Below are 115343 nucleotides of genomic sequence, written 5' to 3' on the forward strand. Positions count from 1 at the left end.
ATACAAGGCTGAATGGTATGGTAGAACTGTACACAAAATAGATACCTTCTACCCTTCAAGCCAATTGTGTTCAGTATGTGGCTACCAAAATGCAGAAGTTAAGGACTTAAATATAAGGAAATGGGTATGTCCTAAATGCCATAGCATACATGATAGAGATGCTAATGCAAGTAAGAATATTCTAAAGCAAGGATTAAAAGAACTAAAAATAGAGGTGGCGTAATCCTGTAATAAATACGGTAAGAACTATCGGAATCAAGCCTGTGGAGATAGTAGATTGCGAGGTCGAAGAAGCAGGAAGCCCCATCCCCTTGTGGGTGGGGTAAGTTCACGGACAAGGATATTGTGAAAGTAATGACCGGTATACGTAGATGTGGAAAATTTGTAATGTTAAAGTTGATTCAGAAGGAGTTAATTAATTTAGGAAAATCTCCAGAGGATTTTATATCAATTTGATTTCAATGTGGACATATATGTAACAGGATCCAATGCTAAACTATTGTCGGGTGAACTTGCCACATATCTTGCAGGACGTTACGTGGAGATTCACGTTTATCCATTTTCCTATGGTGAATTATTGGATATTTTAAAAGAACAGCATAAGGATATAAATGAATCAGAAGCATTTTGCATTACATTGTGTATGGTGGTATGCCATTTATTTATGAAAATACAGTCACTGATGAATCAGCTATTCAGTACTTAAACGATGTGTTTGACTCTATTATTCTAAAAGATGTGACGCAGAGAAATCTGCATTTTTCATGTGGCATCTAGGGAAGATTTAATTGGTAAAAATATATTGCAATTTCAAGAAAAAGTGTTTATCACGGATCATGGATTAAGGGAAGCTGTGTACGGAAATAATCAAAGAGATATAGGTCAAATTTTAGAAAATATAGTATTTATAGAATTGAAGAGAAGAGGATATGACGTAACTGTTGGAAAGAATAATAATTTAGAAGTGGATTTTGTTGCTCACAAAGGTGCTAATAGGTTTTATGTACAAATAGCCTATCTTTTGGCAGAGGAGAGTACAATGGAACGGGAATTCAGAGCTTTGGAGAGTATTCCCGACAATTATCCTAAGTATGTGGTAACCATGGATGAAATCGACAAAAGTAGAAACGGCATAAAACACATGAACATCAGAAAATTTCTTCTTAAGGATGATTACGAATAAATTAAATCATATCTAAATAAAAAATATGTAGAAACAAAAAAGTTGCAAAAGATGCGGGCGGTATGCCAGATGCGGTAATAGATATTTGGAAGAACAGGGTTGAATATTGGGGATATACATACGAGCAATATTTTAGTTTGCCAAATAGTGTGACCATAAGCCATAATAATGTAGGCGTTGATGGTAGACCACTGTATTAGGAGAGAGAGTATGATAAAGAAAATAAGTTTAATAATAGGTTGCTTGATTTTATTATCCATTACAGCTTGCACAACCAAGAATGATTCTAACAACAATAATGAAAATAATAAAGTGAATGATTTTAAAGAAGAATGGTATTTATCAATGACCACTACCGAAGGAAATAATGAGGATCTATATGTTAGTAATAATGTTTATGATTTTAAAACTAACACTATAACTAAAAGTGATAAGATGAAAAGAACTTCTCAATATGCCTTAAGTGTATATGATGCAACATCCGAATGTATCTATTATTCTGATAAGGATAAATTTCGAGGTGGCGACCAGCTTTTTGTCTATGATAATAGGACAAAGGAGAAAAAACAGCTAACAAATGAACTCTTTGCTATTAACTATATATTTCCAAGGAAGGATGATGTACTGCTCGTAGCAATAAAATCTTCATCAAGAAATCTTGGGTTGTATAGATACAGAAAAGATACACAGCAGTTAGAAACTGTAGAGTTTGAAGGCAATAAAACAAATCAAATTAGTACGTGGTTAATGAAGTATAATCCAAGTAATGATGAGTATATAATCCAAGCATATGATGAAAATGAAAGAGATAAGTTAACTGAAGAATGGAATAATAAAAACTATACACCAGAGGAAGCAGCGAAAAATCCATTAAATATCCCTATATACTTTTATAGCTATAAAGACAATAAGCTATTGTATTTATTAAAAAAAGACATGATTCAAGGTTTTGGTTTAATAGCTAATAAAGATAAAATAGTTTATAAATTTTCACATGCAGATTATACCGAAGATGTATATATATATGACCGAAATGAAAAAACTGAAAAGAAGATTAAAAATCCTGGATTTGTAGACTATATGTATTTGAGTGATGATGGTAATAGGCTATACGGAATGTGTGATGGAATAAAATATTTAGATTTATCTTTAAATAAAATTGAAGACTGTAAAGAGTTTAAAACTAATGCTTATATTAATAATGGTGTTTTATTAAGAAGGTATGAGTAGACTAATGCATCTAAAATCATAAAAAATAAAGTCCTGAGTGTTCATGACTTTATTTTTTTTCATTAATAATATAAAATAGAGGATGTACTATATGTAATATGAAGTAAAAAAATACCAAAACACTGTAAATGGTGTTATAATAGATATGTTAAATTAAAAATGCAAAGGATGTGGGAATTTGATAATCAAACTAGAAGAAATATTAGAACAGATTGATAAGTTAAATGAAAATGTAAAGGAAATGGGGTTTTCTCTTTGACTTGGATAATAAGAAATCCACTTTGTCAGAACTAGAGCATAAAATGCAAGAGAAGAACTTTTGGGATGATCCTGAAAAGGCTACCCAGATAACCAGTGAAGCTAAAAATCTTCAAGATAAAATAAATGATTATGAAGGTTTAAGCAGTAGAGCAGAAGATTTGAAATTGCTTACGGAGATGAGTATTGAGGGCGAGGATGAAGAGTCCTACAATGAAATAAAGAAAGAATATAAAGAACTTAATAAAATATATGAAACCATGAGAATTGAAACTCTCCTAAATGGTGAATACGATAGGAATAATGCTATTCTTACTTTGCACACTGGTGTGGGAGGTAATGATGCCCAGGATTGGACTGAGATGCTCATGAGGATGTATACAAGATGGTGCGATAAGAAGGGATTTAAAATAGAAATCCTAGACTATATTTCCGCAGATGAAGCGGGAATCAAATGCGTTACCATGAGAATAATAGGTGAGTTTGCTTATGGATATTTGAAGTATGAAATGGGTGTTCATAGGTTAGTTAGAATTTCACCGTACAATGCCAATGGGAAAAGGCAGACTTCTTTTGCGTCCTGTGAAGTTATTCCAGAGCTTAAAGAAGAGCAGAATAAGATAGAAATAGATACACAGGATCTCCGCATCGATACTTATAGGTCCAGTGGGGCTGGTGGGCAGCATGTTAATAAAACTGAATCTGCCATTCGTATTACCCATATTCCAACGGGTATTGTGGTGCAGTGTCAAAATGAAAGAAGTCAGTATTCCAATAAGGAAACAGCTATGAATATGCTGAAAGGAAAATTGTTATCCCTTAAGGAAACCGCACACAAGGAAAAAATTGAAGATTTGGCGGGAGACCAAAAGGGTATAAGTTGGGGAAGTCAGATAAGGTCTTATGTTTTTCACCCGTATACTCTTGTAAAGGACCATAGAAGTTCTGTGGAAACTAGCAATATAAATGGAGTAATGGACGGAGATATAGATATGTTTATAAATTATTTTTTAGGTAAGGGGTCAATGTAATATGGATAGTATAATTCAATGTTTATGTAAAGAACTTTCTTTGAAACAAAGCCAAGCTGAAAGCGTTATAAAATTACTAGACGAGGGTTCCACTGTACCTTTTATAGCAAGATATAGAAAGGAAGCTACCGGTGGTCTTGACGATGTAAAATTGAGAGATTTTGATGAGAGACTTAGATACCTTAGAAATCTTGAAGATAGAAAAAATACGGTTATTTCCTCTATTGAGGAGCAAGGAAAATTAACAGAGGAATTAAAAAGTAAAATACTGAAATCCGAAACTTTGACAGAAATTGAGGACTTGTATAGACCGTACAAACAAAAGAAGAGAACAAGAGCTACCATAGCAGTGGAAAAAGGATTGGAACCTTTAGCAAAGCTTATCTTTGAAGGAAATGTTACAGACATAGATGGGGAAGCGGAAAAGTATATAAATGAGGAAAAGGGCGTAAAGAGTACTCAAGAGGCTTTGCAGGGTGCTAGAGATATAATGGCAGAAACAATCTCTGATAATGCTAACTTTAGAAAATGGATAAGAGAATTCCTTAAAAAAGAGGGAAAGCTCACTTGCAAGAAATCTTCTAAAGCAGGAGAAGATGCTACACCCTATGAGATGTACTATGAATACAGCGAAGCTATTAAAAATATGCCTGGACATAGAATTTTAGCTGTAAACCGCGGGGAAAAGGAAGATGTTCTAAGTTGTAAAATTCAAGGGGATGAAAATAGAATCCTAGATTACATAGAAAAAAATGTGGCTACTCACAATGAAAAATGTAATAGTGAAATTTTTATTGCAGCAGCGGATGCTTTAAAGAGATTAATATATCCTTCTGTAGAAAGAGAGATAAGGGCAGAGCTTACGGAAAAAGGTGAGGAGGGTGCCATTGGTATATTCAAGGAAAACTTGAAAGCTCTCTTAATGCAACCACCTGTAAATGGTAAAATTGTACTTGGCTACGATCCAGGCTTTAGAACTGGCTGTAAAATTGCCGTGCTTGACGATACAGGAAAAGTTCTTGGTACTGAAACTGTGTTTGCAGCTCTTCCAAAGGATGACAAGGTAAAGGCTAAGAAGATTTTGAGAGACTTAGTGGTTAAATACAATGTAGATGTAATTTCCCTAGGCAATGGAACTGCTTGTAGAGAGTCGGAGGAGCTTATAGGGGAACTTATAAAAGAAGTTAAAGAAAAGGATAAAAGGGACTTGTCTTATGTCATAGTATCAGAGGCAGGGGCATCTGTTTATTCCGCATCACCTCTTGCTACTAAGGAATACCCAGATATAAATGTATCACTGAGAGGTGCGATTTCCATAGGAAGAAGACTTCAAGATCCTTTGGCTGAACTTGTAAAGATTGATCCAAAGTCCTTGGGAGTAGGGCAATATCAGCATGATGTAACACAGAAAAAATTAGAGGAATCTTTAAAGGGCGTGGTAGAGGATTCCGTAAATAATGTAGGTGTTGATTTAAATACAGCTACTCCATCCCTTCTTTCTTATGTTTCTGGTATAAACAACACCATTGCCAAAAATATTGTGGAATACAGAGAAGAGAATGGCAAATTCAAAGATAGAAAGCAACTTAAAAAGGTAAAGCGTCTTGGTGATAAGGCCTTTGAACAATGTGCAGGTTTCCTTCGTGTGTCCAATGAAAAAGAGCCTTTGGACAATACCAGCGTGCATCCAGAATCCTATGAAGGAGCCCGAAAGTTATTAGAAATCCTAGGCTATAGTAAAGAAGATATATTAAAGGGTGGATTGGGGGACATAGACTCTAAAGTTAAGTTTTTTGGTATAGAAGTGCTTAGTGAAAAAACAGGTCTTGGCACTCTTACACTGCAGGATATTATCAAGGAATTGAAAAAGCCGGGAAGAGACCCAAGAGAAGAACTACCAAAACCAATTTTTAAAACAGGAATCCTTGAGTTAAATCAGCTTGCATCAGGTATGGAGCTCATGGGAACTGTGCGAAATGTATCAGATTTTGGTGCTTTTGTAGATATCGGTGTTCACCAAGATGGTTTAGTTCATATCAGTCAACTTTCCAACAAATTTGTAAAACATCCTTTAGACGTGGTAAAGGTTGGAGATATAGTAAAGGTAAAAGTTCTGGACATAGATGAAAAGAGAGGTAGAATATCTCTTACTATGAAAGATTAAAAAGTAATAGCATATAACAACCTATAAAAGTTGTTATATGCTATTTTTGTATTAAAATATAGTATTACTTTAATACAAAGGATTTACAATCTGTGCACTCAACTTTTGTAGGGTTTTCTTCATGAGTTCCTACTTGGATACTGCTTAATGTACAGTAATCTGAGCAACAGTCATGATGCTGGCACTGCTGAACGCTACATTGTATGCTTTCATTTTTTTGCATGACAAGTACCTCCTTTTTCATGATACTAATATTGTTTACTAAAGTAAAAAAAATATTAGTGGAAAATAATAGAGAATTATAGAAAAAAGTATTTACAAAAACAAAAAAAAACAGTACAATATTAATAAAATATTTATAATATAAAAAACATTTAGGAGGGGTACTATGCCAGAAATTATGGAAAAAAACGAACAGGAACTTCAATTAAAAGCTATACAAACTTTAAATATGTTGGAAGCTAATAATGTGGGAGGCTCAATTCTTGTAAGAAATAACGGGGGATATGTAGCAAGATTTTCAGTGAAATTCAATCTAAATGGGCAAGTTATAACAAAAGACAGTGGTGACTTTACATTAGGAGTTAATAAGAGTATAGACATTCCAGCAGAGGCTACAGAAATTCATCTTAAAGTAGAGGAAGCTTGGTTTATAAAAAGTTGGTCTACTATTTTCACAAAAGATTTTGGAACTCCAGTCAATAAAAGCTACGAAATATCTGGAACAACATTAAATCCAAAGTGGAAAGAAATATAATTTCCTGTGTTTACAAGAAAAATATCAAGAATCATTGTAAAGTGTACAGGCATATGATATAATGTTTTTGAATTAAATAAGATTTACTCTTCAGGGCGGGGTTAAATTCCCCACCGGCGGTATAGCCCGCGAGCCGAAAGGCATGATTTGGTGTGACTCCAAAGCCGACAGTATAGTCTGGATAGAAGAAGAGACGTGTGTTGTGACTTGTCGCCCTGGTATTTTTATGCTAGGGCTTTTTTTCATACACACTCTTCTACTCTGAAAAGAATCATTTTTCAGGAGGGAAAATATTATGGCGGAATTATTAAGTAAAAGAAAAGTTTTATCAACAAATGGTATGATTAAAATATCATTATTATCTGTAGTGGCATTTGTATTAATGCAGTTAGAGTTCTCAATACCTATATTTCCATTTTTCTTGAAGTTAGATGTCAGCGACATTCCAGCTATATTGGGTGGACTAGCTTTGGGGCCAATATCTGGCGTATTGATACTTATGTTTAAAAATATTTTAAACTGTTTTGTTACTACAACTGGTTTTATTGGGGAATTAGCTAATTTTTGCGTAGGGTTTTTTTATATTTTTACTGCAAGCTTTATTTATCAAAAGTATAAAACTACAAAATCTCTTATAATTGGACTTGCTCTTGGTACATTAATTATGTCTTTAGCTGCTGCGGTGCTTAATTATTACTTTTTTATACCTGCTTTTGCAGCCTTTTTTGGAGCTCCCGTAGAAACTTTTGTAGGTGCAGCTACAAAAATTAATGGTAATATAACTACTTTTAAAGCTTTGATTTATTGGATGATTATTCCGTTTAATCTGTTAAAAGGGTTAGTTGTTTCCATTGCATATATGATGCTGCATAGGCATGTAACACCAATTATAAATAATAAAGCATTTAAATAAATTTTAAGTTTTTAAAAGCGTTGCATATATGTGTGGCGCTTTTTTTAATTGGAATGCTAAGGAAGATGTTTACAAACAACTTTCATGTGGTAAACTAAACATAATAAGTTTTTTGTGAAAAGGGGAAGAAAATATGGATATTAGATTTATATATGGAAGCAGCGGAAGCGGAAAAACTACATACATTATAGATGAAATAGAAAAAATATATAAAACCACAGAAGACAATGGAAAGATATTATTGGTAATTGTTCCAGAACAGCTTACATTTCAGACGGAAAAGAAATTGATTAATAGATTTGGATTTCTTGGTTCTAGAATTGAGGTAACTAGCTTTAAAAGATTAGCCTATAGACTTTTCAAGGAAGTTGGTGGTGTCACAAAGACCTACATGGATTCTGCGGGAAAAACCATGATGTTGCATAAAATAATAGGCGATATTCAGACACAATTGAAGGTTTTTTCTGGATGTATTAACCAAGTGGGCTTCGTGAATAACATTCTAGATATAATTTGCGAGTTCAAAAGATACAATATAAGTGCAGAAATGTTAGATATGCTTAAGAACCAACTGCCAGAGGATTCCTTTATTTATGATAAATTAAGCGATCTTTCTCTTGTATACAACAGATTTAATCAATCAATTAATTTAAAATATGCAGACGCTGAAGAGGATCTCAATGTGGCGGCAAGAAAGCTAATTCAAAGTGAGATTTATAAAGATATAGATGTATGGCTAGATGAATTTAGCGGTTTTACACCTCAGCAGTATTTGTTGTTACTAGCTTTGTGTCAAAATGGATGCAATTTAAACTTTACACTTAATATGAATTTTCACTGTGAGGAGGATGCGGCTTGTAGAGACGTATTTTCGCCTATAATATACACTAGGGATAAAATCATTGAAATGGCAGTGGAGCACAACATAAGACTTTTAGAACCTGTAAAGCTTCAGGGCAATCCACCTAATAAGTTTATTAATGCGTTGGATATTGCCTATTTAGAGCAGAACTATTTTAAGTATCCTTTCATTCCATATGGGGAGAGTACTAACAGCATAGAAATCTTTAAGGCGAAAAATGTGTATTCTGAGGTGGAGGATACAGCAAGAAGTATAGTTTCACTATGCAGAGACAAGGGTGCTAGTGTAAGCGAAATTGCGGTGATTATGAGAAATTTAGATGATTATGAGGCACTGATAAAATCTGTTTTTCAAGAGTATGATATCCCTTATTTCTTAGATAAAAAGAAGGACATAAGCTCTAATATGTTCATGGTTCTTTTAACATCTCTTATGGATATACTGGAAAACAATTGGAACTATGAGAGCGTATTTAGATATTTGAAGACTTATCTTACAGATGTAGGGGAGGATGAGATTCAGATACTGGAGAACTATGTACTGGAGGCAGGCATTAAGGGCAAGAAAGCATGGACGGATGATCATGCTTGGTATACAAGGCTCATAATGATATACAAATTCAAGGATAAATTATCTAGAGAAATTAAAAAGTATTTTGAAGAAAAAGGCATGGTGTACAGAGATGAGGAGTTAGCTCAGTATATTATAGATATGATCATTGACGAAAAAAATGAGATGCTTCAAACAATAGAAGATGAGAAGAAATTATATGATATAGCTTTGGCAAGGAGGATTACAAAAGCTAGAGATTTGCTTATTGCACCCATAGTAAACCTAGGTACAGGTTTTAGGGGAAGTAAATCTGTAAAGGAGTTTTGTACAACTTTGTTTTCATACATGGAAAGCATGAATATGGGAGAAAAACTAGAAAAGATTATTCAGGAGTTTAATGAAAATGATCAATACGCTTTAGCAGAAGAGTATTCAAAGGTATGGAATTTCTTTGTTGAACTTATGGAACAAATGGTGGAAGTTATTGGCGATGAAAAGGTGAATTTAGAGGAGTTCAGCAATACTCTTTCCATGGGGTTAAAGGATCATAAAATGGGATTTATACCTCAAACCATAGAAGAAGTTATGGTAAGCAGTATAGAGAGATTTAAGGGGCATAACATTAAATATCTCTTTATTTTAGGTGTAAATGATGGAGTTTTCCCAAAGAGCATGGACAAAGAGGGGCTTCTAACTGACAGGGATAGGTTGTTTTTAAGAGAAAAGGGAATTGAACTGGCAAAGGATACTAGGAGCGTGGCCTTTGAAGAGCAGTACCTTATCTACACTACTTTGACATTGGGCTCAGATTTTATAAGGATAAGCTACCCTATCGCAGACAAAGGTGAAAAAGCATTAAGGCCTTCTATGATAATATTAAGGTTAAAGGCTTTATTTCCTTTAATCAAGGAGAGGAGCGATGTGATAACTTATGAAAATGAAAGGCTTATAAGTGCTCCTATACCTGCTTTTAATGCTTTAATTACTAGTTTTCAGGACATTTGCAATAGTGGAGAAGTTCCACCTATATTCGGAGAGACTTGTAGGTGGTTTATGGGACAACAGCAGTGGAAAAATAAATTAATGGATATTATGAATCATTTCTCATATTGCAATGAGGCAAAAAATATCGGGTGCGAAAATGCATTGAAGTTGTACGGTGAAGATATGAAACTTAGTGTTTCTAGAATAGAAAACTATGTACGGTGTCCTTTTGCATACTTTATAAAATATGGGCTCAATGCTGAGGAGAGAAAGGTGTTCAGCCTTACTCCACCAGATTTAGGAACTTTTATTCATGGTGTTCTCGATAGATTTGCTAGGTTAGTGGAGGAAGAGAGTTCCTTTAAAGAAATTGATGAAGCAAAGAGGGAAGAACTCATAAACAGAAGTTTTAATGAAGAAATGGAGCGATCCTCAGGTAGTATGTTTAAGGCCACTAAGAGATTTAATTATTTTGGCAATAGAATAGGCAGGATACTAAGGGTTGCCGCAAAATTTATGGTGATGCATATGCAACAGGGGGAATTCTTGCCACTGGGCTACGAAATCGAATTTGGATTTAAAGAAGGTACTTATTCACCTATAGAAATAAAAATTAGCAATGATAGAGTGGTAAAACTGGTTGGAAAGATTGATAGAGTGGATAAACTGGTAGAAAGTTCGGATAACTACTATAGAGTAATTGATTACAAATCTGGCAATAAGGATTTTAAGTTGTGGGAAGTTTATTATGGACTTCAAATCCAGCTCCTTACTTATTTGGATGCTATTCTAGAAAGAGAACAGCACAATACCGAAAATTTAACCATACCAGCGGGGATTTTGTATTTTAAAGTTGACAATCCTATGATAAAAACCGATGGGGATGTGGATCCTGCAGAAATAGAACTGGATGTAAAAAAACAATTGAAAATGAAGGGTATAGTGTTAGATGAAGAAGATATAATAAGAAAAATGGATAAGGACCTACAAGGAAACTCTCTTATAATTCCTGTGGGATTTAAGAAGGACGGAAGTCTCAGCAGTATGTCAAAAGTGGCCAGTAGAGAGCAATTCCAAGGGCTTAAAAATCACAATAAAAAAGTTATTCTTGAAAATTGTGAGGAGATATATGATGGAAATATAGGAATAAGCCCCGTAAAAACTAAGGTGGGAAATGCTTGTGATTATTGCCAATATGCTAGTATATGTGTCTTTGATAGCAATGACAAGGATAATGAATATAGATGCTTCTACGAGATGTCAGATGATGAGGTATGGCAGTTAATAAGAGAGGAGTGTAAGGAAAATGAGTAAGGTGGAATGGACTAAGGAGCAAAAACAAGTAATAGATGCTAGACATTGCAATCTACTGGTAGCAGCAGCAGCAGGTTCTGGGAAAACAGCGGTACTTGTAGAGAGAATAATACAAATGATTATAGATAAAAAAGCCCCGGTAGATATAGATCGGCTTCTAGTAGTTACTTTTACTAACGCTGCGGCATCAGAGATGCGTGAGAGAATAGCAGATGCTCTATCAAAAGAGATTTCTAAGGGGGAAAATTATGCTAGACTCCAAAGGCAGCTAACTCTGTTGAACAAAGCTAGCATAACTACTATCCACTCTTTTTGCCTTAATCTTATAAGAAATAATTTTCATAAGATAAATTTGGATCCTGGATTTAGAGTGGCAGATGAAACGGAAGTTTTGCTTTTAAAAAATGAAACCATGGAAGAGGTTTTTGAAGAAAATTACGATAATAACGAAGAGTTTCAAAAACTAGTGGATGTGTATGGAAGTAATAGGGATGATTCAAAGCTTATGGACCTAGTTCTTAGGATTTATGAATTCAGTATATCATCTCCCAATCCTTCAGAATGGTTGTATAATAGTTTAGAAAATCTAAATCCTACTAATATAAAAACTATTGAAGATTTAAATTTTATAAACATATTGAAGGATAATCTTCGCATAAATCTCCAAGGTATATGTGCACAATATGACGAAATATACAATATGTCCATGACAGAAGCGGAATTAGAGAAGTATAGTGCCTTTATATTAGAAGAAGGTGAACAGATAAAATTCCTTAATGAAAAACTACAAAATGGAGAATTTTCGGATTTTATGGAGTTACTACAGGGACTCACCTTTCAGAGGATGCCAACTATAAAAAAACTAGAAAATGTGGAATTAAAAGAGCAGATAAAGGGTATTCGAGATGATTTGAAAAAGGAAATCACAAAATTAAAAGAAAATTATAGTCATCTTACCATAGAGACAATTATAGAAGGCTATGAGAAGATGTACCCTGTATTAAAGATATTGTGCAGTACTGTTATGGAGTTTTCACAAAAATTCTCTATGAAAAAAAGGCGAAAGGGAATCATAGACTTTAATGACTTCGAGCACTTTGCCATAGATCTTCTTGTGGCCAAAAATGAAGATGGTAGTTTCAAAAAGGATGAAAATGGAGAATATATTCCTACAGCAGTAGCTTTAGATATGAGAGAAAAATACAGTGAAATCTTAATAGATGAATACCAGGATTCCAATTTCACCCAAGAACTTATATTGAATATGGTTTCTACAGTGAAAGAAGGTAAAGCTAATATTTTTATGGTGGGTGATATAAAACAGAGCATATATAGATTTAGGCAAGCTAAGCCTGAGTTATTTCTTCACAAATACAATACGTACAGTGATGAGGAGTCGGCTGATTACAGGAGAATTATGCTGTTCAAGAACTTTAGAAGTAGACAGCAAGTTATAGATGGTGTGAATTTTATATTTAAAGCCATCATGTCCGAAAAAGTTGGTGAGCTTAATTATGATGATAAAGAAGCTTTGTATTTAGGGGCAGATTTCCCAAATTTAGATGAAGGTGAAAATGGAGTTTTAGCTGACAATATAGATATGGAGCTTGTAGATCTTGAAGAAGTGTTGTTGGAAGAAGAGAAAAATGGGGTTCAAGGTGAAAATGCAGAGTTAGAGGAAGAAAAAGAGGAAGAAATTACAGCCATAGCATTAGAGGCTAGGTTAGTGGCAAAAAAAATACAACAAATGATGGAAAATACCCTTAAACCTTGTGTAGTTTATGACAAGACTATGAAATCCTATAGAAAAGTAACATATAGAGATGTTGTAATCTTACTTAGAAGTACTGCCAATAGGGCAGATACTTTTGTTAAGGAATTAAAGGAACAAAATATTCCCTGCTATGCCGATGTATCTACAGGTTATTTCGACACCACAGAGATTAAAACCATGCTAAGTCTTTTAGAAGTAATCGACAATCCTAGACAGGATATACCACTCCTTTGTGTTATGCGCTGTGTTACCATGGGAAATTTCACCGCAGAGGAGCTTATAGATGTAAAAATTAATACTAGCTTTGGAAATATATATTCTAGGTGTATTGAGTACAGAGATAAATTTATTCATGACGAAGATGAGGAGTTAAAAACATCACTGGCAAAAAAGCTTCATGTTTTCATAGAGAGGCTTCAGCAATGGAGAAAAAAATCCTTATATATGCCTACGGATGAATTAATATGGTATCTCTACACTGATACAGGTTACTATGGCTTTGTTGGGGCTCTCCCCAATGGGGTTCAAAGACAAGCGAATCTTAAGGTTTTGTTCCAAAGAGCTAAAGAATATGAAAATACAAGTTATAAAGGCCTATTTAATTTCATAAATTTTATTAATAAGCTAAAGAGCAACAGTGGGGACATGGGGAGTGCAAAAATTCTAGGTGAAAATGAAAACGTAGTTAGGATTATGAGTATCCACAAAAGCAAAGGTTTAGAATTTCCAGTAGTGTTTTTGTGTAGCATTCAAAAGAAATTTAATCTCATGGATTTGAATTCAAATATGCTTTTAGATTATGATTTAGGGTTTGGACCAGATTTAGTTGATACGGATTTAAGGATCACTTATCCATTGCCAGTGAAAAAAGCTGTTCGAGAGAAGATTCTTATGGATACTTTGTCAGAGGAAATGAGAATACTATATGTTGCCCTCACTAGAGCTAGGGAAAAACTCATATTGGTAGGTTCCGTAAAATCACCTGAAAAATATGTAGAGAAAATTTATAACAATACTTTTCACAAAAATGGCAAAGTGCTAGAATACAGTATAATGAAGAGCAGAAGCTATTTAGAATGGATTTTATATGCCATGGGAAAAGGAAAGAAAAACGACGAACCTTGTAATATTGACATAAATTATTGGTCCTTGGAGGATTTAAAGAATATAGAAGAAGAGAATTTAACTGACAGGGGAGAAGTGTTGAGGGAAGCTTTAAAGGAATACATGGAAGGTGGCATAGATGAAAGCCTTTATGATATAATAGATGAAAGGTTGACTTATAAAACAATTACCAATTGTGAAAAAGTTCCTACGGTAGTCACTGTATCAGAGATAAAACATAGATACAATAGCTTTTACCATGAAGATGATGACACCGTTGCAAACAATGGGAAATCAGCATTAGATTTAAAGAGATTACCTAAATTTCTTCAAGGTGAAAGGGCTCTTACACCAGCTGAAAGAGGCACTGCAACCCACGCCGTTATGCAATACGTGGACTTGTCAAATGTGTATGATGAAAAAAGCATAAAAGACCAAATACAAAAAATGATATCAAGAGAGCTCATAACTGAGGAAGAGGGCAATGGTGCAGATACGTCTGCCATATATAAATTCTTTCAATCAGAGCTAGGGAAAGAGATGATATCTAGTTTCCCTAGAGTGTATAGAGAAAAGGAATTTCATATACCTATAGATGCTGGGGAACTTGTCAGTGATGAATGCAAACATTGCTTACAGGGCAAGAAGGTCTTGCTTCAAGGTATAATTGATTGCTATTTTATCACAAAGGAAAATAAAGTAGTTCTTCTAGACTATAAGACGGACTATATAAAAAATGGCGAAGAAGAAAAATTTTTAGATAAATATAGATTGCAGCTCCATTATTATGAGAGAGCTGTTGAAAAACTCACAGGGCGCAAAGTAGATGAAAAGTTCGTATATTCTTTTTATCTAAATAAAACTTTTAAATACTAATATATTAATGAGGTAAAAGAAATGGTGGTTTTTATTGCGAAGCTAATAAGGCGTTTTAAGGAGCACGATTTGTATGCCCTTTCTTGCCAATTAACCTATAACTTAATACTTTCTTTCTTTCCATTTTTGATGTGTTTGCTCACCATAATAGGATATAGCAAAATTGATAGCACGGTGGTACTAAAGGCCTTGAGATCTATTATGCCCTCCGATGTGTACACTCTCACTAGTGGTATTGTGCAAGAAGTTTTGGCGGGAGGAAGAATAGAACTTTTATCTTTTTCAATCATTGGTACAATTTGGGCTTCATCCAGTGGGTTTAGGGCAGTTATAAAAGGGTTAAACAAAGCTTACGAAACTGATGAAGATAGGCCATATATTGAAACGGTAATTATGTCTATATTTTTTGTTATAGGATTTATAATCGTGCTTGTGGTGGCATTTGGTATAATAGTTTTCGGAGAAAATCTTGGTTCAGTGGTGATGGATTATCTTAAACTTCCACCTAATTTCAAATGGAATTGGAATATATTGAGGTACTTAATATCCTTGTTTATTCTCTTTATTATAATGTCTGCCATCTACTATATTGTTCCTTGTAGGAAAATGACTGTAAAAGAAGTTATACCTGGTGCTTTATTGTCATCATTGGGATTTATACTAAGTTCTCAAATAATATCTTACTACGTAACTAACATTAATAATTATACTAGGATATATGGTGGACTTGGTGTTGTAATTATTCTTCTTTTGTGGCTATTCACTATCTCATTTATAATTTTGTTAGGTGGAGAGATAAATGCTGTGTTAGTAGAAGAATAGAAATATCAAAAACAAGTTTAAAATAAAAATAAGTGGGTATAATCTTAATATAAATTTAAGGAGGACTATCCATGAATAAAATTTTTTTGATAGGAAGACTTACAAAAGATGCAGAGCTGAAGGAAACACAGGAAAATAAAAAGAAATATACTAAATTTGCTTTAGCTGTAGAAAGAGAAAAAGCAAAGGACAAGGAAGCAGATTTTTTCAATGTGGCTTTGTGGGGAAATATAGCGGAGAGTTTAGCGCCTTACCTCAATAAAGGAAAGCTTGTCAGCGTAATAGGAACCCTTAGGAACAGTAATTACGAAAATAGTGAGGGTGAAAAAAAGTATTATACAGAAATTGTAGCAGAGGAAATAAAGCTATTGGAGTCCAAGCAAAAGGCCCAGTAAGCTATTGAGGTAAAAAGAAGAGTTGTGCAGTATAAAAATACGCACAACTCTTTTTTGCATATATTTTACATATAAACACTATTGAAAAAAACTATAGATATAATGTGAGCTATTGCGATACATAATAGCTATTTTTTAGTATAATTAAATTATAGATATAGTTAAGTTTAGGTATTGTTTGGAAAGGGGGAAATACATATGAAAATACTTCACATTATTTCACAGAGACCTTGTGATACTGGTAGTGGCATTTACGCTGTTAATTTAATAGAGCAGCTAAATAAAAGGGGTCACAGTCAAAGTTTTATTTATGCACAGGATGAAGGGGATCATACTCTATTTCAGAATGTGCAATGTTACCCAATAAACTTTTCTAGTGAAAGTTTGCCCTTTAATGTGGTAGGAATGAGTGATTCTATGCCATATAAAAGTTCACAATATAGAAATTTGTCGAAAAGCCAAATTAACAGTTATAAAAAAGAATTTTCCAGAGTTATAAGAAAGGCAGATAAGGAATTTCAACCTGACGTGGTAATTTGTCATCATTTATATTTGGGAACTGCCATAGCACGGAAGGAATTAAGCCATAGAAAAGTATTTGGAATATGTCATAGCACAGATTTAAGGCAGATATTGAGCCATGACATGGAAAATGAGTTTATTAAAGAAAACATAGGAAAGCTTACAGGTGTTTTAGCACTTCACCATGAATGTAAAAATCAGATTAAGGAGATCTTCTGCATAGACCCTAGTAAAATTTATGTTACAGGTGTAGGCTTTGACAATGGTGTTTTTTATGAAAGAAAAATAGAAAAAACTGAGCCATTTCAAATAGTTTATACTGGAAAGGTATGCTATGCTAAGGGGTTAGAGCCTTTGTACAATGCATTTAATCTTCTCTGCCGTAAGCATAAAAATGTGGAATTAAATATAGTGGGGACTGGAAAAGGTGAAGAGTTAGAAGATATAAAAACAATGTTCAAAGGGGCTAAGGGCAAGGTTAACTTTCTGGGCAAATTGAATCATGAGCAACTTTCACAATTGTATAGCAGGAGCCATATATTTATTTTACCTTCGTATTTTGAGGGACTTCCCTTAGTCATTGTAGAAGCGCTAGCATCTGGTATGGGTGTTGTGGCATCTAATATTAAGGGTGTAAAGCAGTGGATTGGAAAAGAAATAAATGAATCTGGAAGAATAATATTTGTAGATCTACCAACTATGGAAACCATAGATAAACCATTGAGAACGGAGTTACCAAGCTATGAAGAAAACTTATGTAAAGCTATGGAAAAACTCATGATTTCAATAAAAGAAAAAAGCTTAAAAGAGATTGATACAACACCTCTTAGCTGGCATGGACTAACAGATAGGATACTTGAAATAATTAGACCTCTATAGTATCATATTCATGAATAACATAAACAGAATTAACTAATATAAGCGATTTCATTGATGGGGTGATTAAATATGCAAGTTCAGAAATTTCAGGAATTCAAGAAAAAAGTAAATGACAATGTTAGCAAAGTTATTGTAGGTAAGGAGAGATATATAGACAAAATTATAGTTTCATTTATTTGTTCTGGTCATGTTCTTTTAGAAGATGTTCCGGGCTTAGGTAAAACCAAATTGGCTAGAGCTTTTGCAAAATCCATTGGCTGTGAGTTTAGACGTATTCAATTTACACCGGACTTGCTTCCATCTGATTTAACGGGAATGAACGTATTTAATCAAAAAACTGGAGAATTCGAATTTAGAAAAGGACCTTTGCTGGGAAACATAATACTTGCAGATGAGATAAATAGGGCAACACCTAGAACTCAATCGGCATTATTAGAAGCCATGGGAGAAGGACAAATTACTGTGGAAGGAGTTACAACCATTCTTTCAAAGCCTTTTTTCGTCTTAGCAACTCAAAATCCAGTGGAACAGTTCGGAACTTTTCCACTACCAGAAGCTCAACTAGACAGATTTTTTATGAGAATGTCCCTTGGCTATCCCAATGAAGAACAAGAACTAATCATGCTTAATAGGTTTCAGTCAGAAGAACCGCTGGACAACCTTCAAGAAGTTGTCACAAAAGAAGATATAGAATATGTACAAAACAATTATCAATATGTAGAAATAAAAGATGATATAAAACAATATATAGTTGATATAATTAAGATGACTAGATGCCATGAGAAGATTAGACTAGGCTCAAGTCCTAGGGGAACTCTTTCTCTAATGAAGGGTAGCCAAGCTAATGCAGCTATAAATGGAAGAGACTACGTTATAGCGGAGGATATAAAATACATAGCCAAAAGTATTCTATGCCATAGAATGCTTTATAATGGATATTCGGATATGAACCATAATATAGGTGAAGACATAATGGACGATATTCTTAAAAAGGTAAATACTCCCATGGAGAAAATATAGGTGATAATATGAATTTGATGGTGGTGTGTTTTGTAATACTTCTTGCATGTATAGCTGATAAAATTTTGCTTAAATTAATGAGCAAAAATATGAGAGTAAGTAGAACTGCTCAAGGCCGCAGAAGGGTATATAGAGGTGAATATTTTCAAATAAAAACCACCTTTGAAAATTGCAAGAAAATTCCCATACCAATTGCGTATGTTATAGAAGATTGTCCTCAAGGCCTAAGTTACGTCTTGGATAATGGGGATAACGAAATTTTTGAATCTGATAGAAGTGTAAGCAAGTACAGCTTAAATGCTTTTGAGAAAAGAAGTAAATTAGTAACAATAAAGGCCAAGGAAAGGGGAATTTATACATTTAGCAGCATAAATACCGTTTTAGGTGACCTTTTAGGTTTGTACAATATAAATATTTTTAATAATGACTATGTGGAGTTTGTTGTGTATCCCAAAATAACTCATTTAGGGAATTACGAATTTAAGAGCAGAAGTTCCTTTGGAGAAATACCAATTAGAAATTGGATATATAATGACAATTTTCTTATAAAAGGTATAAGGCAGTATACAACAAACGACAGAATGAAGGATGTGCATTGGAAGGTTTCAGCTAGGATGGGAAGGCTCATGGTAAAAGAAACTGAGTGCACAACGGACAGATCTCTTATGGTATACTTAAATGTTGGAAACAAGGGCGAGTATGATTGTAAACTGGACAACAATGACTTTGAAAAGGCCATTGAAATATGTGCTAGTATCATAGTTCAGTGTAATATTGATGGTATAAGTGTGGGAATGGGTACGAATTCCAATATTATAATGGGGGATTCCATAAAAACTTCGGAGATATTGCCTAATCAAGGCAACAAAGCTAAATTATTGGAATTGTGTTCATCAATATATCTTTCAGTGAAATTCGACTTTGGAGAATACATTAAAAATAATATTGATAGATTTAGAATAGACACTACATATTTGTTTGTATGCAAGAAAATAAAAGAAGAGGATGCGGCAATGCTTTCTTTTTTAGCTATGAAGGGTATTATAATCTATGTGATGGACATAGGTAGTAAAAATGAAGTACCTTATATAGATGGTATAGAAATAATAAGATTTAGAGGTGAGAAAAATTATGAATGATTTAAAGGCTCATCTTAGTATAATATACAACGTATTTATAGCTTCTAGTATTTTTATGGTGGGAAGTTTTATTGCAGGCCTTTTAGGTGAGGAACTAAATATTTTCTTTGTAATTACATTGACTACGCAACTTTGTGTTGTTCAATATGTAAATAAGAAATTTTGCTTAAAAAATGGAGACAAGAAAAGAAAAATCATAAATGCATCTATGATTTTTTTTCTAGCATCACCTCTTATTTATTATATGGCAAATCAAAGTATGGTCATATGTGTATTTTACTACATATTCTCACTAATAGCCTTGCTAACAACTAGAAGCTTTAATACAAACAACTTCAGCTATGAAGAATATGTATTTATGGTTAAAATGTGGAGTATAATAGGTATTTGCTCCAGTATATGCATACAATTTTTAAAACCATCAATAAAAGATCAATGTAATATAGTGTTTTTATATAATATATTTGTTTCCATTGTTCTTTTAAGAAAATCAAGAAATTATGAAAATGGCATAAAAACAAAACATGACAAATGGTTTAATTTATCCATGATTGCAATGGCTATTTTTTTTATGACACCTTGGGTTAATAATTTTTTTCAAATTTTGCTTATTAGCATAAAAAATAAGCTGGAGGTTGCATTCACCAAAACTATGGAAATCATAGCTATTCCTATAGTATATATATATGAAAAGCTGAGGCAGAGCATTGAACCAAACAATATAATCAATGAGTTTGGAAAGAAAGAGGCATTAATCATAGAGAATGTACAAAAATTACCCGGTGAACAGAATAAATTGTTAGAATTAATAGTGAAAGTCCTGGATAGTGTTGGGAAAGCCATATTAATATTGATTGTCCTTCTTATTATTTTCTTTGTTTTTCGCGGATTTATAATGTTTATAAAGAAAAAATTAAGAGAAAATAACACAGATAGGGCTGGTAACCAAGAATATTGTGAAATTGAAAAAATAAAGTGCAGAAAAAAGCATAAACGCAAGGAATTTATAAATCAATATGAAAAAAGCAATATTGGCACTGTGAAGAAAATATATTTTGAATTTTTAAATATCACCCAAGAAAGAGAAATCTACAAAGCCTCTGCTACACCCACAGCTTTATCAAATAAGATGAAAACTGTGATAGAGTCACCTAAAGAACTTGATGTGATAAAAGATATATACAACGAAGGAAAGTTTTCCAACCATGAAGTTACTGACGATATGGTGGAGACGATGAAAAAGGCGTATAATATTGTTTATTCACGATCTCAAAAAAAGAATAAAAAAAATAATAAAAAATTCGATTGATTAATTTACATTTCTCTGGAAATCGACAAAATTTAATAAGACAATTCTGAACTCCTTAGATATAACAATTTAAATAAGCTGAGTATTAGGGAAGCATAGAGAAAATTGAACTATTTTGTAAAACGATTTTTCAAATTAGGCAACACATTATGACAAAATAGTACATTTAAAAGTGATATTATTTAAACATAGAACACGGTTATGTGAGCTAATTTGAATTTAAAGGGGTCGGAGTTTATTATGGAAATTATTGAAACAATTTTGAAACAAGTTATTGACAACGAGGTGAAGTACAATTACATCTACAGATTGATAAAGAGTGAGACAAGTCTTTACATAAAAGATCAGTTGACAGTAGTTGATACTTACGGAATAGAAGTGGAGAGGCAGGATGTTGTAAACGGAACAATAGTAAATATAGAAAGAGATTGTGTTAAAACTATTAGTCCGAAGATGGAAAAGGTAGCAAATCTTATGGAACTTATAAGTGAAAACAATACATCACCTATACATCTAGTATATGTTTTAGGTGAATATATAGATTCTTACGTTGAAGATTTTACTCGAGATATAGAAATAGCATAAGGTTTTTTATATAAAAATAGACAATGTTGATTATAATGTTGTCTATTTTTGTTATATGTGGGTTGACTATATTCTTTAAAAAAAGTATTCTAATCTGTATAAGGGAAGATATTGCTTTCTGAGGATGGTGGTTTAATGATAATAGGAATCGGAACTGATATAATTGAAATTGAGAGAATCAAAAAAAGCTTGGAAAACAGAGACGCATTTTTAAAAAAGTTATTTTCTAAAATTGAAATAGAAAATTTGGAGAAAAGGAAATATAGGCCTGAATTTGTAGCAGGGAAATTTGCAGCAAAAGAGGCTGTGGCCAAGGCTTTGGGGACAGGATTTCGGGATTTTCAATTTAAGGATATTGTGATAGAAAATAATGCCTTAGGAAAGCCCGTGGTGTCTTTATTCGGAAAAGCTGCCATAATTGCCGAAAAAAATGGGCAGTACAAAATGCACTTAAGTATATCTCACAGTGAGACCCATGCCATTGCCTACGCTATACTGGAAGGAGTTTAAAACCATGAATAAAAATAATCTTGATATAGTTAATTCTGCAGAGAACATAAGAGCTTTAGATAAATATTGTACAGAAGAATTATGCATACCAAGTCTTGTGCTTATGGAAAACGCGGCGTTGAGTTTTGTTTACAATATTCCTAAAAACAAGTACAAGGAGTATATTATGCTGTGTGGCAAGGGCAATAATGGAGGCGACGGACTGGCTATAGGTAGAAAATTACTGTCACAGGGAAACACGGTGAAGTTTATAATTCTTCACGTTGGTAGGGAATCTGAAGATTTTATTTCCAACTTTAATATAATAAAAAATATGGGATGTACAATCTGTGAGGTCTATGAAGAACAGGATATACAATTCATAAGTGCCATGTTTCAATCAGATGTTCTCGTAGTTGATGGAATATTTGGCACCGGGCTAAACAGAGAAGTTAAAGGTGTAGCCAAGGTTGTTATTGAAGTTTTGAACAGGTCAAAGTCAGATGTCTATTCTATAGATATTCCTTCAGGTCTTCAATGTGATACTGGAGAAATCCTAGGTGTAGCAGTGAAGGCTGAAAAGACAATTTCTTTTGCTATGTATAAATTTGGGTTTTTAAATTATGAGGCTTTTGAGTATATAGGAAAAGTAGTTCTTCAAAATATTGGAATGCCACCATGCGCTTTGGAAAAGTATGACTCTAAGTGTTATATGGTAAATGAAGATTATGTAAAAAGTAACTTTCACAAAAGGAAAGCTACATCTCACAAGGGGGATTTTGGAAAATTATTGATTTTCGCAGGATCCAGTGGATTTGCAGGTGCAGCAAAGATATGTGCAAGAGCTGCGGTGAGATGTGGAGCGGGCCTTACCTATGTAGTATGTCATGAAGAAGTCTTACAGGCATTGTCATCTTCTTTAACAGAGCCTATGTGTATGACTTTTCAAGACGAAAGGGTAGCCAATTTGCTGGGAAAATCCACAGTTATAGCCTTTGGCCCAGGTATGGGAGATAGTGATATAACTTATAGGCAGCTTAAATACGTTGTAGAAAATAGCAATGCTCCTATGGTAATAGATGCTGACGGACTAAATGTGTTGTGCAACCATAAAGAGCTTTTGAAGAAAAGACCGGGGTTTAAAACCATTATTACACCACATCCTGGTGAAATGAGCAGGCTTACAGGAAAAGATATAAGCTATGTTGAAAAAAATAGAATAGACGTGGCATGTAAGTTCGCAAGAGAATACGAAGTGGTTGTCCTATTAAAAGGGCATAATACGGTGATTACTGATGGAAATACAGTTTTCATTAATACAAGTGGAAATAGCGCCATGGCCAACGGAGGTATGGGAGATTGCCTTACTGGTATTATTGCTTCTTTTATCGGCCAAGGATACAATGAGTTAAAAGCTGCAGTTATGGGTGCGTATATTCACGGATATATTGGTGATTATATGGCGCAATATAATTATGTAGTTACGGCAGAGGATATAATAGGCCAATTATCTAAAACACTTCGTGAATTTACAGATTAATATTCGGTGTAACTGTGTAATATAATCAACTAAACCATAATAAAATAATAATAAACTATGTTATGGAGGAATTTTATTATGGAAAATAAGAAAAAAACTTTTAAAATCATGAATTTTAAATTCATTTTAATTTTGTTTTGTGTTTTAGTGTGTATAATATTTGCTATTATATACATAAAAAATCTATATAAAGATGATTATAGCAGCCAAGCAATAGAGGAAATTAAGAGTATAGCATCGTATAAAGCCAGTGTTGATATAGTTGTTAAGAATTCAAAACAAGAAATAGTGTGTAGCGGTAAAGAAATTTATGATACAAATAGGGGTGGGAAACTTCTTCTAGAGAAAAATACTTATTTTTTCAACGGAAATAGTCTTTCCGTAAAGGATGCCAATGGCATGGAGTACACATCAGAAGAAAAGGCGGATGTTTATAGATTTTGTTTCCTTCAAGAATATATGAAATACTTTTATTTAGAGGGAGAAATGCATGCGGAGCCTTTGGAGTATAGGGGAAGAAAGTGTGACATGATAAGCTTTGAATTGGCCGGGAATAATAAAAATATACATTGGGCTTCTATATACTACGATTTGGATAGAAGTGTTCCCTTAGAAATAAAAGTTTACAACGAAGACAATAAAGAAGTCATGTATATTATGTTTAAGGAGTTTATGAAAAATATAGATATTAATGACGAGGAATTATAGACAAACAAAAGTTGAGGTGATTGCAATGTTTAAACATTTAAGACCTGTATGGGCAGAAGTTAATTTGGACAATTTAAAACACAATATGCAGGAGATAAAGCGTTTGAGCGGGGACAGAAAAATAATGGCGGTGGTAAAAGCCGATGCATATGGTCATGGTGCTGTCACTGTGGCGTCTGTATTAAGAGAAAATGGAGCAGATAGTTTTGCAGTGGCAGTATTAAGTGAGGCTATAGAGTTGAGGCGTGCAGGAATAAAATGTCCTATATTGATTCTTGGATTTACACCTCCTAGCTTTATAGATGACATAATTAAATACGACATAGACCAAACTGTATTTACATATGATTTCGCCAAAAAATTATCAGATTATGCTAAGAAAAAAAATAAAACGGCGAGAATTCATATTGCCCTTGACACCGGTATGGGTAGAATAGGGTACCTTCCAAATGAAGAGAGCATAGAAGAGATTGAAAAAATAAGTAGGTTACCAAACATAAAAATTAATGGAGCATTTTCTCATTTTTCCACAGCAGATGAGGTTGATAAGGGTTACGCAAAACTTCAAATGAAAAGATTTGATTGGTTTGTAGAAAAGCTAAAGGATAAAAAAATAGATACAGGTATGTGGCATATGTATAACAGTGCCGCCATAATTGATTTACAACAGGGAATAGGTGAGCAGGTGAGACCAGGAATAATACTTTATGGATATTATCCTTCACATGAAGTAAATGAAAATATTATTAATCTTAAACCCGTTATGTCGTTGAAAACTAACGTTATAAATATTAAAGAACTTAATTCTGGTGAATATGTTGGATACGGAAGAAAATTTGTTACGGAGAAAAAAACCGTAATAGCAACACTACCTGTAGGGTACGCAGATGGATATAGCAGAGTATTGAGTGGTAAGGTTAAAGTGCTAGTTAAAGGTAAATATGCACCGGTGGTTGGAACCATATGTATGGATCAGTGCATGGTTGATGTCACTGATATTGAAGGTGTACATCTTGGTGAGGAGGTAACTCTTATAGGCAAAGATGGAGATAATAGCATAACAGCTGAGGAAATTGCAGAATTAATGGGTACCATAAGCTATGAGGTATTGTGCGTAATTGGAAAAAGAGTACCAAGAGTATACATAAAGGAAGGAAAAGTAGTTCAAGTAAGAAATTATATATAAATTGAGTAACTCCGATGAGCTAGAAGAGAATTTTCATTATATATCAATCCGGCTATGGAGTGTGAGTTTCTTTATGACTATGATGATAGTAAAGCGCGGAGAAATCTACTATGCAGATTTAAGTCCGGTGGTTGGCTCGGAACAAGGTGGCATAAGACCTGTGATCATAATTCAAAATGATGTGGGCAACAAACACAGCCCAACGGTTATAGTGTCAGCCATCACTTCTCAGATTGACAAAGCCAAGCTACCTACCCATGTGGAAATATCCTCGGAGGAATATGGATTAAATAAAGATTCGGTAGTATTACTAGAGCAAATTAGAACTCTTGACAAGAGAAGATTAAAAGAGAAAATAGGACAAATGACTGATAAAGATATGATAAAAGTTGATAAAGCGTTGAGAATTAGTGTGGGTCTTTAGAAATAGATAGGTGGATAGATTTTATTTTTTATATTTTTGTGTTATTATAATAGCATTATTATAATTAACAGTGGTATGGAGGAAAAATATGAAGGATAGACTGGAAGATTTCTGGGAATGCGTGCTGATATCTCTTAAGGTATTTGTAGTTTTATTTTTAATAGGAATATTAATAGGTGGCGTAATGAGCTTGTCTAGAAAGGCCTTCGATTACACGTTGATGCTAGAATGGACATACAAACTTGGTATTTATTTATCTTGTTTTGGACTTTTTCTCGTTGCTATATCTATGTCAAAACCATCCTTAATGGGAGACTTAAACCACATGGATAAGTGGAGACTTAGGTTCTTAAAGTTTGGATTTACAAAGGTAGTTGCATATTGTAGCATTTTACTTGCAATATATGCTTTTGTTTTGCAATATGTGGTGGATTTTGTTTTAAGAGCATAAAATATAAAAGTGGTGGGATTTTACCCCACCACTTTTATATTTTACCGTCACTTATGGTTATTACTTTCTTACACCTAGCCCATACTTTCGGATCATGGGTAATTATAGCTACAGTTATACCTTCATTATTTAAGTTTTCAAAAAGATCCATAATCATTTTGGAATTTTCGCTATCGAGTGCACCTGTAGGTTCATCTGCTAGTATAATTTCAGGGTTATTGATTATAGCTCTTGCAATGGCTACTTTTTGTTTTTGACCACCAGATAACTCTGAAACTTTTGAATAGAGATAGTTATCCATACCCACCTTATTAAGTGCTTTTAAAGTTGCGTCCTTTTCCTTTATTTTGTTGCTACTAAGCATAAGTGGGACACGTAAATTTTCAAAAACTGTACAATATTCGATTAAGGCAAAATCCTGCAACACATATCCGAAGAATGTGTTTCGCAGTTTTGATAGCTTTTTATCGTTGTAGTTTTTAATATCATTGCCCATTAATTTGTACTGCCCATTATCAAAACCATCAATGCAACCTACTATGTGGAAGAGCGTTGATTTTCCAGCACCAGAAGAACCTGTTACTGCTAAAAAATCACCTTTGTTTATTTCTAAAGAGACATTGTTTAAAGCTAATACTTCATTTTTTTTACCAGCATTATATTTTTTTATGATATTGCTTAATTTAATAATACACATTATTTTTCCCTCAACAGTTCTGATATTTTATTATTTTTTAGAAAAAGAAAATTAGGAACAAACGTTATAATCCATGTAATTAACATGAATAATAAAATCACTATTATATACGAAAAATGAAAAATTCCGTCTAGATTTGTATAGTTAATTAAAAATGAACCCAATAAGGTTCCTAACAGACAACCTATAGCCATAAGAATAAAGTTTTGCACTGTCATTAATATGAAAGAATGCTTGTGTGACATTCCACAAAGATAATAAATGGCTGGTTCAGACCGCCGATACCACATATCAAAATGACCATATCCACAAAAACCAGCTACAAAAATTAAAAATGCATTTACGCATAGCATAATGATGTCTTTTAAAGTATCAGTGTATCTAGGTTCACTATTGGCTAGTATGTCTTCACCACGGTTAAGATAACCATAATCAGATAAATTAATGTTTAATACTTTGCCATTTTTAATTATATTTTTATCTACAAAATACATTGGAATAGATGGTATGGAGTTACCACGTAAAGCGCTATCCGTGCATATAATGGCACCACCTTGGAAATCAACAATAGATGTAGTTTTCTCTGTATCAATTATAAAGTCAGAATAATTCATTTTACAAGAAGTGGTAAAGGGATACAATATACAATCATTATCTAATATACCTACAATAGTTTTCTTTGAAGTAATTGTATTACCTTTAGGGGAGAAATACTCTATATTTACAGTATCTCCTACGCTATATTTAGAAGAAGCTTTTCTTGTAATTAATATTTCACTATCATTTCCAATGTTGCGACCTTTATAAAGTTTATAATTTAACGCCTTAATTAAATAATCATCGTAAGAAAAATTATTCATAATGGTGTCGTTGCATCTTATGGGGGAAATAAGAATTTCATGAAATATATTATGATTAATATTTTTGAGGTTTTCCTCTGTGATGGCTTCTGGTTTTTGCATGGTATACACTACTGTGTTTTGTAAGCTCTGTGCAAAACTGAAGGCAGTTGTGTGATAAGACAAAAAACTCCATGTTATTAAAAAGAGCATAGAGGATACAAAAGATATAAATATAAGGAATAAAGATTTAAACTTTTGTTTAAACAAATTATGAAATATAAGCCTGAACATTTTCAATTACATCACCTGTCCTCTCAAATAGATTTTTTTGTCTCTCAGTATTTTTGTAGAGCAAAGAATAGTTAATACTATTACAAATAAGAAATATATAGCATTTCCAAGGAAATGCGATGTATAATTTATAGTTGGGAAAATAAAATAACCTTTATTTACACAAAACATAAATAACAAATTGGAAACTATTAAAGAAAGAATAGAAATTACTGAAATTTCCAAACAGTGAAGGAGACAGATATTTTTCTTCTGAGCACCACATAAAATCATGATTTTTATTTCTTGTGTTTGATTTGCAATTACGATTTTTATAACAGATGTCAGAATAAAAAAGCAACCTAACAGTGCTACTGCTGCCATAATAAGTGTATTTAGAACAGCAGAAAAGCCACCAGGTGAAAAACCACAAAAATCAGTGAATGTGGCATTAGAATCGTGCTGTTTCCATATAGATGTTATATTATTTATTTCAATCTTTTCAAGTGATTTATGGAAGAACACATCAATAGAATTTACTTCTGAAAAATGTTCTTTGAATTTTTTTTCTGTAATCAAATAATGGATATCATTATTGCATATAGAATTGTAAGCACCGCCAGATACAACTAAGGTATCTTTACCTATAATAAAATTCTGGGCGTTAAGGTGATAGTCGGTTATAAATTCATTATCCTTCATCAAATGTCCCCACATAAGGTCATTTATACCATGTTTATTTAAATATTCTTCGTTAAAAAATGCCACAACTTCATTATTACCCATTTTTTTGGCACAATTAATATATGCAATCTTATTTGATGATGAAGCATTTATTTCATTTATAATAGTATTTAATGTATGCAATTTTAAATTATTGGAATTTACCACTAATATATTTTGCCCCATATTATCTCTAGAAAATACGGATTTAAAAACACCATACTGAATGAAGTATAATGTTACAAAAATCATGGCTATATTCATCATTATAAGAATAATAAGCTGTGATTTGTCTTTAGCTAGTCTACCAAGAAGATAGTTTATCATAGGGTATCACCTCAGTTTTCATTTTTTTTGTTGATATATGCTATTTCATTGATTCTATCATTGAGAAGGTGAATTTTATATTCCCAATACATGAATACAAAGGACATGAGAATAGCTAGTGGACTCACTATTTTGAAGTATGGCCAACACACAAAATCAGGATAAATGTGAAGTATAATTATGGAAATTAGATATTTGTAGTTTTTGTCTAACATATAGAGTATGGTCAGTATACCAAGTAATGGTCCCATGAGAATGTGTTGTATATCTTTAAAGCCAGACAACAATTCTCTAAATGGAATAGAAGCTATTATGAGATTAAACATAGAAAGCTGATTCATCCATGAATAATATTTTTTTTTAGTGGTTTCACACTGTTGAATTATAATTTGTTGTCGAACGAGTTCAAATTTACTTTGTTCATTAGAATAAGTGTTTTTGTTAGAGCAGTTATAAGACATAAATGGTCTCCTTAAAATAAAGCTAAAAATGTAAGTTAAAAGAAAAATATTGAATATATATTAAAAATATATTCAATATTTTTAATTATTATTCCGTTACCCAAGCACTAGATTGATTTAATGTTGCTCTTCCGGGACCACCAGGATATGAGTTGTTACCTGAATCGAGGCAGGTTGTACAAAATACATCATCGCAGATAACTCTAGCCATTGCAGTATAATCATCGCTTTCACCGGTGATTATAGATATAGAGCGACTAGTAGTAGAGTTTGGATCCATCCAAGTTAATACAGCGCCTCTTGCTTGCAATGTACTTTTTTGTACTGATGTATACGTATAATTAGATTTTACCTCAAGGTTTATTTTGTATTTGCTATATCCATCAGGGTGTGAAGAACAAAAATGCATAGTTGCGACACCTGTATCATGTTTAAAAGGGTTCCAATCCCCACTTTCACAAGTTGCTTGTGCAAATGATTGAGCTTGTGTAGGAAGAATGAATGTAGCACATATGATAGAAACTAATAAAGAAATTTTTACAGATTTTTTCATGAATTTTCACCTCCTTTCATAAATTTCAAAATTATTATACAAAATTTAGTTATAAATTTCAACATATTAGTCGCGAAAAGTAAAAAAAATGTCGTAAACGTAAAAAAATAAACAAATATGAATCTATTTTCAGTTTAAAGATTAATCTTTTGAATTGACTCAAATAAATTGAAATTGGAAATATAGCATATTATGTTTGATACTTAATCTGGTACGAAAAAATAATTTTAACCAAAAAGTTTCTTTATTGATATCCATATTATGATATAATAGAAATGTATGAAAATCTAAGTTGAAATATAGAAAGGAGAACGCCACAAGGAATAAGGTATTTCACCGTATGTATGAGTGTTCTATACATGTTTTGTGGCTGACAGATATATGATAGAGTTCAAAAATGTTTCAAAAATATATGATAAAAATGTAACTGCCTTATCTAATGTGAATGTTCGTATAAATAGAGGGGATTTTGTGTTTTTAGTAGGTCCAAGTGGTGCAGGAAAATCTACATTTATAAAACTTTTGCTCAAAGAGATAGACACTACTTCAGGAAAATTGATTGTAGGTGATACTGATCTGTCTACACTAAATAGGGCAAAGGTTCCATACTATAGGAGGAAAATTGGCGTGGTATTCCAAGATTTTCGTCTTATACCAACACTAAATGTATATGAAAATGTTGCCTTTGCTATGAGAGTTATAGGCATGTCTTCAAAAGATATAAAGAGAAAAGTTCCTATGGTGCTTTCTATGGTAAATCTTTCTAAAAAATACAATGCGCTGCCAAGTAAATTATCTGGTGGTGAACAACAAAGGGTTTCTATCGCCAGAGCTATAGTTAACAATCCTAGCATTCTTATAGCTGATGAACCTACAGGAAATCTAGACCCAGACACAGCTATGGAAATTATGGAAATATTAAGCGACATAAATAGATCGGGGACCACAATTCTTATGGCTACACATGCAAAGGATATTGTTGATATGATGAAAAAAAGGGTTATAAGTATCGAGAAGGGTACTATAGCTAGAGATGAGGAGAAAGGTAGATATAACTATGAAGACTAACATTGGAACAATTAAGTATTTTGTTACTGAATCGCTTAAAAGCTTAAAGAGAAACAAGACCTTAAGTATTGCATCCATCGCCACTGTTATGGCTACATTGTTTATATTTGGTGTATTTTTGCTGTCACTGGTTACAATAGATAATGTGGTGAAACAAGTTGGTTCGGACTTACAGGCCGCTGTGTATCTTAAGGATGATATAACTAAAGAACAAATGGATGCTATATACGCTAAAATAAGTGCAACCGCTGGTGTGAAACATGTAAACTTTAGAGACAAACAGGCTGCCTTCAAAGATGCCCAAGAGATGTTCGGAAAAAATGGAGAAGAACTTGTAAAAGGTCTTGAAGAGAGAAATCCATTTCCTATGGCGTTTGTTATAACCGTTGAAAAACCTGAATTTATTCAGCCTGTTATAGACGGTGTGAAGGACATGGCTGGTATAAAAAACATAACAGAGGTTACTAAGGCGGTGGCTTTCATTGAAAAAATAACCAAAACCGTTAAAATAGCTGGAGTTGCTTTATCATCTGTACTATTGGTTGTTTCGGTTTTCTTGATAGGAAACACTATAAAGCTAGCAGTTTTCTCAAGGAAAAGAGAGATTGGAATAATGAAATACGTAGGGGCTACAGATTGGTTTATAAGATGGCCATTTATAATAGAAGGCATGCTTATAGGTTTTATAGGAAGTATTTTATCAATAACAGTACTGTTTTTTGTATATAAGTATTTAGTATTTAATACTTTCATTACTTCGGCATTTTTCACACTTATAAATCCACTTTACGTTTTAGTTAGTATGGCATGGAAATTTATTTTTGGTGGTGTAATTATAGGTGCCCTTGGAAGTATGTTCTCAATAAGAAAGCATTTAAGAGTATAATCATTTTAAATAGCAGGAGATAATATAATAAGAGAAAAAACAGATGGAGTTATTTTTTCCATCTGTTTTTAAAATATGTTGATAGGAGATTTCTAGATGGAAAATGATAATGATATAAACACAAACTATGAAGATAAACATTTGGAAGATATGAATTTTAAGGAAAAAAAGCGCAGAAAGGGCAAGTGGCTCATAGTTGTAATTTGTATTGTTATTGCAACTAACTTTGCCACCGGTGCTGCAGTATGGGCAATAAACAGAAAAGAAATTAAATTAGTTGATGAAAATACTTTTGATGAACTTTATAAGGTGAAAAATACCATAGATGAATACTATGTGGATGGATATGATAAAAGCAAAGTGTTAGAGGGTGCCATAAAGGGAATGGTGACAGCCCTTGGTGACCCTTATACGGTGTATATGAACGAATCAGAATTAAGTGATTGGAATAAGGATGTTTCTGGAAAATATACTGGTATTGGAATTCAAATAGGGGCTAACAAGGAGACCGATGAGGTTGTTGTTATATCTCCTTTTAAAGGTGCACCTGCAGATAGGGCTGGTATAAAATCAGGAGATGTATTAGTTAAGGTAAATGATTTAAGTGTTACAAAAGAAACATTAAATGATGCACTAACAATTATGAAAACCAAGGCTGGGGATAAGGTGAATTTGGTCTTAAAGAGGGATGGAAAGGAATATGATAAAACTATAGTTACAGAAGAAATTCAAATACAAACTGTGTTTAGTGAAATGCTGGATTCTGGAATTGGATACATACAGCTCACCATGTTTGATGAGGATTGCAGTGAACCTTTTGCCGAGGCACTAAAAGATCTTAAAGCTAAAAATGCTAAAGGTATAATAGTAGATCTTAGAGGAAATCCCGGTGGTTATGTAAATGAATGTGTAAAAATAACTTCTAATTTTATTCCTAAGGGTGAAGTCATTGTATACACGGAGGATAAGGCTAAGAATCAAACTAAATATAAGTCAGAAGGTGGTAAATATACAGACATTCCATTAGTAGTACTAGTGGATGGAGGAAGTGCCAGCGCTTCAGAAATATTCTCTGGTGCTGTAAGGGACCACAATAGAGCTACACTAATAGGAGATAAAACTTTTGGAAAGGGTAAAGTTCAGGTTGTTTTAAATGACAACTTGCTAGGCACAAATGACGGTTCCGGGCTAAAAGTAACAATATCGTATTATTATACTCCAAAGGGTGAAAATATAGACAAAAAAGGAATCCACCCTGAAGTTGAAATTAAATATGACAATGCATTTAAAAATACTACCTATTCTAAAGAAAAGGATAATCAACTAAATAAAGCTATAGAAGTTATGAAGGAAAAGCTGAGTAAATAATAAAAATATGGGGGTAAATATGGAAAGTGTATTACAGACTTTAAGAGGGATAGCATTTGCTATAACAAACCCTTACTTACTATTACTACTGTTTTTCATAGGAATAAAACTCTACGCAGGCAATAGGAGATATGCATTGATGCATGGAATAATGCTTGGTAAACGGGTGGATTCTCCCCTAGAGCTAACAATGTCCCAAATTTGCATAGGCATTTTCTGCGGTGCTGTAGGGAGTATAGCTATGAATATAATAGGCGTGGATTTTGGCAATAGAACTATAATCTATATTTTGTTTCTAATATCTATACTGCTCATGAATATAAGGCCGAAATTAATTTGTTTTTCATATTCGGGATCTATTATGGGATTGTGTTTTGTGTATCTTAATTATATAGGTAAAACAAATTTTAACATAAAATCCTTAGTGGTTCTAATCGGGATAATGCATATTATAGAAGGATTATTAGTAATTATAGATGGTGGTAGAGGTGCTATACCTGTGCTAAATAATAAAAATGGAAGTGTCATTGGCGGTTTTATATTTAATAGATCTTGGACAGTTCCCATAGCCTTTACATCAGCATATCCTTTCTATTCTGTTATTGGATATCATAGTGTCACTTTTACACAGAGCAAAGGAATGAAATGTTTGGTGTCCGGAAGTATAATAGGTGCTTATGGCTTTGTTGTGCTTTTAATGTCCAGGTTTTTAACGGCAAATGTACTTCTGCAAGTTTTAATTCTAATGGTAGTGCCGCTTTTACATGAGAGCATGCTATTGCTAGATAATTTGTATGAGGCCTTTAGGAAGCCAATATTTATAAATGAAGATGAAGGATTGAGAGTTTTAGAGGTGGCTCCTAATTCACAGGGAGACATCATGGGTATAGAAAGTGGAGATGTAGTAATAGAAATAAACCACCATGTGATGGATAGCGAAAAAAATATAGTGGAATACCTTCAAACATTGCAAAATGAAATATGGCTTAAAATAAAAAAGAAAAGGGGAGAAGTGAGGAATATAGAGTACGACAAATTTAACAGTAAAATCCCCTTAGGAGTAATATTTGTACCGAGAAACATGAAGGATGAGGAGAGCCAAGACAAAAGTGCTAAAAATATGGGTAGGTTTAGAATAGTATTAGAAAAAGTAAGGGAAAATTACGATAAGACCACAAAAGAGGATGAGAAGAATTAGTTTTCATTTACAGTTGAGAAAATTCAAGGTGGAGGTGTGTTTATGTTTAAGTTGTGCTCAAAATTTAAACCTACTGGGGATCAGCCGCAGGCAATTGAAGGTATAGTAAAAGGAATAGAAAAGGGTGATTCTTTTCAAACCTTGTTAGGAGTTACTGGATCGGGAAAAACTTTCACCATGGCAAACATCATTGAAAGGGTTCAAAAACCAACATTGATTTTAGCACACAATAAGACATTAGCCGCACAATTGTGCTCAGAATTCAGGGATTTCTTCCCTGAAAATGCTGTGGAATATTTTGTATCTTACTATGACTACTACCAACCTGAAGCCTATGTTCCTCAAACGGATACATTTATAGAAAAGGATGCATCTATAAATGATGAAATAGATAAACTCCGTCATTCAGCTACAGCATCTTTATTGGAAAGAAATGATGTCATTGTAGTTGCATCTGTATCGTGCATTTATGGTCTAGGTAATCCCGAGGAATATAAAAAACTTACTGTATCTCTAAGGCCGGGCATGGAATTTGGAAGAAATGATATAATGAAAAAATTAGTTGAAATACAGTATGAAAGAAATGATATAGATTTTGTAAGAGGTACCTTTAGGGCTAGAGGTGATATATTAGATATCTTTCCTGCGTCAGCTACTAATATTGGAATAAGAATAGAGTTTTTTGGAGATGAAATAGATAGAATATGCGAATTTGAAGTGCTTACTGGAAAGGTTACTGGGGTGATGAAACATGCACTAATATTCCCGGCTTCGCACTTCGCAACCTCGGAGGATAGACTGGCTAGAGCTATAAATACTATAGAGGAAGAATTAGATGTAAGATTAAAGGAATTGAAGGAGCAGGATAAACTATTAGAATACCAAAGGTTGAAGCAGAGGACCAACTACGATGTGGAGATAATTAAAGAAATGGGATATTGCAGTGGCATCGAGAATTACTCTAGAATTCTCGATGGAAGAGCTCCTGGGACTCCGCCCAACACTTTATTTGATTATTTCCCAAAGGATTTTTTATTGTTTATTGATGAGAGTCATGTTACTCTACCTCAAGTAAGGGCCATGTATGGTGGTGATTACTCTAGAAAAATTAATTTAGTAGAGTATGGATTTAGATTGCCTTGTGCCTATGATAATAGGCCTCTTAAGTTTGAAGAGTTTGAACATAAATTAAATCAGACAGTTTTTGTCAGTGCAACTCCAAGTACTTATGAATTAGAGCATTCTGTAAGTGTGGCAGAACAGATTATTCGACCTACGGGACTTTTAGATCCGGAGATCATAGTTAAACCTACTGAAGGTCAAATTGATGATTTATACAATGAAATCATGCAGACCATTGATAAGGGTTTTAGAATACTGGTGACAACCCTCACAAAAAAAATGTCAGAGGATCTTACAAAATATTTGAAAGAAATGGGCATAAAAACTAATTATCTTCATTCTGATGTAAAAACCATAGACAGAATGAAGATAATAAGGGAACTAAGGCTTGGAAAATTTGATGTTCTAGTTGGAATAAATCTTTTAAGAGAGGGACTTGACATTCCGGAGGTAGCTCTTGTAGCTATTCTAGATGCAGACAAGGAAGGTTTTTTAAGATCGGAGACTTCTCTTGTGCAGACCATTGGTAGGGCGGCAAGAAACTCAGAAAGTAGAGTAATTATGTATGGGGATGTCATGACAAAGTCCATGAAATATGCTATCGATGAGACCAACAGAAGAAGAAAAATACAGCAAAAATACAATGAAGAACATGGTATAATCCCAACCACCATATACAAGGAAATCCATGAAGTTATTGAAGCTACGGTTGCTGATGAACGTGTAGAGTATAGTGCTGTAGAAGAGGCCATGAAAGGCATTAATAAAGATGATAAGGATAAATTGATTAAAAAGTATACAAAGGAAATGAAAGAAGCGGCAAAAAATCTGGAATTTGAAAGAGCAGCTGAATTAAGGGATATCATCGAAGCCATGAGATAAACTGCACTTTTACCACAGGAGGAAAAGTATAATGAAGGATAAAATAATTATAAGGGGTGCAAAGGTACATAATCTTAAAAATGTAAGTTTAGAATTACCACGGGATAAAATGATTGTATTTACAGGGTTGTCTGGATCAGGAAAATCTTCATTGGCCTTTGATACTATATATGCAGAGGGTCAGAGAAAGTACATGGAATCGCTTTCATCTTATGCAAGGCAGTTTCTCGGCCAAATGGATAAAGCAGATGTGGAATATATCGAAGGGCTGTCCCCTGCCATATCCATAGATCAGAAAACCACTAGTAGGAATCCGCGTTCCACCGTGGGAACTGTAACGGAGATATATGATTATTTAAGATTATTGTACGGGAGAATTGGCCGTCCCCATTGTCCAAAGTGTGGAGACGAGATAACAAAACAAAGCATTGACACCATGGTAGATAAAATACTTTCTATGGAGGAAAAAACTAAAATCCAAATTCTATCTCCAGTGATAAGAGGTAGAAAGGGTGAACATAAAAAAGTATTAGAGGCAATTGTGAAGGATGGTTACGTTAGAGCTAGAATAGATGGTGAGACATATGAATTAACGGAAGAAGATGTGGAGCTAGATAAAAATAAGAAACATAATATAGATATTGTCATTGACAGGATCGTTGTAAAAGAGGGAATTACATCTAGATTAACAGAATCCTTAGAAGCTGCCTTAAAGCTTGGGGATGGTTTTGCCATAATAAATCAGATTTCTACAGGTGAGGACATATTATTCAGCGAACACTTTGCATGTGCTAAATGTGGTATAAGTATACCAGAAATAGAACCAAGACTTTTTTCTTTTAATGCTCCTTTTGGAAAGTGCGATTATTGTGATGGATTGGGCACTCTTATAGAAATAGACGAAGAACTAATTTTACCTGATAGAGAGAAAAGTGTTATGGAAGGAGCTATTGCATGTTATGGTGATGCTAGCTTAAAAGATGAGCATTCTTGGAGGATGTGTACCTTGAGGGCGCTAAGTGAAAAATACGGTTTTTCACTTAATACAGCAGTGAAGGATTTGCCCCATGATATTGTAGATATACTATTGTACGGCATGCCTGAAAAAGATGGCAAGTTAAAAGTAACCTACGTGAAGGATGATAGAAGGGGTGTGTATAATCATCGCTACGAGGGTGCTATAAATAATTTGCGAAGAAGATATAATGAAACTTCATCAGAGTTTATAAAACGAGAAATTGAAAAATTTATGAAAGAAGTGAACTGCCCTAAATGTAAAGGTGCTAGGTTAAAGGACGATGTTCTTGCTATAACCGTAGGTGAAAAGAATATATATGAATTTTGTATGATGTCCATAGAAGATGAATTAAAGTTTATAGATAATATAGAACTTACAGAAAAGGAGCAATTAATAGGTCATCAAGTAATAAAGGAGATAAAGAGCAGATTACAATTTCTTATGGATGTTGGACTTCAGTATCTTAATTTGTGGAGAAAAGCCGGCACATTGTCGGGAGGAGAGGCACAGAGAATTAGATTGGCAACACAAATTGGTTCAAGTCTTGTAGGGGTTTTATACATATTGGATGAACCAAGTATAGGCTTGCACCAAAGAGATAATGATAAGCTTATTGCCACACTGAAGAACTTAAGAGACCTTGGAAACACATTGATTGTAGTGGAACACGACGAAGATACTATGTTGGCTGCGGATTATATTGTAGATATAGGGCCAAGAGCTGGAGAGCATGGTGGTGAGATTGTTGTAGCTGGTAGTCTTCAAGATATAAAAAAATGTGAGAAATCCATAACGGGTCAGTACTTAAGGGGTGAAAAATATATTGCAATTCCCAAGGAGAGAAGAAGGGGAAATGGAAATAGCATCATAGTTAAGGGTGCCAGTGAAAATAATCTTAAAAATATAGATGTGGAATTCCCAGTAGGTGTATTTACTTGCGTTACAGGGGTCTCAGGATCTGGTAAAAGTACACTTGTAAATGAAATTTTATATAAGGGATTGTGCAAAAAATTAGGATCTAGTACAGTAGTTCCAGGAAAACATAAGGAAATTTTGGGAACTGAATATATTGATAAAATAATAGATATTGATCAGAGTCCTATTGGAAGGACACCTAGATCAAATCCTGCTACGTATACTGGAGTTTTCGATATAATACGAGACCTATTTGCTCAAACTAATGAAGCAAAAGTAAGAGGATACAAACAAGGAAGATTTAGCTTTAATGTAAAAGGTGGAAGGTGCGAGGCGTGCGCTGGTGATGGTATAATAAAAATAGAAATGCAGTTTTTATCAGACGTCTATGTTCCTTGTGAAGTTTGCAAGGGAAAACGATATAATAGAGAGACTTTAGAAGTAAAGTACAAGGGCAAGAACATTCATGATGTGCTAGATATGACTGTTGAGGAGGCTTTAAAGTTCTTTGAAAATATACCGAGGATAAAGAATAAACTTCAAACCCTTTATGATGTAGGGCTTGGATATATTAAACTTGGTCAGTCATCTACTCAGTTATCTGGAGGAGAAGCACAGAGAATAAAATTGGCAACTGAACTTTCAAAGAGGAGCACAGGTAAGACACTTTATATACTAGATGAACCTACTACGGGACTTCACGTAGATGATATAAGTAGATTAGTTGAAATTATAACTCGATTAGCTGAAAACAATAATACCGTTGTGGTTATTGAGCATAACCTTGATGTTATAAAATGTGCTGATCACATAATTGATCTAGGACCAGAGGGCGGAGAAAATGGTGGTAGGGTGTTGTTTGAAGGCACACCTGAAGATATAATAAGGGATAAGAAGTCCTATACAGGAGAATACCTTAAGAAAATAATTGAAAAGGGGTAGATAATATGGATTGGAGTTTTTTGAGTTCCGTATTTAAGTATATCATTATTATACTACTATATGTAATTATCATTGTAGCGCTTGGAATAATGTACAGAGACATAAAAAAACCTAAAAAGTATAGAAAGAGTACATCAAAAAAATTTGCTTTAGAGGTTATAAAAGCGGATAAGTCAAAAGAATTGCCTAAAGGAGCTATAGTACCAATTTTAGATGAAGTGAATGTGGGTAGAAAGCAAGATAATAACTTGGTATTAGATGATGAATTTGTGTCATCCTATCACAGTAAATTGTATACAAGACAAGGCAATCTAATAATCCAAGATCTCAACAGTACAAATGGAACATATGTAAACAATCAACATATTAAAGGTGAGGCAATAGTTAAAACAGGAGATGTTATTAAAATAGGAAATACACTATTTAAAGTAATTTCTTAAATTAAAGGAGTTTTGTCATGCAAAATAATCTTAAAGAACAAAAGAGATTGTTAAGATATACCTATTTATTCGTCATAGTATGCTTTACCAATCTTACAATTTTACAAAAACCCTTTGATTATAGAGCACTAATCATAGGGGCATCTCTTATTGTCATCTTGAATCTCTCTTGTATTGTACTAAGGCACTTTTTTCCTAAGGGAGATAAGTATCTTCTTATATTTGCCAATTTACTATCGGTAATTGGCATAACAATGTTGTACCGATTGAATACCTCAACTGCCATAAGGCAAGTGGTATGGGTTTCAGTGGGCATAGCCATATTTATGTTCGTGATTATTGTTATTCCAGACATAGAGAGGTTTTCTAAATATAAGTTCGTGTTTATGTTTATAACTATTGTACTTATGTCTCTTGGAACTTTTTTTGGAGAAGAAACATATGGGGCTAAGAACTGGATACGTATAGGCGGCATAACTGTACAGCCATCAGAGTTTGGTAAAATCGCACTTATAGCTTATCTTGCAGCAGCCTTACATCAGTATGAAAAAAAGGCCCAAGGCCATAACATCAAGCTTCTTATTGAACCAGCCATAGTTGTCATGGTATGCCTATTGTTTATGGTACTTCAGACAGACCTAGGATCCGCATTACTTATATTTTCAATTTCCGTTACTATGCTATATATAGCAACTTCCCAGGGAAAGTATGTACTGCTTTGCTTGGGGCTTTTTGCTTGTGGTGCCGTGATGAGTTATTTCTTATTTGGTCACGTGAGAACCAGAGTTCAAATCTGGATAGACCCGTGGAAGTATGCCTATGGTCCAGGAGGGCAGATTGTACAGTCTCTTATAGCTATTTCTTCGGGAGGATTTTTTGGGTCGGGGCTTGGCTTAGGGGCTCCACAGGTTATCCCTGTAGTTCTGTCCGATTTTATTTTTTCAGCTATTTGCGAGGAAATGGGGATTGTTGTTGGAATAGGGATGATACTAATATATTTCCTTATGTTCTATAGAAGTATGAGAGCTTCCATAAATGCAAGGAACAACTTTGGAAAGTTATTGGGTGTAGGATTCAGTACTATGATAACAACGCAAGTTCTTGTAATTGTGGGTGGAGTCATAGGAGCTATTCCACTTACAGGAATTACTTTGCCTTTTGTAAGTGCAGGTGGAAGTTCTATGCTGGTGACATATTTTTCTTTAGCTGTCATACAGAAAATATCTGAGGAGGATGAATGATCAATGAAGGATATATCTGAAAACATAAAAAAGGTTCTTGCCATATTTTTGATAATGTTTGTTACCGTTATGTCTTATCTTTTATACATTTATTCTGCAAGGGGCGAAAAGATTGTTAACAGCCCCTTTAATCAGAGATTATGGTATGAACGCGTCAATGTGGTTCGTGGAAATATTAGAGATAGAGATGGGAATGTGCTTGTAGAGAGCAAGGGGATAAAAGATAATGTACAGACGCTAAACTACAAAGGCGGTGCAGCCTTTGCACACATTCTTGGATATATGGATAAAAGCTATGGACTAACAGGTTTACAGCGCCTTTTCGATGAAGATCTTATGGGAAAACAAATGGGTATTTTTAATCCTAGCGATGAAAAAGGAAAAAAACATGGTTATGACTTAAAAACTACTTTGGATAGTCAACTTCAAAAGAAAGCATATAACCTATTGAATGGAAAAAAGGGTGCAGTGGTGGCCATAGATCCTAGAAACGGAGAATTATTATCTGTGGTATCTACTCCATCTTATGATCCAAACAAGCTACAGCAAGATTGGAAACGAATCAGTACTAGTGCAGATAGTCCATTGCTCAACAGGGCTATTGCAGGTATGTATCCACCAGGATCAACCTTTAAGATTATTACAGCTGCTAGTGCACTGAAAAACATTGACAATATTAAAACAGAAATATATAAAGATGAAGGAGCTCTAAAATTTGGAGATAGCACATCAATAAAAAATTTTGCTGGCGAAGTTTTGGGCAATATAAATTTAAAACAGGCAATAACTCATTCTAGCAATGCTTATTTTGGAAATCTAGGTATAAGACTTGGAAACAATAAGCTAAAGGAAACAGCAGAGGGTTTTATGTTCAATAAGGACATTCCTGCTATAGGACTTCTAATTGAAAACAGCAAGTTCCCTGAAATAAGCAAATCTTCAAAGGGGGATATGGCTCAAAGTGCTATAGGACAGGGTCAGGTATTAGCCACTCCAATGGAGATGGCTTTGGTGGCCAGTGCAGTGGCTAACAAAGGGAAAATAATGAAACCAATTTTAGTCACTGAGACATATAATAAGAATAGAATAATTAAAAGGTACCATAGCGAAGTTATTTCCCAGCCAATAATGGAAGATGATGCAGATTATTTAAAAGCTGCCATGAGAGAAGTCGTTAAAAGCGGCACAGGAAAAAATGCTGCAATTCCAGGAATCCAGATATGCGGAAAAACTGGAACAGCAGAACATCCTGAGAGCAAAAAAGATCATTCTTGGTTTATAGGATTTGGACCTTACGAAAACCCAACCATGGCCATAGCTGTAATCGTGGAGGAAGGTGGCACTGGAGCTAGTTCTGCAGCACCAATTGCAAGAGAACTATTTAGAACTTATTTGAAATAGTATTGCCATTGAACTTAAAACAAAAGATGGAGGATGTAAGGCATGCAGGGAAAAACTCACGCTGCTCTTGGAGTTGCGGCATATATGATAGTCAGCGACGTTTTGCACAGCGAGTTTAGTGCAGCGGGATTTGTAGCCGCTGTTGTAAGCTCATTGATGGCAGACATAGATCACCCTAAGAGTTTAATAAACAAGTACATTCTACCCATTAAAAGTGAAAGAGTAAAGAGGGTATTTTATGCTGTATCTGGAATGCTAATTTTGTATGCTGATTATGCGCATTTTAACCTCTTACTTTTAAAGGTTATAGGAGTTACTTTGATTTTAATCAGTCTTAATTCTCATAGAAATGGATTGTCCCACAGCATAGCGGGCTTTGTAGCCACCATTGTAATGGGGATATTATTAGAGAAAGCTTGCAATGTAAGATATCTTGCCCTATATATAGGGGGTGGCTATTTTACACATATTTTGGGAGATTCCTTTACAAAAAATGGAGTACCTTTATTATACCCTATGAGTAAGAAGAAGGTTAGGATGCCTATATATTATACTGTAGGATCCTATACGGGAAATATGGTAGAAAACATCATATTTACGGCTACTTTATCTATGTTTATTATCAAGTTGTTTATTTTAAATTAGATAAAATACTAAAGAAAGGACAGAAACCATGTTTGATTTCCAATACCATTTAAAAAATCTGCCAGATAAACCCGGTGTATATCTCATGAAAAATGATTTAGGCGAAATCATCTACGTGGGAAAAGCAAAAAATTTAAAAAATAGGGTAAGGCAGTACTTTCAACATTCTAAAAATAAATCTCAAAAAGTGAAAAACATGGTGCAGAACATCAGCGAGTTCGAATATATTGTGACGGATTCGGAGATGGAAGCATTAATCCTAGAGTGTAATCTCATTAAAAAATACAATCCAAAGTACAATATTCTTTTAAAGGACGACAAGTACTACCCATCTATAAAGATTACCATAAAAGAAGATTTTCCAAGGATCTTTGTCAGCAGAAATCATGAAAAGGATGGGTGCAAGTATTTTGGACCATACCCCAATGCAGGGGCTGTTTACGAGGTTATGGAGCTTTTGAAGAAGGTTTTTCAGCTTAGAACCTGTAAACTAAATATAAAGGAAAATGAAACGAAGAATGTAAGGCCATGTTTAAATTATCATATTGGGAAGTGTAAAGCCCCTTGTGCAGGCTATATTTCAAAGGAAGATTACAATAAATCAATAAACCATATCATAGATATATTGAATGGTAAGGATAAGAGTTTATTAAATGACCTTCAAAGGGAAATGGAAAAATGTTCTGAGGAACTGAATTTTGAGGAGGCGGCAAAGCTTAGAGATAAAATTCTAGCCATAAGAGCTGTTATGGAAAAACAGAAAATTGTCAGCAATAACTTTGAAAATGAGGATTTTATTAATATTTGTAAGGATGAAAAAGATAGTTGCATTCAAATCTTCTTTTGTAGGAGCGGAAAAATAACGGGTCGAGAAAGCTTTATATTAGAGAATACCTCAGAGGAAGACAATGTAGAAATCATAGGAGATTTTATAAAAAGGTTTTACGGTGGGGTAGCGTTTATCCCAAAAACCATATATGTGCCACAAATTCATGATGAAGAACTTCTAAGCCAATGGCTTTCTCTTAAAGCAGAGGTAAAGGTTTCTATAAAGGTTCCTCAAATCGGTGAAAAGAAGAAGATGATGGAATTAGTAGAGAGCAATGCTAAAACGACTCTTACCACATTTAAAGAAAAAATCCTCATGGAAAAACAACTGGAAGAGATGGTGTCAAGGGAGCTGGCAGAGCTTTTGGAACTTTGCAGTCCAATTGATAGAATTGAAGCCTATGACATATCAAATATAATGGGCATGGATTCTGTTGGAACCATGGTGGTCTTTGAAAAAGGAAAGCCAAAAAATAGCGATTACAGGAGATTCAAGATAAAAACTGTAGAAGGCGCTGATGACTATGAAAGTATGAGAGAAATTTTATATAGAAGATTTAAAAATGGGTTAGAGGAAATTGAAAAAATAAAAAGTCAAGAATTAAACTTTAATAATGCAAAGTTCTCATCCTTTCCAGATCTTATCATGATGGACGGGGGAAGAGGTCAAATTAATGTGGCCTTACAGGTGTTGCAGGATTTAAACCTTCATATACCTGTCTGTGGTATGGTTAAGGACAATAAACACAGAACAAGGGGACTTATTTTCAACAATGAAGAAATATTGATTAAAAGTAACTCTAAGCTCATGCATTTTATAACTAGAGTGCAAGATGAGGTTCATAGATTTGCTATAACCTATCATCGAACTCTTAGAAACAAGAGAGGACTCCATTCAATGCTAGAAGAAGTTCCTAGCATCGGAGCTAAGAGAAGGACTGAGCTTTTAAAACACTTTGGTAGCGTAGAAAATATAAGAAAAGCTTCAAAAAAAGAGCTTGAAGAAGTGCCAGGTATGAATAAAAAAGCGGCAGAGAATATTTTAAATTATTTTAAAGAAAGATAAGTATTGATAAATTATAACTTACAAAGTATACTTATACTGATTAATAATAGGCATTCAAGGAGTGTAAAATGTTTGAAAAAAATATATTACTAGAGAAATTATATAACTATTTAGATAGAAAAAATATTGAACTAGATGTTCCTATGAAGGAACACACAACCTTTAAACTTGGGGGAAAGGCTGAAGTATTTGTAAGCCCAGAGAATTATGAGCAAGTAAGGGCTTGTCTTAAGTGTTGCATAGAAAATAATACTCCTTATTTTGTACTTGGCAAGGGATCTAATTTACTTGTAAGAGATGGTGGATTCCATGGTGTAGTGATAAATTTAAAGAAGTTAGATAAATGTAGAGTAGAGGGAAAGTGTGTAATAGCTCAAGGTGGAGCTACCTTAATTCGTACAGCCATGATGGCAGCGGATAATTCTCTTAAAAACCTGGAGTTCGCCTCCGGTATACCTGGTAGTGTAGGTGGGGCAATCGCTATGAATGCAGGTGCCTATGGTGGAGAGATGAGCCATGTAGTAAAATCCATAAAGGTTATAGATGAAAATATGGAGATAAGGGATTTATGTCTACAAGAAATAGACTTTTCCTATAGAAATAGCATCGTCCTTAGAAAATCCTATATAGTTTTAGAATGTACCTTTGAATTGGAAAAGGGAAATGAAATAGAAATAAAAGATAGAATAAAGGATCTTACAAGGCGAAGAATAGAAAAGCAACCTTTGGAAAAGCCATCTGCAGGAAGTACTTTTAAAAGGCCACAGGGGATGTTTGCTGGAAAGCTCATTGAGGATACTGGACTTAAGGGTTATAGTATAGGTGATGCGCAGGTATCTGAAAAACACTCTAATTTTCTTGTAAACAATGGAAATGCCACAACAGCTGATATTTTAAAGCTTATTGAGCATATACAGAAAGAGGTATATAATAAGTTTAAGGTTAACCTTGAAACAGAGGTAAGAATAATTGGAGATGACAATTAAAACATTAATTCTATTTATTTGTAAATATGTATTGGGACTTTGATTGGAGGTGTAATGATGATGAAAATAATAATTGTAAGTGGACTTTCAGGAGCAGGGAAGAGTCAAGCTATGAAATCCCTAGAGGATTTGGGATATTTTTGTGTAGATAACTTGCCACCAGCTTTGATACCTAAATTTGCAGAGGCGTGTGGTAAGGGGTCGGAGAAGGTCCAAAGGGTTGCCCTTGCTATTGATATAAGAGGTGGAGAATTCTTTGAGGACATATACGACAGCATTAATTATCTTGAGGACAATGAGTACAATTACAAGGTTTTGTTCATCGAGGCCAATGACGATGTTCTTATAAAAAGATATAAAGAATCTAGGAGAAAGCATCCCCTAGCACCTGATGGAAGATTGCTTAAGGGCATAGACAGCGAGAGAAAGAAGCTAGGAAAAGTAAGAGATAAGGCAGATAATATCATAAATACTACAAAATTGACTGCAAGGCAATTGAAACAGAAAATTATTGAGATATACGGAGAAGATGGGCAGTTAGAAACTGATATTGCTATAACCGTGCTATCCTTTGGATTTAAGTATGGAATTCCCGTGGACTCAGATCTGGTCTTTGATGTTAGATTTCTTCCAAATCCTTTTTATATAATGGAGCTTAAGAAATTTTCAGGTCTTGACAAGGAAGTAGATGAGTACGTATTTTCCTTTGAAGAAACTAGGGAATTTGTAGACAAACTAATAGATTTATTTAACTTTCTTATACCTAGATATAAGAAAGAAGGAAAACATCAACTTATAATTTCCATAGGGTGTACAGGTGGAAGACATAGATCTGTGGCTATAGCAAAAAAACTATATGACAAACTAAACGAAAAAAAGTACAGGGTGAATTTAGACCATAGAGATATAAATGAAGATGCGAACAGAGGAGTTTTGAAGCTATGAAGCTGAAATTTTTGTTTTCCCGTGCTGAAGGCATAAAAAAATGGTTAGTTTCTCTTGTTATTGGCATAATAATTGTAATATCGTGCTGTATAGCAATTGGATATCACGCTGATGACAATGTTTTAGCTGTAGGTCTTTATGCGGTGGCAGTGTTTTTTGGGCTACTTCTATGTGTGGTGTCTATAAAGGCGTCACTAAAATGTATAGTAAGACTTATAAATAGACTAAATAATAATATTTTAGATTCTAAGAAATTGGAAAAGGAGCTCTGTGAAAGTGCTGAAATTTCTAAAGGACCAAGGGTTGTATTAATAGGTGGGGGTACTGGGCTTTCCAATCTTCTTAGAGGTATGAAAAAATTCACTTGCAACATAACGGCTATTGTAACTGTGGGAGACGATGGAGGGGGATCTGGCATCTTAAGACAAGACTTAGATATGATTCCACCAGGAGATATACGAAACTGCATTCTTGCCTTAGCAAATACGGAACCTATTATGGAGGAATTGCTAGAGTACAGGTTTACAGAGGGGCGCTTAAAGGGTCAGAGCTTTGGAAATCTATTTCTAGCAGCTATGGACGGAATATCTGAGAATTTCATGGAAGCAGTAAAAAAGGTGAGTTCAGTACTGGCAGTGAAGGGAAATGTGCTACCAGTTACTATGAAGAAAATAACTTTGAAAGCAAAACTAGAAAATGGGAACATGGTTGAAGGTGAGTCCAATATTCCAAAGGAAGCATCAGAACAAAATTCACCTATAAAAAAAATGTATATAGAGCCAAGTGATGCTAGGGGGCTTAGAGAAGCAGTACTTGCCATTAAAGAGGCAGATGCTATAATCATGGGTCCAGGAAGTCTGTACACTAGTATAATGCCAAATCTTTTAGTCAATGACATACGAAAAGAAATTCACAAATCTGTGGCGACAAAGATATATATTTCAAATATTATGACACAACATGGGGAGACAGATAACTTTACAGTAAAAGATCATGTGAAGATAATTCAGGATCATTGTGGCAAGGAGATAATCGATTATGTCATTGCAAACAATGGAAGTATATCTGAAGAACTAGAAAAAAAGTACTATTCAGAAGAAGCAAAGCTTGTAGAACTCAATAAAGAAGAAGTTGAAAAATTAGGTGTTAAACTTATTGAAGACAATTTAATAAAAGTAAAGGACAACTTTATACGTCACGATACTTACAGAATTTGTGAGATAATTGTCAATGATATTATGAAGAAAGAGTTGTGTCTTCACGAAAAAAAGCGTCTTCAAGATATAAAACAGCAATTGGATCTAACAAAAAAGTAGCAATGTTAAGAAGGAAAATAAGAAATAGGAGTAGATTATGTCGTTTTCATCAAAGGTAAAAAGTGAAGTTTGCAGGATAACGGATATGTCCAAAGAGGAAGCAAGATCCCTTTTATCGGCTATCATGAAAGTTAGTGGTTCTATTACCATTGGATGCAATAGGCAGGTTAGCTTTAAGGTAACTACAGAAAATCCTGCCATTGCAAGGCTTACATTTAAGATATTAAAAGAACACTTCAAAATTCATACAAGATTACTTGTAAAACGAAGTAACTCTCTTAAGAAAAATAATGTATACATGGTTATGATAACTGAGGAAATGGGACTTAGAGAATTTTTATATGGGATAAAGATTTTAGATGACAAGGAAGATATATTATCCTTTAATTACACAGTTCCAGAGGAATTTATAGATACAGATTTGACACGTAAGGCATATATAAGAGGGGCCTTTCTAGGAGCTGGGAGTATCAGCAATCCTGAAAAAACCTACCATTTAGAGTTTGTAACCCACAATGAAGACTATGCCAATGAACTGAGCAGAGTTATAAATTCTTATGATTTAAATTCAAAAGTTATTCAAAGAAAAAATAGTTATATTGTGTACTTAAAAGAAGGGGAACAAATTGTTGATGTGCTAAACATCATCGGTGCCCATTCAAATCTTTTATACTTAGAAAATGTTAGAATAATGAAGGAAATGCGCAACAACGTAAACAGACTTGTAAATTGTGAAACAGCCAATTTAAGCAAAACCGTCAATGCAGCAGTGCGTCAGATTGAGTGCATAAAGCGCATCGAAAGTGAACTAGGATTGCAAAGACTGCCGGCAAACCTAAGAGAAATAGCAGAACTTAGGATAAAATATCCTGATGAATCCTTAAAGGATTTAGGCATGATGTTAGACCCACCAGTGGGGAAATCTGGTGTCAATCATAGACTTAGAAGAATCGAAAAAATAGCAAATGAAATAATTAAAGATAAAAAATAGAGCTGGCTTAATTGCCAGCTCTATTTTCGTCACCAACGTAATCAGTTTCCAAACTCTCTAAATTTTCATCTTGTATGTTGTCACATTTATTTTTACAGTATTTACTTAAGGCATAATAGCCAGCAGCAAGACCTAAGATTGTAAACCTTTTCATTCGTTTAAAATTTGACTTCACGCAAATCACCTCTACATTATTTTTTGTAGTTATATAAATATTATACTATTGAGTTGATGGAATGTACACAGGATTTATCTTATAAAGTATAAAACGCAGATTCTGGGGGAGAATCTGCGTTTATTTTGGGGGGAATTAATAATTAACCGAAATATCTTTCCAATAATCCTTTGAAGCCTTTTCCATGTCTTGCTTCGTCTTTTGCCATTTCATGAACTGTGTCGTGAATTGCATCGTAGTTTAATTTCTTAGCTAAAGTTGCAAGCTCTTTCTTTCCAGCAGTTGCACCGTGTTCAGCGTCAACTCTCATCTCAAGGTTTTTCTTTGTGTCGTTAGTTAAAACTTCACCAAGTAATTCAGCAAACTTTGCAGCATGCTCAGCTTCTTCTAAAGCGTATCTCTTGAAAGCTTCAGCTATTTCTGGGTAACCATCTCTATCTGCTTGACGGCTCATGGCAAGGTACATACCAACTTCAGTACACTCTCCAGCGAAGTTTGCTCTTAATCCTTCTAATACTTGTGGATCTACGCCTTGAGCAACGCCTACTTTATGTTCATCAGCCCAAGTCATGCCTTCTTCGTTCTTTTCTATAAATTTATCTCTTGTTGCTTTACATATTGGACAGACTTCTGGAGCCTGTTCTCCTTCATAAACATATCCACATACTGAACAAACAAATTTTTTCATAATCATTATCCTCCTAGATTTATATCTTAATTATTTATTATCTTTAATATTCAATAACTATCTGACAGTTATTATTATACGATAATAATTATTATTTAGCAATAGGTTTTTGAAAAAAATTTAAAAAAAGTTTTTTGGGGTTTTTCTAGTAATTAATTAGTCGTATATTATATGATATGACTTGACTTTGAGATATAATAATTATTATAGGAATAAAATTTACAGGAAAGGAGCGAGAATATTATGGGAGAGTTTGTTCACTTACATACACATACGGGATACAGTCTTCTAGATGGAGCCGGAAAGATTCCAGACATCATAAAGAGAACAAAGGAACTAGGTATGGATGCCATAGCCATAACAGACCATGGTTCCATGTTTGGCTGTGTAGAGTTTTATAAGGAAGCTAAAAAAGAAGGAATAAAACCCATTATAGGATGTGAAATTTATGTAGCTACAAAATCCATGTACATCAAAAATCCGGACAGCGACAATGAGACTTGTCATCTCGTTCTTTTGGTTAAGAATGAAACAGGTTATGAAAATTTGATGAAAATAGTAAGTAAAGCCTCTATAGATGGGTTTTATTATAAACCTCGTGTGGATCATGAATATCTTCAAGCTCACAGTGAAGGACTTATAGCCACCAGTGCTTGTCAAGGAGGAGAAGTGCAAAAGTATCTTCTTCGAGGATTGCATGACAAGGCCAAGAGTGCAGCATTATTTTACAAATCCATTTTTAAGGACAGTTTTTACTTGGAACTTCAATATCACGGAACTCCAGAGGATTTAAAGCTCAATGAGGAATTGGTGAAGTTGTCCAAGGAAACTCACATTCCTTTAGTTTGCACAAATGATATTCACTACGTAAATAAGGACGATTGGTATGCCCATGATGTGCTTATATGTATACAGACAGGTAAAACTGTGGACGATGAAAATAGAATGCAATACTCCGCTAGGGATTTTTATATAAAGTCCCCGGAAGAGATGAAGAAAAACTTTGCCTATGCACCAGAGGCCATTGAAAACACTGTAAAAATTGCAGAGCAGTGCAATTTTGATTATGAATTTCACAAATCAAAGCTTCCAAATTTTCCATTGCCTGAAAGCACAAATCATGCAGAATATCTAGAGGAACGTTGCTATGAAGGTCTAGTAATGAGGTATGATGTGTTTGGGGAACTTAGGAATAAAGATATAAGCCCGAAACAGGTTAGAAAATTTGCAGAAGAAAATGAAGAAGCAAGGATGTATACGGAGAGAATGGATTATGAGCTCAATGTAATTACCACCATGGGATACGTGGATTATTTTCTAATAGTTTGGGATTTTATACGATTTGCTAGGGAAAATGGAATAATGACAGGGCCAGGAAGAGGCTCAGGGGCTGCTTCCATCGTTGCTTATTCCTTGGAGATAACTAAAATAGATCCAATCAAATATAACCTTATTTTTGAAAGGTTTTTAAATCCAGAGAGAATATCCATGCCCGATATTGATAGTGACTTTTGCTACGAAAGAAGGCAAGAAGTAATTGACTATGTGGTAGAAAAGTATGGTAAGGACAACGTGTCTCAAATTGTGACCTTTGGTACCATGGCCGCTAGAGTTTGTATAAGAGATGTAGGAAGAGCCATGAATTATAGCTATGGTGAAGTGGATAAAATAGCAAAGATGGTTCCAGCCATGTTGAACATCACCATTGACAAGGCACTGGAAATAAATCCAGAATTGAAAGAAGCATATGATGGCGATGAAAGAGTAAAAAACCTAATAGATATAGCCAAAAGATTAGAAGGTCTTCCAAGGCACACCTCTACCCATGCAGCAGGTGTTGTTATAGCGTCAAAACCTCTTGTAAATTATGTACCACTTCTAAAAAATGAAGAAGCTATTGTGGCACAATTTGACATGAACACGCTGGAAGAACTTGGACTTTTAAAGATGGATTTCCTTGGTCTTAGAACTCTTACGGTTATTAGAGATACAGTGAATATAATTAAAGAAACTAAAGGCATAGATGTGGACATGGACAAAATAGATTTTGAAGACAAAAATGTCTACAATATGATAGGTGAAGGAGATACTGTAGGAGTATTTCAATTAGAGTCCTCTGGTATGACTAGCTTTATGAAGGATTTAAAGCCAGACAGTTTAGAGGATATAATAGCTGGTATAAGTCTTTATAGACCAGGTCCTATGGCAGAAATACCACGTTATGTGCAAAACAAACGAGATCCTCAGCATATTGAGTATATAACACCAGAGTTAGAGCCTATTTTAAATGTTACCTATGGGTGTACCATTTACCAAGAGCAGGTAATGCAGGTAGTAAGGGATCTTGCTGGCTATTCCATGGGACGAAGTGACTTAGTAAGAAGAGCCATGTCCAAAAAGAAACACAAGGTCATGGAAGAAGAGAGACATAATTTCATCCACGGTATTGTAGATGAAAATGGAAAGGTGGAGGTAGAGGGCTGCCTTAGAAGGGGTATTAGTGAAGACGTAGCCAACGCCATATACGATTCCCTCATGGATTTCGCTTCCTATGGTTTCAATAAAGCCCATGCAGCAGCCTATGCCATTGTAGCCTATGAAACGGCATACCTGATAAGGTATTACCCTGTAGAGTACACAGCGGCAATTTTAAACTCTGTCATGGGCAATAGTGAAAAAGTTTCTTTTTATATAAGATATGCGGAGAGTGCAGGAATACAGGTGTTGACACCGGATATAAACAAAAGTTATGCCAAGTTTACTGTGGAAAATGGATGCATACGATTTGGATTGGCATCGGTGAAGAATGTAGGAATAAATGTGATAAATGAAATTGTTAAGTCTAGAAATGAAAAAGGTGATTTTATAGATTTCCTTGACTTTTGCAATAAGATAGATGGAAATTATATAAATAAAAGAGTGGTGGAGAGTCTAATTAAGGTGGGAGCCTTTGATAGATTTCAGATACACAGATCTCAATTACTCATGGTATATGAAAAAATTCTAGATGGCATAATAACTAGCAAGAGAAAGAACATAGAAGGGCAGATTAGTCTTTTTGACAGTCCTTCTGAGGAAATGGCCAGTGTTAGTTTTGAGTATCCAAAGATTAATGAGTTCGAGAAGAAATACCTTCTTGCCATGGAAAAAGAGATGAGTGGCATATATCTTTCAGGACATCCGCTAGATGAGTACGAAGAGACTTTAAATGTACTCCATGTGACTCCATTATCTAATATTGTCAGCAGAGAAGAACAATTGGATGAAGAGGACAATCTAGAATCCGTAGTGATGAATAAAAAGGTGAATCTAGCAGATGGAGAAACTGTGGTTATTGCAGGGTTAATATCTACTGTGAAGAGGCTTACTACAAAGAAAAATGATTTTATGGCATTTATAAACGTGGAGGATCTAGAAGAGTCCGTGGAGTGCATAGTATTTCCTAAAATTCTTTCTCAATTCAACAATCTCATTGAAGAAGATAATCTAGTAGTAATACGAGGAAGAATTAGCTACAAGGATGAGGAAACTAAGATATTATGTGAACACATTGAGCAGCTATATAAAATAGGAGACGAAAAGATATACGCCCTACTTGAAGATGAACCAGAAGTAAGGAAGATTACAGATCTTATAAAGAAAAATATTGATAAGTTCAAAGGGCGAACTCCCGTATATTTATGCACAAAAGATAGAAAAACATTCTTGATAGATAGGGAGTATTGGGTCAACGGAGAAATGGAAGTACTTAAATTTTTAAAAGAACACTGCGGAGAGGAAAACGTAAAAGTAATAACGCAACATGGCTAATACAAGGTTTTTATGAAAATTTGTAAGTGCATATTTAAAAATTGGTTCAAATAGGATACAATATATATGTATATTTATTTTTATTTTTGGGTATAAGTTTGTAAAATAATTAACAGGAGGGGCATAGCGATGAAGAGAATAGGGATATTAACCAGCGGTGGAGATGCGCCAGGTATGAATGCTGCCATAAGAGCAATAGTTAGAACCGGCATTGAAAACAATTTAGAAGTCATGGGAGTTCATAGAGGATTCAGCGGACTTATTAATGGTGAAATATTCGAGATGAATCGAAGAAGCGTTTCGGAAATTATACACAAAGGTGGCACAGTACTTAAAACTGCCAGATGTGAAGAGTTTAAAACAGAAGAAGGAAGAGAACGAGGCGCAAAGGTATTAAAGGTTTTTGGCGTAGAAGGGCTTGTAGTTATAGGAGGAGATGGAACCTTTAGGGGAGCCCAGTATTTATCTAAACTTGGTGTTGCAACTATTGGAATACCGGCAACCATTGACAATGATCTTCCATACACGGATTACACCATTGGCTTCGATACAGCGCAGAACACAGTTTTAGACGCTATAAATAAAATCAGGGATACATCTTCATCACATCAGAGGGTGAGTATCGTGGAAGTAATGGGTAGAAACTGTGGAGATATTGCTATATTCACTGGTATAGGCGGAGGAGCTGAGAAAATAATAGTTCCAGAAAAGGATTTCGATGCAGATGAGTTGTGCAAAATTATTTTAGAGGGTAAGGCCCGTGGAAAAATGCACAATTTGATAATTCTGGCGGAAGGTGTTGGTGGAGCTATACCTCTAGCAGAAAAAGTTGAAGACGTAACGGGTATAGAGACAAGAGCCACAGTGCTTGGACATATACAGCGTGGAGGCAGTCCATCTTCTTTAGATAGAATTTTATCGTCCCTTATGGGAGCCAAGGCAGTGGAGTTATTGCTTCAAGGTCAATCATCAAGAGTTATAGGCGTAAAAGATGGAAAAATAGCAGATTTCGATATAGATGAAGCTCTTTCTGTAAAAAGAGAGTTCAAAGAATCGTTATATAATTTGTCCAACATTCTTTCAAAATAGGATATACATTCTATTTTGAAATTTTAAGAAAACGTTTTCTGAAAGTAATTTCCAGCCTAATGAACTAAAATTAAAAGGAGAATCGAATATGAAAAAAACAAAGATGATATGTACCATAGGACCATCTAGCAATAATGAAAGTGTGATAAAGCAACTAATATTAGCAGGAATGAATGCATCAAGACATAATTTTTCTCACGGAAATCATGAAACACATAAAATAAATATGGATATGGTAAAGAAAGTAAGAAAAGAGTTAGACACTCCTGTAGCCATACTTTTAGATACAAAAGGACCAGAAATCAGAACAGGCAATTTTGAAAAAAATGTGGTAGAGCTTAAAGAAAAAAATAAATTCACTATATATTGTCTTGAGACAATCTTAGGAGATGAGACAAAATGCTCCGTTACATATGAAAACCTGTACAAAGATGTGACACCTGGGGACAAAATTCTCATAGACGATGGACTTGTGGGTTTGCGCGTTGAAAAAATTGAACAGGGTAAAATTCATTGTGTTGTTATAAATAGCGGTGTAGTTAGCAATCACAAGGGCGTAAATGTACCAGGCGTTTCTATTAAGCTGCCATCTCTTACAGAACAGGACATAAATGACTTGAAATTTGCCGTAGAACAGGATGTAGACGTCATAGCAGCTTCTTTTATAAGAACTGCTTTAGATGTTATAAATATAAGAAGGACATTGAACAAATTTGGAGGAGACAAAATACTTATATTCTCTAAAATTGAAAATCAAGAAGGTGTGGACAATATAGATAAAATCATAAAATATTCCGATGGAATAATGGTGGCAAGAGGAGATCTTGGAGTAGAGATTCCTGCAGAAGAAGTGCCACTAGTTCAGAAAATGATCATCGAAAAATGCAATGCCGTTGGAAAGCCAGTTATCACTGCCACACAGATGTTGGATTCAATGATGAGAAATCCAAGACCAACTAGGGCAGAAGCATCAGACGTTGCCAATGCTATCTTTGATGGTACGGACTGCGTAATGTTAAGCGGTGAAACAGCAGGAGGTAAATACCCTGTGGAAGCTGCAGAAACCATGGCAAGAATTGCAGAAAAAGCTGAGAGCGCTATAAACTATGAGGTTATTCGCAACAGAAAATCCATAAAACAGATTACAGTGCCAGATGCCATAAGCATGGCCACATGCACCACGGCAAAGCAGTTAAATGCAAAGGCTATCATAACATCAACACAAAGCGGTCACACAGCAAAGATGGTTTCAAAATACAGACCAGAAAGCCCTATAATCGCTGTCACACCATATGAATCCGTGGCAAGAAAATTAGCCTTATGCTGGGGCGTATACTCTGTGTACTCAGAAAAGGTAAACACTACAGACGATATGATAAAGCAAGCCGTGAAGAAAACTCAGGAACATGGCTATGTGGAAAATGGTGATCTTGTGGTTCTTACAGCAGGCATCCCAGTAAATTATGTGGGAAGTACCAACATGATAAAAGTTCACATCGTAGGAGATGTACTGGTTGCGGGTATTGGAAGAGGAACTTGTGCTGACGGCACCAGTGGTACTGCAAAGGTTGTAAAAGGTTCGGTGGAAGCAACAGACATTATCGAACAAGGGGATGTGCTTGTAACAAGGGATATAGACATGACTTATGTGGAAGTGTTAGACAAAGTTTCCGGTATAATTATCGAGGAAGAGTGCGATCTTGCAGTGCTTGTACTTTGCGAGGCAAAAAATGTTCCGGTGATCTACGGAGCTAAGGGCGCAACTAGCATTATTAAATCCGGTTCTTTTGTAAGATTGAAAATAAAAGAGGGCATAGTATACTCTGGCAAATCAACTCTAACAGAAAATTAAATTTGCCAGAACACTAAATAGAACACAAAGATTAAATAAGTCAAGAAAAACATTTCGTAAAAACTCAATAAAAACAAAATTAACTAAAATATAATAAAAAATTTACAATTTGTTCATCAAAATTAGCCTAAAAATGGTTATAATGTATTAGTAACGTACACACATTTTAGGCAACTGATTTTAATTTATTATTTGCACCTGGTATAGGTGCTTTTTTTTTGACGTCTCACAGTTGCCATAATCCCCCTCCCTTTAGGACGGACATAATATGCAAATTTTAAATAGATCTAAACATTGAAAAGCAACTATGAATATTGGTATAATCTAAACATACGATAATCCTAGTTCAACGAAAGGAATTTTAAATGAAAAATAAACAGATACCAGTAAATCAAAATGAAGAATACGAGTTAAGCATTGGAAATATGGGCTTTCAGGGTGAAGGAGTGGCTAGAATAGACAACTATGCCATATTTGTCCCAGGGGCCATAGCTGGTGAGAATGTAAAAGCTATTATAACAAGATGCGAGAAAAAATATGGCTTTGCAAAGCTTACGAATGTAATTAAACCATCTCCAAGCAGAAAAGTACCAAAGTGTCCAGTTTACAGCCAGTGTGGCGGCTGCAATCTGCAGCATATGTCTTACAGAATGCAGCTAGAGTACAAAAAGGACAGAGTAATAGAATGTCTTTCTAGAATAGCCAAAATAGACGGCGTGATTATACATAATACCATAGGAATGGATGAGCCATTTGGTTATAGAAATAAAGTTCAACTTCCAGTGGGTGTTAGTGACAAGGGTAAGGGCTCCGTTGCTATAGGTTTCTATGCACCAGGAAGTCACCACATCATCGACACTGATGTATGCTACATCCAGGATGAAACAGCAGATGAAGTAGTTCGCATACTTAGAAATTGGATGAAAAAATACAATATAGAGCCATACAATGAGGCCACAGGCGAAGGAACCATAAGACACATCATGATTCGCAATGGATTCAAAACAAAAGAAGTAATGGTTGTCCTTGTATCTAAGAAAGACAAAGTACCTCATGTAGAGGAGTTTGTAGAAACCATTAAAACAACTATAACTGGCATAAAAAGCATAGTACTAAACATAAACGGAAGAAAGACCAATACAATTCTTGGTCAGAAAAACATCACCCTTTGGGGCAATGACTACATATGTGATTATATTGACAAATTTAAGTTCAACATATCACCACTATCTTTCTTCCAGATAAATCCCGTTCAAACAGAAAAGCTATACGCCAAAGCCCTAGAATACGCAGATTTATCTAGCAACGATATAGTCTTCGATGCTTATTGTGGAACAGGCTCTATTTCACTATTCTTATCCCAAAAGGCAAAGAAAGTCTATGGTGTGGAACTTGTACCAGAGGCCATAGAAGATGCCAAAAAAAATGCAAAACAAAACAACATAAAGAATGCTGAATTCATCGTAGGAAAATCCGAAGAAGAAATCCCTAAATTAATTGAAAAAGGCATAATTCCGGATGTGGTAGTAGTAGATCCACCACGCAAAGGCTGCGATGCAGCACTGCTAAACTCCATAGCAGAAGCATCACCAAAGAAAATAGTCTACGTATCCTGTGACCCAGCTACCTTATCAAGAGACCTAGGAATCCTTACAAACTTGAACTACAAAGTCATGGAAGTCCAGCCAGTAGACATGTTCCCAATGACAAGCCACGTTGAGTGTGTTGTCTTGATGTCAAGGGTTGAGAAATAAAGTCTATTCAAAGTACTGATAAATAAAGGATTTCCGAGGTTGGAAGATTTTCTGTCTGATGTCTGGCAGTGCCTTTCAATCTTGAAAATCCTTGTTTTTGTTTATTGAGGAAACAGGTCGACTGTAATAAAGTGCGTGGGGTTGAGTTGACAGATTAGATAACTTCATAGGGTTGTGGAGATAGAATAGATGTGGTCTGGGTATAGGAGAAGAGCTGTGCATTAAATTGAAAATTACTACATTGCTGCTTTTGAGCAGCGTTTAAGTAAGATGTTCTTGACAAAAGGCAGCGAAGGTGATATGATGATGCAGAGGTGAGAGGATGCCTGAGATAGGACAAATGATTAAAAGTCGTCGAGAAGCCATGGGGCTTTCTCTTAAAAAGTTAGCAATTGCTTGTGGCTCAAGCGACAGTGAAATAATGAAAATTGAGAACGGAACTAGAAAAAACCCTAATTGGGCAACATTATGTGAAATCGCACGTGCTTTAAATTTTCACCCGTTTGAAATATTGTTAGCCGCAGGTTATATATCAGAAAATGATATGCATCCCAATTGCCAGATTCATGGTTTAGAAAACTTAGATGATGACGGGGTAGCAATGGTGCAATTGTTCATAGATTTTTTGACTATGCGGAACGGTAATAAAATTGGTATTTCAAAGGAGGGAGAGTGATATTATGATATTTAGATTAGGTGAATTATTTTGCGGCCCAGGTGGGATCGCTTGGGGTGCAATGAATGCTAGTATTGAAGATCCAAACTTTGCGATTGTACATCAGTGGGCAAATGACTATGACGCAGATACCTGTGAAACATATAGATTAAATATCTGTCCTGATACTCCTAATACTGTTTACCATGCGGATATTCGCAAATTCGATATGTCTAAACTAGCCCCGATTGATGCACTGGCATTTGGTTTCCCATGCAATGACTATAGTGTTGTTGGTGAGCAAAAAGGTATGGACGGGGTATTCGGTCCCTTGTATTCGTATGGTGTCAAAGCTCTAAAACTGTTTAAACCCAAGTGGTTTTTAGCAGAAAATGTTGGAGGACTTAGAAATGCAAATGATGGGAAAGCCTTCACTAAGATTCTCAAGGAACTGAGGGAAGCTGGCTATACAATTACACCTCATCTCTACAAGTTTGAGGAATACGGAGTCCCTCAAGCGAGGCACCGTTTGATTATCGTTGGCATACGGGATGACATCGATGTTGAATTTAAAGTCCCATCGACAGCACCCTATGTCGGAATCGATAATACTTGCAAAAATGCAATAGAAAATCCCCCTATTCCAGAGGATGCATATAATAATGAATTGACAAGACAATCCGAAACTGTTGTTAGAAGGTTGCAGCATATTCTACCTGGACAAAATGCATTTACGGCAGACCTTCCAGAAGATTTGCGACTTAATATTAGAGGAGCAAAAATAAGTCAAATATATAAGAGGCTCGATCCAACTAAGCCTTCCTATACGGTTACGGGAAGCGGTGGTGGAGGAACACATATCTACCATTGGGAAGAACCACGAGCATTGACTAACAGAGAGCGGGCAAGATTACAGACTTTCCCTGATGCTTATAGATTCGTAGGAAGTAAAGAGAGTGTACGCAAACAAATAGGAATGGCAGTACCTTGTCAGGGTGCAAAAATCATTTTTGAGGCAATATTGAAGTGTTTTGCTGGAATTGAATATGAGAGCGTAGAGCCAAGTATTAAAGAATGAAAAAGCAGTTACTTTGTAGAGAAGGCAAAGTAACTGCTTTGTTTATACATGGAAATCCATAAAGTACTGCTCATCGTCGATTTTGTAAAAGGTAACATCTGTTCTTCCATAGTTTAGTAAATCTTGTTTTGTTACGAACGCACCATTTCCAAGACCTAAACGGTTTCGGAAGTATTCTCCGAGTTGAGCGTTGCTAAGAGGTGTTGTAATTGCTTTGTCGTTTTGTTGCTCAACTCTTAGGAGAAGAGTATGACCGTCGTCTGTAATAACAGTAAAGTGTTGTTTATTTAACGGGAAGAAACCGCTTCTTGCAATTTTTGCAGGAAGATGTATATAAGCTTCGTTTTTGTTTCTGCCCTTTCGTTGTCCCCAATTTAATCCGGATTTTTCTCCAACTTCAGCCTTATTTGTGAGAAGCGATAGAGTCGTAGAAGTAATATCCTCGCCAGCCAAAGTGGTTAGAGGCTTGTTTTCAGCATCAAGAATTTGATGTGTTGGACGGAGAACGATATGGTCTTCGACCTCTGCATGGTTACAATAAATTGAGTTTGCTTCAACTTCTTCATAAAACTTATAAGCTTCTTTAGGATCACAGCATACAACTATTTCTTTTCTGGATTGGATAAATGCATTCTGCACAAAATCAGCTGAACCTGTATATGCCTGTACTGGTGATTCTTCCTTTAGCCAAATGTATAAATTTGCGTGAACTGGAGGGTTTTCGCAAACATAACTACATGAAAAGCTATCCACTGCTTTTGGATATGTTTTGCCATGGAGTTCCATAAAGCCCTCATGTATAGGAACGCTTAATCCATCGTAAGGAACCATTCCAATAAGCAATGAAATATTTAGAGGGTGCATATTTTGTTCTTGAAAACTCTTAATAAGCCATGATGCCATATTAGGGGTAGCATATCCGCTTAATATTAATAAAGTGTCCGCTCCTTGGAGTGGAGGGGCAAATAAAATCCTTTTTGCTATGTTGTTGGTGAACATCCATTCTTGCCCTCCTATGCTTCTTCTATATCATCCTCAGACACATCATAATACATTGTATCATGAGGAAGTTTAATATTCGGCACCCAGAGAGCTTTTCCACCCCACCCCTTAGTACCAGTTACTTGATACATGGTCAAAACTACTTTGTCATGGAAAGTGCCACCTAGTTTCCAGTCGTTCGGAGACAACAAGGCTCCTGTCCCTTGTGCAACATCTCTTCCTCTTCTGACAATCAAAATCCCCTGTCCAGCTGGTTGTTCTGAAAGCAGTGTATCAATGACAGAAAGGAATGCATCTAACTTGAAATCCGGGCTGGCAATAATGTGGGATAATATTTTCTTAATTAACCTCAAATTTACCTGGTAATAAGGATCATCATCAGAGAAAGGCTCCAATAGTTTTGTTATATCATCTATGGTGTTATTATCTGGATAGAACGGATAATAGTTCGTTCCACCTGAAAGGATATTGACTCGTTTGTTATCAATAACATTCCTACGAGTTGGATTCAATCCAATTGGATAATAAATTTTTATGTTTTCAATTCCTTGCTCTACTTGTGCGATAATGGCATTATTAGTTGCGTTAATGTCCGCAAATAATTTATAGAGTTGTTCATCTATAAATATCTTCATCATGCCAGAGTCTCTGTCATAACCAAACATCCTACTATGTTGCCACATAGTATCCGCCTGGGGCTTTTTGCTGGTTCTTGTATAATAAATTGTCTGTAGCCCTGGAAAAGTTACGCCTCGGCCTAGAGTGTTTCCGCCTACGATAAAATTACAGCCTGTTGCATAATCTGGACTCTCAACATCTGTTTTTCCATTCATAACAAGAATTTTTATCCCTTTGTTTTCCAACAAATCCTTAGTAGTTTTATAGATAACTTCAAAAGAAAGTTTCTCACTTTTGTTGGGTTCTAAAGAATCATAGTGGGTTTGTAATTCTGTGATGAATTCGGTATTGATATGCTCCATACACCAATCTAGTTCCTTTGCGACATCGTCAGCAAAACGCTGGTGGACATTTTGTCGTACGCTCGGATGTAGAAGGCAATTTGATACTTTTCCTTTTGATGCTAAAATCTGAGCAGATACAGCAAGGTGGCGTATAACAACACTTCGTGTCGGTCGTTTGATTGTTTCAAGAAAATCAATGCATTCAGGTTTACCGCTTGTTGGAAAGAAAAAGTCTCCACCTAAATATCCATCCCCTGGATGGAAGTAGTATGTAAAATATGGATGCCAACCAGACGCAAGGGTCTGTAATAAGATTGCTTGAGGCGTACCTGTAACCTGTAGGTATAAGCTACTTGATGCTCCATTTTTTATAGAATCCAGATATCTATTAATTGATGACTGACTATTACGGTTTATTAGAGTATTTAAGGAAGCCGCATCCGCCTCATCATCAACGATGAATAGAGGGTTGCCCTTCATAAAGCCTGTAGAATTAAATACATTTGCCCACAATCTTAGTACTCTTGCATTTTTCTTTAGAACGACAATGGCTGGCTTAACAAGGCTATTTTCAATAAATAAGCCTGAGTCGTTTTCGCCACAAATACAGAAGCCGTCTAAGTCGTCTCTAACTCGATCTAAGGTTTGTTGTTGCAAGACAACATTGTCTGTTGTGAGTAAGATGAATGCGGGAAATCCTAAATCTGCAGCTTTGCACATAACGCCAAACATTTGACCAGTTTTTCCAGATTGCACATTACCAAACAACAAGCCAATCTCATGACTTATAAATGAAAAATTGCGAATATGTTGATTGCCAATATCTTCAGCTGTTTTGGAAATGGACTCAGCTAATTTTTCGTTACCTCGCTCTTTTATTTTTTCCAAGTATTTTTTTAAATATTGCATTGATACACCTCTCATTCGTTAGTAATTGTTTCAAACGATAAAACCCACACATCAAGCTCGGTGCCATCTTCGTCCAATGCTTTCTGATCTGTTTTTGAAAGTACAAGGCTATCGCAACCGTATGCTTGTAACATTTCTTTCGTAATCATTCCCTCACGATCAGTATCAGCTTGGGTGTCATTAACTGGTGTTACTAAACCTGCTGCTGCAAGTCTACCTTTAATCCAACGACCAAGAATGAGTTCATCGCCAACAGCACTGAATTGTTTATTGCCATCGCTTGTGGTATGAGCTTTAAACCAATAGCCATCATCGGTTACAACAAAAAAAGGCTTGTTTTTTTCAGGGTAACCTTCTGAACGAGTTATCGCTTTGCTAACAGTCAATTGAGTTTCGTACCAATCACGGGATTTCCTTTTACTTCGTGGTGCGGCATAGCTAACATTTATATTTGACTTTGTGAAATGCTTACCATCGTCCATATGCCGCTCATCGTAAGCAGGAACTTTTAATGGCAGTACAAAAGAAACGTCTGTTTTATGCTGTTCATAAAGCTGTACACCAGTTTGGGGAATCTGTGTTACCGTATCAATGCCACTAAGTGATGTGTTAACTTCCCTGACTATTGGCATTCCTATAATGTTAGCAATATTACCAGAGCAGTTCTGAGCCTTTAGCTTCTCTAAAAATTCAGCAATTTCTTTACATTCAGTAGCATCATCAGTAACCGATGAGATTTCATATTGCCTACGGTTATTAGCATCTAATTTGATTACACCTAAGTTTGCGGAACCAATAATAGCAGAAAAAGGTTGCCCATCTTTATAAAAGCAGTATACTTTTCCATGATATTTGAATGCTTTTACGATCTTAATTTCACCTATACCAGTCTCTGTCCATTTTTTGTTGATTTCTAAAGCAGTATTATATGATCCTTCTGGCATTCCTTCGATGAAGTACATTCCAATGGTAAGGCATATACTAGATATATTATGCTCTTCGACCAGATTGTCGAGTTCTTCCAAGGCAGCACGAGAAATATATCCAACCGCAATTTCAACACGGTCTGATTTTGCAATTTGCTCGTTAAAACAATTTATAATTGTTTGTTGACCCTCTGATGTTCCAAGAGGTAGGATGTTTGAATATAACAGTTTCATTAGCTCACTCCTTTGTTTTTGGTGGGGTTTCTGTAGTTTTTTCAATCTCCATAATATCTGAAATATCGCAGTTAAGCGCCTTACATACTTTTATTAAAATGTCAGTATTAACATTTTCATTTTTTCCAAGCTTAGCCATTGAAGCTGTACTAATACCAGCTGCTTCTCTTAAGTCCTTTTTTTTCATATCTCTATCAATAAGAAGTTTCCATAGTTTTTTATAACTTATGGACATAATATCACCTCGCCTTAGTACCTAGCCTAAGTTAATAAATAAAGTTTATCACAAAGTTAGCGAAGCAACAATTAAAATTCGCAAACGTAAAATAAATGTTGAGGCAATCAAAATACATGTTATAATTTACCTATGAACTAATGTTTGAATAGTAAAAATCCTTAAAGATATTAATTTCATATGGGGTGAGGAGGGAGTGCCTTGGCGGGTAATCGTTCTTTTAAAGATTACGTGGATGGTAGATTCTATAATGAGATATTTTCTGCCATACAAACCTATGCAACGGATAATTGTGAAGATTTAGACTTACGGTTATACAGAGTTCAAAACATTGGCGGCATTGAGTTATCAGATATAGAAGTAAAGTTCGTATCTGTTAATGACTTACCGGACATGAAAATAGAATTTGATGTTGCTGTTGAAGCGGAATTCGAAGTCCGTGAATCAAATCATCGTTATGATGAATCAGAAAATTGCCGGCAATGGTTTATGCTAGAATGCTCAGGTGATTTGGATTGCAATTTGGATGATTTTTCAATCTCTAGTATAACTGAGTATACTAGCAAAAATAAGCAGCCGAAACCTATGTCAGACTCCCTTGTCCCTATCATTCATAAGGAACAACTAGAATCTGTTGTTACAGACTTCCTTAGAAGACATTACCCTGAAGCATTAAAAACCCCGATGGCAGTTGAGCCACAGGTGTTGGCAGAAAAAATGGGCCTTACAGTAGAAATGCGAGAGATTACAAAGGATTTCTCTGTTTTTGGACAGATATACTTTCACGACTGTGATGCAGAATTTTATGATGAAGATAGCGATGAAATGGTACAGACCCGTGTGAATGCTCGTACAATAATCGTGGACCCTAAAGCTTACTTCCTTCGTAATCTGGGGTCAGTCAATAATACTATTGTGCATGAGTGTGTTCATTGGGATCAACATAGAAAAGCATTTGAATTGGAGCGGTTATATAACAGCAGTGTCACACGAATAAAGTGTCAGGTAGTCGGGGGTATAAAAGACAATACCAGAGATGCAACTGACTGGATGGAATGGCAGGCGAATGCCCTTGCTCCAAAGATACAAATGCCACTAGCCATGTTTAAAACCCAAGCATTTAAGTTTATAAAGCAATTCCGTACAGAACTTGGAACATCAGAACTTATAGATGTAATGGAGCCAGTTATTGACGCATTAGCAACGTTCTTCAGCGTATCTCGGACAGCGGCTAAAATCCGAATGATTGATGCTGGATATGAGGAAGCAATCGGAACTTTTACTTTTATAGATGGTCGCTACGTCAAGCCACATAGATTTAAGAAGGGTGCGCTTGAAAGAAATCAGACCTTTTCTATAGGCGCAGAGGATGCTGCCATCCAAAGCATAACCAATCCAGAAATGGCCGCTTTAGTTAGGGACGGAAGTTATATATATGTAGATTCCCATTTTGTTTTAAACCATCCAAAATATATAACACAGGATATATTTGGACAGACCGTACTTACTGACTATGCTCGAACCCATATGGAAGAGTGCTGCTTGGTTTTCGAGTTATCAGTCAAATCCGGGTGTAGGGAAAGATACTATACTGAATGTTTTCTCAATCGTGATAAGACATCAAATATTGATTTTGATATAAAATATTGTAATGGTTTTGAGTATGCGGCTCCAGAAAAGAAGGCCCAATTACTAGCCGAAACAATAGCTGAAGAAATGCGAATCTATAATGAATTGCCAAATAGCTATACCAGCTCTCTTAAAATAGTTCGTAAGTGGAAAAAAGTAACTTATAACGAATTAGCAGACGAAATAATGGTCAATGAGCGTACCATAAGAAGAATAGTTAATGGTGAAGAACCAGGCTCTATTAATTCCATAGTTTTAATTTGCCTTGGACTCCATCTGCCACCTAAAATTAGCAACCATATAATTAGCAATTCTCCATTTTCGTTGAACTTCAATAACAATAGTCATATTTGGTATGATTTTGCATTGACTCACCTATATCCAAAATCGATGGATGAGATTAGAAAGTTTTTACAGGAACATGGCGCAGAGCCATTATAAAAAATCAAAATATTTTTGAAAAAGCGGACACGGGATGTCCGTTTTTTAGTTGCAAAATATGTGAGCCATACATGAATCCTTTTAGGGGTTTGTGTATGGCTTTTTTTATTGTCGTTTTTAGGTGTTTTTGTGAGGGAAAGCCTAATTTTAAGCCTGAAATTAACGGGCATGAGGTGTCCGCCAAGGCTGTCCAATTCTCTCTTACAATAATACTAGACGAAGGAAAGGTCCTTCGTAGTTAGCAAGAATTAGACCATTCCTCGTCTACAAAAAAATATCAAATGCCTGATTTGCAATAAGGGCAAAGGATACATATTGCTACGTTTCAGTCCGTTTAGGATTGTTATGCGTTGCAATAGAAGTACCTTACCTTGTTGCGCTCATTTTCAGGACAAAGGGTCTGTGTACTTCGAGGCACAGACCTATTTTTGTATCCTTTGCCGCCAATGCAGTCCGGCGGAAAGGATGCAAAATGAAAATTAGAATTCAGCACGAAAACAAATCTATCTATCTAGAGGTACCAGACGAGGACTTCACTTTAATGATTGATGCAGATTACGAGGACAGGCTATCTTCTGTCGAGGAGAAGGAAACTGTAGCACGCCGTTCACCACAAGAGATTATGGACGAGCGTTTCAACAAACCCGAGTACAATAACTGGCATAAATTTGATAGACACAGAGGGATGCCAAAGAAACCATTCCGCAAAGATGACGAATCTGAGGATGCAACGGATCATATGGACTATTTCCCTGATAACACCGATGAAGTGACTCGAGAGAAACAAGAAGAGTATGAATACCTCTGTGAAATTATCCGCAAGACCCTCAAGGAAAAACAAGCAGAGTTACTGATTGCTATATTCCTAGATGGTGTTTCGGTAACAGAGTATGCAAAGCGTGAAGGCGTCAGTAAAAGCGCCATTTCACACCGTTTAGATACAGCCAAGAAGAATTTCAAAAAAGTTTTTCCAGAATCCTCAACTTTCCCCTCTTGCCACGGCTAATAGATAGAGGGCAACACATAAACGCTCTCAAGAAAGAGGTGAAGAACATGAAACACAACTTGAAAATCAGTGTTTCAAAAACTCCACAATCTGGCGGGATTGTTTCCTGTCGTAATGTCACCATAAGGGAGCGTTTCCTTCGTTTCTTACTTGGTGATAAGCAGAAATTGACTATCCTTGTTCCGGGTGACACCGTTCAGGAACTCGCCATCAGTGAGATTAAGGAGGGAGGATTAAACCATGAGCAAAATCAAACTACTTCTTGATGTGGTTTCTGATATGCGTTCTTTGGCAGACAGCATACAAGCGGTTGCTGATGCAATGGCGGGCAATGAACCTGTCGAAGCAAAAGAACCGACTACACCTGTAAAAGAACCTGCGCCAAAGAAAAAGGAGATCACTCTAGAGGAAGTAAGAGCAAAACTCGCTGAAAAGAGTCAAGCCGGTCTTACTTCTCAAGTGAGAGAAATCATCAAAAAATACGGTGGCTCTAAATTAAGCGAAGTTGACCCAACACATTATGCAGATATGTTGAAAGATGCGGAGGTACTAGGGAATGAGTGATCACGCAGTACTTTCCGCATCAGGGTCCCATAGGTGGCTTAATTGCCTTCCATCTGCAAGATTGGAACTGGAGTTTGAAAATAGCGAATCCAATGTAGCTGCTGAAGGCACCGCCGCCCATGCCCTCTGTGAACATAAACTTAAAAAAGCACTTCACATGAGGAGTAAGCGTCCGGTCTCGGTTTATAACACCGATGAGATGGAAGAACACAGCGATGCCTATGTGGAATTTGTAATGGAGCAGCTTGAACTGGCGAAACAAAGCTGTACGGACCCGTTAATACTTATTGAGCAACGTCTTGACTTTTCCTGTTATGTACCACAGGGGTTCGGAACTGGTGACTGCATTATTATTGGAGATAAAAAGCTTCATATTATCGATTTTAAGTATGGCATGGGTGTGTTGGTAGATGCGGTGGATAATCCGCAGATGAAATTGTATGCCCTTGGTGCTTTGGAAATCTACGATAGCTTGTATGACATCGAGGAGGTTTCTATGACCATCTTCCAACCACGCAGGGAGAATGTCAGCACATGGACAATCCCGGTAAAGGAATTAAAAGACTGGGCAGAAAATGAACTGAAACCAAAGGCTAAAAAAGCTTATGAAGGCGAAGGTGACTACCTCCCAGGTGAATGGTGTACTTTCTGTCGAGCGGCTGTCAAATGCCGTGCAAGAGCAGAAGAAAAGCTGAAATTAGCACAGATGGAATTTAAACTGCCACCCCTGCTTACGGACTCTGAAATTGAGGAAGTTCTTTCTAAATTGTCCGACCTTACAAAGTGGGCAAATGAAATCATTGCTTATGCCACGGATGCTGCTGTTAATCACGGTAAAGAGTGGAGTGGTTTTAAGGTGGTCCAGGGCAGATCCGTCCGCAAATATAAGGACGAAGAAGCTGTGGCTGAAGCAGCCAAGGCAAACGGCTATAAGGATATCTACCGCCATAGTCTTATTACCCTTACGGAAATGCAGAAGCTGATGGGTAAAACGAAATTTGAGGAAATACTTGGTGGTCTCATACATAAACCACCGGGCAAGCCCACGCTGGTTCCATTTTCGGATAAGCGGCCAGCTATGAATATATCAAACGTAAAAAACGAATTTAACGAAATAACGGAGGAATTGGAATATGAATAATCAAAACAGAACTAAGGTTATTACAAGTGTCAACACCCGTCTCAGCTACTTTCACGGCTGGGAACCCGTATCCATCAATGGCGGAGCGGAAAAGTACAGCGTATCCGTATTGATTCCTAAAACAGATAAGGAAACTATCAATGCTATCAATGCAGCAGTAGATGCAGCCATTGAAGAGGGCCTTGCAAAGTTTGGTGGTAAAAAGCCGAATAAGGCGGCTATCAAACTGCCACTTCGTGATGGTGATGTAGAACGTGATGATGAGGCTTATAAAGGGCATTATTTTGTAAATGCCAACAGCAAGACTCCACCCCAAATAGTAGATAAAGCAGTTAGACCTATTCTAGATCGCAACGAGGTGTACAGTGGTTGTTATGCAAGAGTATCCCTAAATTTCTATGCTTTTAACTCTAATGGCAATAAGGGTGTAGCTTGCGGTCTTGGCAACATCCAGAAGATAAGAGATGGAGAGCCTTTAGGCGGAAGAACCAATGCAGCTGACGATTTCACAACTATTGAAGATGATGATTTTCTAGCATAAAGAATAAATACAGACGAGGTGGTGGAGGTTGTTCTTCTGCCACCTCGTTTGCATTGGAAAGGGCGGTAATACATGAATTCTATTTTTATTGATATTGAAACATTTAGTAGCGCCAATCTTCAAAAGTCTGGTGTTTACCGTTATGCCGAGAGTGATGATTTTGAAATTTTACTATTTGGCTATTCGGTGGATGGTGGTGAAGTACAAGTTGTTGACCTTGCTTGCGGAGAGGAAATCCCAGATGAAATCATAAACGCACTTATGGATGATTCCGTTACTAAGTGGGCTTTCAATGCAATGTTTGAGCGTGTGTGTCTATCAAAATGGCTTAATCTTACAGGATATCTTGACCCTGCATCTTGGAAATGCTCCATGATCTGGTCGGCATATATGGGACTTCCGCTATCTCTGGAAGGGGTCGGTGTAGTTTTAGGTTTAGAAAAGCAAAAATTGACTGAAGGTAAAGACCTCATCAAATATTTCTGTACACCATGCTCCCCTACAAAATCTAATGGTGGTCGAGTTCGTAATTTACCAGAACACGACATGGATAAATGGGAGCGGTTTAAAGTGTATAACATTCGCGATGTGGAAGCCGAGATGTCTATACAACAGAAATTATCTAAGTTTCCGATGCCAGAGAACATCTGGGAGGAATATCATCTCGACCAGGTAATCAATGATCGTGGCATTGCCATTGACATGACTTTCGTAAAACAGGCTGTTGTGATGGATGAACATTCCCGTGAAAAGCTAATGGCTTTAATGCAGGATATAACCAATTTGGAGAATCCAAACTCTGTACAACAAATGAAAGACTGGCTTGCCGATAATGGGCTAGAAACAGATACCCTTGGTAAAAAAGCGGTTGCTGAGATGTTAAAGACAGCACCTGAACCACTAGGCACTGTTTTAGAACTTCGTCAGCAACTTGCAAAATCATCGGTGAAAAAATACACAGCAATGGAGAATGCGGTATGTAGTGACGGTCGTGCAAGAGGAATGTTTCAGTTTTACGGAGCCAACAGAACCGGCAGATTCTCTGGCAGGCTGATTCAGTTACAAAATCTACCCCAAAACCATATGTCCGATTTGGAACAGGCTCGGGTTTTAGTTCGAAGCGGAAACTTTGATGCTCTTACTTTACTATATGATTCAATCCCAGAGGTACTGTCGGAGCTTATCCGTACTGCTTTTATACCACGAGAAGGTATGAAGTTCATTGTGGCAGATTTTTCAGCGATTGAGGCTCGCGTCATTGCTTGGCTTGCAGGTGAAAAATGGAGATTAGATGTATTCCAAAATGGCGGTGACATTTACTGTGCAAGCGCATCTCAGATGTTTAACGTACCTGTGGAGAAAAACGGTGTTAATGGGCATCTTCGTCAGAAGGGAAAAATTGCTGAACTAGCCCTAGGTTACGGAGGATCTGTTGGAGCGTTGAAATCAATGGGTGCTTTGGAGATGGGAATTGAAGAAGAGGAACTTCAACCTCTTGTAATGGCTTGGAGACAATCCAATCCCAATATTACAAAACTATGGTGGGATGTTGACCGCGCTGTAAAAACCTGCGTTAAGCAGAAAACTCCTACAGAAACACACGGCATTAAATTTATATATCAAAGTGGAATGCTCTTTATTGTCCTTCCTTCCGGCAGGCGGCTTTCCTATGTGAAACCTCGTATGGGAGAGAATGTATTTGGTGGCGAGTCAGTTACTTATGAAGGTATCGGTGGGACGAAAAAGTGGGAAAGAATCGAAAGCTACGGTCCAAAATTTGTAGAGAATATTGTTCAGGCAATCAGTCGTGACATTTTGTGCCACGCCATGCAGACGTTAAAGAATTGTTCCATTGTGGCTCATGTGCACGATGAAATTATAATCGAAGCGGATATGAGAATGTCACTTTCTACTATTTGTGAACAAATGGCTAGGACACCAACATGGGCAAATGGCCTGTTGCTTAGTGCTGATGGCTATGAGTGTCAGTTTTATCAAAAAGATTAAATATATTTTTTCAAAATCCTCAACATTCATTACCTCCTGTGGCTATTAGGTAGAGGGGTTTCCTCTCTGACTATATTACAGGAGGTAATTCGTATGGACGAATTAGTAAGAATCAACTATGAAAAAGACCGCCCCACAGTACTTGGCCGTGATTTGCATGCAGTTTTGGAAGTGAAAACACCCTATGATAAATGGTTTCCAAGAATGTGTGAGTATGGATTTGTGGAGGGTACGGACTTTTCGACATTTCTGTCGGAAAGTACAGGTGGAAGACCAGCTGTTGACCACCAAATAACAATTGATATGGCAAAAGAGCTATGCATGATACAGCGTACTCCAAAAGGAAAACAATGCCGCGGGTACTTTCTTGAAATTGAAAGACGATGGAACTCTCCAGAAGCAATCATGGCAAGGGCATTACAGTTTGCCAATCAGCAACTAAATCAAGTAAGGAATCAAAATAAATTACTTGAAGGTACGATTGCTGTTCAGAATCAGCAGATTGCGGAAATGAAACCGAAAGTCTCCTATTATGATGTAGTTCTAAATTGCAAAGACCTCATTTCTACATCAGCAATTGCCAAAGATTACGGTAAGTCAGCTATTTGGATGAACCGCTATCTTAATAAAAAGGGCATCCAATTTAAACAAGGTGGTATCTGGCTTTTATATCAGAAGTATGCAGAAAAAGGGTATACCAGCACCAAGACACATAGCTACATTGGTAGTAACGATGAACTGCATACAAAAGTCCATACATATTGGACTCAAAAAGGCAGACTCTTCATTTACGAACTGTTGAAGGCAGATGGTATTTTGCCGCAGATAGAAATGGAGGGTGTGTAATGGGAATTGATAAATTCAATCATGAAGGATACCATGACCCAACTCCCCATGAGGCACTGACCAACATAATAAGAAAGAAAAAGGCAGAGAAAAAATCTGCCTTTAAGCCACTTGTATATATTTGTTCTCCCTATTCCGGTGATGTAGAAGGAAACGTTAAAAAGGCTCGCAACTTTTGTAGATTTGCCTTGGAGAATAATTGCATCCCAATTGCTCCCCACCTTATGTTTCCACAGTTTATGGATGATGAAAATCCAGAGGAACGTGAACTTGCCATATTTATGGACATCGTGCTTATGGGCAAATGCTCCGAGGTTTGGGTGCTAGGCAATACCATCTCAAGCGGGATGGCAAGGGAGATTGAAGTAGCCAAGAAACGCAGACAAACGGTTAGGTATTTTAGTCCAGAGCATGAGGAGGTCGAAAGCTTATGAAAATCGCTGTGGGCAACAGTCGGATGGACAAGAAATGGAAAAACAAAGATATCTCGTGGGAGGATTTTTGTGCCCGTGTAAAGACAACACAACGTACTACGGAAACAGTAGAAGAATATCGGAAATTAAAAAGAGGCCAACAAGATGATATCAAAGATGTGGGTGGTTTTGTCGGAGGCCATTTAAAAGGGGGAAGGCGAAAGAAGGGCAATGTTTTATGCCGTTCTTTGCTTACCCTAGATATGGATTACGGTAGACCAGACATCTGGGAACAAATCAGTATGCTTTTTGATTTCAAATGCTGTGTTTATTCCACCCATAAGCATACACCGGAAAATCCAAGACTTAGGCTAATCGTTCCTCTCGCTCGTGAAATCAGCGAAGAAGAATACGCAGCCGTTGGACGTATGGTGGCAAAAGAAATTGGTATTGATCTTTTCGATGATACGACATATGAAGCCCATCGCCTTATGTATTGGCCATCCACTTCCTCTAACGGTAAATTTGTCTACGAAGAGCAGGATGGAGCATTACTTGACCCGGATATTTATCTTGCAAAATATGAAAACTGGCGAGATACATCAACTTGGCCCGTATCAAGCAGGCAGTCCGAAGTTATTAATCGCAGTCTTAAAGAACAAGCCGATCCGCTTGTAAAGGAGGGTGTGGTAGGAACATTCTGTCGTGCCTACTCCGTTCGTGAAGCAATTGATAAATTTTTAGGTGCAGTTTATGAACCATCTGCTATGGAAGGACGCTATGACTATATTCCAGCTGACAGTAGTGCGGGTGTGATTATCTATGATGATAAATTCGCATACAGCCACCATGCCACCGACCCAGCAAGCGGCCTGCTCCTCAATGCTTTTGACCTTGTTCGTATTCATAAATTCGGCCCTTTAGATGATAGAGCTTCCACGACTACGGCTCCTGGCAGGATGCCGTCTTTTGTGGCAATGTGCGAGTTTGCTATAAAAGATGAAGCGGTAAAAGTTGAGTTCGCAAAGGAAAGACAGGCTCAGGCTGAAGAAGAGTTTAGTGATGAGGATTGGCAGACAGGCTTGGAACTAGATAAGCAAGGCCGGATAAAAGACACTTTAGACAATATCGTTCTGATTATTAGGCATGATGAGGATTTACAGCATATCGCTTTCAACTGCCACCGTGATGGTATTGATGCCAAAGGTGGTCTGCCTTGGGAACAGATCAAGGTTGGTTGGAATGATTCGGACAATGCACTTCTTAAGGTGTACTTAAGCAGTAAATACGGAGTCTATTCTCCTACCAAGACCAAGGATGCTGTGTTAGCGGTAGCGGCTGAACGAGCCTACCACCCTGTTAAGGAGTACCTAGACTCCCTGCCAAAATGGGATGGTATTAGTCGAGTAGAAAATCTACTCATTGATTATTTCGGTGCAACAGATAATTCCTACACAAAGGCAATTATTCGCAAAACGATGGTTGCAGCGGTAGCCCGTATTTATAGACCAGGCACAAAGTTTGATAGTGTTCTTATCTTAAACGGTCCTCAAGGCATCGGTAAGTCAACCTTCTTTGCTAAGCTTGCCGGAGATTGGTTTTCAGACAGTTTGACTATTACAGATATGAAAGATAAATCAGGTGCTGAAAAACTTCAAGGATATTGGTTGTTGGAACTCGGTGAGCTTGCAGGAATGCGTAAGACGGATGTGGAGATTGTGAAGTCCTTTATTTCGAGGGCGGATGATAAGTACCGTGCCAGTTATGGGGTCAACGTGGAAAGCCATCCCCGTCAATGCGTAATTGTAGGTTCTACCAATGCAGAAAGCGGATTTCTTCGGGATATAACCGGCAACCGCAGATTCTGGCCAGTCCGCATTAGCGGTAACAGTAAAAAGAAATCTTGGCAGATGACCAAAGAGGAAGTACAGCAGATTTGGGCAGAGGCTCTAGTTCTTTATGAGAAGGGCGAAAAACTCTACCTTGAAGGTGATGATGTAACCATGGCAACCAGTGAACAGGCAGATGCTATGGAAACAGATGAACGAGAAGGACTGGTTCGTACCTACTTGGATACGCTCTTACCGGATGATTGGGACACAATGTCTTTGTACGAGCGTAGAAATTTCCTCGGCGGTAGCGAATTTGGCGGCGGCACCCGTGTTGGAACAGTAAAAAGAACCCTTGTTTGCAATATGGAAATTTGGTGTGAGTGTTTCGGTAAAGAGGCATCAATGCTAAAACCATCAGATTCCTATGCCATCGGTGCCATTATGAGAAAGATCAGTGAGTGGAACAAGTACACTGGGAACAAGAATGGTGTTGTGACGTTTCCTGTCTACGGAAAGCAACGAGCTTATTCCCGAGTCGAGGAACAACGCTAAGTTGTACCTTACCTTGTTCCCATACTGGTTCTTTCCCTAAAGTTAGTAATGATAAGGAAAATCAACGGTTCGGAACAAGTGGAACAAGAAGTATCCTATTTATTTATAAATAGTAAAAAGAAGTAATAGTAGCCTGTGCATACACGCATACGCGCGCGTATAGGAAAATTGGGTCAAAGTTGTTTTCTTGTTCCGAGCCTTTTTATATGGGAGGTATTTATGCTTGAAAAATATATAGAAAAGAAACTGGTGGCTGAGGTAAAAAAGATGGGAGGCATTGCGGCGAAGTTTGTTAGTCCAGGTTTAGATGGGATGCCAGACCGCCTAGTACTTTTACCACATGGGAAGATGGCTTTTATAGAATTAAAGGCTCCAGGAAAGAAACCTCGTCCGTTACAGATTAGAAGAATAAGGCAATTACAGAAGTTAGGCTTTACCTGCTATGTAATTGATGATGTTAAGCAGATTGGAGGGGTACTGGGTGAAATACAATCCTCATAAATATCAGATCTATGCAACGAATTTCATTCTAGAGCATCCCATAGCCGCGGTGTTTTTAGAAATGGGTCTTGGCAAAAGCGTCATTACTCTAACGGCTATATTTGATTTATGTCTTGATAGTTTTGAAATTGGAAAGGTTCTGGTCATTGCCCCGCTTCGAGTAGCAAGGGATACTTGGCCAGCTGAGATAAATAAGTGGGAGCATTTAAAAGGACTGGAGTTTTCGGTAGCTATCGGCACAGAACAGGAGCGATTGGCGGCTCTTAGAAAACCTGCAAGTGTCTATCTTATAAACAGAGAAAATGTTGACTGGTTAGTAAACAAAAGTGGCATTCCTTTTAATTATGACATGGTGGTCATTGATGAATTGTCATCTTTTAAGTCCTATGGAGCAAAAAGATTTAAGAGTTTACTAAAAGTCAGACCTAGGGCGAAACGTATCGTGGGTCTTACAGGTACTCCATCCAGTAACGGGTTAATGGATTTGTGGGCAGAGTTTCGTATTCTCGACATGGGTAAAAGACTCGGCAGATACATAACTCACTACCGCAATTCCTTCTTTACTCCAGATAAACGTAATCAGCAGATTGTATTTTCATATAAACCGTTACCTGGGGCAGAAGATGCCATATATCGACTAATTTCAGATATTACCATTTCAATGAAGTCGGTTGATTTTCTAAAAATGCCAGAATGCGTGATAAATGAAGTGTCGGTGTATCTAAATGATAAAGAACAATCAGTATACGATCACTTTCGTGAAGAGATGGTTCTTGAGCTTGCCAATGAGGAGATTGATGCCATGAATGCAGCAGTCCTTTCAGGCAAACTCCTGCAAATGGCAAACGGTGCTGTCTATGATGATGATAAAAATACTCATATTATCCATGACCGCAAGCTGGATGCTCTTGAAGATTTAATCGAAGGTGCAAACGGCAAACCTGTTCTTATTGCATATTGGTATAATCACGATTTAGAGCGTATTAAAGCAAGATTTAATGTTAGAGAAATTAAAACATCCAAGGATATCAAAGACTGGAACAACGGTGATATTTCTGTGGCGGTTATCCATCCCGCATCAGCAGGACACGGTCTCAATTTACAAAGTGGTGGTTCAACACTTATTTGGTTTGGTCTTACCTGGAGTCTAGAGCTCTATCAGCAAACAAATGCAAGACTTTGGAGACAAGGACAAAATGAAACGGTGGTTATCCATCATATTGTTACTAAAGGCACGATTGATGAAGATGTGATGAGAGCTTTGAAACGAAAGGAAAAGACACAGTCCGATCTTATAAATGCTGTCAAAGCAAATCTGGGGAAAGCGAGGGGTGTTGTATGATGGATGCATTTGAAAAACTGGCAAATGCGATTATTCTACAGGCGGTCAAGGATTATCGTTTTGCTCTGAAAAGATTAGCAAAACACCCTCGCAATGGTTCTGCTTTATATACAAAACGTGAGGTTGAGTGCTTCTTTCATTCTGGATTGTTCAATGTCCTCACCTCACTAAACCCTGACATGTTAATTCAACAGCTACAAGAGGAGGTGGTGCGATGATGACAGCTAAGGAATTCTTAAAGCAGGCTTATCGCCTGAATGAATTGATTAACTCCGACCTTGAAGAGTTACAAAACTTAAGGGAACTATCAAGAAGTGTTTCATCCCCCGTTCTTGAGGAAAAAGTCAGTCGAACCAAGAGTACTGACCCACCCTTTGAAAAATATGTAATTAGAATAGTAGATTTGGAGCAACAGATACAACAAGAGGTGGAACGATTAGTAAAACTGAAATCAGATATCCGTGAAGCGATTAACCAGATGGAAAACGTGGATGAGAAGCTGCTTCTTCGCTACCGATACATTAACTTTCTTAACTGGGAAGAAATTTGTGTCAACCTTAATGTTTCCATGAGAACCGTGCATAGACTCCATTCATCTGCATTGCAGCATTTAAAGGTGCCTAAATAAAAAGGAGTAACCTGAAAAGAGTGAGGGAAGAGGGTCAAAAGGCCATCTTCTCCACTACCTTTAGTCAATGTGGGAAAATAGCAGTGATTCAAATAATTAGTATTTCACTTTTAATGATTAATTAAATTAAAATGAGCTGTCAAAACAACAGCTCATTTCTTACCTGCTTTGAGTATCTGCCTAATGCGTGATTTCAGTATAAACTTTTACAGTTTTCAGGTAGTTTGAAAGGATTATCTTTATTGATACGGTCATAAAACATAATTCCGTTTAGATGATCTATTTCATGTTGAATAACAATAGAGGAATAGCCATTGAGTTTTAATATTATTTCTTCTCCTTCTAAATTAAACCCTTTCACTTTAATTCTTTCATATCTTGGGACGAATCCATTTATATCTCGATCAACAGAAAGGCAACCTTCACTTGGTGGTAAGTAAATCATAGAAACTGAATGACTTATTATTTTTGGATTAATAAGAGTATATTCATGTTCTTTCTCCCTCTCGTCAGTGAAATACGCTACAAACATTCGCTTATTCAAGCCAATCCGATTCGCGGATAATCCAACTCCTCCACGCAATTTATATTTTTTGGATAGAATGGGGTCTTGACTATTTTTTAAGAAATTCATCATACTAGTTAATGTTTCCTTATCTTCCTCAGAGGGAGGTACCATCACTTCTAGTGTTGGTCGATGTAAGATATCATTACCTTCACCCACAATATCTTCCATTGTTATCATATAATTTGAATGAAATTTATTCATAAATAAACAATTCATCTACCTTTACTTTTAACGTTTTTGATAATTTAAATGCCAGTTCTAGTGTGGGATCATATTTATCATTCTCTATACAATTTATTGTTTGTCTAACAACTCCACACTTCTTAGCAAGTTGCTCTTGTGTTATCCCCAATTTGTTCCGTATTGCTTTAATTTTATTTTTCAACAGTATCACCTATGTCAAAGATATTGGACATTTTTTATTATAACAATTTCAATAAATATGTCAATAAATTTGGACATTTCAATGTATCTATTAGTGGTTTTTGTACGCAGTAATCTGAATGCTCGTAAAAGGTTGGCACACTTTGGCACAGTTTGGCACACAATGACACTGTTTGTCCGTAGTGAAAGTTATATAATGGTAGTATGGAATATTAATAAACAGAAGCCTTCACGGGAGCATTTCTCCTGCGAGGGCTTTTTCTATGGGCAAAAGGAGGTGCAAGTATGCCAAAGAAACCTAAGCGACCGTGCTCTTACCCTGGTTGCCCAGAGCTAACCGACAAGCGCTTTTGTGAAGAGCATGGCAAGAAGGAAGCCGCACGGTATGAAAAGTATGACCGTGACCCAGCAACCCGTAAGCGTTATGGTCGTGCTTGGAAAAGGATACGTGACCGCTACATTGCAGCTCATCCTCTTTGTGAGGAATGTAAACGACAAGGGAAGCTGACCCCAGCAAATGAAGTCCATCACATTCTTCCTCTTGCAAGAGGAGGGACTCACGATAGAAGTAATCTGATGGCTCTTTGTACTCCTTGCCACTCTGCTATCACAGCAAGAGATGGAGGCCGCTGGGGAACCCGGTAGGGGGAGTCAAATCTCCACAGCTTTTCATTTGTGTAACGGGCGTGGGGTAACGCGTGAAAATTCGCGGTTTCAAACAGGGTAATAGACCCATCGACGAAAAGAGGTGAGTGAATGGCCAAAGATGGAACAAATCGTGGCGGTGCCCGTATAGGCTCTGGTCAAAAAAAGAAACCACTTGCTGATAAAATTGCACAGGGTAATCCAGGTAAGAGAAAGCTAGAAATCATTGACTTCCAAAATACCGCTGATTTAAAGGGGCAGGAAATGCCAAAGCCAAGGGCCATGCTCTCAGCGGTGCAAAAGGACGGGAAAACCCTAGTAGCCAGCGAGATTTATGAAATTACTTGGAAATGGCTTGAGGAGCGAGGCTGTGCCCATTTGGTGCTCCCACAGCTTCTAGAACGATATGCCATGAGTGCGGCCAGATGGATACAGTGTGAGGAGGCGGTAACTGAGTTTGGCTTTCTTGCCAAGCATCCAACTACCGGCAATGCTATTCAAAGTCCTTATGTAGCTATGAGTCAGAACTTTATGAGTCAGACAAACAGATTGTGGATGGAGATTTATCAAATCGTTAAAGAGAATTGTGCTACAGAGTATTCTGGTTTAAACCCACAGGACGATGTGATGGAGCGACTGCTATCTGCCCGCAGAGGAAAATAAAGATGAGGAGATATATAATGAGTAAAAGATATTTAACAGCTGAAAGTGTATGTGCCGGACATCCTGATAAACTATGCGACATCATAGCAGATAGCATTTTAGAAGCATGTTTACGTAAAGACAAAGCATCACGTGTCGCTTGTGAGGTAATGGCAACCAAAGGGAAAATTATCGTGGCGGGCGAAATCTCCTGTAGCGAGAAAATAGACATCCGATACATTGTTAGGAATGTCCTTAAAGAGATTGGATACAACCCTCTTAAATTCTTGATTTATGTATTTGTACACAAACAAAGTGTAGATATTGCAACTGGCGTGGATACTGCACTGGAAGTGAGAAATGGAATAAATGAACAGTATGGTTCGATAGGTGCTGGAGACCAAGGAACTGTGTATGGCTATGCTACAAAGGAAACGGGAGAAATGCTTCCCCTACCCCTTGTACTATCTCACAGGATTGTAAAGAGACTGGATGATTGCCGAAAAGGGAAACTGATAAAAGGTATACACCCAGATGGTAAAGCACAGGTGACGGTGGAATATGAAGGGGACACTCCAGTGCGAATAAAGACTATTGTGATATCGGTACAGCATGATAAGAATAAAACACAGGAAGAACTAAAGACAGATATCCTTAACAATGTCCTATGGCAGTGCTTTGAGGACTTCCCATTTGATGATGAAACAGAAATTCTCATTAACCCCTCTGGTAGATTTGTCGAAGGTGGTCCCGCTGCCGATACAGGCTTAACTGGTAGAAAAATTATGGTCGATACCTATGGAGGACTTGCGTCTCATGGAGGTGGCGCACTTAGTGGCAAAGACCCCACTAAAGTTGACCGAAGTGGTGCTTATATGGCCCGGTACATTGCAAAACATATCGTCTGGTGTGGTTATGCAAAGAGATGTGAAGTTAGTATATCCTATGCCATTGGTAAGGCAAATCCTGTAGCCTTTTCTGTAAATACCCTTGGCACAGGTATTGTTTCTGACGAAATATTAACTCTTGCTGCACAGGAGGTTTTCAACTTAAGACCTGCGGCAATCATTGAGAAGTTGCGTCTAAGGAATGTGATTTACTCTGATACAGCTGTTTATAGTCACTTTAATAGTTGTCTATTCCCGTGGGAGGATGTAAATAAGTACAGTGAATTTAGAAAGGCGGTGGAAAAGTATGTTGATAGAGAAGATAAAAACTAAACAACTCATCCCCGCTGAATATAACCCAAGGAAGGATTTAAAACCGGGTGATCCGGAATATGAGAAACTTAAACGCTCCCTTGAGGAGTTTGGATATGTAGAACCCGTAATATGGAATAAGACCACAGGCAGAGTCATCGGAGGTCATCAGCGTTTGAAAATCCTGCTGAGTATGGGCATGGATGAGATAGAATGCGTAGTTGTTGAAATGGATGAGCAAAAGGAGAAGGCGCTGAACATTGCACTAAATAAAATAAGTGGTGATTGGGATAAAGACAAATTAGCACTTCTCATCACGGACTTAAATGCTTCAGACTTTGATGTGTCTTTGACAGGTTTTGACCCAGGAGAGTTGGAGGATCTTTTTAAGGATTCCCTTAAGGATAATATAAAAGAAGATGATTTCGATGTAGACAGCGAGCTGAAAAAGCCCGCTGTTTCGCATTTAGGGGATATTTGGCTACTTGGACAGCATCGATTAGTCTGTGGAGACAGTACAAAGAAAGACACCTTTAATGTCTTGATGGATGGGAAAACTGCTAATTTGGTAGTTACGGACCCTCCATATAATGTTAACTATGAAGGCACTGCTGGAAAAATCAAAAATGACAATATGGCTAACGAAGCGTTCTACGATTTCCTGCTTGCAGCATTTCAGAACACCGAAGCAGCGATGGCAAAGGACGCTTCTATTTATGTATTCCATGCGGATACCGAAGGACTCAGTTTTAGAAGAGCATTCTCTGATGCGGGATTTTATCTTTCCGGTACTTGTATTTGGAAAAAGCAGTCCCTTGTTCTCGGTCGCTCCCCTTATCAGTGGCAGCATGAACCTATTCTCTTTGGGTGGAAAAAGAAAGGCAAGCATCTCTGGTATTCAGACCGCAAGCAGACCACCATCTGGGAGTTTGAGAAACCAAAGAAAAATGGCGACCATCCAACCATGAAACCAGTGGCACTTGTGGCATATCCCATTATGAACTCAAGCCTTAGTAACTGCATCGTGCTTGATCCCTTTGGAGGTTCAGGAAGTACACTGATTGCCTGTGAGCAGACAGATAGAATTTGTTACACCATTGAACTGGATGAAAAGTACTGCGATGTCATCGTGAAAAGGTATATTGAGCAAGTGGGAAATTCTGATGGTGTGTTTCTTTTAAGAGATGGTTCGAAAATAAGATATTGTGACCTGCCGGAGGTGAATGCAGATGAGTAAATTGACACTTGGTTCCCTTTTTGATGGGAGCGGAGGTTTTCCTCTAGGCGGTCTGCTCTGTGGCATTGAGCCTTTATGGGCATCTGAAATTGAGCCGTTTCCTATAAGAGTTACGACCAAACGCATCCCTCAGATGAAGCATTATGGGGATATAAACAAATTAAATGGTGCGGAGCTTCCGCCTGTAGATATCATAACCTTTGGCTCTCCCTGCACGGATATGAGTGTGGCGGGTAAAAGAGCCGGTCTGGACGGAGAGCAATCAGTCCTTTTTTATGAAGCAATCCGAATTATTAAAGAAATGAGGTGTAAGACCAATGGACAATATCCAAGGTACGCAGTCTGGGAAAATGTCCTCGGCGCATTCTCGTCAAATAAAGGAGAGGACTTCAGGGCAGTCCTCGAAACGGTCATCGGTGTCAAAGAACCGAACACCTCGGTGCCTTTTCCTGAAAAAGGACGATGGCCATACGCTGACATCTATATGGCAGACGGATGGAGTGTGGCTTACCGAACTATCGATGCGCAATATTTCGGAGTCCCCCAACGTCGTCGTAGAATCTACCTTGTCGCAGATTTTGCAGACAGATGTGCCGGAGAAATACTATTTGAGTCCGAAGGCATGCCAAGGAATTTTACGCCGAGCGGCAGCCCGTGGCAAAGAACTGCCGACAATGCTAAAAACTGCACTGGAAAAACAGGCGATAGCATAACTTGCCTAAATGACCAAGGTGGAAGAGTGATGTCTGTATCGAAGGATATTACTGCAACACTTCGTGCAGAGGAACATGGACATCAGCCTTGTGTAATGCAGTCAAGCGGTTTTTGCACCGAACACAGTGCCAAGAGCAGAAGTGTAGGATATGAGGAAGAACGCTCCCCTACACTTAGAGCAGGTGTTGTCCCAGGTGCAGTCATGTCCTTTGAACCGGGGGCTGCTTCTCGAGTTGGTGGCCATACTGACGAAAACTTAAGTGGATCACTTCGTGCAAACATGGGAGATAATCAAACAGCTGTTGTCATAGAAAACCATCCAACCGATAGCCGTGTGAAACTCTCGGAGGATAATAAAGTACAGACGCTAACCTCTCGGATGGGAACTGGTGGTGGGAATGTACCCCTTGTTATGAACACTCCTAAAACTTTAAAAATCCGCTCCGGCTGTGAAGGCGGTGGCAAGGGTGCATTGATACAGGATGACAAGTCTGCAACTCTTGGATGCAATAATGATCAGACCGTTTTTGTGCCCACCGCATATGGCATCTGTTCTGATAAAAGCAATTCCATGCAGTCTAGCAATCCGCATAGCGGTATATATGAAGCTGATACTTCTCGGACCATTGATGCCAATGGGGGAAATCCGGGATGTAATCAAGGTGGTATTGCAGTAGTTGCTCTGCAAGGCTCGATGATTGGAAGAGAGGATAAAAACGGTCCCCAAGGAAGCGGTATAGATGAAGATGTTTCTTTTACGCTTAATACCGCTGATCGTCATGCTGTTGCCTATGCCATGACTACCGGAGCCTATGCACAGGTTGAAGAAGATAAAGCACCTACTCTATTGTCGAGAGATTATAAGGATGCCCCTGTTGTGACTCAGCCTTGTTACGGTATTGATAGGGCGGCTTTTAATCAAGGAAGGAATGCTCTATATAAACCTACTGTAGATGAAGAACAGCAACCTACGCTCACAGCAAAAGGTCCTGGAGCAGTGGCGCACCCAGCTTCGTTTTATCCTCAGATGAAAGCTGAAAGTCAATGCTACAGACAGGACGGTACATCAAATACGATTATCAATGGTACCAATCCAGGCTATCAAAATGGATTGGTTGAGCCGGACTATATTGTTCGAAGGCTTACACCAACGGAATGTGCAAGATTGCAAGGTTTTCCCGATGATTGGTGCGACGATCTTGATACAGAAAATCCTACAGAAGATGAAATCTCATTCTGGACGGAGGTTTGGGAAACTCACCGCAAAATTATAGGTAAAAGCAAAAAGCCAAAAACAAGAAATCAGATTATAAAATGGCTTAACAATCCTCATTCCGATGCAGCCGAATACAAAATGTGGGGTAATGGCGTAGCACTTCCATGCGTTTGTTTTGTGCTGACTGGCATTGTGTTATCTACACAAAATACCGCCGATTAATGAAACAGTATTTTCTACAGAAAGATGCTCTAAATGACTTGATATTAACAGCCTTTAGAGTGATATATGTATGTACCGAAAATAGAAAGGCGGCATAAAAAATGCAGATAAACTATAATGTCACAGGAGCAAAAAGAAAAGAGCTAGTCAATGCAATCAGTCAACAACTAAATGCCCCTGTAAAATATCTCGGAGCACCTACATTTGCATATGAGATGGCAGACTACAATGTTAACAAAAACGGAGTTCTAAGTGGACCAGATAATAAGGAATTGGTCGATAATCTATTGGGACTTCACGACTTCAAAGCAATTTCAGAAGAATTTGACACACCACCTTCGAAAGCAGAAGCGGATGAAACTGAAGAATCTACCAGTTTGATAATTCAAATGCCACGGGCAGATTTTACCGACACGGCACTCGAGAACCTAAAAGGATTAGTAGAGAGCAAAGCAGCTCTTATAAAGAAAGCACTTGATACGGATTCCATTCCCATAATTGAAGATGAGGAATATGTCGCCTTCCCTTGGTTTCAAGGTGAGTGCTCCTCAGAAGAGGTTAAGGCATACACCCATTTTGTCACGGCACTTTGCGAAATGGCGAAAAAACAGACCCGTGTCAATTCCACCGAGAAATCAGTAGAGAATGAAAAGTACGCTTTCCGTTGCTTCCTTCTAAGGCTTGGTTTTATCGGCCCAGAATATAAGATAGAACGAAAGATTCTCCTCTCCAAGCTTTCAGGTAGCTCCGCTTTCAAAAGCGGAACGGCCAAGCAGGAGGTGAGTGAACAATGAATATCATTCACCCAGAAATGTTAAAGCAACTTAGAAGCTATTACACTCCAGGAACCCGTGTCATGCTACTTAAAATGAACGACCCTTATACCAAACTTCAGCCTGGAGCGAAAGGTACGGTTACTAGTGTTGATGACATAGGAACGATTCATGTCAGTTGGGATTCCGGTGGCTCCCTTGGAGTGGCCTTTGGTGAGGATTTATGCAAGAAAATCGAAGAGTAAAACATACAAAATTTAAGCAAAATGAGACAGTAAATATGTAGATTTATATTGCTAAGGAGTCAACTAATGAATGAAATAATTAAGGAACAAATCCTTTCCATCCGAGAAAGTGGAGTCACAAATATGTTTGATGTGGACCGGGTACAGTATGAGGCAAATGAACGAGGGTTTTATGAATTGGTAGTCTATTTAATAGACCATAAAGCGGAATATGCTCATTTCATACTGACGGGGGAAGTGGATGAAATAAGTAAATAAAAAATAACAGGATAAGGAGAAGGGCTTCATCTATAGGATTGAGGCTCTTTTCTTATGTCCTTTTCCAAAAAGGGGCGGTGTTTATGCGGAAACTGAAGAAATATAAGCCGACCGCCTTTATAGCTGAAGGGTCATATTACGATAAGGATGCGGCTGATTACGCTGTAGCTTTTATCGAAGCACTCTCCCATACGAAAGGTTTATGGGCAGGTAAGCCTTTTGAACTTATCGATTGGCAGGAACAAATAATCCGTGATTTATTCGGAATCTTAAAGCCAGATGGATATCGGCAGTTTAATACTGCTTATGTAGAGATACCTAAAAAGATGGGAAAAAGCGAGCTTGCCGCAGCAATTGCGCTTCTCCTCACTTGCGGTGATGGTGAAGAACGAGCAGAGGTGTACGGTTGTGCCGCTGACCGCCAGCAGGCATCAATTGTATTTGAGGTAGCAGCCGATATGGTGCGGATGTGTCCAGCACTGAATAAACGTGTAAAGTTGCTGGCTTCAACTAAGCGATTGGTGTACCTGCCGACCAACAGCTTCTATCAGGTATTGTCGGCTGAAGCCTACTCCAAACACGGCTTCAATATACATGGTGTTGTTTTCGATGAACTTCATACTCAGCCAAACCGGAAATTATTTGACGTTATGACGAAAGGATCTGGGGATGCGAGGACCCAACCGCTATATTTTCTTATCACCACTGCGGGAACGGATACTCAAAGTATTTGCTACGAAACACACCAAAAAGCAGTTGATATTATTGAGGGCAGAAAATACGATCCTACCTTTTACCCCGTAATCTACGGTGCCAAAGAAGAGGATGATTGGACTGATCCTAAAGTATGGAAGAAAGCAAATCCAAGCTTAGGAATTACAGTAAGTATCGATAAAGTTAGAGCTGCTTGTGAAAGCGCAAAGCAAAACCCTGCTGAGGAGAACAGCTTCCGGCAATTAAGATTGAATCAGTGGGTTAAACAATCTGTCCGTTGGATGCCCATGGCAAAATGGGATGCCTGTGCATTTCCAGTAAAACCAGAAAGTCTCGAAGGACGAGTGTGTTATGGAGGTCTTGACTTATCTTCTACAACAGATATTACCGCCTTTGTGTTGGTATTCCCACCAGAGGATGAAACAGATAAATATATCGTTCTCCCATATTTTTGGATGCCGGAGGATAATATTGACCTCCGAGTTCGACGAGATCACGTGCAATATGACCTTTGGGAGAAGCAGGGCTATATTTTAACCACCGAGGGAAATGTAGTCCATTATGGATACATTGAGAAATTCATTGAAGAACTGGGGGAAAAGTACAACATTCGAGAGATTGCTTTTGACCGCTGGGGCGCTGTTCAGATGGTGCAGAACCTTGAAGGGTTAGGCTTTACAGTAGTTCCCTTCGGTCAAGGTTTTAAAGATATGTCACCACCTACAAAGGAACTTATGAAGCTGACATTAGAAGAAAGAATAGCACACGGTGGACATCCAGTACTTCGTTGGATGATGGACAACATCTTTATAAAAACCGATCCGGCAGGCAACGTGAAGCCGGATAAAGAAAAAAGTACAGAAAAAATAGATGGTGCAGTAGCGACTATCATGGCACTTGACCGTGCTATACGCTGTGGCTCAGGTAATAGTGGAGATTCGGTGTATGACGAGAGAGGTTTGTTTATACTTTAACTTCTACAAGTTTTTTGGTATAATATTAAAAAATCATTTTACTATGGAAGAGTAATTTAATATGTGTACGTATTAGAAAGGGGTTAAAATGAGTATATTTTTTTATGGCTGTATAACTATGGATGGCTATCTAGCTGATAAAAACCATAACATGGACTGGCTATATCAAGCCGGTACAATAGAAGAAACTGATTATGAAAGTTTTTATAAAAGTATGGATATTACTATCATGGGCAAAAGGACATTTAACGAAATTGAAAATATTGAGAATATAGATAGCTTTTATCCAACCACTAAAAACTATGTTTTTACACATGCTGAAAGCTTATCAGTTGAGGGGTTTATTCCTGTTAATTGTGATATAGTAGAGTTTGTTAAACAAATAGAAAAGGATAAAAACATTTGGGTTATTGGAGGGAACACAATATTAGCTCCTTTATTGGATAATGATATGGTAGATAATATGATAATACAGATTGCTCCTGTGTTATTGGGGAAGGGAATACCATTGTTTTCACAGAAGGAAGCATTAAAGCGATTTTCCTTGAAAGAAGTAAAAAAATACGGACAATTTGCAGAATTAATTTATAATAAAATATAGCTTCACAACTTTTATACTATATGTTACTTAACTATGTGTTTGAAATATTCAAATTTAAAGCATCTCTTTACGAGGTGTTTTTTTTATGTCCATTTCAAGGAGAGTGATGCTGATGAGATTATTTACTAATATTTTTAAAGCTCGGGACAAACCGCAAAACCGTGTGGGCAGTGCGTTTTCCTTTCTGTTTGGCGGTACGTCATCTGGTAAAACAGTGAATGAGCGCACTGCAATGCAGGCAACAGCAGTGTATGCCTGTGTAAGGATACTAGCTGAAGCGATTGCAGGACTGCCACTACATGTATATAGATATCGTTCTGATGGAGGTAAAGAAAGGATTCCTTTCCACCCGTTGTATTACCTTCTTCATGATGAACCAAATCCAGAGATGACTTCATTCGTGTTTCGAGAAACACTGATGAGTCATCTTTTGCTTTGGGGCAATGCCTATGCACAGGTGGTCAGAAACGGTCGTGGGCAGGCAGTGGCTCTTTATCCCCTACTCCCCAACAAAATGGAAGTTAGCCGAGCAACAAACGGAGAGCTGGTCTATATCTACTATCGTGATACTGACGAAAGTGGTCTAAATCCCAAAGGTGGCTATGTCACACTCCGTAAAGATGAAGTTCTACACATACCCGGCTTAGGTTTTGATGGACTCATTGGCTATAGCCCAATCGCTATGGCGAAAAATGCAATCGGTATGTCCCTTGCCACTGAGGAGTACGGTGCGGCATTCTTTGCCAATGGTGCTAATCCTGGAGGTGTGCTGGAACACCCAGGAGTAATCAAAGATATACAGAGGGTCAAGGATAGTTGGAATAGCGCCTACCAAGGCACAGGCAACGCTCATAAAATCGCTGTGTTGGAAGAAGGCATGAAGTTTCAAGCCATTGGTATCCCGCCGGAACAGGCGCAATTTCTTGAAACACGGAAATTCCAAATTAATGAGATTGCGAGGATTTTCCGAGTACCACCCCATATGGTGGGTGATCTTGAGAAGTCTAGTTTCTCCAATATTGAGCAGCAGTCCTTGGAGTTTGTAAAATACACTCTCGATCCGTGGGTGGTGCGATGGGAACAAAGTCTCCAGCAATCGCTTATTTTGCCTTCTGAGAAAACTTCACTGTTTATCAAGTTCAATTTGGACGGTCTGCTTCGTGGTGATTACCAAAGTCGTATGAATGGCTACGCTACAGGTCGACAAAATGGCTGGATGTCTGCCAACGATATCCGTGAACTGGAGGATATGAACCGCATACCGGCTGAGGAAGGCGGCGATTTATATTTGGTTAACGGAAATATGACAAAACTGGCTGACGCAGGCGCGTTTGCCAAAACCGAAGGAGGTCAGTAAATGAGGAAGTTTTGGAACTGGGTGCGAGATTCTGATGAAGTACGTACCCTCTATTTAAATGGAGTGATATCCGAAGAAACGTGGTGGGGCGATGAGGTCACACCTAAGATGTTTAAAGATGAACTGCTGGCAGGCACCGGCGACATTACGGTGTGGATTAATTCCCCTGGCGGTGATGTGTTCGCAGCAGCCCAGATCTATAACATGCTGATGGAGTATACCGGAAAAGTCACTGTAAAGATTGATGGGCTTGCAGCAAGTGCCGCATCCGTTATTGCAATGGCAGGTGGAGATGTATATATGTCCCCAGTTTCCATGCTTATGATTCATAATCCATCAACGATTGCTATCGGTGACAGTGAGGAAATGTTGCGGGCAAAGGCTCTATTGGATGAGGTCAAGGAAAGCATTATTAATGCCTACGAGTTAAAGACAGGCCTTTCCCGAACAAAGCTCTCCCATCTGATGGATGCAGAATCATGGATGAATGCAAATAAAGCCCTTGAACTTGGTTTTGCAGACAAGATCATGTTCATGGAAAGTGAAACACCAAATTTGACGGATAGTCTTATCTTTAGCAGGATGGCGGTTACTAACTCGCTTATCAGCAAACTGCCAAAACAACCAAAACAGAAAACAGGTACACCCATCGAGTCGCTGGATAAGCGGCTTTCTTTAATTTCGCACTAATTTAAAGGAGGAAATAACAATGAGTAAAATTCTTGAATTGCGCGAGAAACGCGCTAAAGCTTGGGACGCAGCAAAGGCATTCCTTGATTCAAAACGTGGCGGTGATGGACTGTTATCCGCTGAGGACACGACAACCTATGAAAAAATGGAAGCCGATGTGGTGGCTCTTGGTAAGGAAATTGAGCGTTTAGAACGTCAAGCATCTATCGACTTGGAACTGTCGAAAGCAACCAGTAACCCAATTACGAACGAACCTACTAGAACTGGAGAGGAAAAGACTGGTCGTGCAAGTGCTGAATACAAAAAAGCTTTCTGGAATGCGATGCGTGATAATGTCAGCTATGAAGTAAGGAACGCTTTAAAGATTGGCACTGATTCCGAAGGCGGATTCCTCGTGCCAGATGAGTTTGAGCGTACGCTTGTAGAAGCCCTAGAGGAAGAAAATATCTTCCGTAGGTTGGCCAATGTAATCACGACATCTTCTGGTGACCGCAAGATTCCTGTTGTTGCAAGCAAAGGCACTGCAAGCTGGATCGATGAAGAAGGAGCCATTCCCGAAAGTGATGACAGCTTCGGTCAAGTATCCATCGGTGCTTATAAACTAGCAACGATGATTAAAGTCTCTGAGGAATTGCTAAATGATTCCGTATTTAATCTCGAAAGCTACATCACAAGAGAATTCGCCCGTCGCATTGGTAACAAGGAAGAGGAAGCCTTCTTTGTAGGTGATGGCACAGGTAAGCCAACAGGGATTTTAAATGCTACTGGCGGCGGTCAAGTGGGTGTTACTGCGGCAAGTGCCACTGCCATCACTTTGGATGAGGTTTTAGATTTATTCTACAGCTTAAAAGCACCGTATCGTAATAAGGCAGTATTCGTAATGAACGATGCCACTATAAAGGCTATTCGTAAATTGAAAGACGGTAATGGGCAATACCTATGGCAACCTTCCATCCAAGCGGGAACACCTGATACGATTCTTAACCGCCCGCTGTATACCTCATCATATGTACCTACTGCAAAAGCAGGTGCAAAGACTGTGGTATTCGGTGATTTTAGTTATTACTGGGTGGCAGATCGTCAAGGACGAGTATTCAAACGACTAAATGAACTCTATGCTGTTACGGGACAGGTGGGCTTTATTGCTACTCAGCGTGTTGATGGAAAGCTTATCTTACCGGAGGCTGTTAAGGTACTTCAACAGAAAGCGTAACGGAGGTGCATTATGAGTTATAATACGAAGAATTATACCGAACAAGGCGGAGAAAAAACTGTTATCGGTGGTGTTTTAGAAATTAAAGAGGGGGCCTTGATTACGGGGCTTCCTGTTCTTGAAAATCAGGCAGATAGTACCGCTGATAGTGTAGAAACTTTGGTGACAGACTTTAATAATCTGCTCACCAAACTAAAAGTCGCGGGGATTATGATTGCGGACGCTCCTTAATGGAAGGATGGTGGAGTGATGACAATACTTGAAAAGGTCAAAGAAAATCTAATTCTTAAGCATGACCTTGATGATGAACTTCTTAAAATGTACATCACCGCTGCTATCTCATATGCTGAAAGCTATCAACACCTGCCCCAGGAATTTTATTCTGAGAATACCATGCCCCCAACTACTGAACAGGCCGTTATCATGCTGTCGAGTCATTTCTACGAAAGCAGAGATGGCTCGACGGCTGGTTTCTTCGCCGATAGCGTACAGGCGGGGCAGCAGGTTTGGAACACGGTGAACCTACTACTTCGGTTAGATCGTGAATGGAAGGTGTAGCCTATGAGTTATGGGAAAATGAATACCTTTATCGATATAGTTGCCGTTGAAAACGATAAGGATAGCGAGGGATTTGGTACAATCAGTGACACTATTATTGCCTCGGTTCGTGCGTATAAGGAAGAACGACATGGTAATGAGAAATGGGCAAACAGGGCGGTATTTTCTGAAGCCACCGCTCTTTTTTGTTTTCGAAGGATCCCTAGTATCCATGTGACAGCAAAAATGGTCATTGTAGATAGTGATGGGCGGTATGAAATTACCGGTGTAGAAGATGTAAAAGGCCGAGGAATGTATATTGAGGTTTTAGCAAAAAAGGTGGTGGCATCGAATGGCTAAAGTGGATGTAAGAATGCCTGAGGAATTTCTTCTTAAGGTATCTAAATTGGCTGAGCAAACTGATGTGATTATCCCAAAGGTACTAGAAGTTGGTGGCGAAGTTGTGCTTGCTAAAGTCAAAGATAATCTACGCTCTGTTGTTGGAAAGGGAACAAAATACCCGTCCAAATCCACGGGAGAACTTGTATCCTCCCTTGGTGTTACTTCAGCAAAACAAGACCGTAAAGGTAATTATAATGTCAAGGTTGGGTTTTCAGAACCGAGAAGCGATGGTGGTAGTAATGCCAAAATTGCTAATATCATTGAATATGGTAAACATGGGCAGCCTGCAAGGCCATTTCTAAAACCCGCAAAATCTAAATCAAGAAAGCAGTGTGTGGAGGCAATGATTGCCAAACTGGAGGAGGAGATTAACAGTCTATGAGTATATTATTGGAACTAAATAGAATTGTGGATGGTCTAGGTATTCTTGTGGAAACTGGTGTGTTCAAGGACAAAGCCCCTGATGAGTATGTTGTTATCACACCTCTTTCTGATACCTTTGATATTCACGCAGACAATCGTCCACAGTTTGAGATACAGGAAGCACGGCTATCGTTATTTAGTAAAAACAACTATCAAATACGAAAGAATCAGCTTGTTCGTGCGTTCCTAGATGCAGACTTTACCGTGACGGATCGTCGTTATATTGGACATGAGGATGATACGGACTACCATCATTATGCCATTGATGTGGCAAAAGAATATGAATTACAGGAGGTTTGATTATGGCAACGATAGGACTTGACCGTCTCTATTATGCTCCCATTACAGAGGACGAAAACGGAGACGAAACCTATGGTACGCCCGTTATGCTGGCAAAGGCCATCTCCGCAGAGCTATCCATTGAGCTTGCGGAAGCTACCCTTTACGCTGATGACGGAGCGGCAGAGATTATAAAAGAATTCAAAAACGGAACACTATCTCTTGGTGTGGATGACATTGGACGTAAAGCTGCTGAGAGTCTCACAGGAGCAACTACGGATGATAATGGTGTACTTATTTCAGCTAGTGAGGATGGAGGAAGCCCTGTTGCTATCGGTTTTCGAGCGAAAAAGGCAAATGGACATTACCGCTACTTCTGGCTATACAGGGTAAAGTTTGGTGTTCCTTCAACCAACCTGGCTACAAAGGGAGATTCTATCACTTTTTCTACACCAACCATTGAGGGAACTGTATCGCGCAGAAATAAATTAGACGGAAATGGTAATCATCCGTGGAAAGCGGAGGTCAATGAAGATGATGAAGGAGTTTTACCAGCTACTATCAGTGGTTGGTATACGGAAGTCTATGAACCTGTTTTTGCTGTTTCTGGCGGAGGTGAATAAGGATGGATAACGAAAGAAGTGCAATGATTAATATTGGCGGACAGCAACATGAGCTTATCCTCACGACCAAAGCTACAAAAGAAATCGCCCGCCGCTATGGTGGTTTGGAAAATCTGGGAGAGAAATTGCTGAAATCCGAAAACTTTGAGATGGCTTTGGATGAGATAATATGGCTTATTACTCTCTTAGCAAACCAATCCATTCTCATTCACAATCTGAAAAATAAAGAAGCTCCAAAGGATGTGTTGACCGAGGATGAGGTGGAACTGCTCACCTCACCACTAGAACTTGCAACTTATAAAAGTGCCATTACAGAAGCTATGTTCAAAGGAACAAAGAGAAATATTGAAAGTGAAGACAACTCAAAAAACACCGAGGCCGAGTAAGCGATGATGAATTGTTTACTCGGCTTCTTTATTACGGAACAGTGCATCTTAACCGTACTGAGGAAGAAACATGGCTCACACCATTAGGGCTTCTCATGGACTTGTGGGATTGTCATCGCCAGTTCTTGGGACTTGCTAACCGGAAGCGAGAACTCTTCATTGAGGACATAATCCCCGAAGGATTGAATTAGAAAGGAGGCGTTTACATATGGCTGATAATTTTGGCTTAAAGATTGGCATTGAGGGAGAAAAAGAGTTTAAGAACGCCCTTCGTGATATCAATCAGTCCTTTAAGGTTCTAGGTAGTGAGATGAAACTCGTGTCCTCGGAATTTGATAGAAATGATAAAAGTGTTCAGGCGATAACCGCTCGAAATGAAGTTTTGAACAAGGCCATTGAGGCACAAAAGGATAAAATCTCTACGCTGGAAGCCGCTCTAAAAAATGCTTCTGAGAGTTTTGGCGAGAACGATAGACGTACACAAAATTGGGCTATTCAGCTGAATAATGCAAAAGCTCAACTTAACGATATGGAACGAGAGCTAGAAGAGACTGCTGATGAAGCAGATGATCTTGGAGAGGAACTTGAGGATACAGGTAATAGTGCAGATGAAGCCGGTAGCAAGTTTGAGAAGCTAGGCGGTGTCCTTAAAGGCATTGGTGTGGCGATGGGTACAGTTGCTGTTGCAGCAGGAGCTGCTGCTATAAAGCTAGGGAAAGAGGTAGTTACTCAGTTCGGGGAGTTAGAACAGAATCTCGGTGGCTCTGAGGCGGTATTTGGTCAATATGCCACATCCATTCAAAAAACTGGTGAAGAGGCTTACAAAAATCTAGGTGTTTCCCAAAGTGAGTATCTTGCTACGGCAAACAAAATGGGTGCATTGTTTCAAGGCTCTGGTATACAGCAACAGAGAAGTCTTGAGCTAACTGAAAAGGCTATGCAACGAGCGGCGGATATGGCATCTGTTATGGGTATCGATATGTCCTCTGCACTGGAGGCGGTCACAGGTGCGGCAAAGGGTAACTTTGATATGATGGATAACCTGGGTGTTGCTATGAACGCTACCAATATCGAAGCCTACGCACTTGCAAAAGGGCTGGATTTCACTTGGAACACCGCAACACAAGCGGAAAAAGCTGAAGTAGCCATGCAGATGTTCTTTGAGAACACAGAGCAGTATGCAGGCAACTTTGCCCGTGAATCAACAGAAACCGTCACAGGTTCGCTGGGTCTACTCCAAGCCGCACTCGGCTCGTTTACAGCAGGACTTGGCAATGCCGATGCAGATATGACGAATTTGACACAGAATCTTGTAGATGCATTCCAATCGGTTGTTGCTAATATTGTCCCAGTTTTAGAGAATATCGTAACTGCATTACCTACGGCAACAGGTGCGATATTATCAGCGGTAGGCGACTTGCTTCCTATGCTTCTTGGCACTGTAACAGAACTGTTTTCTCAAGTACTGGAGGCAATTCTGAATCTTTTACCAGAACTTATTCCAGCTACTGTTGAAGCTGTAATGACGATTGTTGGGGCATTGATCGATAATCTTCCACTCCTGATTAATGCCGCAGTGGAACTGGTCACTGCACTTGTAGAAGGCATCGGTTTGGCTTTACCACAACTCATACCAGCAACGGTTCTTGCAGTTACACAGATTGTACAAGGATTAACTGACAACTTGCCAATGATACTGGAGGCAGCCTTTCAGCTTATTATGGGGCTTGCCCAAGGTCTAATTGACGCTATTCCGCAGTTAATTGCCGCATTACCCGCCATCATTACCGCTTTAGTTGACTTTATCATTGGCGCCATTCCGCAGATTATCGATGCAGGTATACAGCTTTTGGTGTCACTAGTTGAAGCATTGCCGGAAATCATTGCAGCAATAGTTGCTGCAATCCCACAGATAATTGATGGTTTAGTTACGGCGATACTTGGCTCAATCCCCCAAATAATTGATGCCGGGGTGAATCTGTTGATTGCCTTAATTCAAAATTTACCAATCATCATTACTATTGTGGTGGCAGCGATACCTAAGATTATTACCTCGCTTGTCAATGCAATTATTGGCAGTATCCCGCAGATAATTCAGGCGGGTATACAACTTTTAGTATCACTGATTAAAAACCTACCTACTATTATCGTAGAGGTTGTCAAAGCTGTCCCACAGATAATCACAGCTTTAGTTAAGGGTTTTACGGGTTCAATTGGGCAGATGGCTCAAGTTGGTGGCAATCTCATCAAGGGTCTATGGCAGGGAATCTCTGATGCGGGTGCATGGCTCTGGGGGAAAATATCCGGCTTCTTCGGTGGTGTGGTGGATAAAATCAAAAACTTCTTTGGCATCCGCTCACCTTCTGCACTTTTTGCAGGACTTGGTGACAATATGGCACAGGGGCTTGGGCAAGGCTTTGAGAAGACGATGGCGCAGGTTGGTGAGGATATGCAAAACGCTATCCCCACAGACTTTGACACACCAGGTATAAACCTTAGTAGCTCTATCAATGGGTCAGTCGGTACTGGGGGCTTTGGTGGTTCGCTTATCACCATACAGCAGATGATAGTTCGATCCGAGGACGATATCCGCAGGATTTCACAGGAACTGTACAACTTGATGGAAACTGGCTCGAGGGCGCAAGGACGCTTCAATCCCGCTTAAGGAAGGAGGATGAAAATGGGGTTCACATTTAACGGCATATCATCGCAATCAATGAGTATCAAGGCTAGGCTGACATACTGGCAAGCATCACCCTCATTGCGAAACTCCTTTGTAACGATACCTGGCAAGCCCGGTGTAGCTGACTTTGGCAGCGATATTGCAGAGAAAATAATCACAGTTCATTGCAATGTCTACCCACAATATAAATTTTCTAAACTGGTATCTGTTATGGATAGCCTTGCTGAATGGCTAAATCCTGAACGTGGGGTGCAACAACTCGTTTTAGACGATGTACCTGACCGTTATTTTACTGCTCGTCTGTCAGAAGCTGTGGACTGTGACAGACTCATTCTTTCAGCCGGTGCATTTGATTTGAAGTTTGTTTGCCCAGATCCTCATGCCTACGCTTTAACGGATGAAACCTATAGCATATCGGTCATGGGAGAAAGTACCGTTACAAGGCTTAAAGGGAATGCCGACTCTGAGCCTGTGTACTTGGTAAAAGGAATAATTCCATCAGGAACAAACACATATGTTTCCATTCAGACTAACAATGAAGAAATTCGTGTTATTGGCCCTTTGTATGATGGTGAAACATTAATCATTGATACAGGAAAGGTCACAGCAAAGGTCGTTGATACTAGCGGCGAAACACTCCGTAACGGTCTACCGCTTATGCAAGAACTCAATTTCCCTGTACTTCGTAAGGGTAACAATACTGTGACGATTACTCCTGTAGGAGCGGATTTTACGGAACTTAAAATACAAGCAAAAAGCCGATGGAGGTGATGCAAATGGCAATTAAATCAATATTGACATCACAAACTGACTTTACGGGTGAGTTTCCTGTAAGTGAGAATACCCTTGCCCTTTGGCGATTCAATGAGTCTGGACCTGACTCCGATGTTAAACTTGTAGATGCGAGTGGCCACGGTCGGCACGTCACTATATCGGGATGGTCTGGAACATCGGCAAGTCTCCCAAGCGGTCGTTATGGACGATTTTTTCGTCAGAATATTGTTAATCCGACATCAGAGAAAACCTACTTGATTGCAAAGAATGATGGTACATTTTTCTCCAATTTAGGCGATAAAATCGCAGTAGGTGGATGGATAAACCCAACTACCTACTCTGTAGGACAGACCTTTATTCCGCTGTTTAATACAAGACAAGGTCCGGGTCAACCTATTCTATACTTGTCCCTGTACCAGGGCAGACCTCGAATGATGTTATATAACTCTTCTGGTTCACTGATTCTCGACCAGAGTGAAACACCAAGTTTTAACATGGTTAATGGTGGGTGGTACTTTATTGCAGCAATTATTGAAGTGAATGCCAAGACATCGCAGTTTATTCTTTGTAACCGAGCAGACGCAACGGTCTGGATTGCACCCAAACGGACATTCACGGGAACATTAAACCCATCTTGCACAGCCGATATTGTGATTGGAATGCATGCAAATCAGTATTATTATGCAGGTGGATTTGATGATTGGTTCATTGAAGTGAATTCACAGCTTACAATTGAGGGTTTAGAACGACATTTCAAGCAGTCAATGCTTGCCAACGGTGGTGATACCAGTGGTGCGGTTGATGCTATAACAGAGCCAGGTGTGGTAACACTCCTCAAGGATACTAACAACAGATATCCTGAAAGTGGGCAGCTTACGACTATAGCTGCAGAATGTTCTCTTGCAGGTAGTGGTCGGGTGTCTGTAACCTCGGAATATACTGCAGGTGTGACTTCTATTTCTACTATAGAGACGGCTACGTCAGACGATTTGCAGGATTGGTCGGCGTGGCAGGAGGTGGGTTCCAACGGTGAACTGGTTTCTCCAAACCGTAACTTTATTCGTTATAGGATTACACTTTCAACTATTGATCCCTTGGTTACACCGAGACTTTTGGATATCACACTTCACGACATACCGAAAGCTCCATATGAAAAACTGGGTTTTGCTAGGCCTGTCGTGCTGGACGAGAATGGCGCATGGGAAGCAGTACTTGAAAATGCATATGACATCATCGTAACGGGAGAGATTAATGGCGCAGATACTTTGGAATTCAAACTGCCATGGAATGATAACAAACGTGTATATTTAGATAATGAAAAACAGGTTCAGGTTGCACATGACATTTATCGCATAAGGACACTGACAGATGAAAAAGGAGCAGATGGAACAGGGATTCTGACCACTGTATATGCGGAAGCAGCATTTTATGATTTGACCTTTTCAGATGAAAAACAGCCGCGAGAGTTTAATGCCGATTTACCCTCTGTTCCAATGAGTTATGCGTTGGAAGGCACAGGATGGTCTCTTGGTGTAGTTGATGTCACTACCAAACGGACATGGCAATGCCAAGAGAAGAATGCATTGGCCATACTCAGAATGACGCAACAGATTCACGGTGGAGACTTAGTATTTGATAGTCGAAACCGTCTTGTAAATTTACTTACATTTAGTGGTAGAGATAGTGGTGCATTATTTGCCTATAAGAAAAACCTTACAGGTATCAAGAGAGTTGTTGATACCCGCTCTCTGGTGACAAGGTTATATGCCCATGGTAAAGATGGCATGACCTTTGCCACGATCAATAGTGGCAATGAATATGTAGAAAACTATGAATATTGCAATGAGGTGCGGGTTTCAACACTCGATCTTTCGAATTTCACAAATCCTTATCAAATGCTTGAGTTTACGAATATGCGACTCGCAGAATTTTCAAAGCCCCGTGTTTCCTATGTGCTATCAGCGATGGATTTGTCTGTGCTGACAGGTTATGAGCATGAAAGGTGGTCACTTGGCGACATTGTGACGGTGGATGATAGAGATTTGAATCTTACTATCAAAACAAGGGTTGTTCGCAGACAATACAATCTTCAGGAGCCATGGAAAACTGTACTTGAATTATCATCAAAACTTCGTGAACTTGGTGATACGTCTTCTAGCATTCTCGCTGATCAGCTCGACCAAAGCAACCTCATTGGGCAGGAAATCAAAGATATGGTGCCGTTTAACCATCTGCGTAATAGTAGAGCAGACGATGGCTTTGCTTACTGGCAGAATTCAGGTTTTGAGGTGGACACTGAAAAAGGTGTGACAGGTACAGCTTCATTTAAAGCGGTAGGTTCTGCAACCTCTACAAAAAGTATGGCTCAAACAGTATATCCTGCATCCCGCCGTAACTACACCATATCAGCACAAATAGGATCAGATAATCTCCAAAAAGGTATAGATGGACAAGTGGGTATCGAGGTAGTATTTGAGTTTGAAGATGGAACTACTGAAACGAGATTTATTGACCTGTTTTAAGAAAGGATGGTGATTGATTTGGCTGTATTTCAACAAATTGCTCGTGATGCAACACCTAAAGGGTATGGAACGCTTCACTCTATCACCATTCGGTTGGTAGTTTCAAACTGCACGGGAGAAGTATATTTCACTGACATTATGCTGCAGGCAGGTTCTATAGCCACTGGCTGGGTCGGTCATGTATGCGAAATCAAGTGGACGAACGACGGGTAGGTGATGGCTATGCAGGAAAGCAATTTTATACGTTTCGCGGAAGTCATAAAAGTAAAATCAGAAAAGCGTATAGTTAGTATTACTGTGCGTCCCCTTATTACCAACTGTACGGGTTCGATTTATTTCACCGACCTACAACTTCAGGAGGGTGACAAGCTGACAGGATACACGCTACACACGGAAACGTTCCTAAAGCATTCGCCTAATCCGGTACGTTTCCACAATGGTGTAGTCCGTAGTGGAGACACAATCATTATTTTTAACCTCGGAGAAACTTCAAGCGGGCTAGATTGTTATATCTACCCCCTGCAAGCTATGGAAGCTGGTAGTATTCAGCTTTCACAGGGGATGGGTTCACATAAGGTAAAATTTGATTCAGAGGCTTACCCAGGTGATGAATTTGCACTTAAGGCTTCAACAAGAGAGTGTTTGAGAAACGGCTATCCCACGCCGAAACATGGATTCTTTCAATACACAGCCGCTACCGACAGTAAGCACCAAGTAAAGCTACAAGACAGAAAATCTGCTAGGGTATATTTCGAATACAAAGAAATGCTGAAAGGGGATCTGCGTCCATGAAAGATTATATTAAGGGTAAACGCTGTATGGTATGGTCCTTCATGGGCAATGCTCGGATGTATCAGGCTTTGAACGATTACGGTGACCGTTTAGATACTGTTGGTATTTTCACTTTTGAGGTAGACATCACAGGCACGATAACGGAAACAGGTACTAGCGTTTCTTCCCTTACTCCATATCGTACAAAGTGGCCACATATCAAATGGTTACTTACCATTATGAACCATGGGACAGAGAGCATATTTACGGCTCTGAGAAATAACGAAGGTGGTGCAAAGTCGAAATTCCTCTCAGAAATAGTGCGTATTATGAACAAATACCCTTGGTGTGCAGGTGTAGATATCGATTTAGAGCGCGGTGGCGGATTTGAGAACCGTGCTGCCGCAAATGCTCTATTCGCTGATATATACTCGACTGTTAAAAACTATGATTCATCAAAACTGGTCAATATCTGCTTACCTGGAATGACGGGTGTGCAAGGATCAGTTGGTGGAGAAAATTGGTGTGTTTATGCCGACCTTAACGATTATTGTGATACGGCAGCAATCATGAGTTATGGCATGGCATGGGCAGGTTCAGCTCCAGGTCCAGTATCACCAAGGAGCTGGCTTGAAGGTATCTACAATTATGCTATTACAGCTATGTCACCACAAAAAGTATATATGGGTTTACCTGGTTACGGTTGGAATTGGCAGATTTACGACTATCCATCCAACCTAGGTAAGACTTATCGCGGTACATCGAACACTTACTATGCAGCTAAGAACTGGATGACTGGGGTGTATAACTTTACAAATGATCAGCCTCCACAACCATTTATCCCAATCATTGCCTACTGGGATGATCACGATAAAGTACCATGGGCGCTGCCACATGTCTACGATTATATGGAAGGCTGGGACGCAGTATCACGAGAAGCTCCTATTATTGCTGAAACATATAATCGGCGAAAATATCTTACTTGTTACGGGAAAACACAAAAGTCGGAGTTTGGAACTATATATGTTAACCGAGATGGTGAACCGAACAGCTACACAGATGGTGTTGTGGTTGGTAATGGAATGATCACTCTTTCGTCAAGTGAAGGTAAAGCGGAGTACAACTTTACAATTGACAAATCAGGTACTTATGATGTAGTTGTACAGCTTTGCTTTCCGTTCTGGGATAAGAATGGTATCACAATTGCACTTGACGGTACAGTGGTTAGCTACTCAGAGAATCGTCTATGGTGGCCATACTGGAGGAAAACTTATTGGGCAGAACTTGCCACTAATGTAAATCTCCTAGCAGGAACACATAGCATTACGATTGAAGGTGGTGTAGTTGGTACTCAATTTTATGGTTTCCGGGTTTGTTCTAATTTTAGTGAACATCCTTCTGCTGGAGAGGCAACCTTCAGTTTATCTCCACGAAGCTTTAAAGACGTAAATGGTAACATGGCTGTTCCAGACAAAGGGTTTAAGCTTACTACAGAGGTTTTGCGCCGTAAGCCGGATTCAGCGTTAGCTTGGTATGAAGACTTTAGAGATCCCGTCATCCTGCCAGAAAGCTACTGGCAGACGTTATCGGGGAGTTGGAGTGTATGGCAAAATCCTGAAGACAATGGCAATCGTCCGTATTCTCAGCTTGAAGGAAGTGGTCAGCTTGCTTGGAAATACGATAGCTTTCGTGATGTGCATATCCGTGCTAGAATTGCCTTTCCTATGAATGGTAGCGGAAGAGCAGGGATATTTTGTGGGAATGTGTTTTGCTGTATCAACATTGACACCCAACAAGTGGAGCTATACCAAGGCTCTACATTACTTGGTAGTTATCCGGCAAGTTACTATAAGACTTCAGATGCTGACATTCGCACCAATCCGAATATGTATCTCATTGAAATGAGGAAACGTGGAAATAAGGTGCGTGTCTACTCTGGGAATTCCAACACACTTCGTTTTACTGCAAACATCTCAAGTACGGGTGGCTATTGTGGTATTCAGTCCGATGGGCAAATTAAATGTGAACTTCTCCGCTTAGGCGATGCATGGACTTATGAACCTTACGAAGCCTTTGATGTCACCATGCCAGACGGATCACTTATGCAGTATGGCAGAATTGCTAGGAATGGTGTAACTTGGGATAGTAAGTTTCATGTATTTACTCTTACAGCTGATGTAGAGGAAGCCTCCACCAGAAGTGAGGATATTTCCATGGATTATGACTTTTATCATAGTAATCTCTTGCAGATACCATGCAATGCAGATTATACAGCGAAGGTTATACCAAAGGACATAAACGTCTGGATATCTCGGTTGTTTCTCGGTGATGCAGATGGCTTTTCAATTTTGTACTATCAAGATGTGGATTCGCTGGTCTACTGGTCAAACGAAGCGGCTTATCGTTGGGACCTACGGGGTATTGCTATCTGGTCATTGGGACAGGAAGATATGCGGCTATGGGAAGCTTTGCCAAAACAAATATAGAGGAAAAATAAACTATACAAGTATACGCTTGCCTATTTCGGTTGGCGTTTTTTTATGTAATCAAAATGATAGGAGGTTAAGATAATGAAGGAAATTTGGAACTGGATTCAAGTGACATTTGCTGTTGTTGGTGGTTGGCTCGGATATTTTCTCGGAGGATGGGACGGATTTTTATATGCTTTACTTACTTTTGTTGTGATTGATTACATCACAGGTTTGATGTGTGCTGTGCTTGATAAGAAGCTATCCAGTGAGGTAGGCTTTCGCGGCATATTCAAGAAAGTACTCATCTTTTCACTGGTAGCAATCGGTCACATTATTGATAAAAACGTTATTGGAGATGGCTCTGTTATACGAACAGCGGTCATCTTTTTTTATCTTTCAAATGAAGGCATATCCATACTTGAAAATGCTGTTCATGTTGGTCTGCCTGTGCCACAGAAACTCAAGGATATATTAGAGCAGCTTCACAACAGAAGCGACAAGGAGGACTATAAATGAATCTACGTAAATTAATACTTACGAACAATGCCTGCTACAAGGCAGGTAAAACAATAAAACCGAAGGGTATAATGGTTCACTCAACAGGGGCTAACAACCCAAACCTAAAACGCTACGTTGGTCCAGACGATGGCTTGCTAGGAAAGAACCAGTATAACAACCATTGGAATCAAAGCAAACCTGGAGGGCGTGAAGTCTGCGTCCATGCCTTTATTGGTAAATTAGCAGATGGATCTATTGCCACCTATCAAACATTGCCTTGGAATCATCGTGGTTGGCATGCTGGAGGAGCTGCTAATAATTCCCATATTGGTTTTGAAATTTGCGAGGACGGTTTGACCGATGCCTCGTATTTTTCTGCTGTTTATAAGGAAGCTGTGGAGCTTTGTGTATATCTTTGCAAACTTTATGGGTTTAGTGAAAGAGATATCATTTGTCATAGCGAAGGTTATAAACGAGGCATTGCCAGTAATCATGCAGACGTGATGCACTGGTTTCCTAAGCATGGGAAGAGTATGGACACCTTTCGAGCGGATGTAAAGAAACTATTAAGTGCCGAAAATAAACCAGCAGACACGGTGAATAAGAAATATTACCGTGTGCAGATCGGTGCTTATTCTGTTAAAGCAAATGCTGAGGCACAGCTTGCCAAAGCTAAAAAAGCAGGCTTTACGGATGCATTTATTAAGTATGATTAATCAAATAGAGCAGGTAAAAAAACAGTATTTCTTAAATTTCATCAAGCCTCTCAAATAAAATATTAAACTATTAAATTTAAGTAGCCTGTGAGGGTTCTTCCCTTGCAGGCTCTTTTTTTATGCCTTGATTTAATTAAATTCTACAAATCCTCAACTTCGACCTGTTCCCACGGCTATTAGGTAGGAGGTGATTCCTAGTGAATCAGCACGAGAATAAAAAAGTTACGAAGATCTCGGATGAGGTTATAGACAAAAGCACCACCGCACTTAAGAGAGTTTCACAGGAACAGTTACAACGTGAGTTTGATTATATCCAGGCAGAAAAGTTGCTGAGAAAGATGCTCGAAAAAGGCTTAATAACTGAAGTGGAATTTAACAAGATAGATGCACTCAACCGCCAAACTTTCTCCCCTTTTTTAGCTGAGATAATGCCCTGAAATCCTTGATATATAAGGGTTTCAGAGGTAATATGTGACATACCAAGAAGGAGGTGAGAGGATGAAAAAGATAACGAAAATAGAAGGGAATCTAGCCAACTCTTTTATTAAGGCAAAAATGCGAGTAGTTGCCTACTGCCGAGTTTCAACAGATAGTAATGAACAGCTAGTCAGCTTGCAAGCACAAAAGGCCCATTATGAGACCTACATAAAGGCGAATCCGGAATGGGAATATGCAGGCTTATATTATGACGAGGGAATCAGCGGCACGAAAAAGGAAAACCGCTCTGACCTACTTAGAATGTTATCAGACTGTGAAACTGGGAGAATTGACCTAATCATTACAAAGTCCATCAGCCGATTTGCGAGAAATACTACAGACTGCTTGGAGATGGTTCGAAAACTGATAGACCTTGGGGTTCATATCTATTTTGAGAAGGAAAACATCAATACGGGTTTAATGGAAAGTGAATTGATGCTCTCCATTTTAAGTGGGCTTGCAGAAAGTGAGTCAATTTCCATTTCTGAAAATACGAAGTGGGCCATTCAAAGACGATTTCAAAACGGAACCTTTAAAATTTCCTACCCACCATATGGGTATCAAAACATTGACGGTCAGATGATAGTAAACCTCAAGCAGGCTGAAGTTGTGAAGTATATTTTTGCAGAAGTATTATCGGGCAAAGGTACACAGAAAGTTGCAAATGATCTTAATCAAAAAGGTATCCCATCAAAAAGAGGTGGCCGTTGGACGGCTACTACCATTCGAGGGATTCTGACCAATGAAAAATATACTGGCGATGTTATTTTGCAAAAGACTTATACTGACAGCCATTTTAACAGGCACACCAATTACGGTGAGAAAAATATGTACCTAGTAGAAAACCATCATGAGGCAATTATCAGCCATGAAGATTTTGAAGCTGTGGATGCCGTTCTCAATCAGAGAGCAAAGGAAAAAGGCATCGAAAAGCGCAACAGCAAATATTTAAACCGATATGCTTTCTCTAGCAAAATTATCTGCTCGGAGTGTGGCAGTACTTTCAAAAGACGGGTTCATTCATCTAGAAGAAAATACATTGCTTGGTGCTGCAGTAAGCATATAAGCAATATAACGGAATGTTCTATGCAGTTCATTCGAGATGAAGATATAAAGACTGCATTTGCCACAATGATGAATAAACTCATTTTTGGTCACAAGTTCATATTAAGGCCACTTTTGGATGAGTTGCGCAGCAAGAATAATGCGAAAAGTTTTCGTAGAATCGAAGAGTTGGAAACTAAAATTGTAAACAACATGGAGCAGAGCCAGGTACTGACAGGTTTAATGGCCAAAGGGTATCTGGAACCTGCTCTGTTTAATAAAGAAAAGAATGCACTGGAGGCAGAAAGAGAAAGGTTTCTTGCCGAAAAGGATCAACTTACTCGTTCCGTCAATGGCAATATTGCAAAGGTAGATGAGGTTGACCGTCTGCTTAAGTTTGCCACTAAGTCCAAAATGCTCACAGCTTATGAGGATGAGTTGTTTGAAAATTACGTAGAGAAGATTATTGTTTTTTCACGAGAGAAAGTCGGATTTGAATTAAAATGTGGAATCACATTGAAGGAAAGGTTGGTGAATTAGATGGGTCACACACCCTATGGATATAGAATTGAAGATGGAAAGGCTGTTGTAGATGATAAAGCAGCAGAACAAGTAAAAGAGTTATTTTCAGGTTACTTGTCAGGATTATCCTTGAAGAATGCTGCAATAAAAGCTGGGATAGATTGCTACCATGCCACAGTAAGTAGGATGCTACAGAACAAGCAATACCTTGGAGACGAATTCTATCCTCCAATTATTGATGAGGAGATATTTGAAAAAGCAAGGTTAGAAAAACAAAAGCGAGCAGAAAAACTTGGACGGATATGGGAGCCTAAAGATGTACCAAAAACGGATTATCCTGTAAAGTTCAAAGCAAAACCTCTGGTACAAAAATATGACGATCCATATAAGCAGGCAGAATATGCTTACAGTTTGATAGAAAGTGAGGTGTAACAAGTGGCAGTGAGTAGAAATGTCACAGTGATTCCGGCAATTAAACGAGTCGGAAATAATAAAACTAGTGAGAGCAAACCCAAAATACGAGTGGCTGCTTACTGTCGTGTTTCAACGGATAGTGAGGAGCAGGCTTCAAGTTATGAAATTCAGATTGAACATTATACAAACTATATTAAGAAAAACAAGGAATGGGAATTGGCAGGGATTTTTGCGGATGATGGTATCACAGGTACAAATACCAAAAAGCGTGAAGAGTTCAACCGCATGATTGAGGAATGTATGGCAGGAAAAATAGACATGATCATTACAAAATCCATCAGCCGATTTGCCAGAAACACGTTAGACTGCCTTAAATACATCCGTCAGTTAAAAGATAAAAACATCGCTGTATTCTTTGAAAAAGAAAATATCAACACCATGGATTCCAAGGGTGAAATTATGCTGACTATTATGGCTTCCCTTGCCCAACAGGAAAGCCAATCCTTAAGTCAGAACGTTAAGCTGGGCATTCAGTATCGATATCAACAAGGTGAAGTCCAGGTCAACCATAAGCGTTTCCTTGGATACACCAAGGATGAAAACAAGCAACTAGTCATCGACCCCGAGGGTGCAGAGGTTGTTAAACGGATTTATAGAGAGTACCTTGAAGGAGCTAGTCTTTTACAAATATCAAGAGGACTAGAAGCAGACGGTATTCTTACAGCGGCAGGCAAAGCCAAATGGAGACCAGAAACACTAAAAAAGATATTGCAGAATGAAAAGTACATCGGTGATGCCCTTCTACAAAAGACATATACGGTTGATTTCCTTTCTAAAAAGCGGGTCAAGAATAACGGCATCGTTCCCCAGTATTATGTAGAAAACAGCCATGAGCCGATTATTCCAAGGGAGCTTTTTATGCAAGTTCAAGAAGAGATGGTTCGAAGAGCAAATCTTCGTGGCCGCAAAGGCGGTAAAAAGCGAGTCTATAGCAGCAAGTATGCTTTATCGAGTATTGTTTACTGCGGACACTGCGGCGATATTTACCGACGGGTACATTGGAATAACAGAGGCTACAAGTCTATTGTTTGGAGATGTGTCAGTCGTTTAGAGGAAAAAGGCTCTGAATGCACTGCTCCTACCATAAACGAGGAAACATTGCAGACAGCAGTGGTCAAGGCTATTAACGAGCTTTTGGCTAACAAAGAACCCTTCCTCTCAACCTTGCAGAAAAACATAGCTACTGTATTTAATGAAGAAAATGATAATGCCACCGATGATATTGATGGCAAATTGGAAGAATTACAACAACAGCTTCTTATACAAGCAAAGTCCAAGAATGACTATGAAGATGTGGCTGATGAAATTTACCGCCTTCGAGAATTGAAGCAAAATGCACTTGCAGAGAATGCAGAGCGTGAAGGAAAAAGGCAACGAATCGCTGAAATGACTGATTTCTTAAATGAACAATCCTGCGAGTTGGAGGAATATGATGAGCAATTAGTAAGGCGGCTTATTGAAAAAGTTACGGTATTTGATGATAAGCTCACTGTTGAATTTAAATCAGGTGTTGAAATAGATATTGAGATATAGGATATCAGAAATGGCGACCAATTGAGAGGTGTTACTTCCTTGATTGGTGGCTTTTCTTATTTACGGATTGACTTTGACTGTGAATATACGTATAATAATATCAACAATGTTGTTGATATTATTATTAATAAGGAGTGGACAACATGATTGATGTAAATGAGCTATTGGAAGAAGCTATTAGAGAAACTGAAAATCTAAATGATGGCGAAGTTTTTCTTGTTAAAGATTTATTCAAGGGATATGTGTGGAATAGGATACCCAGAAAGGATCGACTTCTGCTTGGAACGTTATTTTTAAACCATGTTAGCAAAATGAATGGTAATTTAAAGGCTATTGAAAAGACTTCATCTAATCAGCAGAGGTATAAAAAGACAATTGATAAGTTTTAACTATCTTTTGTGAAATTAAAAAAATTATAAATATGTTGAGTAGAAGCAAAAGATTTGGCTTGGAATTTTTACAGCAGTGAATCGATAAAAGGAGCATGCTTGATGGTAGATAATATTATTAAATCAGTAGCAGAGAAATTATCCTCTCTGTCTTATATAGAAGGTATTGTTTTAGGTGGTTCACGTGCAAGGGGCACCCATACAGAGGATTCGGATATAGATATCGGCATCTATTACAATTCAGAATCATTTGACATAAATACTATTAATCAATTCGCTACAAAGCTGGATGATGAGCATAGAAATAACCTTGTTGTACCTCCCGGAGCATGGGGTGATTGGATTAATGGCGGCGGATGGTTAGTCATAAACGGGTATCATGTGGATTTAATTTTACGTGATATTAAACGTGTGGAACAAATAATGAAAGATACAGAGCACGGAATTGTTACTGCCAATTATCAGACTGGGCATCCCCATGGTTATATTAGTGCAATGTATCGAGGAGAATTAGCGATTAGCAAAATACTATATGCTAAGAATGAAAGCTTATGCGAATTAAAAAAACAGGCAGAAACTTATCCCAATGCTTTGCAGAAAAGTTTAGTTAACTTTTTTATGTTTGAAGCAGGGTTCTCTTTAATGTTTGTAAAAGCAAATTCGGGAACAGACGATAAATATTATATTGCGGGTCATGTTTTTCGTATAGTTTCATGTTTAAATCAAGTGTTATTTGCATGTAATAATGCTTATTGTATCAACGAAAAGAAAGCTATAAAACTGCTTGAAACTTTTGAACATAAACCTGAAAAATATACCGAGAAGGTAAATCATATTTTTGAAGTACTCGGTATCTCACTTTTTGAATGCTACGACATGACCGAGAAGCTTTATAATGAAGTGAATGAAATTGTATCGGAGATAAATAACTTTTTAAACGAGGAGAGTTCAGATGAAAGAAAACAAATATGATGATAATATATTTTTTCAAAAATACAGTCAAATGAGTCGCTCGCAGAAAGGACTGGCTGGTGCGGGAGAATGGGAGACTTTGAAAAAGATGCTACCTGATTTTAAGGGTAAGCGTGTGCTTGATTTAGGATGCGGCTATGGATGGCACTGTATATATGCGATGGAAAACGGTGCTTCCTCTGTAGTAGGTGTTGATATTTCTCATAAAATGCTCGAAGTAGCAAAAGGAAAAACCCATTTTCCACAGATTGAATATGAATGCTGTGCCATAGAAGATGTGGATTTCCCAGAGGAGAGCTTTGATGTAATACTAAGTTCGCTTGCGTTTCATTATGTAGCAGACTATGAGAATTTAATAAAAAAGATATATAGGATGCTGAAGGCTGGTGGCAATTTAGTTTTTACAGTTGAACATCCTGTTTTTACTGCTCATGGAACACAAGACTGGTATTATAACGAAAAAGGAGAAATACTGCATTTCCCGGTGGACAATTATTATTATGAGGGCAAACGGACAGCTATGTTTTTGGAAGAAAAGGTTACAAAATATCATAGAACACTGACCACATATCATAGAACACTGACCACATATCTAAATACACTGCTTTCAAATAGTTTTATAATAAATCAGATTGTGGAGCCACAGCCGCCAGAGAACATGATGGATATTCCGGGGATGGCGGATGAAATGCGACGCCCAATGATGCTGATTGTATCGGCAAAAAAGAAGATGTAATAATATAGAAAAAATAAACGAGGAGTATGTAAATGAGATCAGAAAAAGAAATGATGGATTTAGTACTTTCTTTAGCAGAACAGGATGAACGTATTCGAATTGTGACCCTTGAGGGGTCACGCGCAAATATTAATATACCTAAAGATGAATTTCAGGATTATGATATTACATATTTTGTAAGTGATATAGAACCGTTTATATCTAATGATGACTGGCTTAATCAATTTGGGAATATAATAATGATGCAAAAGCCGGAGGATATGGAATTATTCCCACCTGAAGAAAAGGGATTTTCCTATCTTATGCTATTTGATGATTACAATAAAATTGATCTTACCTTATTGCCCTTGGAAGAGTTAGATAATTACCTAAAGGGCGATAAATTAATAAAGGTTCTAATTGATAAAGATTGTAGAATTAAAAGGGACATAGTTCCGACTGATATAGATTATCATGTAAGAAAGCCAAGCGCAAGGGAGTATGATGATTGCTGCAATGAATTTTGGAATGTAACACCTTATGTTATTAAAGGATTGTGCCGCAAAGAGATACTGTTTGCAATCGATCATCTGAACCAGATTCTACGGTTTGAACTACTTAGGATGATGTCGTGGAAGGTTGGGATAAAGACAGAATTTTCATTAAGTGTTGGGAAAAATTATAAGTATATTAACAAATACATTGATGAAGATCTATGGAATAGATTATTATCTACATATCGCATGGATTCCTATGAAAATATTTGGAAGTCATTATTTATATGCCACCAATTGTTCAGGGAAGTGTCCAAAGAGGTAGCAGAACTACTGGGGTTTGATTATCCAGAGTATGGTAAGAACATAACAAGATATACCGAGGACATGTATAAAAAATATGTTGAAAATGACTATTTTTAAAGATTAGCAAAGATTATTAACCATAAGCAAGGGGTGTAAATGTATGGAAAGTACTGATGTTATAAATGAAATTAGAGGTATATTACCTCGTAACTCAATTGGAAAATATGATTTACTAACTATTTTTACACATAAAACCGTTTTTGATAAAATTGTAAAAGTACTATCATTGGATTTTCAAAATAAAGTAGATTATGTGGCTGCCCCAGAAGCAATTGGATGGATACTAGGCACTGCCATAGCCAAAGAACTTGGAGTGGGGTTTATTGGAGTAAGAAAAGGTGATAAGCTGCCATACGCAAAAGAAGAGATTATTTCGACACATTTTACCGACTATTCAGGTCAAGATAAAAGCTTTGAAATATCTAAGAGTTCTATTGTGAGGAACAAAAGAGTTTTGATTGTAGATGATTGGATAGAGACAGGTTCTCAAATGAAGGCTTTAATAGCTTTGTTAGAGAAATTGGATTGCAGCATTATTGGGTTGGCTACTATTGGGATTGATATAAATGAGGTTACTCAAAAATGGATAGACAGCAGTTTTGTAGCTTATATTGGCTCAAACATATAATAAACCGAAAGAAAATCTTGAATCAAAATTTTGGATGGCGTTAATTTACAATACAACGAAAGATGTTTACTCTTTTTTTATAAATTTTAAGAGGCGTTAAAAAACAGTTTTCAGACGAAAGGAGATCGAAGTTGAGTATAGATTTAAGTAACAAAAAAATTCCGAAAGAAGCAATTCAAGCATTAAAAACTATAGCGGAACTACTTGATAATATGTTAATTGGGGTGTATTTGTATGGTTCGGCAGTAATGGGTGGTTTACGTATGAATAGCGATGTAGATATTTTGGTAATAACAAATCAAAGTTTATCTGAAAAAACTCGAAGGAATCTTACAAATAGGTTAATGCTTATATCTGGGAAAATAGGAAACATAAAAGATATGAGGCCTCTTGAAGTTACGGTCATAAATCAAAAGGATATTGTCCCTTGGCATTTCCCCCCCAAATATGAATTTATGTATGGCGAGTGGCTAAGAGAGCAGTTTGAAAAGGGAGAAATTCCTGAGTCGACTTATGATCCGGATTTAGCAATACTTTTAGCACAACTAAGAAAAAATAGTATTAACCTTTTGGGACCAAAGGCAACAGAAGTAATTGAGCCTGTGCCAATGACAGATATTCGAAAAGCAATTAAAGAATCGTTGCCCGGGTTGATAACTAGCATTAAAGGTGACGAACGCAATGTGATTTTAACTTTAGCCAGAATGTGGGTGACAGCATCTACTGGTGAAATCAGATCAAAAGATCTGGCAGCTGAATGGGCAATACCTCAATTACCTTATGAGCATGCCATTTTACTTGACAAAGCAAGAAAGGCTTATCTAGGAGGGTATATTGATAAGTGGAAAGGAATGGATTCTGAGGTGACTGAACTCGTTAATAATATGAAGAAGTCTATAGAGTCTTCCCTTAATCTCTAAAAGGCTGGTGTTGAGAATTCCATTGATAGGTTCTCTCATACCGAAATTTCTTAAAATGGTCAAAAACCGCTGGATATGTTCCCGTCTACCGATAGTTCCAAAAATGCTGCTGATATGTTTCCACAGACGGGCAAAGTAATATGACATCAATGCCATCAACTCGAGCCATGTGGAGTGCTGTGTGTCGCTTGTGAGGGAAAAAGAGTAAGAAAATTTTTTTGCATTGCAATTCTCACATTTTTAAACAGTATAAGATAAAATAACTACAGTTTTTAATTAAGTGGACATAAATTATTTCTAATTTTTCTATTATTAATGAGGAGAGGTATATATACTAGTGAAAATTAGTAAATACATTGAATAAACATTGATAAATAGAGGGTGATGGAAAGATGAAGCTTGAACTTAGAGAAGGTAGTTACGGTACTATTAAGTGTGTAAATTGTAAACGGGTTATGATGATTATAGATAGTAAAGTTATTGGCAGAGTAGAACTTAAATGCAATAGGTGTGGCGCTGTTTTATATTCTGAAAGATTGAATATGGGTAAATATACAACCTCTAAATCATCACCAAATGAGAAACCTAAGTATGTTAAGAATAGACAGGGAATGGAATTCCTGATTAATGATGAGTAATTGAATATGTGGTATAAAAAGGATATAGGGTTGAAAATTTTCAGCTTTATATCCTTTTTATTGTGCATGCATCCTGCGTGAGTACGTGAAAGTCTATAGTCTGACATAGTAATGGGAAAGACATAGATGAGAACAATAAGGGTGTCCATTGTCTCTTTTCTCGCTCTTGTTCCCCTCGTTTATTTTAGCACGTAATAATCAAAGTATTATAGATAAAGAAAAAACTGAGACTTGATGCCGAATAATAAATGCGTTATCATGTGACCGATATAGATTGGTGGTGATAATATGGGTTTGATTGAAGATTTGTTTAATAATGCAACATCTTTCACTGAGGGGTTTGGATACCCTAGTGATAGGGAATGGCGCATGTTGAATGAGGAAAGCGAAGAGTTAATTTTGAGATTAGATAATCTGTTAAATAATGAAGAAAAGTTATTGTTTAAAAACATTCTTGAAATAAGGCTTAGAATGTCTGGTTTGGAACTTGATAGAATGTTTGTGTACGGGTTTCGTATGGGCGCAAGGTTAATAGCTGACATTTATAATGAATATTAAAGGGTTTTGATAATATATTCAAACATCTAATAAAACATCGTAGGTATAACTACGGTGTTTTTTATATATAAAAGTAATTACTTTTATATGAATAAAAGATTGACTAAAATAATTACCATATGATATAATTAAACTTAATTAAGTGTGCGAAAGAGGTGGTTCAATGCCGAAAACTCGAAAAAAAGAAAGCCCACCGGAATTTTATACAGCGACAGACTTTCTTCGTGGTCAGGCTTCAAAAATTTTCAAAGAGGTTTCTAATGAAGATAAGGTTGTATTGGTCACTAGTCATGGGAAGCCTAATGCCGTTGTTATTTCATATGAGAGATATAAAAAGTTAAAATACAATGATGAGGTGGACATATAATGAATGTTTATGAACAAGCTGGTTTTATTTGGAGTATTGCAGATTTATTGCGTGGAGATTTTAAACAGAGTGAATACGGAAAGGTTATTCTTCCC

General features: G+C 37.5%; 114 protein-coding genes and 1 riboswitch (1 of these 115 running past the window's edge). Of the genes, 100 read left to right on the top strand and 14 right to left on the bottom strand.

Going from position 1 to position 115343, the window contains the following annotated elements; genetic code table 11:
* From BUA73_RS06570 to BUA73_RS06590, 7 genes are all read left to right on the top strand, one after another.
* Positions 1-223 (top strand): zinc ribbon domain-containing protein (locus tag BUA73_RS06570; RefSeq protein ID WP_072903361.1); only part of this gene is annotated, 223 nt, incomplete at its 5' end.
* Positions 224-463: 240 nt separating this feature from the next.
* Positions 464-706, top strand: coding sequence for an AAA family ATPase (locus BUA73_RS14645; RefSeq protein ID WP_341465309.1), 243 nt, complete (start codon positions 464-466; stop codon positions 704-706).
* A 60-nt stretch (positions 707-766) separates the two neighbouring features.
* Entirely contained in the window at positions 767-1183 is a 417-nt protein-coding gene (locus BUA73_RS14565) for a DUF4143 domain-containing protein (RefSeq protein ID WP_341465310.1), read from the top strand.
* Between the two features lie 62 nt (positions 1184-1245).
* Positions 1246-1383: a hypothetical protein gene (locus BUA73_RS14075; protein ID WP_178139233.1), complete on the top strand. Its 138-nt coding sequence runs from the start codon at positions 1246-1248 to the stop codon at positions 1381-1383.
* A 10-nt stretch (positions 1384-1393) separates the two neighbouring features.
* Positions 1394-2413 (top strand): hypothetical protein, encoded by a 1020-nt coding sequence (locus BUA73_RS06580; RefSeq protein WP_072903362.1) that lies wholly within the window; start codon positions 1394-1396, stop codon positions 2411-2413.
* A 178-nt stretch (positions 2414-2591) separates the two neighbouring features.
* Positions 2592-3702, top strand: a protein-coding gene (gene prfB, locus BUA73_RS06585) for a peptide chain release factor 2 (RefSeq protein WP_178139234.1) whose coding sequence is annotated in 2 segments (ribosomal slippage) — positions 2592-2669 and positions 2671-3702 — 1110 coding nt in all. Because the reading frame shifts where the segments join, the coding sequence is not laid out codon by codon here.
* A 1-nt stretch (position 3703) separates the two neighbouring features.
* Positions 3704-5866 (top strand): Tex family protein, encoded by a 2163-nt coding sequence (locus BUA73_RS06590; protein ID WP_072903364.1) that lies wholly within the window; start codon positions 3704-3706, stop codon positions 5864-5866.
* A 64-nt stretch (positions 5867-5930) separates the two neighbouring features.
* On the opposite strand, the gene BUA73_RS06595 is transcribed toward BUA73_RS06590, so the two are convergent.
* A complete protein-coding gene (locus tag BUA73_RS06595) occupies positions 5931-6089 on the bottom strand; it encodes a DUF1540 domain-containing protein (protein WP_072903365.1) in 159 nt (52 codons plus the stop codon).
* Between the two features lie 165 nt (positions 6090-6254).
* Between BUA73_RS06595 and BUA73_RS06600 the strand changes: the two genes are divergently transcribed.
* From BUA73_RS06600 to BUA73_RS06680, 17 genes are all read left to right on the top strand, one after another.
* Complete coding sequence (locus tag BUA73_RS06600; protein WP_072903366.1) at positions 6255-6623, top strand: thiol-activated cytolysin C-terminal domain-containing protein; 369 nt, start codon at positions 6255-6257, stop codon at positions 6621-6623.
* Positions 6624-6705: 82 nt separating this feature from the next.
* Positions 6706-6820: riboswitch (FMN riboswitch) on the top strand.
* Positions 6821-6918: 98 nt separating this feature from the next.
* Positions 6919-7536: an ECF transporter S component gene (locus tag BUA73_RS06605; RefSeq protein ID WP_072903367.1), complete on the top strand. Its 618-nt coding sequence runs from the start codon at positions 6919-6921 to the stop codon at positions 7534-7536.
* 133 nt (positions 7537-7669) lie between these two features.
* Complete coding sequence (locus tag BUA73_RS06610) at positions 7670-11248, top strand: PD-(D/E)XK nuclease family protein (RefSeq protein ID WP_072903368.1); 3579 nt, start codon at positions 7670-7672, stop codon at positions 11246-11248.
* The gene (gene addA / locus BUA73_RS06615) at positions 11241-15002 is read left to right on the top strand and encodes a helicase-exonuclease AddAB subunit AddA (protein WP_072903369.1); all 3762 of its coding nucleotides are present in this window, start codon (positions 11241-11243) and stop codon (positions 15000-15002) included. The genes BUA73_RS06610 and addA overlap by 8 nt, the downstream gene beginning before the upstream one ends.
* A 21-nt stretch (positions 15003-15023) precedes the next feature.
* Positions 15024-15824 (top strand): YihY/virulence factor BrkB family protein, encoded by an 801-nt coding sequence (locus BUA73_RS06620; protein WP_072903370.1) that lies wholly within the window; start codon positions 15024-15026, stop codon positions 15822-15824.
* Between the two features lie 71 nt (positions 15825-15895).
* Positions 15896-16219 (top strand): single-stranded DNA-binding protein, encoded by a 324-nt coding sequence (locus tag BUA73_RS06625; protein WP_072903371.1) that lies wholly within the window; start codon positions 15896-15898, stop codon positions 16217-16219.
* A gap of 198 nt (positions 16220-16417) precedes the next feature.
* The gene (locus BUA73_RS06630) at positions 16418-17620 is read left to right on the top strand and encodes a glycosyltransferase family 4 protein (protein ID WP_072903372.1); all 1203 of its coding nucleotides are present in this window, start codon (positions 16418-16420) and stop codon (positions 17618-17620) included.
* Between the two features lie 69 nt (positions 17621-17689).
* Entirely contained in the window at positions 17690-18640 is a 951-nt protein-coding gene (locus tag BUA73_RS06635; RefSeq protein WP_072903373.1) for an AAA family ATPase, read from the top strand.
* Positions 18641-18648: 8 nt separating this feature from the next.
* A complete protein-coding gene (locus BUA73_RS06640; RefSeq protein ID WP_072903374.1) occupies positions 18649-19779 on the top strand; it encodes a DUF58 domain-containing protein in 1131 nt (376 codons plus the stop codon).
* Positions 19772-21088 carry a hypothetical protein gene (locus BUA73_RS06645; protein ID WP_072903375.1) on the top strand — a complete coding sequence of 439 codons (1317 nt, stop codon included), beginning with the start codon at positions 19772-19774 and terminating at the stop codon, positions 21086-21088. The genes BUA73_RS06640 and BUA73_RS06645 overlap by 8 nt, the downstream gene beginning before the upstream one ends.
* A gap of 240 nt (positions 21089-21328) precedes the next feature.
* Complete coding sequence (locus BUA73_RS06650; RefSeq protein WP_072903376.1) at positions 21329-21673, top strand: DUF6514 family protein; 345 nt, start codon at positions 21329-21331, stop codon at positions 21671-21673.
* A gap of 135 nt (positions 21674-21808) precedes the next feature.
* Positions 21809-22183: a holo-ACP synthase gene (gene acpS, locus BUA73_RS06655; RefSeq protein WP_072903377.1), complete on the top strand. Its 375-nt coding sequence runs from the start codon at positions 21809-21811 to the stop codon at positions 22181-22183.
* Positions 22184-22187: 4 nt separating this feature from the next.
* On the top strand, positions 22188-23702 hold the full coding sequence (locus BUA73_RS06660) for an NAD(P)H-hydrate dehydratase (RefSeq protein WP_072903378.1): 1515 nt from the start codon (positions 22188-22190) through the stop codon (positions 23700-23702).
* A 78-nt stretch (positions 23703-23780) separates the two neighbouring features.
* Positions 23781-24410 carry a germination lipoprotein GerS-related protein gene (locus BUA73_RS06665; RefSeq protein ID WP_072903379.1) on the top strand — a complete coding sequence of 210 codons (630 nt, stop codon included), beginning with the start codon at positions 23781-23783 and terminating at the stop codon, positions 24408-24410.
* 25 nt (positions 24411-24435) lie between these two features.
* Positions 24436-25596, top strand: coding sequence for an alanine racemase (gene alr, locus BUA73_RS06670; protein ID WP_072903380.1), 1161 nt, complete (start codon positions 24436-24438; stop codon positions 25594-25596).
* Between the two features lie 73 nt (positions 25597-25669).
* Complete coding sequence (locus tag BUA73_RS06675) at positions 25670-26020, top strand: type II toxin-antitoxin system PemK/MazF family toxin (RefSeq protein WP_072903381.1); 351 nt, start codon at positions 25670-25672, stop codon at positions 26018-26020.
* A gap of 88 nt (positions 26021-26108) precedes the next feature.
* The gene (locus BUA73_RS06680; RefSeq protein ID WP_072903382.1) at positions 26109-26471 is read left to right on the top strand and encodes a hypothetical protein; all 363 of its coding nucleotides are present in this window, start codon (positions 26109-26111) and stop codon (positions 26469-26471) included.
* Positions 26472-26505: 34 nt separating this feature from the next.
* Here the strand turns inward: BUA73_RS06680 and BUA73_RS06685 are convergent, their stop codons facing one another.
* From BUA73_RS06685 to BUA73_RS06705, 5 genes are all read right to left on the bottom strand, one after another.
* Positions 26506-27168 carry an ABC transporter ATP-binding protein gene (locus tag BUA73_RS06685; RefSeq protein ID WP_072903383.1) on the bottom strand — a complete coding sequence of 221 codons (663 nt, stop codon included), beginning with the start codon at positions 27166-27168 and terminating at the stop codon, positions 26506-26508.
* Entirely contained in the window at positions 27168-28130 is a 963-nt protein-coding gene (locus BUA73_RS06690) for an ABC transporter permease (protein ID WP_143146983.1), read from the bottom strand. Before BUA73_RS06690 ends, BUA73_RS06685 begins: the two co-directional genes overlap by 1 nt.
* 177 nt (positions 28131-28307) lie before the next feature.
* Entirely contained in the window at positions 28308-29330 is a 1023-nt protein-coding gene (locus tag BUA73_RS06695; RefSeq protein WP_072903385.1) for an FtsX-like permease family protein, read from the bottom strand.
* An 11-nt stretch (positions 29331-29341) separates the two neighbouring features.
* A complete protein-coding gene (locus tag BUA73_RS06700; protein WP_072903386.1) occupies positions 29342-29791 on the bottom strand; it encodes a hypothetical protein in 450 nt (149 codons plus the stop codon).
* A gap of 88 nt (positions 29792-29879) precedes the next feature.
* A complete protein-coding gene (locus BUA73_RS06705; protein WP_072903387.1) occupies positions 29880-30344 on the bottom strand; it encodes a hypothetical protein in 465 nt (154 codons plus the stop codon).
* A 381-nt stretch (positions 30345-30725) separates the two neighbouring features.
* Here BUA73_RS06705 and ftsE point away from each other — a divergent pair, with 381 nt between their 5' ends.
* From ftsE to whiA, 15 genes are all read left to right on the top strand, one after another.
* Positions 30726-31412, top strand: coding sequence for a cell division ATP-binding protein FtsE (ftsE, locus tag BUA73_RS06710; protein ID WP_072903388.1), 687 nt, complete (start codon positions 30726-30728; stop codon positions 31410-31412).
* Positions 31402-32298, top strand: a complete 897-nt coding sequence (gene ftsX, locus BUA73_RS06715) for a permease-like cell division protein FtsX (protein ID WP_072903389.1) — start codon at positions 31402-31404, stop codon at positions 32296-32298. Before ftsE ends, ftsX begins: the two co-directional genes overlap by 11 nt.
* Before the next feature lie 96 nt (positions 32299-32394).
* Complete coding sequence (locus BUA73_RS06720; protein WP_084672123.1) at positions 32395-33666, top strand: S41 family peptidase; 1272 nt, start codon at positions 32395-32397, stop codon at positions 33664-33666.
* Between the two features lie 19 nt (positions 33667-33685).
* The gene (locus tag BUA73_RS06725; protein WP_072903390.1) at positions 33686-34864 is read left to right on the top strand and encodes a PDZ domain-containing protein; all 1179 of its coding nucleotides are present in this window, start codon (positions 33686-33688) and stop codon (positions 34862-34864) included.
* A gap of 42 nt (positions 34865-34906) precedes the next feature.
* Positions 34907-36868, top strand: coding sequence for an excinuclease ABC subunit UvrB (gene uvrB, locus BUA73_RS06730; protein ID WP_072903391.1), 1962 nt, complete (start codon positions 34907-34909; stop codon positions 36866-36868).
* A gap of 31 nt (positions 36869-36899) precedes the next feature.
* A complete protein-coding gene (gene uvrA, locus BUA73_RS06735) occupies positions 36900-39743 on the top strand; it encodes an excinuclease ABC subunit UvrA (protein WP_072903392.1) in 2844 nt (947 codons plus the stop codon).
* A 5-nt stretch (positions 39744-39748) separates the two neighbouring features.
* Positions 39749-40183, top strand: a complete 435-nt coding sequence (locus BUA73_RS06740; protein ID WP_072903393.1) for an FHA domain-containing protein — start codon at positions 39749-39751, stop codon at positions 40181-40183.
* Positions 40184-40200: 17 nt separating this feature from the next.
* Positions 40201-41424, top strand: a complete 1224-nt coding sequence (locus BUA73_RS06745) for an FtsW/RodA/SpoVE family cell cycle protein (protein ID WP_072903394.1) — start codon at positions 40201-40203, stop codon at positions 41422-41424.
* A gap of 3 nt (positions 41425-41427) precedes the next feature.
* The gene (locus tag BUA73_RS06750; RefSeq protein WP_072903395.1) at positions 41428-42825 is read left to right on the top strand and encodes a peptidoglycan D,D-transpeptidase FtsI family protein; all 1398 of its coding nucleotides are present in this window, start codon (positions 41428-41430) and stop codon (positions 42823-42825) included.
* Positions 42826-42867: 42 nt separating this feature from the next.
* Positions 42868-43470, top strand: a complete 603-nt coding sequence (locus tag BUA73_RS06755; RefSeq protein WP_072903396.1) for a metal-dependent hydrolase — start codon at positions 42868-42870, stop codon at positions 43468-43470.
* A gap of 28 nt (positions 43471-43498) precedes the next feature.
* The gene (uvrC, locus tag BUA73_RS06760) at positions 43499-45364 is read left to right on the top strand and encodes an excinuclease ABC subunit UvrC (protein ID WP_072903397.1); all 1866 of its coding nucleotides are present in this window, start codon (positions 43499-43501) and stop codon (positions 45362-45364) included.
* Between the two features lie 68 nt (positions 45365-45432).
* Positions 45433-46350 (top strand): UDP-N-acetylmuramate dehydrogenase, encoded by a 918-nt coding sequence (gene murB / locus BUA73_RS06765; RefSeq protein ID WP_072903398.1) that lies wholly within the window; start codon positions 45433-45435, stop codon positions 46348-46350.
* 60 nt (positions 46351-46410) lie between these two features.
* Complete coding sequence (gene rapZ, locus BUA73_RS06770; RefSeq protein ID WP_072903435.1) at positions 46411-47295, top strand: RNase adapter RapZ; 885 nt, start codon at positions 46411-46413, stop codon at positions 47293-47295.
* On the top strand, positions 47292-48611 hold the full coding sequence (locus BUA73_RS06775) for a gluconeogenesis factor YvcK family protein (RefSeq protein ID WP_072903399.1): 1320 nt from the start codon (positions 47292-47294) through the stop codon (positions 48609-48611). The genes rapZ and BUA73_RS06775 overlap by 4 nt, the downstream gene beginning before the upstream one ends.
* A gap of 37 nt (positions 48612-48648) precedes the next feature.
* On the top strand, positions 48649-49602 hold the full coding sequence (gene whiA / locus BUA73_RS06780) for a DNA-binding protein WhiA (protein ID WP_072903400.1): 954 nt from the start codon (positions 48649-48651) through the stop codon (positions 49600-49602).
* A gap of 7 nt (positions 49603-49609) precedes the next feature.
* Here the strand turns inward: whiA and BUA73_RS14080 are convergent, their stop codons facing one another.
* Positions 49610-49777, bottom strand: a complete 168-nt coding sequence (locus tag BUA73_RS14080) for a hypothetical protein (RefSeq protein WP_178139235.1) — start codon at positions 49775-49777, stop codon at positions 49610-49612.
* A gap of 142 nt (positions 49778-49919) precedes the next feature.
* Positions 49920-50465, bottom strand: a complete 546-nt coding sequence (locus BUA73_RS06785) for an NADH peroxidase (RefSeq protein ID WP_072903401.1) — start codon at positions 50463-50465, stop codon at positions 49920-49922.
* A gap of 243 nt (positions 50466-50708) precedes the next feature.
* Here BUA73_RS06785 and BUA73_RS06790 point away from each other — a divergent pair, with 243 nt between their 5' ends.
* The 6 genes from BUA73_RS06790 (at position 50709) to BUA73_RS06815 (ending at position 60703) form a co-directional block, all read left to right on the top strand.
* Positions 50709-54275 carry a DNA polymerase III subunit alpha gene (locus tag BUA73_RS06790; protein ID WP_072903402.1) on the top strand — a complete coding sequence of 1189 codons (3567 nt, stop codon included), beginning with the start codon at positions 50709-50711 and terminating at the stop codon, positions 54273-54275.
* 129 nt (positions 54276-54404) lie between these two features.
* Positions 54405-55364, top strand: coding sequence for a 6-phosphofructokinase (gene pfkA / locus BUA73_RS06795; RefSeq protein ID WP_072903403.1), 960 nt, complete (start codon positions 54405-54407; stop codon positions 55362-55364).
* Positions 55365-55452: 88 nt separating this feature from the next.
* Complete coding sequence (pyk, locus tag BUA73_RS06800) at positions 55453-57216, top strand: pyruvate kinase (RefSeq protein ID WP_072903404.1); 1764 nt, start codon at positions 55453-55455, stop codon at positions 57214-57216.
* Between the two features lie 365 nt (positions 57217-57581).
* Complete coding sequence (rlmD, locus tag BUA73_RS06805) at positions 57582-58970, top strand: 23S rRNA (uracil(1939)-C(5))-methyltransferase RlmD (RefSeq protein WP_072903405.1); 1389 nt, start codon at positions 57582-57584, stop codon at positions 58968-58970.
* Between the two features lie 322 nt (positions 58971-59292).
* Positions 59293-59646, top strand: a complete 354-nt coding sequence (locus BUA73_RS06810) for a helix-turn-helix domain-containing protein (protein ID WP_039236610.1) — start codon at positions 59293-59295, stop codon at positions 59644-59646.
* Between the two features lie 4 nt (positions 59647-59650).
* Complete coding sequence (locus BUA73_RS06815) at positions 59651-60703, top strand: DNA cytosine methyltransferase (protein WP_044037744.1); 1053 nt, start codon at positions 59651-59653, stop codon at positions 60701-60703.
* Between the two features lie 42 nt (positions 60704-60745).
* On the opposite strand, the gene BUA73_RS06820 is transcribed toward BUA73_RS06815, so the two are convergent.
* Genes BUA73_RS06820 through BUA73_RS06835 form a run of 4 tightly spaced genes read right to left on the bottom strand, consistent with a single transcriptional unit; the run spans position 60746 to position 64971 of the window.
* Entirely contained in the window at positions 60746-61702 is a 957-nt protein-coding gene (locus BUA73_RS06820; RefSeq protein WP_051483740.1) for a restriction endonuclease PLD domain-containing protein, read from the bottom strand.
* Between the two features lie 14 nt (positions 61703-61716).
* A complete protein-coding gene (locus BUA73_RS06825; RefSeq protein ID WP_044037742.1) occupies positions 61717-63576 on the bottom strand; it encodes a Z1 domain-containing protein in 1860 nt (619 codons plus the stop codon).
* 11 nt (positions 63577-63587) lie between these two features.
* The gene (locus tag BUA73_RS06830; RefSeq protein ID WP_044037740.1) at positions 63588-64736 is read right to left on the bottom strand and encodes a restriction endonuclease PLD domain-containing protein; all 1149 of its coding nucleotides are present in this window, start codon (positions 64734-64736) and stop codon (positions 63588-63590) included.
* A 4-nt stretch (positions 64737-64740) separates the two neighbouring features.
* On the bottom strand, positions 64741-64971 hold the full coding sequence (locus BUA73_RS06835; protein ID WP_000028496.1) for a helix-turn-helix domain-containing protein: 231 nt from the start codon (positions 64969-64971) through the stop codon (positions 64741-64743).
* Positions 64972-65172: 201 nt separating this feature from the next.
* Between BUA73_RS06835 and BUA73_RS06840 the strand changes: the two genes are divergently transcribed.
* From BUA73_RS06840 to BUA73_RS06905, 14 genes are all read left to right on the top strand, one after another.
* Positions 65173-67041, top strand: coding sequence for a helix-turn-helix domain-containing protein (locus tag BUA73_RS06840; protein ID WP_044037738.1), 1869 nt, complete (start codon positions 65173-65175; stop codon positions 67039-67041).
* Positions 67042-67513: 472 nt separating this feature from the next.
* Positions 67514-68047, top strand: coding sequence for an ECF-type sigma factor (locus tag BUA73_RS06845; protein ID WP_242838465.1), 534 nt, complete (start codon positions 67514-67516; stop codon positions 68045-68047).
* Between the two features lie 47 nt (positions 68048-68094).
* Positions 68095-68313 carry a hypothetical protein gene (locus BUA73_RS06850; RefSeq protein WP_000682242.1) on the top strand — a complete coding sequence of 73 codons (219 nt, stop codon included), beginning with the start codon at positions 68095-68097 and terminating at the stop codon, positions 68311-68313.
* Entirely contained in the window at positions 68288-68611 is a 324-nt protein-coding gene (locus BUA73_RS06855; protein ID WP_044037732.1) for a hypothetical protein, read from the top strand. The genes BUA73_RS06850 and BUA73_RS06855 overlap by 26 nt, the downstream gene beginning before the upstream one ends.
* Complete coding sequence (locus BUA73_RS06860) at positions 68604-69752, top strand: DUF2800 domain-containing protein (protein ID WP_044037730.1); 1149 nt, start codon at positions 68604-68606, stop codon at positions 69750-69752. Before BUA73_RS06855 ends, BUA73_RS06860 begins: the two co-directional genes overlap by 8 nt.
* Positions 69745-70293, top strand: coding sequence for a DUF2815 family protein (locus BUA73_RS06865; protein ID WP_044037728.1), 549 nt, complete (start codon positions 69745-69747; stop codon positions 70291-70293). The genes BUA73_RS06860 and BUA73_RS06865 overlap by 8 nt, the downstream gene beginning before the upstream one ends.
* Before the next feature lie 72 nt (positions 70294-70365).
* On the top strand, positions 70366-72300 hold the full coding sequence (locus BUA73_RS06870) for a DNA polymerase (protein ID WP_072903406.1): 1935 nt from the start codon (positions 70366-70368) through the stop codon (positions 72298-72300).
* A gap of 93 nt (positions 72301-72393) precedes the next feature.
* Positions 72394-73146, top strand: coding sequence for a phage antirepressor KilAC domain-containing protein (locus BUA73_RS06875; protein ID WP_072903407.1), 753 nt, complete (start codon positions 72394-72396; stop codon positions 73144-73146).
* A complete protein-coding gene (locus BUA73_RS06880; protein ID WP_072903408.1) occupies positions 73146-73580 on the top strand; it encodes a DUF7768 domain-containing protein in 435 nt (144 codons plus the stop codon). Before BUA73_RS06875 ends, BUA73_RS06880 begins: the two co-directional genes overlap by 1 nt.
* Positions 73577-75943, top strand: a complete 2367-nt coding sequence (locus tag BUA73_RS06885; protein ID WP_072903409.1) for a virulence-associated E family protein — start codon at positions 73577-73579, stop codon at positions 75941-75943. Before BUA73_RS06880 ends, BUA73_RS06885 begins: the two co-directional genes overlap by 4 nt.
* 219 nt (positions 75944-76162) lie before the next feature.
* Positions 76163-76444 (top strand): VRR-NUC domain-containing protein, encoded by a 282-nt coding sequence (locus BUA73_RS06890; RefSeq protein WP_072903410.1) that lies wholly within the window; start codon positions 76163-76165, stop codon positions 76442-76444.
* Positions 76425-77786, top strand: a complete 1362-nt coding sequence (locus BUA73_RS06895) for a DEAD/DEAH box helicase (protein WP_072903411.1) — start codon at positions 76425-76427, stop codon at positions 77784-77786. The genes BUA73_RS06890 and BUA73_RS06895 overlap by 20 nt, the downstream gene beginning before the upstream one ends.
* Positions 77783-78004, top strand: coding sequence for a hypothetical protein (locus BUA73_RS06900; protein ID WP_479723827.1), 222 nt, complete (start codon positions 77783-77785; stop codon positions 78002-78004). The genes BUA73_RS06895 and BUA73_RS06900 overlap by 4 nt, the downstream gene beginning before the upstream one ends.
* The gene (locus BUA73_RS06905) at positions 78001-78414 is read left to right on the top strand and encodes a DUF1492 domain-containing protein (protein ID WP_072903413.1); all 414 of its coding nucleotides are present in this window, start codon (positions 78001-78003) and stop codon (positions 78412-78414) included. Before BUA73_RS06900 ends, BUA73_RS06905 begins: the two co-directional genes overlap by 4 nt.
* A 193-nt stretch (positions 78415-78607) precedes the next feature.
* Here BUA73_RS06905 and def read toward each other — a convergent pair whose 3' ends face one another.
* Both def and BUA73_RS06915 read right to left on the bottom strand, forming a co-directional pair.
* The gene (gene def / locus BUA73_RS06910) at positions 78608-79138 is read right to left on the bottom strand and encodes a peptide deformylase (RefSeq protein ID WP_242942345.1); all 531 of its coding nucleotides are present in this window, start codon (positions 79136-79138) and stop codon (positions 78608-78610) included.
* 37 nt (positions 79139-79175) lie between these two features.
* The gene (locus BUA73_RS06915; RefSeq protein WP_027625332.1) at positions 79176-79367 is read right to left on the bottom strand and encodes a helix-turn-helix transcriptional regulator; all 192 of its coding nucleotides are present in this window, start codon (positions 79365-79367) and stop codon (positions 79176-79178) included.
* Between the two features lie 284 nt (positions 79368-79651).
* Here BUA73_RS06915 and BUA73_RS06920 point away from each other — a divergent pair, with 284 nt between their 5' ends.
* From BUA73_RS06920 to BUA73_RS07130, 41 genes are all read left to right on the top strand, one after another.
* Entirely contained in the window at positions 79652-80011 is a 360-nt protein-coding gene (locus BUA73_RS06920) for an HNH endonuclease (RefSeq protein ID WP_072903415.1), read from the top strand.
* 111 nt (positions 80012-80122) lie between these two features.
* The gene (locus tag BUA73_RS06925) at positions 80123-80674 is read left to right on the top strand and encodes a P27 family phage terminase small subunit (protein WP_024400905.1); all 552 of its coding nucleotides are present in this window, start codon (positions 80123-80125) and stop codon (positions 80672-80674) included.
* A gap of 17 nt (positions 80675-80691) precedes the next feature.
* The gene (gene metK, locus BUA73_RS06930) at positions 80692-81873 is read left to right on the top strand and encodes a methionine adenosyltransferase (RefSeq protein ID WP_143146984.1); all 1182 of its coding nucleotides are present in this window, start codon (positions 80692-80694) and stop codon (positions 81871-81873) included.
* On the top strand, positions 81848-83089 hold the full coding sequence (locus tag BUA73_RS06935) for a site-specific DNA-methyltransferase (RefSeq protein WP_072903417.1): 1242 nt from the start codon (positions 81848-81850) through the stop codon (positions 83087-83089). Before metK ends, BUA73_RS06935 begins: the two co-directional genes overlap by 26 nt.
* A complete protein-coding gene (locus BUA73_RS06940) occupies positions 83082-85241 on the top strand; it encodes a DNA cytosine methyltransferase (RefSeq protein WP_072903418.1) in 2160 nt (719 codons plus the stop codon). Before BUA73_RS06935 ends, BUA73_RS06940 begins: the two co-directional genes overlap by 8 nt.
* 101 nt (positions 85242-85342) lie before the next feature.
* Complete coding sequence (locus tag BUA73_RS06945) at positions 85343-86035, top strand: virulence protein (RefSeq protein WP_072903419.1); 693 nt, start codon at positions 85343-85345, stop codon at positions 86033-86035.
* Positions 86032-86259, top strand: a complete 228-nt coding sequence (locus tag BUA73_RS06950; protein ID WP_072903420.1) for a DUF4314 domain-containing protein — start codon at positions 86032-86034, stop codon at positions 86257-86259. The genes BUA73_RS06945 and BUA73_RS06950 overlap by 4 nt, the downstream gene beginning before the upstream one ends.
* Before the next feature lie 66 nt (positions 86260-86325).
* Positions 86326-86517, top strand: coding sequence for a DUF5049 domain-containing protein (locus BUA73_RS06955; protein ID WP_072903421.1), 192 nt, complete (start codon positions 86326-86328; stop codon positions 86515-86517).
* Between the two features lie 83 nt (positions 86518-86600).
* The gene (locus BUA73_RS06960) at positions 86601-88205 is read left to right on the top strand and encodes a terminase large subunit (RefSeq protein WP_072903422.1); all 1605 of its coding nucleotides are present in this window, start codon (positions 86601-86603) and stop codon (positions 88203-88205) included.
* 88 nt (positions 88206-88293) lie between these two features.
* Positions 88294-88806, top strand: a complete 513-nt coding sequence (locus BUA73_RS06965; RefSeq protein ID WP_072903423.1) for a dihydrofolate reductase family protein — start codon at positions 88294-88296, stop codon at positions 88804-88806.
* Positions 88807-88918: 112 nt separating this feature from the next.
* A complete protein-coding gene (locus BUA73_RS06970; RefSeq protein ID WP_072903424.1) occupies positions 88919-90163 on the top strand; it encodes a phage portal protein in 1245 nt (414 codons plus the stop codon).
* Entirely contained in the window at positions 90164-90853 is a 690-nt protein-coding gene (locus tag BUA73_RS06975) for a head maturation protease, ClpP-related (RefSeq protein WP_072903425.1), read from the top strand. It begins immediately after the preceding gene.
* 19 nt (positions 90854-90872) lie between these two features.
* A complete protein-coding gene (locus BUA73_RS06980; protein WP_044037678.1) occupies positions 90873-92066 on the top strand; it encodes a phage major capsid protein in 1194 nt (397 codons plus the stop codon).
* 12 nt (positions 92067-92078) lie between these two features.
* Positions 92079-92297, top strand: a complete 219-nt coding sequence (locus tag BUA73_RS06985; protein WP_044037676.1) for a head fiber protein — start codon at positions 92079-92081, stop codon at positions 92295-92297.
* Between the two features lie 18 nt (positions 92298-92315).
* A complete protein-coding gene (locus BUA73_RS06990) occupies positions 92316-92624 on the top strand; it encodes a head-tail connector protein (RefSeq protein WP_044037674.1) in 309 nt (102 codons plus the stop codon).
* A gap of 3 nt (positions 92625-92627) precedes the next feature.
* Entirely contained in the window at positions 92628-92963 is a 336-nt protein-coding gene (locus BUA73_RS06995; protein WP_044037671.1) for a head-tail adaptor protein, read from the top strand.
* Positions 92956-93387, top strand: coding sequence for an HK97-gp10 family putative phage morphogenesis protein (locus BUA73_RS07000; protein ID WP_044037668.1), 432 nt, complete (start codon positions 92956-92958; stop codon positions 93385-93387). The genes BUA73_RS06995 and BUA73_RS07000 overlap by 8 nt, the downstream gene beginning before the upstream one ends.
* Entirely contained in the window at positions 93384-93728 is a 345-nt protein-coding gene (locus tag BUA73_RS07005) for a hypothetical protein (protein ID WP_044037666.1), read from the top strand. The genes BUA73_RS07000 and BUA73_RS07005 overlap by 4 nt, the downstream gene beginning before the upstream one ends.
* Before the next feature lie 2 nt (positions 93729-93730).
* Positions 93731-94330, top strand: a complete 600-nt coding sequence (locus BUA73_RS07010) for a major tail protein (RefSeq protein ID WP_044037664.1) — start codon at positions 93731-93733, stop codon at positions 94328-94330.
* A gap of 2 nt (positions 94331-94332) precedes the next feature.
* Complete coding sequence (locus tag BUA73_RS07015) at positions 94333-94716, top strand: hypothetical protein (protein ID WP_044037662.1); 384 nt, start codon at positions 94333-94335, stop codon at positions 94714-94716.
* Positions 94717-94924: 208 nt separating this feature from the next.
* The gene (locus BUA73_RS07025) at positions 94925-97381 is read left to right on the top strand and encodes a phage tail protein (protein ID WP_072903426.1); all 2457 of its coding nucleotides are present in this window, start codon (positions 94925-94927) and stop codon (positions 97379-97381) included.
* A 15-nt stretch (positions 97382-97396) separates the two neighbouring features.
* Entirely contained in the window at positions 97397-98170 is a 774-nt protein-coding gene (locus BUA73_RS07030) for a distal tail protein Dit (RefSeq protein WP_044037658.1), read from the top strand.
* Between the two features lie 5 nt (positions 98171-98175).
* Positions 98176-100695 carry a phage tail spike protein gene (locus tag BUA73_RS07035; RefSeq protein WP_044037656.1) on the top strand — a complete coding sequence of 840 codons (2520 nt, stop codon included), beginning with the start codon at positions 98176-98178 and terminating at the stop codon, positions 100693-100695.
* 222 nt (positions 100696-100917) lie between these two features.
* The gene (locus BUA73_RS07045) at positions 100918-101487 is read left to right on the top strand and encodes a hypothetical protein (RefSeq protein WP_044037652.1); all 570 of its coding nucleotides are present in this window, start codon (positions 100918-100920) and stop codon (positions 101485-101487) included.
* Complete coding sequence (locus BUA73_RS07050; RefSeq protein ID WP_044037650.1) at positions 101484-103952, top strand: glycosyl hydrolase family 18 protein; 2469 nt, start codon at positions 101484-101486, stop codon at positions 103950-103952. Before BUA73_RS07045 ends, BUA73_RS07050 begins: the two co-directional genes overlap by 4 nt.
* An 84-nt stretch (positions 103953-104036) precedes the next feature.
* Positions 104037-104453 carry a phage holin family protein gene (locus tag BUA73_RS07055; RefSeq protein ID WP_044037648.1) on the top strand — a complete coding sequence of 139 codons (417 nt, stop codon included), beginning with the start codon at positions 104037-104039 and terminating at the stop codon, positions 104451-104453.
* Positions 104450-105151 carry an N-acetylmuramoyl-L-alanine amidase gene (locus tag BUA73_RS07060; RefSeq protein ID WP_044037646.1) on the top strand — a complete coding sequence of 234 codons (702 nt, stop codon included), beginning with the start codon at positions 104450-104452 and terminating at the stop codon, positions 105149-105151. Before BUA73_RS07055 ends, BUA73_RS07060 begins: the two co-directional genes overlap by 4 nt.
* Positions 105152-105348: 197 nt before the next feature.
* Complete coding sequence (locus tag BUA73_RS07065) at positions 105349-105588, top strand: SHOCT domain-containing protein (RefSeq protein ID WP_084485389.1); 240 nt, start codon at positions 105349-105351, stop codon at positions 105586-105588.
* A 61-nt stretch (positions 105589-105649) separates the two neighbouring features.
* Entirely contained in the window at positions 105650-107212 is a 1563-nt protein-coding gene (locus BUA73_RS07070) for a recombinase family protein (protein WP_044037644.1), read from the top strand.
* Positions 107213-107626, top strand: a complete 414-nt coding sequence (locus tag BUA73_RS07075; RefSeq protein ID WP_044037642.1) for a recombinase family protein — start codon at positions 107213-107215, stop codon at positions 107624-107626.
* Positions 107627-107629: 3 nt separating this feature from the next.
* Complete coding sequence (locus BUA73_RS07080; RefSeq protein WP_024400882.1) at positions 107630-109201, top strand: recombinase family protein; 1572 nt, start codon at positions 107630-107632, stop codon at positions 109199-109201.
* 143 nt (positions 109202-109344) lie between these two features.
* Complete coding sequence (locus BUA73_RS07085; protein ID WP_000567889.1) at positions 109345-109590, top strand: single-stranded DNA-binding protein; 246 nt, start codon at positions 109345-109347, stop codon at positions 109588-109590.
* Between the two features lie 102 nt (positions 109591-109692).
* A complete protein-coding gene (locus tag BUA73_RS07090; protein ID WP_000228166.1) occupies positions 109693-110562 on the top strand; it encodes a nucleotidyltransferase domain-containing protein in 870 nt (289 codons plus the stop codon).
* A complete protein-coding gene (locus BUA73_RS07095) occupies positions 110543-111298 on the top strand; it encodes a class I SAM-dependent methyltransferase (RefSeq protein WP_072903427.1) in 756 nt (251 codons plus the stop codon). Before BUA73_RS07090 ends, BUA73_RS07095 begins: the two co-directional genes overlap by 20 nt.
* 32 nt (positions 111299-111330) lie before the next feature.
* Positions 111331-112194 carry an aminoglycoside nucleotidyltransferase ANT(6)-Ia gene (locus BUA73_RS07100; RefSeq protein WP_002294505.1) on the top strand — a complete coding sequence of 288 codons (864 nt, stop codon included), beginning with the start codon at positions 111331-111333 and terminating at the stop codon, positions 112192-112194.
* A gap of 43 nt (positions 112195-112237) precedes the next feature.
* Complete coding sequence (locus tag BUA73_RS07105; RefSeq protein ID WP_002294507.1) at positions 112238-112765, top strand: phosphoribosyltransferase family protein; 528 nt, start codon at positions 112238-112240, stop codon at positions 112763-112765.
* Between the two features lie 131 nt (positions 112766-112896).
* Positions 112897-113685: an aminoglycoside nucleotidyltransferase ANT(9) gene (gene ant(9) / locus BUA73_RS07110; protein WP_027622104.1), complete on the top strand. Its 789-nt coding sequence runs from the start codon at positions 112897-112899 to the stop codon at positions 113683-113685.
* Between the two features lie 392 nt (positions 113686-114077).
* Positions 114078-114323, top strand: a complete 246-nt coding sequence (locus BUA73_RS07115) for a hypothetical protein (RefSeq protein WP_072903428.1) — start codon at positions 114078-114080, stop codon at positions 114321-114323.
* 288 nt (positions 114324-114611) lie between these two features.
* On the top strand, positions 114612-114881 hold the full coding sequence (locus BUA73_RS07120) for a DUF6809 family protein (protein WP_072903429.1): 270 nt from the start codon (positions 114612-114614) through the stop codon (positions 114879-114881).
* Between the two features lie 163 nt (positions 114882-115044).
* Complete coding sequence (locus tag BUA73_RS07125; protein WP_072903430.1) at positions 115045-115248, top strand: type II toxin-antitoxin system Phd/YefM family antitoxin; 204 nt, start codon at positions 115045-115047, stop codon at positions 115246-115248.
* Positions 115248-115343 carry the start of a type I restriction-modification system subunit M gene (locus tag BUA73_RS07130; RefSeq protein WP_072903431.1) on the top strand. Its footprint extends 1617 nt past the window's final position, so the window shows 96 of its 1713 coding nt (coding positions 1-96); the start codon lies at positions 115248-115250; its stop codon lies off the right edge, out of view. The genes BUA73_RS07125 and BUA73_RS07130 overlap by 1 nt, the downstream gene beginning before the upstream one ends.

The sequence above is a fragment of the Hathewaya proteolytica DSM 3090 genome (assembly GCF_900142225.1).
GTDB classification, from domain to species: Bacteria; Bacillota; Clostridia; order Clostridiales; family Clostridiaceae; genus Hathewaya; species Hathewaya proteolytica.

Coding starts and splice junctions, on each gene's coding strand:
- BUA73_RS06835 (WP_000028496.1), bottom strand. CDS start 64,971: ATGTCCATAAGTTATAAAAAACTATGGAAACTTCTTATTGATAGAGAT.
- BUA73_RS06990 (WP_044037674.1), top strand. CDS start 92,316: ATGACAATACTTGAAAAGGTCAAAGAAAATCTAATTCTTAAGCATGAC.
- BUA73_RS06620 (WP_072903370.1), top strand. CDS start 15,024: ATGGTGGTTTTTATTGCGAAGCTAATAAGGCGTTTTAAGGAGCACGAT.
- BUA73_RS06610 (WP_072903368.1), top strand. CDS start 7,670: ATGGATATTAGATTTATATATGGAAGCAGCGGAAGCGGAAAAACTACA.
- BUA73_RS07120 (WP_072903429.1), top strand. CDS start 114,612: ATGGGTTTGATTGAAGATTTGTTTAATAATGCAACATCTTTCACTGAG.
- BUA73_RS06725 (WP_072903390.1), top strand. CDS start 33,686: ATGGAAAGTGTATTACAGACTTTAAGAGGGATAGCATTTGCTATAACA.
- BUA73_RS07030 (WP_044037658.1), top strand. CDS start 97,397: ATGGGGTTCACATTTAACGGCATATCATCGCAATCAATGAGTATCAAG.
- BUA73_RS06750 (WP_072903395.1), top strand. CDS start 41,428: ATGAAGGATATATCTGAAAACATAAAAAAGGTTCTTGCCATATTTTTG.
- BUA73_RS06690 (WP_143146983.1), bottom strand. CDS start 28,130: ATGCAAAAACCAGAAGCCATCACAGAGGAAAACCTCAAAAATATTAAT.
- BUA73_RS06965 (WP_072903423.1), top strand. CDS start 88,294: ATGAGTATATTTTTTTATGGCTGTATAACTATGGATGGCTATCTAGCT.
- BUA73_RS06950 (WP_072903420.1), top strand. CDS start 86,032: ATGAATATCATTCACCCAGAAATGTTAAAGCAACTTAGAAGCTATTAC.
- BUA73_RS06975 (WP_072903425.1), top strand. CDS start 90,164: ATGAGGAAGTTTTGGAACTGGGTGCGAGATTCTGATGAAGTACGTACC.
- BUA73_RS06605 (WP_072903367.1), top strand. CDS start 6,919: ATGGCGGAATTATTAAGTAAAAGAAAAGTTTTATCAACAAATGGTATG.
- BUA73_RS06790 (WP_072903402.1), top strand. CDS start 50,709: ATGGGAGAGTTTGTTCACTTACATACACATACGGGATACAGTCTTCTA.
- BUA73_RS07060 (WP_044037646.1), top strand. CDS start 104,450: ATGAATCTACGTAAATTAATACTTACGAACAATGCCTGCTACAAGGCA.
- BUA73_RS06755 (WP_072903396.1), top strand. CDS start 42,868: ATGCAGGGAAAAACTCACGCTGCTCTTGGAGTTGCGGCATATATGATA.
- BUA73_RS06675 (WP_072903381.1), top strand. CDS start 25,670: ATGACTATGATGATAGTAAAGCGCGGAGAAATCTACTATGCAGATTTA.
- BUA73_RS06850 (WP_000682242.1), top strand. CDS start 68,095: ATGAAACACAACTTGAAAATCAGTGTTTCAAAAACTCCACAATCTGGC.
- rlmD (WP_072903405.1), top strand. CDS start 57,582: ATGAAAAATAAACAGATACCAGTAAATCAAAATGAAGAATACGAGTTA.
- BUA73_RS07105 (WP_002294507.1), top strand. CDS start 112,238: ATGGAAAGTACTGATGTTATAAATGAAATTAGAGGTATATTACCTCGT.
- ftsE (WP_072903388.1), top strand. CDS start 30,726: ATGATAGAGTTCAAAAATGTTTCAAAAATATATGATAAAAATGTAACT.
- BUA73_RS06745 (WP_072903394.1), top strand. CDS start 40,201: ATGCAAAATAATCTTAAAGAACAAAAGAGATTGTTAAGATATACCTAT.
- BUA73_RS06945 (WP_072903419.1), top strand. CDS start 85,343: ATGCAGATAAACTATAATGTCACAGGAGCAAAAAGAAAAGAGCTAGTC.
- BUA73_RS06645 (WP_072903375.1), top strand. CDS start 19,772: ATGAATGATTTAAAGGCTCATCTTAGTATAATATACAACGTATTTATA.
- BUA73_RS06855 (WP_044037732.1), top strand. CDS start 68,288: ATGAGCAAAATCAAACTACTTCTTGATGTGGTTTCTGATATGCGTTCT.
- BUA73_RS07005 (WP_044037666.1), top strand. CDS start 93,384: ATGAGTATATTATTGGAACTAAATAGAATTGTGGATGGTCTAGGTATT.
- BUA73_RS07090 (WP_000228166.1), top strand. CDS start 109,693: ATGGTAGATAATATTATTAAATCAGTAGCAGAGAAATTATCCTCTCTG.
- BUA73_RS06775 (WP_072903399.1), top strand. CDS start 47,292: ATGAAGCTGAAATTTTTGTTTTCCCGTGCTGAAGGCATAAAAAAATGG.
- BUA73_RS06635 (WP_072903373.1), top strand. CDS start 17,690: ATGCAAGTTCAGAAATTTCAGGAATTCAAGAAAAAAGTAAATGACAAT.
- BUA73_RS07100 (WP_002294505.1), top strand. CDS start 111,331: ATGAGATCAGAAAAAGAAATGATGGATTTAGTACTTTCTTTAGCAGAA.
- BUA73_RS06900 (WP_479723827.1), top strand. CDS start 77,783: ATGATGGATGCATTTGAAAAACTGGCAAATGCGATTATTCTACAGGCG.
- BUA73_RS06875 (WP_072903407.1), top strand. CDS start 72,394: ATGGACGAATTAGTAAGAATCAACTATGAAAAAGACCGCCCCACAGTA.
- BUA73_RS06630 (WP_072903372.1), top strand. CDS start 16,418: ATGAAAATACTTCACATTATTTCACAGAGACCTTGTGATACTGGTAGT.
- BUA73_RS06820 (WP_051483740.1), bottom strand. CDS start 61,702: ATGTTCACCAACAACATAGCAAAAAGGATTTTATTTGCCCCTCCACTC.
- pyk (WP_072903404.1), top strand. CDS start 55,453: ATGAAAAAAACAAAGATGATATGTACCATAGGACCATCTAGCAATAAT.
- BUA73_RS06955 (WP_072903421.1), top strand. CDS start 86,326: ATGAATGAAATAATTAAGGAACAAATCCTTTCCATCCGAGAAAGTGGA.
- BUA73_RS06925 (WP_024400905.1), top strand. CDS start 80,123: ATGGCCAAAGATGGAACAAATCGTGGCGGTGCCCGTATAGGCTCTGGT.
- alr (WP_072903380.1), top strand. CDS start 24,436: ATGTTTAAACATTTAAGACCTGTATGGGCAGAAGTTAATTTGGACAAT.
- metK (WP_143146984.1), top strand. CDS start 80,692: ATGAGTAAAAGATATTTAACAGCTGAAAGTGTATGTGCCGGACATCCT.
- acpS (WP_072903377.1), top strand. CDS start 21,809: ATGATAATAGGAATCGGAACTGATATAATTGAAATTGAGAGAATCAAA.
- BUA73_RS06920 (WP_072903415.1), top strand. CDS start 79,652: ATGCCAAAGAAACCTAAGCGACCGTGCTCTTACCCTGGTTGCCCAGAG.
- BUA73_RS07085 (WP_000567889.1), top strand. CDS start 109,345: ATGATTGATGTAAATGAGCTATTGGAAGAAGCTATTAGAGAAACTGAA.
- BUA73_RS06890 (WP_072903410.1), top strand. CDS start 76,163: ATGCTTGAAAAATATATAGAAAAGAAACTGGTGGCTGAGGTAAAAAAG.
- BUA73_RS07055 (WP_044037648.1), top strand. CDS start 104,037: ATGAAGGAAATTTGGAACTGGATTCAAGTGACATTTGCTGTTGTTGGT.
- BUA73_RS06680 (WP_072903382.1), top strand. CDS start 26,109: ATGAAGGATAGACTGGAAGATTTCTGGGAATGCGTGCTGATATCTCTT.
- uvrA (WP_072903392.1), top strand. CDS start 36,900: ATGAAGGATAAAATAATTATAAGGGGTGCAAAGGTACATAATCTTAAA.
- BUA73_RS06595 (WP_072903365.1), bottom strand. CDS start 6,089: ATGCAAAAAAATGAAAGCATACAATGTAGCGTTCAGCAGTGCCAGCAT.
- BUA73_RS14075 (WP_178139233.1), top strand. CDS start 1,246: ATGCCAGATGCGGTAATAGATATTTGGAAGAACAGGGTTGAATATTGG.
- uvrB (WP_072903391.1), top strand. CDS start 34,907: ATGTTTAAGTTGTGCTCAAAATTTAAACCTACTGGGGATCAGCCGCAG.
- ftsX (WP_072903389.1), top strand. CDS start 31,402: ATGAAGACTAACATTGGAACAATTAAGTATTTTGTTACTGAATCGCTT.
- pfkA (WP_072903403.1), top strand. CDS start 54,405: ATGAAGAGAATAGGGATATTAACCAGCGGTGGAGATGCGCCAGGTATG.
- addA (WP_072903369.1), top strand. CDS start 11,241: ATGAGTAAGGTGGAATGGACTAAGGAGCAAAAACAAGTAATAGATGCT.
- BUA73_RS07035 (WP_044037656.1), top strand. CDS start 98,176: ATGGCAATTAAATCAATATTGACATCACAAACTGACTTTACGGGTGAG.
- BUA73_RS06600 (WP_072903366.1), top strand. CDS start 6,255: ATGCCAGAAATTATGGAAAAAAACGAACAGGAACTTCAATTAAAAGCT.
- BUA73_RS06865 (WP_044037728.1), top strand. CDS start 69,745: ATGAATAATCAAAACAGAACTAAGGTTATTACAAGTGTCAACACCCGT.
- BUA73_RS06685 (WP_072903383.1), bottom strand. CDS start 27,168: ATGTGTATTATTAAATTAAGCAATATCATAAAAAAATATAATGCTGGT.
- murB (WP_072903398.1), top strand. CDS start 45,433: ATGTTTGAAAAAAATATATTACTAGAGAAATTATATAACTATTTAGAT.
- BUA73_RS06905 (WP_072903413.1), top strand. CDS start 78,001: ATGATGACAGCTAAGGAATTCTTAAAGCAGGCTTATCGCCTGAATGAA.
- BUA73_RS06810 (WP_039236610.1), top strand. CDS start 59,293: ATGCCTGAGATAGGACAAATGATTAAAAGTCGTCGAGAAGCCATGGGG.
- BUA73_RS06995 (WP_044037671.1), top strand. CDS start 92,628: ATGAGTTATGGGAAAATGAATACCTTTATCGATATAGTTGCCGTTGAA.
- BUA73_RS06705 (WP_072903387.1), bottom strand. CDS start 30,344: ATGAAAAAATCTGTAAAAATTTCTTTATTAGTTTCTATCATATGTGCT.
- BUA73_RS06640 (WP_072903374.1), top strand. CDS start 18,649: ATGAATTTGATGGTGGTGTGTTTTGTAATACTTCTTGCATGTATAGCT.
- BUA73_RS07025 (WP_072903426.1), top strand. CDS start 94,925: ATGGCTGATAATTTTGGCTTAAAGATTGGCATTGAGGGAGAAAAAGAG.
- BUA73_RS07050 (WP_044037650.1), top strand. CDS start 101,484: ATGAAAGATTATATTAAGGGTAAACGCTGTATGGTATGGTCCTTCATG.
- BUA73_RS06695 (WP_072903385.1), bottom strand. CDS start 29,330: ATGATAAACTATCTTCTTGGTAGACTAGCTAAAGACAAATCACAGCTT.
- BUA73_RS06720 (WP_084672123.1), top strand. CDS start 32,395: ATGGAAAATGATAATGATATAAACACAAACTATGAAGATAAACATTTG.
- BUA73_RS06740 (WP_072903393.1), top strand. CDS start 39,749: ATGGATTGGAGTTTTTTGAGTTCCGTATTTAAGTATATCATTATTATA.
- BUA73_RS06700 (WP_072903386.1), bottom strand. CDS start 29,791: ATGTCTTATAACTGCTCTAACAAAAACACTTATTCTAATGAACAAAGT.
- BUA73_RS07125 (WP_072903430.1), top strand. CDS start 115,045: ATGCCGAAAACTCGAAAAAAAGAAAGCCCACCGGAATTTTATACAGCG.
- BUA73_RS06660 (WP_072903378.1), top strand. CDS start 22,188: ATGAATAAAAATAATCTTGATATAGTTAATTCTGCAGAGAACATAAGA.
- uvrC (WP_072903397.1), top strand. CDS start 43,499: ATGTTTGATTTCCAATACCATTTAAAAAATCTGCCAGATAAACCCGGT.
- whiA (WP_072903400.1), top strand. CDS start 48,649: ATGTCGTTTTCATCAAAGGTAAAAAGTGAAGTTTGCAGGATAACGGAT.
- BUA73_RS06970 (WP_072903424.1), top strand. CDS start 88,919: ATGAGATTATTTACTAATATTTTTAAAGCTCGGGACAAACCGCAAAAC.
- BUA73_RS06665 (WP_072903379.1), top strand. CDS start 23,781: ATGGAAAATAAGAAAAAAACTTTTAAAATCATGAATTTTAAATTCATT.
- BUA73_RS06830 (WP_044037740.1), bottom strand. CDS start 64,736: ATGAAACTGTTATATTCAAACATCCTACCTCTTGGAACATCAGAGGGT.
- BUA73_RS06940 (WP_072903418.1), top strand. CDS start 83,082: ATGAGTAAATTGACACTTGGTTCCCTTTTTGATGGGAGCGGAGGTTTT.
- BUA73_RS07075 (WP_044037642.1), top strand. CDS start 107,213: ATGGGTCACACACCCTATGGATATAGAATTGAAGATGGAAAGGCTGTT.
- BUA73_RS06880 (WP_072903408.1), top strand. CDS start 73,146: ATGGGAATTGATAAATTCAATCATGAAGGATACCATGACCCAACTCCC.
- BUA73_RS07010 (WP_044037664.1), top strand. CDS start 93,731: ATGGCAACGATAGGACTTGACCGTCTCTATTATGCTCCCATTACAGAG.
- BUA73_RS07000 (WP_044037668.1), top strand. CDS start 92,956: ATGGCTAAAGTGGATGTAAGAATGCCTGAGGAATTTCTTCTTAAGGTA.
- BUA73_RS06845 (WP_242838465.1), top strand. CDS start 67,514: ATGAAAATTAGAATTCAGCACGAAAACAAATCTATCTATCTAGAGGTA.
- BUA73_RS06870 (WP_072903406.1), top strand. CDS start 70,366: ATGAATTCTATTTTTATTGATATTGAAACATTTAGTAGCGCCAATCTT.
- BUA73_RS06590 (WP_072903364.1), top strand. CDS start 3,704: ATGGATAGTATAATTCAATGTTTATGTAAAGAACTTTCTTTGAAACAA.
- BUA73_RS06650 (WP_072903376.1), top strand. CDS start 21,329: ATGGAAATTATTGAAACAATTTTGAAACAAGTTATTGACAACGAGGTG.
- BUA73_RS06885 (WP_072903409.1), top strand. CDS start 73,577: ATGAAAATCGCTGTGGGCAACAGTCGGATGGACAAGAAATGGAAAAAC.
- BUA73_RS06625 (WP_072903371.1), top strand. CDS start 15,896: ATGAATAAAATTTTTTTGATAGGAAGACTTACAAAAGATGCAGAGCTG.
- BUA73_RS06785 (WP_072903401.1), bottom strand. CDS start 50,465: ATGAAAAAATTTGTTTGTTCAGTATGTGGATATGTTTATGAAGGAGAA.
- BUA73_RS06825 (WP_044037742.1), bottom strand. CDS start 63,576: ATGCAATATTTAAAAAAATACTTGGAAAAAATAAAAGAGCGAGGTAAC.
- BUA73_RS06980 (WP_044037678.1), top strand. CDS start 90,873: ATGAGTAAAATTCTTGAATTGCGCGAGAAACGCGCTAAAGCTTGGGAC.
- BUA73_RS06815 (WP_044037744.1), top strand. CDS start 59,651: ATGATATTTAGATTAGGTGAATTATTTTGCGGCCCAGGTGGGATCGCT.
- rapZ (WP_072903435.1), top strand. CDS start 46,411: ATGAAAATAATAATTGTAAGTGGACTTTCAGGAGCAGGGAAGAGTCAA.
- BUA73_RS07015 (WP_044037662.1), top strand. CDS start 94,333: ATGGATAACGAAAGAAGTGCAATGATTAATATTGGCGGACAGCAACAT.
- BUA73_RS06985 (WP_044037676.1), top strand. CDS start 92,079: ATGAGTTATAATACGAAGAATTATACCGAACAAGGCGGAGAAAAAACT.
- BUA73_RS06860 (WP_044037730.1), top strand. CDS start 68,604: ATGAGTGATCACGCAGTACTTTCCGCATCAGGGTCCCATAGGTGGCTT.
- BUA73_RS07070 (WP_044037644.1), top strand. CDS start 105,650: ATGAAAAAGATAACGAAAATAGAAGGGAATCTAGCCAACTCTTTTATT.
- BUA73_RS07095 (WP_072903427.1), top strand. CDS start 110,543: ATGAAAGAAAACAAATATGATGATAATATATTTTTTCAAAAATACAGT.
- BUA73_RS06960 (WP_072903422.1), top strand. CDS start 86,601: ATGCGGAAACTGAAGAAATATAAGCCGACCGCCTTTATAGCTGAAGGG.
- BUA73_RS07115 (WP_072903428.1), top strand. CDS start 114,078: ATGAAGCTTGAACTTAGAGAAGGTAGTTACGGTACTATTAAGTGTGTA.
- BUA73_RS07045 (WP_044037652.1), top strand. CDS start 100,918: ATGCAGGAAAGCAATTTTATACGTTTCGCGGAAGTCATAAAAGTAAAA.
- BUA73_RS06580 (WP_072903362.1), top strand. CDS start 1,394: ATGATAAAGAAAATAAGTTTAATAATAGGTTGCTTGATTTTATTATCC.
- BUA73_RS06935 (WP_072903417.1), top strand. CDS start 81,848: ATGTTGATAGAGAAGATAAAAACTAAACAACTCATCCCCGCTGAATAT.